This window comes from Kribbella sp. NPDC048915 (assembly GCF_040649595.1).
GTDB lineage: Bacteria > Actinomycetota > Actinomycetes > Propionibacteriales > Kribbellaceae > Kribbella.
Map to the genome: position 1 here is coordinate 2818 of NZ_JBEZFT010000013.1, position 112302 is coordinate 115119.

Sequence of the window (112302 nt, forward strand, 5' to 3'; positions counted from 1 at the left end):
CGCGGGCTTGAACAAGCAACGGCGGGCGCCAACAGGCAATAACAGGTGCACTCCCACCGTCTCCTGTTCACAGCCCGCAACAGGTGGCGCGCGACGGACACGGGAGGGGCGTTCATGACCGCCACGAGAAGGGCGCGTGGTGCCGTTCGTCCGGGGAGTCCGGCAGGCCGTACCTCGGCAAGCCGCGGGCTTGAACAAGCAACGGCGGGCGCCAACAGGCAATAACAGGTGCACTCCCACCGTCTCCTGTTCACAGCCCGCAACAGGTGGCGCGCGACAGGCACGGGAGGGGCGTTCATGACCGGCACGAGAAGGGCGCGTGGTGCCGTTCGTCTGGGGAGTCTGGCAGGCCGTGCCTCGGGAAGCGGTGGGCGTGGACAGGTAATAACGTGTGCACTCCCACCGTTTCCTGTTCACGCCCCCGACAGGTGGCGCACGCGCGCCGTATTCTGTTCCGGCCTCCCAGCCTGGGGCCGGGGCCTGGCAGAGCTGGGGTTTCCGATGGATGGGACGGTTTGTCGGCCGTGGATGTGACTGTGTTGTGTGATGCGGTGGCGGTGTTTCCGGAGCGGGTTTCGGAGGCGTTGCCTGGGTGGGGTACGGCGGAGGGTGAGTGGACTCGGCAGGTGGTGCCGGGGAATGTTCGGGGTGCGGGGTGGTTGCTGCATTTCCACAGTTACCTGGTGGCCGGGGATGACGGGCTGGTGCTCGTGGATGTGGGGATCGGGCCGGCGGGCGGGTTGGCTGCGGAGTGGTTGGGGGTGAGTGGTCGGCTGCCCGAGTTGCTCACGCAGGTGGGGGTCGAGCCGGCGGACGTGGATGCCGTGGTGGTGACGCATGTACATCTGGACCACGTGGGATGGGCGTCGGACGGCGCGCGGCCCGCGTTTCCGAAGGCGGAGTACGTCGTCCAGCGCGCCGAGGTCGAGCACACGCGGACCGCACCGACGTACGAGCAGCTGATGCGGCCGATCGAGGAGACCGGGCAGCTCCGCACGGTCGACGGCGAGGCGACGATCAGCGGGCTGAGGTTGCTGCCGACGCCGGGCCACACGCCAGGCCATCAATCGGTGATCACCGAGCGCGCGATTCTCGGCGGTGACGTGCTCGTGCATCCCGCCCAAGCACGGTGGCCCGAGCTGACGTACGTCTACGAAACCGACCCCACGGTCGCCACCACCTCACGTCGCGAGTTACTGCAACTGGCGGCCACGACCGGCAGACCGATCGCGGCCGCCCACCCGCACACCCCGCTCGACGTCGGCGCCGACCTGTCGATCACCCCTCGCCCCGCGACCTCGACCGACGCCTGCGCGCCGTACAGAATCTAGGCCGAACAAGCTCGAGGTTGTCCAAGCTCTAGCGATATCCCGTCGTATCCGCGGGCTTGCCCGCGTTTTGAACCTCGACGATGTAGCGCCACGCGTCCGGTCGGCTGCCGTCGAGGTCGGTGAAGCCGTACAGCTGGGCGAGTTCACCGCTCGACGTCGACTTCCCGTTCCAGCGCCGTACGTCGGGATCCGCGGCCAGCGCCGCCACCGCGCGACCGACGTACGACGGGCTCTCGGAGATCGCGAAGTGCGGGATGCGTTCGGTCGCGTCGCGCCAGTTGTCCTCACCGACGCCGAATCCTTCGAGCATCGCCTCGGACCGCAGCCACCCAGGCGTGAGCAGTACGGCGGTCGCGTCGTACTTGTCGAGCTCGTGCGCCAACGCGAACGCGACCCGGCTGACCGCGCCCTTTGCGACGTCGTAGAAGAACGAGACCCGGTAGTTCTCGGCGTTGAACTCGTTCGTGCCGTCGGTCATCTCGATCACCAGCCCGCCGGGTGACTTGATCAGCAGCGGCAACGCGTAGTGGCTCGTGATGATGTGCGTATTGACGCCGAGCTGCAGCAGCCACAGGCCGCCCTCGAGATCGCTCTCCCACACGGTCTTGTCCCATTCGGGCTCGCCGTGCTGACCCCAGATGTCGTTCACCAGGATGTGCAGCGCGCCCTGCTCGCGATCGATCCGCTCGACCAGCTCTCGCACCTGCACCGGATCCAGATGGTCCACCGGTACGGCGATCCCGCGACCGCCCGCCTTGTCGACCAGCTCGGCCGTCTCCTCGATCGTCTCCGGCCGATCCATCTCCGAGCGCTTCGCCCGCGTGCTCCGACCGGTCACGTACACGGTCGCGCCGGCCGCGCCGAGCTCGACCGCGATCCCACGTCCAGCTGCCCGGGTCGCCCCGGTGACCAGTGCCACCTTCCCCGCCAACGGCTGCATGCCACTCCTTATCCATACGTTGTACGATTATGTATCATACGGCGTATGGTTACTGGTGGCAAGCGCTCCGGACGCCCGCGGGCCGGCGAGGAGCGGCTGAGCCGGGAGGCGATCCTGACCACCGCGCTCCGGATCGTGGACGACGAGGGCATCGACGCGCTGACCATGCGGCGGCTGGCGGCCACGCTGCGGGTCAACCCGATGTCGCTGTACCACCACCTGCCGAACAAGGCCGCCGTCCTGGCCGGCCTCGCGGAGCTCGTGTTCGCCGGGCTGGAGCTGCCCGACCCAGGCGATGCCGTGCCATGGGACGAGCAGCTCAAGACGGCTGCCCGCGCCTACCGCGACGCCCTCCGGCAACACCCGAACCTCGCGCTCCAGGTGCTGTCCGATCCGTCCGCGGTGTCGAACGTCGTCGTGGTCACGATGGAGCCGTTCTACCGAGCGCTTGACCGCGCCGGCCTCACGCCACGGCAGATCTTCGAGGCCGCGAACACCCTGATCGACTTCATCCACGGCTTCAGCCTCGGCGAGGCGTCGGTACGCGCGGACACCTTCGAGCTCGCCCCGGACCTGCTCACCCGGGTCCGCGCGCTGCCCGCCGACAAGTCGCCGACACTGTCCCGCATCGTCGCCGAACTCGGCGAGGACGGACTCGCCTACGACTTCGACGCCGGCTTCGAATCCGGCTTGTCAACGCTGACGGCAGGCATCGCCGCAACGGCGCACTAGGTCTGCACCGGATCGCGTGCGGCCGGCAGCGCGGCCGGGATCACGAACGCCGTCATCAGCAGCGGTAGGGTCAACCCCGCCACAAGGGTCGAGATCGTGAACCACACCGATCCGAGCGCGAACCCGCCGTACACCGCGATCGCCGCGAACTCGCCGAACAGCCCCGACACCGAGGTCACCGTCGCTCGCGCCGGGCCGGTGATCGCGTCCTGCAGACGCGCCTCGGACACCACGATCACCAGTTGCAAGGCGCCGTATCCGAGTGCGATCGGCAGGAAGCCCCACGCCGAACCACTCAAGGCGCCGACAGCCATCAGCACCGCGACCACCGCCGTACCGATCGCGAAGGTTGCTGCGGGCAACCGATACGCCGGACCTGCGAGCGCGCCTCCGATCGCCTGCGCCGCAACGGTTCCGGCGATCAGCAACGGGATCACACCGGTCGTCGCACCGGTCTCCCGGGCGAGCAGCGGGAAGTACTCGTCGAACGACAGGAACCCACCCAGTACCGCGACCAGGACCACGATCCGTCGTACGGCGCGACTCGTCAGCACCTCGGTCACACCCGAGCGGATCATGTGCAGGTAGTTGCCGAACGCCGCGCGCGCACCCGGCTCGTCGGATTCCCGTGCGGCCTCGACCGGACGCGCTTCAGGCAACGACCACGCGACGAGCGCCTGCATGAGGCAGCTCACCACGCTCACCACACCGGCCAGGACGTAACCACCCAGGCCGAACAGCGGTGCCGCGAGCGCGGTCGCGGCGAGGTTCATCACGAACGACGCGGAGCGCGCGCGGCCGAGCAGCGTCGGGAAGTGCGCGGTACGCTCCCGGGCCGCGAGTTCGTCGTACACGAACGCCTCGTACGTGCCCGAGATCAGCGCGGACGACATCCCCCACAGGACGAAGCCGAGCGCGAATCCGGCGTACGACGGCAGCGTGATCCAGGCGGCGTAGCCGACGGCGCTGAGCAGCGCACCGAGGATCAGCAGCTTGCGTCGCGAGTAGCTGTCCGCCCAGGCACCGGACGGCACCTCCAGGACGAACCCGGTCGCCGACCAGATGACGAACAGCGTCGAGATCTGGGCCGCCGACAGTCCGTGATCGGCGAACAGCAGCTGGTACAGCGGGTAGAGCGGGATGAAGTCCTGCAACGCCTCGAAGGCGATGATCCGGACCGACAACCCTCGGTCAGCGCGTCAAAGATGCGGGCTCGGAAGTCTCATGCAGACGACTGTACGACAAAATTCAGGCGCGAAGGAGGCGAAATTTCCGTCACAGTAGGCCGATGGGAGACGTCACCGATCGGTTCTGGTCCAAGCTGCCCGCGGGCAGCCGGGACGCACTCGTCGACGGGCTGAGCCAGTCCGAGCTGCAGTCCGTCCTGCTCGACGTACTGCGGGAGCGCGCGGCCAAGGTGACGCCGGCGCGGCTCCTGCAGCGCTGGCAGCAGGACCGGTTCGTGCGGCCCGCCGACGTCTCGCCGCGCGAGCTCGTGAGGACTCAGCAGCGACTGTGGGGGCTGCTGCCGTCCAGCTTCGACGGTGTGCAGTTGTCTCCGGTCACCCCGCTCGGCACCTGTTCGGCAGTCGCGCCGATCAACCAGCACCAGGTCCTCAGCACGATCCGCGGTACAGAGGTCGCCAGCGATCCGACGAACGAGCTCGCGATCGAAGCCGCCGTACGGCGTCGCGCCGGGCAGGACCGCGTCCACCTGGCCGCCTGTCAGCGGGTGGTGCGAGCCCAGCGGTTCGACGGGCCGGGGATGACCGCGCACTTCGAGCTGTTCGTGCTGGTGTCGAGCGCGCGGGACACCGGGTCGTGCCGGACCGAGGCGGAGTTGCTGACCGAGCACCTGCGCTTCTGGCAGGCCGTGCTGGGCGCGAAGGCCGAGCTCACGTTCACGATGTTCGCGGAGTCCGCGCTGCGCGAGCGGATCGAGGACACGGTGCAGCCGGCGCTCGACGTCGCCTTCACCGAAGACACGGCGCGGACGAAGAGCGCGACGTACTACGCCGGTGCTGCGCTCGGCATCGGCGTCGGCAGCGAGGGACTCGGCGACGGCGGCTTCACCACCTGGACAGCCGACCTGCTCGGTGACGCGAAGGAGCGTTGCCTGACGTCCTGCATCTCCACCGAGCGCCTGACCGTCATCGGAGCCTGAGCAGCCCCGCGTCGGTCGGGCGAAATCCGCAGGCGTCCTCGTAGAATGGCTTCAGGTGTGGCTCGTAGTCGACATGCAGCCACTCACAACCGGCCTCCCGCGCCTGCTCGGCCGCGGTCCGGACGAGCTGTTTGCCGATGCCCTGCCGACCGTGATCGGGATGGACGGCGGTGTCGAGGACGAACGCGTGCGCGCCGCCGTCCCAGCACACCTGCACGAACCCGACGAGCTGATCGTTGCTGAAGGCCCCTACCCAGGTCAGCGCCCAGCGCTCCAGCTTGTCCTTCCACGGCTGCACGTCGACCGCACTCTCGAAGGCGGCCGCATGCAACGCGGACAACTCCCGATCGTCGACCTCGAACCGTACGACGTACTTCACAGCAGCTCCAACGCGTTGCGCTCCACGTAGTACGGCATTGGGTCAGGCCATGCGCACCGACGGGACCGAATTTCGCCGGACGTCCTAGGCGACGAGGGTGTACGCCGTGGCGGGCGCGGAGTAGGCGCGCGGGCCGGACGGGATGCGGTGGGCGGCGCGGTCCTCGACCCGAATCGCGGCCGTCTGCAGCCGGACCGGGAGCGTGGAGCGGACCGCGGTGGTGAGGTCGAACTGCACCTCGGCGAGCAGGTCGGACAGCTCCAGGTCGAGCGCCCGGCAGATCGCGGCGAGGATCTCCGAGGACGGCTCCTTACGGCCGCGCTCGATCTCGGACAGGTACGGCACCGACACCTGGGCCACTTCGGCGAGCTCGCGCAGGGTGATGCCCCGCTCGTGCCGCAGCCGGCGGAACACGTTCCCGATCACCTGGCGTAGCAACACGACTGGCCCTCCTCGCCTCCGGATCTCCTGTACCGAGTGTGCCATCCCCGGTCGCCCACCCACCCCAAATCTGCCCTGAGCAGAACGCCCCGGCAACCGACTTTGTGCACCAGATCCGTACTTTCACGCTCGAAAAGTACGGATCTGGTGCACAAAGTGGCGATTACGCGAGGGCTTGGGCGAGGTCGGCGGTGAGGTCTTCGGGGTCCTCGAGACCGAGGCTCAGGCGGAGGAGGTTGTCGGCGGGCTTGGCGTCCGACGCGACCAGGCGGTGGGTGAGCGCGGCCGGGTGCTGGACGAGCGTGTCGACGCCACCGAGCGAGACGGCATGGGTGATCAGCTTCAGACGGTTCGCCACGCGGGACGCAGCGTCGTACCCGCCGGTCACTGTGAACGCGAGGACCGCACCCGGCCCGGCCTGCTGACGGCCGATCAACCCGGCTGGATCGCTGAGGCCCGGGTAATGGACGCGCTCGACGTTCGGCTGCGCGGACAGCCAGTCCGCCACCTTGATCGCGGTTGCCTGCTGCGCCCGAACTCGGACCGGCAGCGTCTGCAGTCCCCGATGCAGTTCGTACGCCGCCAGCGGATGCAGCAGACCACCGGTCACAGCGCGGATCTGCCGAAGCCGGCCGACCCACTCCACGCCGGCCGCGACGACGCCTCCCATGACGTCGCCGTGGCCGCCGAGGTACTTGGTTGCCGAGTGCAAAACCAGACTCGCCCCGTGCCGCACCGGCTGCTGCAGGACCGGCGTCGCGAACGTGTTGTCCACAAGCACCGGTACGTCGCCGGCAGCCTTGACCACAGCGGCGATGTCGACGAGGTCGACGGTCGGGTTCGCCGGGGTCTCGAGGATCACCAGGCCGGTGTCCGGGCGGACCGCTCCAGCGACGGCACTCGGCTGGACGTACGTGACGGTTGTCCCCAGGAGGCCTGTGGACAACAGGTGGTCGGATCCGCCGTACAGCGGCCGTACGGCGACCACGTGCGGTCGGCCGGCCGCGACGGTGGCGAGCAGGCACGCGGTGAGCGCGGCCATGCCCGAGCCGAAGGCGACCGCGCCGTCGGTCTGCTCGAGTTCGGCGAGCGCGTTCTCGAAGCGGGCGACGGTCGGGTTCCACAGGCGCTGGTACACGAGGCTGCCACCGTCGGGTCCGCGGCCCTGGGTGAGCGCGTCGTACGACGCTCCGCCCGCGTCGACGTCCGGGAGCGGATAGGTGGTGGACAGGTCGATCGGCGGGACGTGGACGCCGAGCGCGGCCAGGTCGTCGCGGCCGGCGTGTACCGAGCGAGTGTCGAGTTGGGTCATCGCTGCCTCCTCACCAGAGTTGTGGGTGAGGATGGAATCTTCTGCGAATCTCCCGCAAGAGTTCCGAAGAAAATTCGTCCACAGGGTCATCCACACGCTGTGGATTCTGTGGACGAGTTCTACAGTGGGGTCATGCCGAAGGATCGTCGGAGCCCCGGGCCGGCGCCCCGGGTCGCGCCGGGAGCCGGTTCGGACGGGCTCGACGAGGTGGACCGGACGCTGGTCGCGCTGCTGGCCGCGGACGGGCGGATGCCCAACAACGCGCTCGCCGAAGCCGCCGGGATCGCGCCGTCGACGTGCCTGACGCGGGTGCGCTCGCTGCGGGAGCGCGGGGTGATCCGCGGGTTCCACGCCGAGGTGAACCTGGCCGCGCTCGGCCGGCCGCTCCAGGCGCTGATCGCGATCCGGATCGGCGCACACTCGCGTGACGAGATCGACCGCTTCCGCCGGAAGGTCCCGACGCTCCCCGGCGTCTTGTCCCTGTTTCACGTCAGCGGCGCCAACGACTACTTGCTGCACGTGTGCGCAGCCACTCCCGATGCGCTACGGGAGTTCGTCCTCGATCACCTGACCGCGGACCCGGCCGTGTCGCATGCCGAAACCAGCCTCATTTTCGAACACGTGCGAGGCACCCCGGCTGGCTGACGCGGTCCCCGACCAGACGGCGGCCCTCGTCGCCATGAGCTCGCGGCCAGGCGGACCTCCACCACCCACCAACCTCACGCCGGCCGGCCGACTCACGCTCAGACAGGCCGAAACACCCGCCGTTCGGGCGGGTTACTGAGTGGTGCAGGTCCGCGGGGCCGGATCAGCGGGGCTTGAGGCCCCAGGCTTGGGCGAGGAGTTCGAACGAACGGCGGCGTTCGGCCGGGTTGTGGACGGCGGTGGTGATGATGAGTTCGTCGGCGCCGGCTGCTTCCGCGCGGCGGCGGAGGTCGGTGGCCACCTGGTCGGGCGTCCCGACCGAGACGAGGCCGGCCCATTCCTCGACTGCGGCCTCTTCGGCTTCGGACCACGGGTACTCGGCGGCCTCCTCCGGCGACGGCAGCGGACCCGGACGCCCGGAGCGAAGCCGGAGCATGGACAGTGCGTTCGCACGAGCCAGCTGCTGCGCGCGCTCCTCGGTCTCCGCGACGATCGCCGCCAGCGCAAGGATCGCGTGCGGCTCACCGTCGTGGCCGAGGCGGCGGTAGTCGGCCTGGTACGCCGAGATCACGCCGGCCGGATCGAGTGTCCCGAAGTGACCCGCGTACGCGAACCCGGTCCCGAGCGCGGCGGCCGCCTGACCGCCGTACGTGCTCGAACCGAGGATCCACACCGGCGGCAGCGATACGTCGGACGGCTGCGCGGTGATCGGCTCGAACGGATGCCCCGCGGGAAACCCTTCGGCGTAGGCGCGCAGTTCCGCGTACTGCTCGGTGAAGTCGTCCGCGCCGAGCGCCTCACGACTGCGCCGCAACGCGAGCGCGGTGCGCTGGTCCGTGCCGGGGGCGCGCCCGATGCCGAGGTCGATGCGGTCCGGATACAGCCCGCCGAGGACGCGGAACGTCTCGGCGACCTTCAGCGGTGAGTGGTTCGGCAACATGATGCCGCCGGAGCCGACGCGAATCGTCGACGTCGCGGCCGCGACCGCCGCGATCATCACCTCGGGCGTCGAGCTGGCGACGCTCGGGATGTTGTGGTGCTCGGCCAGCCAGAACCGGTGATAGCCGGCCGATTCGGCGGTGCGGGCGAGTTCGATCGTTTCGTGCAGCGCCTCCGACGGCCGGGTACCTGTCGGCACCGGCGAGAGATCGAGCACGGACAGGGGCATCGGTTCGGCGCTCACGTGGAGGGCCAACTGCCGGGGTGGACGTCGTATTCCCGGCGCCGTCCGGACCTCCAGGTATGCAGAAGTGCCCCCCCGAGACCCCGAAAGGGGGTCGAAGCGGCACTTCTGCATACCTGGAGGTCCGCTAAGCGGGGTAGGGCATGGCCGCACGGGCGTCGCGCAGTGAGCGCGCCCACCACGCGAGCTGACGGAGCAACGCGGCCGCGGCGGCGGACGTGGTCGGGTCGGCCGGTTCGCCCTCCGCGGTGAAGTCGGATTCGCGGAAGCCGAGGCTGTCGCGGATCGTCGCCGCGTGCAGTTCGCCGAAGACGAGCCGGAGCTGCTCGGCCGCGCGCAGTCCGCCCGAGCGGCCGCCGTACACCACGAAGCCGACCGGCTTGGCGTACCAGGGCCGGCGGACGGCGTCGATCGCCGTCTTCAGATCGCCCGGGTACGCGTGGTTGTACTCGGCCGTGACGATCATCACCGCGTCCGCGTCGTCGATCCGGCCGGCCAGTTCGTCCAGCTGCAGCCCGCTCAGGTCGATCAGGTCGAGTTTGAACTCGTCGGACCGCTCGACCTCGCGCGCGAACCAGCGCGTGACCGTCGTCCCGAAGCGCCCGGCGTCGAGGGCGCGCGTCAGGACGACGAGCCGCAGCGGATGAACAGTCACGGTCAGCGACGCTAATACCTCAACATCGCTTGAGGTCAAACCGTCTCAGAACCAGGTGGCGCGGTCGAGAAGACCTGACGCGCGGTACTCGCCACACTCGCTCGGGTCCGCGCCACCCCGTCGCCGCACACGACCGAGTGCCCCCTGCCGCGCAGCGGACCGGTACCCCGGGCGCAAACCACCGCCGAATCCGCCAGCCGGACGCACTTCAGCGATGGCGAAAGGAGGGTTAAAATCAAGGATTTGTGGCTGCCGCCGGGAGAATTCCAGAAATGCGGCCTGAAAACCAACGGGACGTATTTTAACACAAGGAACAGGAATTGCCGAATCCACTCGATGCCGAACAGGCACACCTGACCACCTTCTACGCCGCGCTGGACGCCGAGCGCGCGCGGACGGAGGGCCGCGTCACCGAGGAGCAGCGCATCAGCACCCGGAACGCGCAGGCGCTGCACCAGCGCGACGGCCGGATCCGTGACCTCAAGCTCCGGCAGGCGCGGCTGAACGCCGCCGAGGAAGGTCTGTACTTCGGCCGCCTGGACACCGCCGACGGCGAGGTCCTGTACCTCGGCCGGATCGGCCTGCACGACGACGACTACGAACCGCTGCTGGTGGACTGGCGTGCGCCGGCCGCGCGGCCGTTCTACATCGCGACCGCGGTGGCGAACCACGGCGTCGTCCGTCGCCGGCACATCCAGACCCGGCTGCGGAAGGTGGTCGACGTCCAGGACGAGCAGCTCGACCTGGGTCGCGAGGCAGCAGACCCGTCGAAGCCCGGTACCGGCGTGATCGGCGAGGCCGTGCTGATGAAGGCGCTGGAGGCGCGCCGGACCGGCCGGATGGAGTCGATCGTGCAGACGATCCAGGCCGACCAGGACCGGATCATCCGCTCCGAGCTCCCCGGAATCCTGGTCGTCCAGGGCGGCCCGGGCACCGGGAAAACCGCGATCGCGCTGCACCGCGCGGCCTTTCTGCTGTACACGCACCGCGAGCAGCTGGAAAAGCGCGGAATTCTCGTCGTCGGGCCGAACGCGGCATTCCTGCGATTCATCGGCCAGGTGCTGCCGTCGCTCGGTGAGGACGGCGTCCGGCTGGTCACGATCGCCGAGTTGTTCCCCGGCGTGACCGCGACCCGTCCCGAGTCGCCGGAGAGCGCCGAGGTCAAGGGCCGCACCGTGATGGCCGACGTCGTCGCGAAGGCGGTCGCCGATCGGCAGTGGATCCCCGAGCGCCCGGTCCGGGTCGTGGTCGACCGTACGCCGCTGCTCCTGGCGCCGGACGTGTGTGCGGCGGTGCACGCCCGCGTCCGCAACCGCAACCTCACCCACAACCAGGCGCGCCCGTTCGTCCTCAACGAGATCACGGACCACCTCACGCAGCAGTACGCCGATGCGATCGGTACCGATCCACTCGACGGCGAGCAACTGCTCGACGAGTACGACCTGGCCGAGCTGCGCAGCGAGGTGCTCGCCGAGCCCGCCGTCCAGGCGCTGCTCGACAAGCTCTGGCCGCTGCTCAGCCCGCAGAAGCTGCTCGAGGACCTGTACGGCGACGAGGACCGGCTCGCGTCCGCGGCACCGCAGCTGTCCGCGCTCGATCGCGAGCACCTGTTGCGGTACGGCGACGACTGGAGTCCGGCCGACGTACCGCTGCTGGACGAGGCCGCCGAGCTGCTCGGCGACGACGGGTCCGAGGCCGCGCGGGAGCGGGCGGCGCGAGCGCGCGCGGTCGCGTACGCCCAAGGCGCGCTCGACGTACTGACCGGGTCTGGGTCCACCGACTTCGACGAGGACGACGAGGCGGAGATCCTGACCGCCAAGGACATCCTCGACGCGGAGGCGTTCGCCGAGCGGTTCGAGGCCGACGACGACCGGACGCTGGCCGACCGCGCGGCGGCCGATCGGCGCTGGACGTATGGTCACGTGATCGTCGACGAGGCACAGGAGCTGTCGCCGATGGCGTGGCGGGCGATCGCGCGGCGCTGCCCGCTGCGGTCGATGACGGTGGTCGGTGACGTGGCGCAGACGAGCTCGATCGGCGGCGGTACGACGTGGTCGTCGGCGCTCGGGGAGACGTTCGGCGACCGGTGGCGGCTGGCGGAGCTGACCCTGAACTACCGGACGCCGGCCGAAGTGATGGAGCTCGCGAACGCCGTCCTGCGCGCGGTGGATCCGTCCGCGCGGGCGCCGCAATCGGTCCGTTCCACGGGCGTGAAACCGTGGTACGCCGACGTACCGGCGGCCGAGCAGGCGCTGTACGTGTACAAGTCGGTGGCCGAGGAGTCGGCGTACGGCGAGGTCGGCGTGATCACGTCGCGCAGCCGGCTCGAGCTGATCCAGGAATCGGTCGACGGGTTGAGCGGCGTCACCGTCCTCACCGCCCGCGAGGCGAAAGGCCTGGAGTTCGACTCGGTCCTCGTCGTCGATCCTGACGGCATCGTGATCGAGTCCCCGCGCGGCCTTCGCGACCTGTACGTCGCCCTCACCCGCTGCACGCAACGCCTCGGTGTCATCGGCGCACTACCCGACGTACTCGAGGACTCCCCCGCCTGGGAAACCACCCGCTGAGTGGACTGCGCCACAACCCGCACGGTCCTACTGTCGGGTCATGGACAAGCCGTTGAGATGCCGGCTCCTGCTGCACAAGTGGAAGACCGAACGGAACGAAGAAGGACAGCGCTACCAACGCTGCCTGAGCTGCGGCACGACCCGCGACAAGTTGTCCCTGAACGACTTCGGGGCAGGTACTTAGTCTCTGCTGACTTGATGTGTGGGTGAGGCCAGTGCGCAGCGGCGGCGCACACACCCGGCCACGCCGACCGGCGCCGTCCGCCGGGTTCACACCAAGCCTGCACCGCTGAGCCTCCGAAAACTCTCCTAGCTAGGAGAGTTTTCCGCCCGGCAGTGGAGGATTCTCCCCTCCATACGCGGAAAAACCCTCCAACGATCGACGGCTTGGGCAGCCCCCACGCCCTCATGGCCCCAGCCATGCCTCGCCCCGGTCATGCCTCACCCCGGCGGTCACCGACCAACCCTCCTCCGGCAGAACCCGTCCCACACATCGGTCAGAAGGCCCGGTTGTCAGCTGTACCCCCGACGCCGAGGCCTCGGGCATGGACAACGAAAAGTGACGAGGCTTCAATGGCTGGCGGGGGGAATCATGAACGGAGAAGAGCACGCACGTACGCATGATCAGCAGCGCGACGACTGTGGGAACGTGACCTTGGCGGTGCTGGCGGGAGTGGCTGTCGGCGGCATCCTCGTCCTGCTGACCTGGCTCATCGTGTTGCTGACCAAGGAGGACTCGTCGCGTGCGGCGAACACACAGCCGCCCGCTACCGCTCCGCCGGCCGCGGTGGCAACCGCGACAGTGACGGAGACCGTTGCACCGAAGGCGACACCGCAGCCGAAGCCGACGGCGAGCAGCGCGCCGAGCGCTGCTCCGGCGGGAATGGACGTGCGGACTTTACCGCCCGGGTTGTTCTGCAGGGATCTGAACGCCAAGGGCTACAGCTACGTCGCCGCCGTGGAGTACTGGCGCCTGCACGGGCAACCGGATCAAATGGATGCCGACCGCAACGGAATTCCGTGTGAGACCGTCTACACCCGCAGCGCCGTCGCCGCGTACTGGAACGGGCGGGAGATCAGCGGGATCACCTTCTGGCCGAACGGCCTGTACTGCCGAGACCTCTTCGCGCGCGGCGCATCGTACGGCGAGGCGGTCCGGTACTGGTGGTACTACGGGATGCCGGATCGGATGGATGCCGACAAGAACGGCGTACCGTGCGAGACGGTGTACTCCGCGGCGACGGTCAACGACTTCTGGTCTCCGTGAGGCGGCGGACCGGGGCTGCCTTTCTGGCGGCGGTGGTGATCGTGAGCGGCGGCGGCATCCTGGCGCTGTCTGCGGCGGGCGTGTTCGACACCCATTCCAACTCCGGAGCGCCCGACACACCTCGGTCGCCGGGCACACAGAGCACACCGGCCTCACCGAGCACGCGGACTGCACCGACTGCACCGACCGCGGACGGCTCGCCGCCAACCCGACTCACAAGCGCGCCGCCACAGACCAGTCCGGCGCGTCCGACCACGACCAGCAGCACCGCGCGGCCGGCGCCGGAGCGCGGGTACGTGTTTCCCGTCGCGGGCTGCCGCGCGGACGCGTCGCAGACCCATCACGACTACCCGGCGTCGGACATCTTCGTCGACTCCGGATGTCGCTTCGTCGCACCGGTCGACGGGCGGGTCGACGAGGTGACGCGCGTCGACACCTGGGATCCGAAGACCAATCGGGGTCCCGACCGTGGCGGGCTGTCGGTGTCGGTGGTGGGAGTCGACGGCGTCCGGTATTACGGCTCACATCTCGCCGCGATCCAGCCTGGAGTCGCGCCGGGCGTCACCGTGCGGACCGGACAAACGCTGGGCCGAACTGGCAAGTCCGGCAGCGCCCGGTACACACCGCCGCACCTGCACTTCGGAATCAGCTGGCCGACGGGGACCGGTGTCTGGTGGGTCCGGCGCGGTGCAGTCTCGCCGCAACGCTTCCTGAACAGCTGGCGGCGTGGCGACCACCTGTCCCCCGCAGCCTCGGTCGAAGCGGCCCACCGCAAGTACGGCGCGGACCGCGGCTGCCGGTCGTACTGCTGACAAACCGGACCGCTGAACAAAGCCGGACCCCGCTGAACAAAGCCGGACCGCTGAGCAAGCCCGGACCCCGCTGAACAAAGCCGGACCGCTGAGCAAGCCCGGACCCCGCTGAACAAAGCCGAGCCGCTCAACAAAGCCAAGCCACTGAACAGAGCCGGGCCGCTGCACAAAGCCGAAACCTTCCCGGACAAATCCACCGGTACCGCAAGAACGTGAAAAACGTTCGCACCGGACCTGGGGGATCCGGTGCGAACGGGTTTGTCAGGCGCAATTGCAGGAGAAATGGGCGGCAAGCGAGGGGCAGAGCGCACACGCTCGCTTGCCGCCGAATCACCGGTCCTTCGGTTGGTCGAGGTGAGGCGACTCGACCTGGCGACGTTCCGCGTGGGTTGTCTGGTGAGTGACGGAACGCCGGAAGACACCGGAGGCCCGCTCAGGGGCAAGGCACCGTCAGCGCGGTGCCACGTCCCACATGCGCTCGCCGGGCAGGGGGTCGGGGAGCTTGTCGACGGTCGGCATCGGGTCGTTGGTGACCCGGAGACCGGCGAATCGACGGCTCATGGCTTCTGCGTACCGCTCGGCCAACGCCGGCTCGGCGTTGTAGTCGGCGATCACGTGCTCACCGAACCAGACACGCACGCGTCGGCGCTCTACGGTCTGGGTGGCGGTGGCGGTTGTCACTGGTCCTCCTGGCTGTTACATCGAGGGGTGGACGGCCTGGAAAACGCGGGCGAGCGCGGTGCCGGTGCGCCGTGTTGTGTTCACCGTCACGTCAGATCCAACGGAGATCGCCGAGCCGAGGTCACGCCCGAATCCGGAAATTCTGGACCCCGGGCAAAACTTTTCCGGACCAGCCAGGGTCCATTTGTTCGCGACTGTGTTCGATTACCCGAACGGACCCCGGACGGACACCCCGCCGTCCAGCACGAGCCGCTGCCCGGTGACGTACGCCGCCGCGTCCGACGCGAGGTAGACGACCGCCCGCGCGACCTCCTCGGACCGCCCGAGCCGGCCGACCGGAATCTCCTCCACGACCTCGCCGTCATCGTCGGCGTTGGCGACAGCGGTGGCGATCGCGCCGGCCGCCGCGACGTTCATCCGGATCCCGTCCCGCGCGTACTCGGCCGCGACCGTGCGGGCCAGACTGAGCAGGCCGGCCTTCATCACGCCGTACGCCGCCTGTTCGGGCGCGGCCATGAATCCGGTGACCGACCCGACGCTGACGATCGCCCCGCCGGTGCCCTGCTCGAGGAACACCCGCAGCGCGGCGCGGACCGCGCGGGCGACGTACCGCAGGTTGACCTCGTAGATCGTGTCCCAGTCCTCGTCGGCCATCTCGTGCAGCTTGACCGCGGGCACTAACGCGACCTGCCCGCCGACCACGGTGACCAGCACGTCGAGACCGCCGAGCCGCTCAACCGCGCCCGTCACCATCGCTTCGACATCGCGCGCCGATCGCACGTCACCGACCAGCGGGTACGCCGTACCGCCGCGCGATCGCACCGCTTCGGCCGCCTCGTCCGCGCGGGCCGGATCGCGGTCGACGACGACCACCGCGGCGCCTTCGTTGCCGAAGGCCTCGGTCGTCGCGCGGCCGATACCGCCGCCTCCGCCGCCGATCACCAGAGCTCGTTTCCCGTTCAGCTGCATGGCCGGAGGGTAGAGCACGCCGAGGACCAGCTTCACGACTCAGATTCACAGGGTTTCCTCAGGAACGACGCGCCGAAGCTGTCAGAAGCGGTCCGTACGCTGGGTGACGTGACCATCGAAGACGCTGCAGTCAGGCCATCGACGGACGAGTCCGGGGCGCTGGGGCCCGAAGGCGACCGGGTTGCGGCGAAGACCCTGGTAGTGCCCGAGCGCGTGATCGGCGGAGTGATTCCGCCGCCGGTGCAACCCGGGTCCGCGGGGATCGCGGCCGTGCAGACCGAGCATCTGATCGGTGACATCAGCGACGCGTTGCGTCTGCTCGACGCGGTGGAGCGCCTGCGTGGGCACGCGAATCCGCTGATCGTCGGCCTGCAGGAAGCGGTCGGGATCAAGATGCCGGCCGCCCTCGTGCTGAGCGCGATCTCGAACGGCCGCACCACCGCGGCGGAGGTCGCGCGGCAGGTCGGCATCACCACCGGTGAGGCCGAGCTGGCGATCGCCGACCTTGAGGCGCTCGGCCTGGTTCGGACGACGCCGGAGCCGGCCGTCACCGCGATGGGGCAGGCCCGGCTCTCGCAGCTCGAGGGGTTGACGGTCCGGGTCCTCGACGTGATCACCGGCATCCTCGGCCCGGCCGACGCCGCCCACTTGGTCCGACTGCTGCACACGGTGGCCGACGGTTTGGAGTCCGCCGCGGTGGCCGCCGCGGTGAACCCGCAGGCGATGGTTCAGGCCTGAGGCACCGGGTCGTCGTACTGACCCAGCCGACCCATGTAGCGGGCGCCGTTCAGGTAGGGCCACGCGTAGGCGGTGCAGCCGTGCAAGCCGAGGGTCTGCTGTTGCATGACGGGCGCCGGCTGACCGGGCCCGGGGCAGAGTTCGTGGCCGCGGCCGAGCCGGTGGCCGGTTTCGTGGTTGATCATGTATTGCCGGTACGTCGTCAGCGGGGCGCCGTACTGCGGGACGCCGTGCACCCAGCGCGCGACGTTGAGCACGACCCGCTTCCCGATTCGGCAGCTCGTGTACCGATCGGGCGCCGCACCGCAGATCGCGTCCCGGGTTTCCGGCGTCACCAGCATCACCGTGAAGTCAGGTGTCGTCCCCGGGCCGACCTGCTGGAATCGCCACAGCCGGTGGGACGCCCAGCCTTGAGGTGCGCCGTAGGTCGCCCGGACGAACCGCGCGAACGCCGCCCGGTCGATCCCGGTGATGCCGTTCTCGATCGAGATCTGGAACCGCATCAGCCGCCCGGCCCGCCCGATCACCGCGGGATCCGCGGGCAGTACGCGGAACGTCTGCGGCCCGGCCATCGGGTACGAGATCACCTCTGCAGGCTTGACCGGCGGGCGCTGCGAGGCCACCGACCGCCCCGGCGCCTCACCCGTGCCCTGCGGCGATGACTGGGGAGACTGGGGCGACGATTCGGCAGCCGCCGGTACGACGTCACGCTCCGGCTGACCGTGTCGCGCGAACGGGCTGGTCGGCAGCTGCAACAGCGCCCCGGTCACCACGATCGCCGCGACGGTGACACCGATCGTCCTGACAGCACTGCGAGCACGCATCCGGTGAGCTCCTCACACCACACCCCCGGCGGGCGCGGCCTCACTCTCCTCTTGTCACTGTGCCCCGAAACCCTTCTCGATCCACAGCGGCTGCCCTGCTGCCTAGGCCCGGGTGGTACGGAAGCGGAGCGTGGGATAGCGGGACTCGGTGAAGCCGAGCTTCCGGTAGAGGTCGGCACCCTCGTCGGTGGCGTGCAGCTCGACCTGGCCGACGCCGGTCTCGTGCTCGAACCACTCCATCAGCGCGCCGACGCACGCCCGCGCCAGGCCGCGGCGGCGGAAGTCCGGGTGCGTGCTGACGTTGTAGAGGTGCCCGCGCAGTGTCGTCACGTCACGCGGGCCGGGCGGGTGTTCGTGGACGTCGCCCGCCGCACCTGCCACCACGCCAAAAGCCGGGTCGTCCACGACGAAGGCCGCGAACCGGTCGGGCGCGGCGAGTTGCTCGGCGAACCAGGCCTGAGCGCGGATCCGCCACGGCGCGTCCGGTCCGCCGAGGTCGTCCCCCATCGCCGCCAGCATCAGGCCGCGTAAGTGGACCAGCGACTCCGCATCATCCGGCTTCGCGCGCCGTACGTGAATGTCGATCACTCGGACGATGATGCCAACTTTTTGCATCCGTCGTGAATCGAAGAGGGCATGGCCCCGAGCAGAGCGTCCCGCGCGCGCCGGTCCACCCCACCCCGCTCACGTGCCCACCACTCGCAGGCCCACCGCCCACCGGCCCACCACTCACAGGCCCACGCCTCACAGACCCACCATTCACAGGCCCACCGCGCACCGGCACAACGATCCGGCACACGCCGCTCCGGTGGACGTCACACGGACGCGCGCCGGCCAACCGCGATCGGGGCGTTGGCGATCGCGCTCTTCGGTCTCCTCCTCCCGGGTACGGCGTACCTCGTCGCGCGCCGGATCAAGCTCGGGACGACGTTGGTCGTCCTGTGCCTCACGGTGTACGGCGCGGCGGCGTACGTCGGCCTGCGGCAGCGGGACGCGGTGATCACGTGGGCGCTGGATCCGTCGCTGCTGCTGTGGATGATGGTCGGCCTGTCCGTGGCCGGGCTCGCGTGGATCGTCGTGCTCATCACGTCGTACAAGATGCTGCGCCCACTGACCGCCGGTCCGGGGACGCGGCTGGCCGGGGCGCTGGTCGTCGGCGCGGTCTGCTTCGCGATGACCGTGAGTACGGCGACTGGCGCGCAGACGCTGATCGCGCAGCGCAGCCTGATCACCAAGGTCTTCGGGGACGACGACACGAAGAGCCAGACCAGGCCGTCGCTCTCGTCGACGAAGGATCCGTGGCAGCAACTGCCGCGGCTGAACGTCCTCCTGCTCGGCGCCGACGACGGCGCGGATCGCGACGGGACCCGGACCGACACGGTCATGGTCGCGAGCATCGACACCAAGACCGGCAACACGTCGCTGATCTCACTGACCAGGAACTTCATGCGGATGCCGTTCCCGAAGGACTCGCCGCTTTACAAGATCTACCCGACCGGATTCTGGGACCCGAACGGTGACAAGGAGCAGCCGGAGTTCTACCTGGACGCGATGTACCGCAACATCCCGGCCAAGCACCACGGCATCCTCGGCCCGTCCGACAACGAGGGCGCCGACGTCCTCAAACTGTCGGTCGGCGAGGCGCTCGGACTCCGGATCCACTACTACGTGCAGATCAATCTCGCCGGGTTCGCGCAGCTGATCGACGCGCTCGGCGGGATCACCGTGAACATCAACTACCCGGTCCCGGTCGGCGGGAACGACGACAAGAAGATCCCGCCCAGCAGGTACCTGCAGCCCGGACCGGATCAGCACCTCGACGGTCCCGACGCGCTCTGGTTCGCCCGCGGGCGGTACCGGGTGCCGACGGCGGACCTGGCCCGCCAGGCGCGGCAGCGGTGCACGATCAAGGCGATCGTCGAGCGCGCCACCCCGCGGAACGTGCTGACCAACTACCAGGCGATCGCGGCCGCGGGTGAGCAGCTGATCCGCACCGACATCCCGGACCGCCTGCTCGGCCCGCTGGTCACGCTCGGGCAGCGGGTGAAGACCGCGAAGATCACCAACATCGACCTGGACAAGAAGAAGAACTTCCCGAACGGCCGCAACCCGAACTACGCCGGGATGCGCGAGATCGTCGCGAAGGCGCTCGATCCGGCGTCGGCCCGCGGAACCACGACGCCGCCGGCCACGGCCGCCCAGCCGAAGACCACGCCGAAAACCACGCCGAAAACCACGCCGAAGACCGCTCAGCCCAGGACGACCAAGCCCGACACCGGCGACCTGACCTCGGCCTGCGCCTACAACCCCGGCCCTCCGGGGTGATCACCCCGACCGACGTGATCGGGACGTCGGCGTGATCGGGTGTGGTCAGGCGTAGCGGACGCCGAGGCCGCCGTCGACGGCCCAGTTCGCGCCGGTGACGAATGCGGCCGCGGACGAGGCGAGGAAGCAGACCACCTCGGCGACGTTCTCCGGCGTACCGATCCGGCCGAGCGGGTGAACACCGAGCGCCTTCTCACGCTCACCGGGGATCGTGTCGAAGAACTCCTCGAGCAGGTCGGTCGAGATGTAGCCGGGGCTGACCGCGTTCACCCGGACGTCGTACTGCGCGACGTCGAGCGCGAGCGATCGCGTCATCCCGACCAGGCCGGACTTCGCGGCGGCGTACGGGAACATGCCGGCCGTGGTCAGCTTGGAGTGGATCGAGGCGATGTTGACGATCGCGCCGTGCCGGGCGTCGATCATCGGTTGCAGCACCTCGCGCGACATCAGGAACGCGCCCTTCAGGTCGACGTCGAACACGTCGTCCCATTCGGCCACCGACATCTTCGCGGGGTCGGCGTACGAGTTCTTGCCGGCGTTGTTGACCAGCACGGTGATGCTGCGGCCGAGTTGCTCGGTCAGCGCGCCGACCGCCTGCCGGACCGACACCTCGTCGGTGATGTCGCCGACCGCGGCGGCCACCGTCGCGCCGGCCTCGGTCAGCTCCGCAGTGGTCGCCTCGAGCGCGTTGGGCAAAATGTCGACGAGCGCGACGGCGGCACCCTCCGCGGCCGCCTTCACCGCGACCGCTCGCCCGATCCCGCGGGCGGCGCCCGTCACCAGCACAACCTCGTTCGCCAACCGACCAGTCACCAAAGGCCTCCTCGACTAGGGCTCCGGCACGACCCTAAGCCGAAGTCGTGGTCAGCCGAGCGGGGTGGTCAGGATGCAGAACTCGTTGCCGTCCGGATCGGCCATCGCGACCGCGCCGGCACACCCCTGACCGCTGTCGAGCCGGGTCGCACCGAGGGCCACCAACCGCTCGACCTCGTCGTCCACGGAGTCGCCGGCGATCAGGTCGAAGTGCATCCGGTTCTTGGACAGCTTCGGTTCGACCGGCGGGCCGCCCCAGGCGAGCTTCGGTCCACCGGACGGCGCCTGGATCGCGGTCTCCTCGTCCTGGTCCCAGACCAGCGGCCAGCCGAGCGCCTGGCTCCAGAAGACCCCGACCGCCCGCGTCCCGTCGCCGGCCAGCTCACCGAGGAAGGCCGTGTCCTTGAGGAAGTTGTTGCCGAACTCGATGACACAGAACGCGTTGCCCTCGGGATCGGCGAGCACGATGTGCCCCTCCTCCGGCAGCTGCCCGACGTCGAGGTGCCGGCCGCCGAGCTCGAGCGCCCGTGCCACGGTCTCCTCCTGCTGCCCGGCCCGGTCGCTGGTCAGGTGCAGATGGATCTGTTCACGCCGGCCGTCGACGTCCTCGCCCGGAAGGAACCGCAGCCGGAAGCTGGTGCGTTCGTCCGGTAGAAGGTCGGTGCCGTCCTGCTGCCAGTTGAGGAGACGGGCCCAGTAGCCGGCCAGTACGTCGGGATCCTTCACGTCGATCGACAGCGCGTAGAGCGTGGCACTCACGTGGATCTCCCATCGGCCGGTGAGCTGCCAAGGTAGGGCGGCACCGACCAACGCCGCAAAGCAATTAGCGGACCGATGCAGCCGCGATCCGGGCGTGCTGGTCGGCCTCGTCGCGCGTCATCGGCTGCCGCAGCAGAACGAGCTGGTGATAGAGCGGCGCGGTCGCGGTGAGCAGCAGTCGGTGCGCGTCGACGTCCGCCGCCACTTCGCCGCGGTCCACGGCCCGCCGGACGACGAGTGCGGTGCGCTCGTAACGATCCGCCCAGAAGCGGGTGAGTGCCTCGGCCGCTTCCGCCGTACGGAAGGACGCTGCGATCACCGCCTGGGTGATGGACGGCCGGGCGGTCAGCGCGGCGTGCACCTCCCGGTTGACGGCCATCAGGTCAGTCTCGAGCGAGCCGGTGTCGGCGGGCTCCCAGGCGTCGTCGGCACCCGCGGCGAGCAGGTCGACCAGCAGACCGGACACGTCCTTCCACCGCCGGTACAACGTCGTGCGGTGGACGCCGGAGCGCGCCGCGACCGCGTCGATCGTGAGCCCGTCGTACCCGTGCTCGGCCAACTCCGCCTCGACCGCGGCGAGCACGTCCGCGCGCACTCGCGCAGTTCGTCCGCCCGGCCTACTTGCGCGCACCCCATCCGTCATGGCATCATCTTAACGCAACATCCGTCGCATTAGGGAGTAGCCAGTGATCTTCTGACCCGCCGTTCGCTTCCGTACGAACCCGCGAGAGGTCAGGAGGATCCTCATGTCTACCCAGCTGTCCCTGCACGACGTCACGAAGTCCTACGATCACCGTCCGGTGCTCGACCGGATCAGTTGCGCCTTCCCGCCCGGGCAGGTCAGCGGCCTGATCGGCGAGAACGGGTCCGGCAAGTCGACCCTGCTGCGAATCCTGGCCGGTCTCGAACCGGCCACCGACGGGACGGTGCATGCCGCCGGCAGCATCGGCTTCCTTGCCCAGGACAACCCGCTGCCGCTCGATCTCGACGTCCAGGCGCTGGCCGATCACGCCCTCGCCGACCTGCGCCGGATCGAGGCCCGGATGCGTGAACTCGAAGGCCGGCTGTCCGCGGGCGACCTCGACGTCCTCGAGGAGTACGGCGAGCTTCAAACCGTCTTCGAGGTGCGTGAGGGGTACGACGCAGACGCGCGGTTCGCCCGCGCGACGCACGGCCTCGGGCTGTCGACGGTGCCGGGCGATCGGCGGCTGGCGGAGTTGTCCGGCGGCGAACTCGCGCGGTTGCACCTGGCCGCAGTACTCGCGTCGTCGCCGGAGATCCTGCTGCTCGACGAGCCGACCAACCACCTGGATGTGTCGGCCGCGACCTGGCTGGAGGACCACTTGCGGTCCCGGCGCGGTACGACGGTTGTGGTCTCGCACGATCGCGCGTTCCTCGAACGGGTCGCGTCGACGTTGTTCGAGGTCGACGGCGACACGCACCGGATCACGCGGTACGGCAACGGTTACCAGGGCTACCTCACCGAGAAGGCGGCCGAGCGGGCGCGCCAGGAGCAGAACCGGCAGCAGTGGGAGGACGACGTCGCGGAATTGCGCGCGCTGGTCCGGACGACCGCCGACCGGGTCGCGTACGGACGACCGATGAAGGACAACAACAAGGTGGCGTACGACCGCGCCACGGGTCGCGTCAACGAGGCGGAGCGGAGCAAGATCCGCAACGCGAAGGAGCGGCTGCGCCGGCTGGAGGAGGATCCGCCGCCGGTTCCGGCGAAGCCGCTGCGGTTCACGGCGTCGCTGCGGACGACCGGCGCCGCGGCGGGGCTCGATGCCGTCGGTGTCGCGGTCGCGGACCGGCTGCGGCCGACGTCCCTCGAGGAACCTGCGGGCGGCCGCGTACTCATCACCGGGCCGAACGGCGCCGGCAAGTCGACGCTCCTCGACGTCCTCGCCGGCGCACTGGAACCGGACTCCGGGTACGTCGACCGCCGCGGCCGAATCGGCTACCTGCAGCAGGAGACGACCGAGCCGCGACCGGACGAGACGCTGCGCGCGGCCCTCGCCCGTCATCCCGGCACCGCTGGTCTCGGACTGTTCCGTCAAGAGCAGTTGCAGACCCGGGTCGGTGCGCTGTCGACCGGTCAACGTCGACGGCTTGCGTTGGCGCGTGTGCTCACTACGCCGTACGACGTACTGCTGCTCGACGAGCCGACCAACCACCTGTCCCTCGTCCTCGTGGAAGAACTCGAGGCTGCGCTCAACCGGTACGCCGGTGCACTGGTCGTCGTCAGCCACGACCGCCGCTTCATCTCGCGCTGGCGGGGAACCATCGTCGACCTGAAGGAGAATGCATATGTCAGTCACTGAGTTCAAGGTCGACGGCGCACCGTACGGCGTGGTTGCGGCGGGCAACGAGGTGTGGACGACGCTGGTCCACACCGGTCGCGTCGCCACCGCGTCAGGGCGGGTCTTTGATCTCGACGCACCGGGGTCGCGCCCGAGCGTGATCGTCGACGGCCCGGACGATGCCGTCTGGTTCTCCCGCAACGGCGACGAGCGCATCGGGCGGATCTCGTACGACGGGACCGTGTCGGCGATCGATGTGGCGGGCGCGCCGTACGGGCTGTGTGTCGGTCCGGACGGCGCGTTGTGGTGCACGTTGATGAGCGCCGACGCGATCGGGCGGATCACACCGGACGGCGACGTGACGACGTACCCGATCGGAGCGACCGGGACGTTCCCGGCGATGATCACGACGTACGCCGGCGATCTGTGGTTCACCCTCAACCAGGCCGGCGCGATCGGCCGGATGACTACGAACGGCGAGGTCACGACCTACCCGCTGCCCACGACGGGAGCCGGGCCGGTCGGGATCAGCGCGGGTCCGGACGGCGTCTGGTTCGCCGAACTGCTCGCGAACCAGGCCGGCCGGATCACCGCCGACGGGGACATCAAGGAGTACCCGCTCCCCGCCGACGCCAAGCCGCATGCCGTGGCGGCGACCGCGGACGGCGGCTGCTGGCTGACGCTGTGGCGCTCCGGTGCACTGCTGCGATTGGATGCTGGCGGCAACATCATCGCCGAGCACCCGCTGGGCGACGGATCCGAGCCGCACGGCTTGACGGTCGACGCGAACGGCTCGGTCTGGGTCGCCCTCGAAACCGGCGCTTTGGCTCAGATCAGGTTGTGACGGTCAGTTGCCGACGCCGAGCGTCGACATGAACACGGCCGGGTAGCGGTCCCCGCGGGCGGCGCCGCGGGGAACCGCCTGCTCGATGGTGGCCAGGTCGTCCGCCGTGAGGTCGACCTCGACCGCGGGCAGCGCCTCGTGCAGCCGCTGCCGCGTCCGGGCGCCGACCAGGGGAACGATGTCGTCGCCCTGGGCGGCGACCCAGGCGATCGCCAACTGGGCCACCGTGCAGCCCTTGCGCTCGGCAACCTTGCGCAAGGCGTCGACGAGCGCGAGATTGTGCTGGACGTTCTCACCGGTGAAGCGTGGGCCGGCGGCCCGCGAGTCGCCGGGGCGTGGGGTGCGGTCGGCGGTCCAGTGACCAGAGATCAGTCCGCGGGCGAGGACGCCGTACGCCGTCAGCCCGATGCCGAGCTCACGCAGCGTCGGCAGCACCTCCGGCTCGATCGCCCGGGACAGCAGCGAGTACTCGATCTGCAGGTCGGAGATCGGGTGTACGGCATGCGCCCGGCGGATCGTCTCCGCGTTCACCTCGGACAGCCCGATCTGGCGGACGTACCCGGCCTCGACGAGATCCTTGATCGCACCAACGGTTTCCTCGATCGGTACGGCGGGATCGAGCCGGGCCGGCCGGTAGATGTCGATGTAGTCGGTGCCGAGCCGGGTGAGCGAATGCGCGAGGAACGTCTTCACCGCGGCGGGCCGCCCGTCGAATCCGAAGAACTGGTTCCCCGGTCCGGCGAGCATGCCGAACTTCACGCTGAGCTGGTAGCTGTCGCGCGGCCGCCCGCGCAAGGCCTCGGCCAGCAACAGTTCGTTGTGGCCCATGGCGTAGAAGTCGGCGGTGTCGAGGAGCGTGACGCCGGCGTCGAGCGCGGCGTGCACGGTGGCGATGCTCTCGCCGCGGTCGGCTTCGCCGTACGCGCCGGACATTCCCATCGCGCCGAGGCCGATGGCGGACGTGGTCGGGCCGGTCTTGCCGAGGGTTCGGGTCTTCATGTGAGCTCCTTCGTTGCGTTTCCTCCACCCTCGGTCGGGTACGGCGGGCGCGGTAGCGGAGCGTTCATCATGGGAGCGCCGCTCCCTGGTTGGTGTCCCGAGCGCGAGGCAGCATGGAGTCATGCAACGAGACGAGCTCGCCGATTTCCTCCGCCGGCGCCGGGCGGCGATCCGGCCGGCCAACGTCGGGTTGAGCGTGAACCCGCGGCGACGGACCACCGGTCTGCGCCGTGAGGAGGTCGCGATGCTCGCGGGCATGTCGGTGGACTACGTCGTCCGTCTCGAACAGGGCCGGAGCAGCCAGCCGTCGACACAGTTGCTCGCGGCACTGGCTCGGGCGTTGCGGTTGTCCGACGACGAGCGTGACCACCTGTTCCACCTGGCCGGGCACCGGCCGCCACCCGCGGACGGCGTCGCGCGGCTGGCCCGCTCCGGCCTGATCCGGCTGCTCGACCTGCTCGGCGACACCGCGGCGATGGTGCTGTCCGATCTCGGCGAGGTGCTCGCGCAGAACCGGATGTCGGTCCTGCTGGCCGGCGACCTCGCGGATCTCAACGGCGACCGGCGCTACCTCGCGTACCGCTGGTTCGTCGATCCCGACGGCCGCGACGGCTGTCCGCCCGAGGACAGGGACCACCAGTCGCGTCAGGTGGTGGCCGACCTGCGCGCGGTGGCCGGCCGTCGCACGGGCGATCCGCTGGTCGCCGGGCTGATCGAGCGTCTGCAGGCCGCGAGCGAGGAGTTTCGTACGTTGTGGGCCGACCACGAGGTCGCCGTACGCCGGGCCGACCGAAAGGCGATCCTGCATCCCGAGGTCGGTCGCCTGCTGATGGACTGCGAGACCCTGATGACCCCGGATCAGGGCCAGGAGCTGCTGGTCCTGACCCCGGCCGACGACGAAACCGGCAACCGGCTCGATCTGCTCCGGGTCGTCGGCACTCAGGAGTTCCCGGCGACCAGGTAGTGAGAGGTTTCACCCGCGCGAGGGATCCGTCGTGCGCCGCCGGTGGAGCACAGTGGTGCTGTGAGCACGGGCGTGCAGGTGCGGGGGCCGCGGGTCCGGGACGTGATCGCGGTCGGCCGTCCGGCGTTCTGGGTGGTCTCGATCGTTCCGTACTACACGGGCATCCTGCTCGCCACGCATCGGCTGATTCCGCCGGTCGCCGATTGGCCGCGGCTGATCGTCGGCGCGGTCGTGATGGGTCCGCTGGTGTGGCTCGCCGTACTCGCGGTGAACGACGCCTACGACCTGCCGAGTGACCGGCTGAATCCGCGCAAGGCCAAGTCGCCGTTGCTCGACGGACGGATCACGTTGCGCACGGCGACCCGGCTCGCCTTCGCGGCGGCGGTCGCGGCGGTCGGGCTGAGTCTGCTGGTCGGGATCGTTTTTGCTCTGGGTGTACTGCTGGCAGTCCTGCTCGGGTACGCGTACTCCGTCCCGCCGGTACGGCTGAAGACGCGAGCCGGGTTCGACGTCGCGGTCAACGCCCTCGCCCTCGGCGCGTTCGGACCGCTGGCCGGGTGGGCCGCGATCAACCCGGACCTCAGCGACTTCCCGTGGCTGATGGGCTTACAGGGAACGCTCGCCGCGGTCGGGCTCTACCTGCCCACCACCCTCGCCGACCTCGACGCGGATCGCGCGGCCGGCTACCACACGATCGCGGTCCGGTTCGGCGCGCGCACGACGTACCGGATCGGGTACGCCGCCTGGATCGCCGCCGCCGCTCTCTCGGTGATCCTCGCCGCCACCGACACGATCATCCCGCGGGACATGCTCGTCCTCGAGGTCGTGATGGTCCCGGTGCTGATCCTTGCCTACCGCAGACTCATCGGTCCCGGTCAGTCGTTCAAGGGCATCATCGTGCTCGCGTCACTGTTCCTCCTCCCCTGCGGCACCTTCGCCCTGACCTACACCGGAGTCCTCTGACCGATGTATCCACCGTTCGATCCGTACGACCACGGCCTGCTCGACGTCGGCGACCACAACCGGGTCTACTGGGAGACCTGCGGGAATCCGGAGGGCAAGCCCGCCCTCGTCGTCCACGGCGGACCCGGGTCCGGCGCGAGCCCCTTCTGGCGGCGGTACTTCGATCCCGCCCGGTACCGCGTGGTCCTGGTCGACCAGCGCAACTGCGGCCGCAGTACGCCGGATGCGGCCGCGCCCGACGTCGATCTGAGGAACAACACCACCCAGCAGCTGATCGCCGACTTCGAACAACTGCGTCGGCACCTGGAGATCGACCGGTGGCTGCTCCTCGGCGCGTCCTGGGGCGCGACACTCGGACTCGCGTACGCCGAGCAGCATCCCGAGGTGATCTCGGAGATCGTGCTGTTCAGCGTCACCAACACCAGCCGGCGGGAAGTCGACTGGATCACCCGGGAGATGGGCCGAATCTTTCCCGAGGAGTGGGCGCAGTTCCGGGACGGCGTACCCGAGAGTGAGCGGGACGGGAACCTGGCGCTTGCCTACAGCAAGCTCCTGCACGATCCGGATCCCGGAGTCCGAGACCGCGCGGCGCGGAACTGGGCCGCGTGGGAAGAGACGCATGTCCGGACCCACCCGGACTGGACGCCGGATCCGCGCTGGGAGGACCCGGTGGTGCGGCTGCGGATCGCGCGGCTCGTCACGCACTATTGGGGGCACGCGGCCTGGCTGGAAGTGGACGCACTGATCCGGAACGCGGGTCGGCTGGCCGGGACTCCAGGCGTGCTGATCCACGGACGGCTCGACATCAGCAGCCCGGTCGAGGTCGCCTGGCGGATGGCTCAGGCCTGGCCGGGCGCCGTACTGCACCTGGTCGAGCAGGAGGGGCACGGAGCGAGCGGTGCGCGGACCGCGGACCTGGTCGTCTCGGCACTCGACCGCTTCGCCAACGCATGAACAGCGACGGTGGACGGTGCACGCCGCGCGGACACTCGATGGCGGCAGCCGGCCGCGCTCTTTGTGCACCAGATCCGTACTTTCGCGGTCGAAAAGTACGGATCTGGTGCACAAAGTGGAAGACGGACGCGGATCTGGTGCACAAAGTCGGGTGTCTGGCCGTGACCGCGGCCGGTCGGCGTACCAGGATTGACCCACGGACCCGTCGATCGAGACGATTCGCCTTGGTGCACGTGCACGATGGGCAAAGATTTGATCACTGATCTTTACAGCGCTGAGCGGTGCCGGAACCCTAGGGTCCCATGACTCTGACCCGCCCGGAGCTGGAGACCGACTACACCCTCAGTCGGTCCGCTGTCGCGCACTTCCGTACGCACGGGTTCGTTAAGCTGAAGAACGTCCTCAGCGGCGACACCATCGCGGAGTACGAGCCGGAGATCACCGAAAAGGTGCTCGAACTGGCCGCCGACGTGCCGCTCGAGGAGCGTGACACCTACGGGCAGGCGTTCCTGCAGGTCACGAACCTGTGGCAGGACAGCGAGCGGGTACTGGAGTTCGTGTCGTCGCCGCGGCTGGCGCGGATCGCGGCCCAACTGCTCGGTGTGCAGTCGGTCCGGCTGTACCACGACCAGGCCCTGTACAAGGAGGCCGGCGGCGGCATCACGCCCTGGCACGCGGACCAGTACTACTGGCCGTTCGCGTCGGACCGGTGCGTGACGGTCTGGATTCCGTTGCAGGAGACACCGATGGCGATGGGTCCGCTGTCGTTCGCGGCCGGCAGCCATACCTTCGAGCACGGCCGTGACCTGCCGATCAGCGACGAGTCCGAGCAGGCGCTGCAGGAAGCGCTGGCGGCGCAAGACTTCCCCGAGGTGTCGGAGCCGTACGAGCTCGGCGAGGTCAGCTATCACCTCGGCTGGACCTTCCACCACGCGCCGCCGAACACCACCGACGTACCGCGCCGGGTGATGACGATCATCTACATCGACGCCGACATGCGGATCGCGGCGCCGGTGAACGAGAACCAGGAGCTCGAACTCGCCCACTGGATGCCCGGCGCCCAGGCGGGCGATCCCATCACCTCACCGCTCAACCCGGTCCTGTACTGAGCTGCCTCGGCAGCAGCCGATCGCGCGCGAGCCGTGTCTGTACCTATTGGTATGTACGATGCTGCCCATGAACTCTGCGATCAGCCGCGTCGTCGTCCTCGACCAGGAGTTGCCGGCGGCGCTCCCGGTGCAGCGCGTCGAGGTCCGCCGGATCACGATCGACCCGCACACCGCACTCGGAGCCCACGTCCACAACGGCCCCGTCTTCGGCAACATCGTGTCGGGATCGGCCGTCTACCAGCAGTCCGCGGACTCCGAGCCGCAGGTACTACGGGCCGGTGACGTGTTCTACGAGCCGGCCGTCGAGCGGATCGAACGCTTCGACACCAAGGACGAGCCGGTCACCTTCCTCGCCTACTTTCCCCTCACCGCAGCTCAGGAGGCGACCCTGGACTTCGTCGAGCCTTCGTAGCGTGCAATCTCAACAGGACGTGTCGCCTGAACCGGGGTCCGTTGGGAGGCCGCACGCCTGCGGCGCCCACCGAGCCAAAGACACGTCCTGTCGTGCTGACACACTTACAACGTGCGCTTCTGCGGGTAGATGGTCTCGCCGCGAGACAGTTGCTCGACGTAGACGGCGATGCGCTTGGCTCGGGTTTCGGGGCGTTTGGCAGTGGTGACGCGGTAGACGACAGCGAAGCGGTTGGCGCTGGTCAGGATGTCGAACATCGCCTGCGCCTTGGGTTCGGCGGCCAGCGCGGCCGCGAGATCCTCCGGGACCTCGGAGGCGCTCGCCCCGCCGTAGGCCTGGTCCCAACGGCCGTCGGCTTTCGCACGCTCGACCTCGGCGCGCCCGGCCGGGAGCATCCGGCCGTCGTCCTCCAGCCGGGCGATCAGGTCGACGTTCCGTTTCGACCACACGCTGCGCGCGCGGCGCGGGGTGTACCGCTGAATGAACGTGCGCTCGTCGCGCGCTCGCCGCTGGCCGTCGATCCACCCGTGGCACAACGCTTCCTCGAGCGCCTCGTCATACGTGAGGCTCGTCGGCGTGGTGACGTGCTTCTTCGCGAGCACCAGCCAGACGCCGTCCGGCTCCTGGTGGTGTTCGTGCAGCCACTTCGACCACGCGGCGGCGTCGGCGACGATCAGTTCCTCGGTCATCAGACCGCCTCTCGGTACCGTGCGGCGAGCTGTGTCGCCGCATCCTTCAACTCCTGGGGTCCGACGAACTCCAGGTCGCACTCGAACATCCCGAACGTCGCGGCCAGCCCCGTCCAGGACCATGCGGTCAGGATCAGCCGGCAGGTCGTCGACGTGACCTCTTCCACGATGGCCCCGCGGCCGGCGTACTTCGCGACCAGCGACGCCGGCGCCTGCAGGATCGCCGCACCGCGGCACGGGTTCTGGTCCTGCCCGTGGAACTTGCGCGCGATGTACGTCGCCACGTCGGGCGCCGGCAGTTCGCGCGGGGTGAAGCGCGGTCCGGTCGGTGTCTTCGGCGTCATCCGGTCGACCCGGAAGGTCCGCCAGTCGTTGCGCTCGAGATCCCAGCCGACCAGGTACCAGCGGCCGCCCCACGTCACCAGGTGGTGCGGCTCGACCTTGCGCGGCGGCACCCATTCCTCCGACCCGCTGGCCGCGGGGTAGTCGAAGCGCAGTACCTCGCGCCCGCGGACCGCCGTACCGACCGCGATCAGCTTGTCCGAGTCGACGGTCGTACGGCGGTTCGCGTACCGGTCGACCGTGGTGACCTGCAGCGCATCGACCCGCTGCCGCAACCGCGCCGGCATCACCTGACGCACGGTCGCCAGCGCCCGCAGCGCACCCTCCTCGATCCCGGTGACCGTGGTGGTTGCGGTCTGCAGCGCCACCGCGACCGCGATCGCCTGGTCGTCGTCGAACAGCAGCGGCGGCAGATCGGCACCCGCGTCAAGGCGGTACCCGCCGTCGGGGCCCTTGGTGGCGCGCACCGGATACCCGAGCTCGCGCAGGCGGTCGACGTCACGGCGGACGGTCCGCGGGCTGACTTCCAGACGCTCGGCCAGCAGCTGACCGGGCCAGTCGCGGCGCGCCTGCAACAGCGACAGCAACGCGAGCAAACGGGCTGAGGTCTCGGACATGACTTCAGATTGGCACGGGTAGCGGCCAGAACCTGTCCTCTACTCCTGGAAATGTCAGGTCCAGAGTCCCTGACCGAAGGAGATATCGTGATCAGCACCCGAGCGCTCACCCGGGATTTCGTGGTGAGCCGTACCGAGACCGTGCACGCCGTCCGCGGGATCACCCTCGATGTCGAACCCGGTGAACTGGTCGCCGTCCTCGGCCCGAACGGCGCCGGCAAGACCACCACGCTGCGCATGCTCACCACCCTGATCGCATCGACCTCGGGCACCGCGACGGTCGCCGGGTACGACGTGACCACGCACCCCAGTCAGGTCCGCCGCCGGATCGGGTACGTCGGCCAAGGCAACGGCGCGGGCCACGCACAACGCGCCGCCGACGAACTCTCCGGGCAGGGCGTGATCTACGGGCTCGACCGGCGTACGGCGAAGCAGCGCGCGGGTGAACTGCTCGACGCGCTCGAGCTCACCGACCTCGCCCAGCGCAAGGTGTCCGAGCTGTCCGGGGGGCAGCGCCGGCGACTCGACGTCGCGATGGGCCTGATGCACGCGCCGCCGCTGCTGTTCCTCGACGAGCCGTCGACCGGTCTCGACCCGCAGAATCGCGCGAACCTGTGGGACCACATCCTGCGGATGCGTGAGCAGTACGCGATGACCATCGTGCTGACCACCCACTACCTCGACGAAGCCGACTCGATGGCCGAGCGGGTGGTCGTGGTCGACCACGGCGAGGTGATCGCCGACGACACCGCCGACGGGTTGAAGGCTGAGCTGGCCGGCGATCGGCTCGCCCTGACTGTTGCCTCCAGCAACGCTGCCGAGCTGGCACGACTGGCCGAGAAGTTGCCTGGAGCCCGCGATGTCGTTGCCGCCGGCGACGAGGTCGGCGTGCGGGTCGCCAACGGTCCGACGGCGCTGCCCGAGCTGATCGCGGCGGCGCAGCAGCACGGCGTACCGATCGCGTCCGCCCAGGTGCACCGCCCCACGCTCGACGACGTGTTCCTCAACCTCACCGGCCGCAGCTTGCGCGAAGACTCGAACGGAAAGGCAGCCTGATGACCACCCTCACCCTCCCGACCACCACTGTCGCGACCGCCGGGCCGCAGCGGAACCTGCTGCGCGACATCCGGATTGTGATGACGCGCGAACTGAAGCCGGTGCTGCGCGACCCGTTCTCGCTGCTGTTCGGGATGATCCAGCCGCTGGTGTTCCTCGCCCTGTTCGGCCCGCTGCTGTCCGGTTCGATGGGCGCAGAGTTCGGCGCCGGCGTGTGGCAGTGGTTCGTCCCGTCGATCCTGGTGATGACCACACTGTTCGGTACGTCGACCACCGGCGCGAACCTGCTGTTCGAGTTCCAGACCGGCGCGCACGAGCGGATGCTGGTCACGCCGCTGTCGCGGTCCTCGCTGCTGATCGGCCGGGCATTGAAGGAGATGGTGCCGCTGTTCGGGCAGGCGGTGATCGTGATCGCGGTGATGACGCCGTTCGCCTTCGACCTGCACGTCGGTGGCGCGCTCGTCGGGCTCGCGCTGCTCGCGGTGTTCGGCGTCGGGCTCGGTTCGTTCAGCTACGCGCTGGCGATCGCGGTCCGCAAGCAGGACTGGATGTTCTGGGTCGTTCAGCAGACGTTCCTGTTCCCGCTGATGATCCTGTCCGGGATGTTGCTGCCACTGGAGAGCGGTCCTGGCTGGATGCGGGTCGCGGCGAACTTCAACCCGCTGTCGTACCTCGTCGACGCCGAGCGGGCGCTGTTCTCGGGCGATGTCGCGAGCAGCGCGGTGCTGTGGGGTCTGGTCGCGGCGATCGTCACCGCGGTCCTGGGACTGACGGTCGGCATCCGCACCATGCTTCGGTCTGCGGACTGAGCACTCAAACGCTTGACCCAATTGGGCCAGTGTCCCCGCTGCGCCGTCTTCTGCAGGAGAAATCACCTACGGTAGCGATCAGATCACCAACCGCCCCCGAAGGAGATCTGATGAGGCCCCGCCCCGCCGTGTTCGCCGTCCTGACTTCGCTGGCCGCCGCCGCGCTCGCCGCCTCGAGCGCGGTGGCGGCGCCTGTCCCGGCCCTCGACTCCGGCCGCGCCGCAGTGGTCGCGGCGACCGACACCGACGGCGACGCGTTACCGGACGCCTGGGAGACGAACGGGTACGACGCGAACGGCGACGGCACCGTCGACGTGGATCTGCCCGCGCTGGGCGCCGATCCGCAGAAGAAGGACCTGTTCGTCGAGATGGACTACATGGACGGCCGGCTCGCGACCACGGCCGCGCTGGACCGGATCGTCCAGGTCTTTGCCTCCGCACCGGTCAGCAATCCCGACGGCAGCACCGGCGTCACGATCCACCTCGACGCCGGGTCCGCCCGCGGTGCGGCGTACAACCTCGGCGGTGGCAACCAGGTCACGTACGACGCCGACCTGAACCCGTCCGCCACCCAGACGAACGCGATCAAGGCAGCCAACTTCGCGTCGGCGCGCAAGGCCGTCTTCCATTACATGCTCTGGGCGGACAGCTACGACGGCGGCTGCAGCAGCGGGCAGGCCTTCAACATCCCGAACGACACGTTCATCGTGACGGTCGGCCCGAAGTGCAACTGGAACGCGACCGACGACGTCAACGTGGGCACGTTCATCCACGAACTCGGCCACAACATCGGCCTCAAGCACGGCGGCGCCGACCACCTGAACTACAAGCCGAACTACCTCAGCGTGATGAACTACTTCTTCCAGCTCGGCGGCGTACTCAAGGCCGACGGCACGAAGTACTGGGGCTACTCGAACGTCCAGCCGACCTCGATCAACGAGGCCCGGCCGGACGAGACCGTCGGCCTCGGCAGCCTCGGCGCGGGCTACCGGACCAGCTGGAAGTGCCCGAACGGCACCACCCGTACGACGACCGGCGCGGCGAACCAGCCGATCGACTGGAACTGCGACGGCGACACCACCGACACCACGACCGCCGCCGACATCAACGGCGACAAGACCACGTCGACGCTGATCGCCCAGAACAACTGGGCCAGCCTGGTCTTCGGCGGCGGCGCGGTCGGCGGCGGCAGCCCGCAGGCCAAGACCCCGGCGACCGAACTGCAGGAGCTGACCCACGAGGAGTGGCAGCAGCTGCAGCAGCGGTGAGACCCGGATCCTCAGGCCGTCACAATCCGCCGCGGGCGGGCGCGCTGAGGCTGCGCCTGCCCGGGACGCTCACATTGTGATGGCCTGGGGATCCGCCATCAGCCCCACACCCCGTTGCTCGCGGTCTCGCGCGCCCAGTCGTCGAAGTCGCGGGGCGGCCGGCCGAGGACTTCCTCGACGCCGGTGGACACATACTCGGAGCGGTGGTGGCGGATGACCGCGAACAAGTCGCGCACCGCGTCGGCGTCCTCCTGCGTGAGTCCCTGCTCGACCAGCTCCGCGACATGGGCCTGCGGCGACAGGTCGACGTACGCAATCGGGCGGCCGGTCGCTGCGGTCAGTTCGTCCGCGATGTCGGTCATCGTCAGGACCCGCGGGCCGGAGATCGCCAGCGTCCGGCCGATGTACGAGGCGTCGAGCAGTGCGGTGGTCATCACGTCACCGACGTCGTTGGTGTCGATCCAGGCTTCGCCGCCGTCACCGGCCGACACGCGGATCTGCCCCGCCAGCACGTGGTAGCGCAAGAAGTCCTCGCTGAAGCCCTGCGCGAACCAGGCCGGTTGCACGATCGTCCAGTCGAGGTCGGTCGCCCGTACGACGTTCTCCAGCGCGAGCTGACCGTCGTACACCGCGAAGTCGCGCCCAGGGCTGCCCACGCCGCGGCCCGACAGCAGCACCAGCCGCCGGAGTCCACGGGCCTGCGCCACGAACTTGCCGGCCTGGGTCAGTCCGGTCGGACCGACGGGCGGCGCGAGGTACGCCGTGTCCGCACCCGCCAGCGTTGCGTCCCAGGTGCTCTCGTCGTACCAGTCGAACGGCTGCGCGGTCGAGCGGGACGCCAACCGGTACGGGACGCCGCGGGCGTCGAGCTGGGCCGCGACACGGCGGCCGGTCTTGCCTTTGCCACTGAGGATCAGAATCTCGTTCATGTCCTCAGTTCACCCGACCACATCGAGACGAACCATGGCTGTATGGCGCGATTCGATGTTTGCAACGCTCACACCGGGTAGGCTCACGGTATGGACGTGCTCGACCAACTGCTCGCTGGGACCCGGGCCCAGGACGGGGTCTTCAACCTGACGATCCTGGATCTGCCGTGGTCCGTGGAGATCCGCGACGAGGCGCCGCTGGCGCTCGCGACGCTGGTGCGCGGGTCCGGCTGGCTGGCGCGGGACGGGCTCGAGCCGCTGCGATTGGAGCAGGGTGATGTCGCGATCATCACCGGCCCGGCGCCGTACGTCGTCAGTGACCGCCTCGGCACCGCGCCGCAACTGCGGATCCATCCCGGCGGCATCTGCGAACCGTTGCCTGGGGCACCGGTCGACTACTCGGCCCGGCTCGGCGTCCGGACGTACGGCAGCCGGAAGTCCGGCGCGGTGATGATTGCCAGCGGCACCTATCAGATCGGCGGCGATGTCAGCCGCCGGCTGCTCACCGCCTTGCCTCCGGTGCTGGTCGTTCCCGCCGCCGAGATCGCCGGATCGGTGATGGAGATGATCGTCGACGAGATCCAGCGGGACGCGCCGGGCCAGCAGAGCGTGCTGGATCGGTGGCTGGATCTGGCCTTGATCACGACGCTGCGCGCGTGGTTCGCGCGGCCGGACTCGCACGCGCCGGGGTGGTACCAGGCGCAGACCGACCCAATCGCAGGGGCGGCGTTGCGCCTGCTGCACGAGGATCCGGCGTACCCGTGGAGCGTCTCCGAGCTCGCGGACCGGGTCGGGGTGTCGCGGGCGTCGCTGGCGCGCCGGTTCACCGCGGTGGTCGGTGAGGCGCCGATGAGCTACCTGACCGGCTGGCGGATCACACTCGCGGCGGATCAGCTCCGGGCGACCCGGGACACGGTCGAGACGATCGCCCGCCGGGTCGGATACGCGAACGCCTTCGCGTTGAGCGTGGCGTTCAAGCGGGTCCGCGGGATCACGCCGACCGAGCACCGCCGGGTGGCCTGAGAAGTCTCAACATCGAGGTTCAACGATACGATTGAGGCTCATGGGTCATGACGAGATCCCCCTCAACCTCGGCGAACTGCGGCAGCTGAGCCTGTGGACGGCGGACTGCGCCGAGCGCGCCGTACCGCTGTACGAGGCAGTCGCGCCGAACGATCCGCGGCCGCGGGAGGCGATCTCCGCCGTCCGTGAGTTCGGTACCGGAGGCCCGCGGACGAAGACGATCCGGACCGCCGCCTTCGCCGCGCTCAAGGCGGCCGGTGCGATGGACGATCCGGCGGCGGAAGCAGCGGCTCGGGCCGCGGTCGGTGCGGCCGGATCGGCGTACCTGCACCCGTTCGCGGCCGCCACCCAGGTGAAGCACATCGTCGCGTCCGCGCAGTACGCCGCCTATGCCCATGAGCTCGCGGCCGGCGATCCGGCCGCCGCGGACGCCGTCATCCGCTGGGCGATCGACCGCGTACCGCAAACTGTCCGGGAGATCCTCGCGCGCTACCCCGACGGCGCCCCGGGCCGGAGCCGGCTCGGGGAACTGCACCGTCGCATCGAGGCGGAACTCAGGCGATCGTCGCCTTCATGAACGCGAGCGCCTGCGGCCAGGCCAGGTGGTACGCGTTCGCGTTGACCTCCTTGTCCTGCCGACCCTTGTCCGAGAACCCGTGTTCCGCCCCCGGGAAGTACTGCGTGAACGTCGCGCCGGCGGTCCGCGACTGCAGCACGGTCTGCAACGCCTCGAAGTCCGCGTTCGGTACGACGGTGTCGGCGCTCGGGTAGCTCACCAGCACCGGCGCCGTGATGCCGGCCGAGTCGGCGATCGCGTCGTACGTCTGGTGCGGCGGCAGATCCGACGGCACCGTCGGGTGGAAGGCGATCACGTTCGCGACCCGCTGATCGCGCGCGGCGAGCAGCAAGGCGAACCGGCCGCCGAGACACCAGCCGATCACGCCGACCTTGGTACATCCCAGCTCGTCGAACAGGTAATCCAGCAACGCGCGCTGCTCAGCGAGCGCCGCGTCGTCGTCCAACTCCCGCAGCATCGCGGACAACTCTTCCCGCGTGGCGTTGTCGGAACTGCGCCCCTTGAACGGATCCCACGCCAGCGCAGTGATCCCTTCCTCCCCGGCGAGCTCGTCCGCCCAGGCCCGCACCTGCTCCCCGATCCCGGTGATCATCGGCAACAGCAGCATGCCGACCCGCCCTACGCGCGCCAGGTACGCGCTCTGCTGTCCGACCTCGACCGTCACACCCATGGACGCATCTTAGGGTCAGCCGATGCCGACCGTCTGACGCTCGGGTTCGACGACGGCGATGATGCGGTCCTGGTCGCGGCCGTAGGGCTGGCCAATGTATTTCTGGGCGATCCGGTCGACGAGCTTCCAGCCCTCCTCGCCGTCGATCCAGTCCACGACACGGCCGCGGACGACGACCGGCTCGAAGGGATTGTCCGCGGGCGCGATGGACAGGGCGACGCGCGGATCGCGGCGGAGGTTGCGGGCCTTTCGGGACTCCGGGCCGGTGAGGAAGATGATCTTGTCGTCGAGCGTGCTCACCCACAGCGGCACCGAATGCGGCGCGCCGTCCGGCAGGACGGTGGCGAGGTGGGCGATCGACGTGCTCTCAACCGCGGCGCGTACGGCGGGATTCAACATCTTCGTGCTCCTTCGGGGTTCAGCGGACGATGTCGTAGTGCAGGTGCGTGACGCCGGGCGCGGGCACTGCCTCGCGCAGGCTCAGCCGGATATGTTCGGGGAGTTCCTGGAAGAAGGGCCGGCCGCCGCCGAGCAGGACCGGGACCTGATGCAGGACGAGCTCGTCGACGAGTCCGGCGCGCAGCGCCGCAGTGACGGTGGCGCCGCCCATCAGGCCGACGTCTTTCGCGCCGGCCAGTTCGCGGGCGGCGGCGATCGCGTCCTCAATGGTGTGGGCAGGCGTCTGGCGTTCGCTGAGCTGCGCCACCGGCTCGTGGCTCAGGACGACCAGCGGCGCGGTCGGATGCGGGCTGCCGCCGCCGAAGTGACCGGAGTCGTCGTAAGTCTTGTGACCGGCGACTACCGCACCGACGCGGCCGGCGAGCGCGTCGAACACCCGGGCGCTCGGCGCACTGAGCTTGAAGCCGTCGAAGACCTGGCTCGGGGTGTCGCCGTCGAAGTACCAATCGAACAGCATCGGCGCGTCGCCGAGCCCGTGGTCCGGGCCGGCGCCGCGCCCGGTGATGTAGCCGTCGACCGACACCGCGAGACCGCAGATCACCTTGCTCATCATCCGCACCCTTCCTTTGAGTTCCTTGAGGGAACGCTAACACTCAAAGTTCCTTAAGGGAACCCCGCAAGGTAGGGTGGGGTCATGCAGCGGACGGACTTCAGTCGGATGGCGTGCTCGATCGCTCGCACGCTGGACGTCATGGGCGAGCCGTGGTCGCCGTTGATCCTGCGCGACATCTGGGTCGGGTTCTCCCGGTTCGAGCAGTTGCAGGCCGATCTCGGGATCTCGCGGAAGGTGCTCACCGAGCGGCTCAACCATCTCGTCGAGCACGGCGTGATCGAGCGGCGCCCGTACGACCAGCGACCGCGCTACGAGTACGTCCTCACCGGCAAAGGCCGCGAACTGGTCGACGTGCTGATGGTGATGGTCGCCTGGGGCGACAAGTGGCTGGCCGGCGAGGCGGGCCCGCCGGTGTTGTACCGGCACCACGCCTGCGGCGAGATCAGCCACGTCGACCTCACCTGCGCCCACTGCGGCAAACCGATGCGCGCCGACGACATCGACCTCCTTCCCGGCCCGGGCGCCGCGGCCTGATGTGTCAGCTCGACAGGAGGCATCCGACTTCTGGGGCCGCTGGCCCCTGGTGCTGAGCGTGGCCCAAGCGGCAGCGAGCGGACACGTCCTGTTGAGCTGACACATCAGGCCGAGCTGACCGTTGGCCGGGCTCACACGCTAGGCCGGGCTGACGCGGCTAGGAACGGATGTGCGGCTCGCTGACATCGGCCGGCGGCAACGTCACCTGCGCCGGCGACACCTCATGCACGCGGCGGAGAGCACGGGCCACTGCGCGCCAGTCACCCCAGTCCGCCGTCCGCCCTTCGACATAAGGGAAAACAGCGTACGCACGGGTCCCGCTCAGCGCGAACGGCTCGTCCTGCAGCGTTCGCAGGGGCTCCACGACCGGTAGCCCTTGCGCCCGCAGTTCGCCCAGTTGTGTCAGACCTTCCGGCTTCTCGCCGGCTTGCCACACCTTCACGAACCACCGGCCGTCGACCACCCAACCGTCGGTCGCGAATCCTCCGGTGTGCGGCACCAGCTCGGCGACGGTCAGCCCGTAGTCGCGTGCGAGATCCACCACCCTCGCATCAGATCACCGCCGCTGGGCTGCCAGCATCCGAATTACGGCGACGTTGATCAGGACGAGGAACAGCGCGGAGAAGATCAGCAGCGCCACCTGGGCCGGGAGCACGGTGATGCCGGCGCCGATCGCGAGGACCGGGATCGCCAGTCCGGCGTACGCGATCAGGAACAGCGCGGCGAGCACCTCACCACGTGACGACGGCTCGGCCAACGCCGCCGCCGTCGCGACCGCGCCGCGGAACACCAGGCCCACACCGGCGCCGGCGAGGACGCCACCGACGACGAAGACGGCCAAGTCCGGCAGCAGACCGCCCGCCGCAACACCGACCAGGCCGACGGACATCGCAGCCAGTCCGGCCCGAAGCTGAGCCGCCCGCGAAAGCCGCACGAACACCGCCTGGCTCGCAGCGCCCGCGATGAACACGGCGAAGGTCACCACACCGGCGAGCAGCCGCGACGGGTGCTGCAGTACGCCGGCCAGGAACGTCGGCGCCAGCGACGTGAACAGACCGAAGATCGCGAACGCCGCGAACGCCCCGATCGCCGACGCGAAGAACAGCGGCCGCGCCGCGGACGGCACCGCCACCCGCTGCGGCCGGTACGCCGGACGCACCTCCAGCCGCTCGACCGTCTCCGGGACGAGCGCGATGCCGATCGCGCTGATCAGCAGCAAGATCAGGAAGATCTCGTACGGACGCTGCAGCGGCTCGGACACGTACTGCGCGAGCAGCCCGCCGACCAGCGGTCCGAACGCCAGCCCGCCGAGGTTCACCATGCTCGAGATGAGCGCGGAGCGGCTTGGGTCCTCGGCCGGACGCGCGACCTGCCGCAGCTCGGACAGGTGCGCGGTGGCGGTCGCGGTCAGTACGCCGACCCCGACACCGCAGATGAACCGCGCCAGCAGCAGCCCCGGGACCGCCGGCCAGACCAGGAAGATCACCGCGGACACCGCCTCGGCGAGGACCGCGAGCAACGCGACCCGCCGCCGACCGAGCCAGTCGCTGACGTGCCCCGCGAGGTACAGCGAGGCCATCACCCCCACCGCGTAGCTGGCGAAGATCACCGTGATCACGTACGTCGCGAAGCCGTCGCGCTGCTGATAGATCGCATAGAGCGGAGTCGGGATCGTCGAGAAGGCCATCGTGGTGAGAAAGGCCGCCGCGATCACCCAGAACCCCGGCGCATGAGCGAACCGGATCCGCTCGCCGGGCCGCGTGGAGGTCATGGTTGACATGTCTCCAGCGTGACTCCGGCCATCTATCGAGTCCAACGAAAGTTCTTGCACGCTCTTATCGGCAACTCCGATAATTAATCCTGTGGACAGTCGGCAGCTTGGAGTACTTCGTCGCCGTCGCCGAGGAGCTGAGCTTCACCCGCGCGGCGCGACGTCTGTTCACGGTGCAGTCCACGGTGTCGGCCGCCGTCCGGGCGCTTGAGAACGATCTGAAGACGACGCTGTTCGACCGCTCGACGCGGAGTGTTCGGCTGTCCGCGGCGGGGCAGGCGCTGCTGCCCGAGGCGAAGGCCGCGCTCGAAGCGCTGGACCGGGCGCGGGCCGCGGTCGAGGAGGCCTCGTCGGGGCTGCGCGGCAGCATCCGCATCGGGACGCTGGCGCGGCTGAGCCTGGTAAATCTGGCCGAGTTGCTCGGCGCGTTCCACCGCAGGTACCCGCTGGTCGAGGTGCAGGTCGCCACCTCACCCACCGGATCCACCGGCCTCGCGGACGACGTACGGCACGGCCGGCTGGACGTCGCGCTGCTCGGTCTGCCGCGGCCCGAGCTGACCGGGCTGACCGTTCGGGACATCGCGACGATGCCGTTCGTCGCGCTCGTCCCGGCCGCGCATCCGCTCGCCAAGCGCCCCGCCGTACGGCTGGAGGAGTTGGCCGAGGAACGGTTCGTGGACATGCCGCCCGGGTTCGGCAACCGGAAGATGGTCGACCGCGCCTTCGACGCGATCGGGCGACCGCGCCGGATCCAGGTCGAGGTGCCCGAGCTGACGACGATCCCCGAGTACGTCCGGGTCGGCCTCGGCGTCGGCATCGTCCCGGACATCGAACTGCAGGACCACGCCGACGTCACCAAGCTCCCGATCGAGGGCAACGACCTGGCCTGGACGCTGTCCGTGGTCATCGCGGCCGGACGCCGTCCGAGCCGGGCGGTGACCGCCCTGCTCGACCTGATCGCCGAGGCGGAGCGCCCCGCGGGACCGCATTTCTGACCGCTTCGTGACATTTACATCAGGCGGGAATGTAATTCCGCGGCCCGCCGTTGTCACCAGTACTCAGGTGACACGTCACCGAGCCAGACACCCAAGACCTGGGGGCCTTTGCTACGGATCGTCCGGCACGTTCCTGCCGGCGAAGGAAGGAAGCTCGACATGGCAACTGTCTCGTTCAAGGGAGCGACCCGGGTCTACCCGGGGACCGACATCGCCGCCGTCGACAAGCTCGACCTGGACATCTCCGACGGCGAGTTCATGGTGCTCGTCGGCCCGTCGGGATCGGGGAAGTCGACCGCGCTGCGGATGCTGGCCGGCCTCGAAGAGGTGAACGAGGGAGCGATCTTCATCGGCGACCGCGACGTCACGAACGCGCCGCCGAAGGACCGGGACATCGCGATGGTGTTCCAGAACTATGCCCTGTATCCGCACATGTCGGTCGCCGACAACATGGGCTTCGCGCTGAAGATGCAGGGACTGTCGAAGGACGAGCGGGTCAAGCGCGTCGGTGAGGCCGCGAAACTGCTCGGCCTCGAGGAGTACCTGGACCGCAAGCCGAAGGCACTGTCCGGCGGCCAGCGCCAGCGCGTCGCAATGGGCCGCGCAATCGTCCGTAATCCACAGGTCTTCCTGATGGACGAGCCGCTGTCCAACCTGGACGCCAAGCTCCGCGTGCAGACCCGCACCCAGATCGCCGAGCTGCAGCATCGGCTCGGTGTCACGACCGTCTACGTCACCCACGACCAGGTCGAGGCCATGACGATGGGCGACCGGGTCGCGGTCCTGAAGGACGGCGTCCTGCAGCAGGTGGACACGCCACTGAACCTGTACGACCGCCCGCGGAACAAGTTCGTGGCCGGCTTCATCGGCTCCCCCGCGATGAACCTGATCACCGCCGAGATCACCGACGGCGGCGCCCAGGTCGGCGACTACGTCGTACCGATCGCCCGCGACGTGCTGGCCAAGGCCGGCGACGACACGACGCTGACCCTCGGCATCCGCCCGGAAGGCCTGCGGCTGGCCGACGAGGGCATTCCGGTCAAGGTCTCGGTGATCGAAGAGCTGGGCTCGGACGCCTACCTGTACGGCACCGCGGAGCACACCAGCGACCAGATCATCGCCCGGATCGGTACCCGGCTGCACAACGACAAGGGCGCGGTCGTGCACCTGACGCCGGACCCGGAGAAGCTGCACCTGTTCTCCAGTTCGACCGAAGAGCGGCTCGTCGTCTGACCCCGTAACGGATGTTCGGCTTGTAGTTTGACCTTGTGGGTCACTGGCAGAAGGACACCCCAGGCGTGATGGAGCTGCCGTCGGGCCGCCTCGTCCGTGGACGCAGTCTGCGGCGCGGCCCGGCGGCAGAGCCGTTCCCGACGTACGGCGTGTACCTGCTCGGCCAGGAACCGCCGGACGTGCCGTGGGAGACGCGCTGGATCAAGTGGCCCGACTTCCGGCTGCCTTCGGATCGCGAGCAGGCGTTGACGATCTTTCGCGACGCGCTGGAACGCAGCGGGACCGGTCGCGTCGAGTTCGCCTGCGGCGGTGGCCGCGGCCGCACCGGTACGGCGCTCGCGTGTCTGGCGGTACTGGACGGGACGCCGTCGGATCAGGCGGTCGCCTACGTCCGGCGGCACTACGATCCGCACGCGGTGGAGATGCCGTGGCAGAAACGCTATGTGGTAAACCTCTTGACCCGGCGCTGACCTCTCGCGTTGGCTGCCAATCGTGACTATCGAGCGCACAAACCCTTCCGAACTGCATGCCACTCCCGGCTATCACCACGTCACCACCGTGCACGCGAACACGCTCGTCTACCTGGCCGGGCAGTGCCCGCTGACACCGTCCGGCGAGCTCGTCGAAGGCGGCCTGGAAGCGCAGACCGCCCAGGTCATCGCGAATATCCTCACCGCGCTGAAGTCCGCCAACGCCACCCCCGAGGACGTCGTCCGCACGGTGATCTACGTGGCCAGCTCGGACCAGAAGGAGCTCGGCGCGGTGTGGGCCCAACTGAACGCGTCGCCGCTCGCTCCCGCCTTCACCACCGCGAGCACGCTGCTCGGCGTCGCCCAGCTCGGCTTCACCGGCCAGCGCGTCGAGATCGACGTGACTGCCGCCCTGTGAAGACGCCTGCCGAGGTCGTGGACTACGACCCGCGCTGGCCGCTCTGGTTCGCGGAGATCCACGCCGTGCTCGCGCCGCACCTGGACGGGATCCCGCATGTCGTCGAGCACGTCGGCAGCACCGCCGTACCGGGCTTGGCGGCGAAGGCGATCATCGACGTCGACATCGTGGTGCCGGCACCTTCGATGGTTCCGGCGGTGATCTCCCGGCTCGAGGCGGCCGGCTACCGCCACACCGGCGATCAGGGCGTGCCCGGGCGGGAGGCGTTCGCGCTGCCGCCGGATGCGGCGGACTACCACCACCTGTACGTCGTGGTGGAAGGCAACAAAGCGCACCAGGACCATGTGCTGTTGCGCGACCACCTCCGGGCCCACCCTGCCGACCGCGACCGGTACGCCGCCCACAAGCGGGAGCTGGCGCACCTGCTGACCAGCGACCGATCGGCGTACGTCGACGGCAAGAGCGCGCTGGTCGCGGAGCTGCTGGCTAAAGCCGGTGGTTCGCCTGCAGGCGGCGAGCCGGGTCGTACCGGCGCCTGAGTGTGACCAGCCGCTCGTAGTCGTCGTACGCGTCGGCGATCTCTGCGTCGGTGAGTTGCGCGAAGGTGAAGTTGAGCGCGCGGCCGATCGCCGACTCGCGCCAAGGGTCCAGGACCTTCGGGTCGGTGTCACCACCTGGCGTGAGGACGGTCAGCGAGTACGCCGCCTCGCGACGGCCGACGGCGTTCGGGATCTCGGGGTGCCGGGCGAGCGCGCCGCCGAGATGACGGATGGCGACGACGTGCCTTCGCGCCTTGGCCAGGTCGGGCAGGGTTTTGAGGTCGTTCAGCAGGACGTTGCCTGAGGTGTAGCTGCCGGGATTCTCCGGCTCCGCGAAGACGCGGCCTGATTCCTGATAGGGCAGATCGTCCACAGTGTCTTGAAGCGCTTCACCGATCGCGCGGAGCGGCTTGACCAGCTCCTCGCCACGGTCGCCGAGGATCGCGAGCTGGACCTGGCCGACGTGTTGGCCACGCAGCGGTGCCGGCACTTGCGGGATGTCCGGCATCGGGACGAGCGCGATCGCCGACGTCACCTCCTCCGGCACGTCCCGCGTCCAGTCGCGCCAGATCTCCGGCAGCCTCGGGTGCACGGCGAGATCGAAGTACAGGCTGCCGCCGTAGAGCGTCGACACCTCGAAGAGCTCGATCTCCATCCGCGTGACCACGCCGAAGTTGCCGCCTCCGCCGCGTAGCGCCCAGAAGAGATCCGGGTCCTCCTCGGCGTTGCGCCGTACCCCGTCCGGCGTCACCACTTCGATCCGCCGGACGTGATCCGCGGCGTACCCGAACCGCCGCGCCATCAGGCCGAGTCCACCGCCGAGCGTGTACGCGATCGCGCCGACACCCGGCGCACTGCCGGACAGCGGCGCGAGACCGTACGGCGCTGTCGCGTCGATGACCTCTCGCCAGGTCGCGCCGGCCTCGACCCACGCGGTCCTGGTCTCGGCGTCGACGGTCACGCCGTTGAACGCTCGCGTCGCGATCAGCACGCCGCCGTCGAGCGGCCGGATCAGACCGTGCCCGGACGCCTGAACCGCGATCGGCAGGTCCTGGTCGATCGCGTACCGCACCGCCTCCTCGACCTCAGCCGCGCTCGTCACCGCGAAGATCACGGCGGGCCGGTGCTGAGCACGGCGCTGGAACCCGAGCCGCGCCTCGTTGTATCCCTTGCTCGTCGTCGTCAACATCATGAAGCTCACGCTAGATGGGCTTGCGGACACATCTTGTCCGCAAGCGATGATGGGTCGGTGAGTGCACGGAAGGACATGCCCGGCCGGCTGTTGCGACTGCTCTCCCTGCTGCAGAGCCGACGCGAATGGTCCGGACACGAGCTCGCGGACCGCCTCGGGGTCACCGAACGCACAGTCCGCCGTGATGTCGAACGGCTCCGCGCCCTCGACTACCCGGTGACCGGGACCACCGGCACCACGGGCGGGTACCGGCTCGGCCCGGGGACCCGGCTGCCACCGCTGCTGCTGGACGACGACGAAGCGGTCGCGGTGGCGGTCGGCCTGGTCGGTGCGCCCGGCGGCGGCGTCAGCGGGCTGGCCGACAGTTCGATGAGCGCGCTGGCCAAGCTGGAGCAGGTGCTGCCCGCTCGTCTGCGTCCCCAACTCGCGGCGGTCGGCTCGGCCGCGGAGGCGATCCCGCGCCCCGGCGTACCGCAGGTCGACCCGAGTGTTCTCGCCGTCCTCGCGCGATGCTGCCGCAACCACGAGATCGTTGCCTTCGACTACCATGGCCGGCAGCGCGGTACGACGCGCCGCCGGGTTGAACCGCATCAATTGCTGACGCTGGCGGGGCGCTGGTACCTGATCGCCTTCGATCCCGAGCGCGACGACTGGCGGATCTTCCGGGTCGATCGGATCAGCTCAGCCGGCCCGGCGTTGCACCGCTTCACCCCGCGGGTCCTGGACGGACCGTCGTACCTGTTGGAGTCGTTCGTGTCCGCGCAGTACGAGCACTCGCTCGAGCTCACGGTCGAGGCGTCGGCCGATGCGGTCACCTCGACCTTCGAGGGCCTTGTCCGCGGGGTCGTCGAGCCGCTCGGTCCGTCGTCGTGCACGGTGCGCTTCAGCGCGGACTCCCCCGCGCTGTTGCTGACTCAGGTCGCCGCGGTCGCCGCGCTCGGGCCGTTCACGGTCGATCGGGCGTCCCCTGAGACGGCGGCGCTGGTTCGCGATGCCGGCCAGCGGCTCGCCGAGGCCTTCGCGCCAGTGCCCGGAGGGCACTAGCCAATGATCAGGCCGATGCCCAGGGTGAGCACGCCGACGGCAAGTGCGGCCGCGCCGAGCCACAGGACGAAGAGGAAGTGGTTGGGTTCGGTGCGGTTCTTCCCGGCCGACGCCGCGAAGAATCCGCCGGACATCAGGATCGCCGCGGCCGGCAGCGCCAGCCGCGCGACCCACAGCCAGAACCCGGTCGACCCGGTCTGGTCGACGTACAGCAGGCCGACCAGACTCAGGATGACGAGCACCCCGGCGTGCGCGTGACCGGCCCGCGCGAACGACTTCTGGAAGCCGGTCATCGGCACCTGACCGCGGACGATCTTGGTCATGAAGTAGCCGCCGAACTCGATCGTCACCACGGTCAGCAGGATGACGCCCGCCAGGATGCGGGACGCGTCGGTCATACGAGAACCTCGTCTTTCATCTGAACGGGCGCGGTCGCGCCGGCGGTGCGCGCCACCCAGAGGGCGACGGCGAGGTACAGGATCTGCTCAGGGATGCGCTGCCACAGCGGCGTCGCCTCGCCACCCGCGAACGGGACGTCGGACACCGCGGCGTAGATGTTCGCGGGCAGCAGGCCGACGAACAACGCAGCCAGTGCGTAGCCGGCCGGCTTCCGCGTGCCGGCCATCACCAGGCCGGCCGCGCCGAGCAGTTCGAGAACGCCGGTCAGATAGACGAACGCACCGGCGTACGGCAAGAACGGCGGGACCATCCGGACCAGGTCGGCGTGGTTCGGCATCATCGTCACGCTCGCCGGGACGAAGTGGGCGCTCGCGGTGAACAGCAGCATCACCGCCATCGCGTGCGCGGCGGCGGCCGGCCAGGTGCTGAACCTGCGGACGCCGAGCGCACCCAGGCCCCGAAAGCCGAGAGTACCGAGGATCAGTACGAGCGGTATCACGCGACTCGCCTCCTTATGGATAGTTCGAGTATCCGTTTATGGATACTGATACTATCCATCAAGGATCAGAGAAAGGCAAGCGATGCGAATCGGGGAACTGAGCAAGGCCACCGGGGTCCCGGTGCCGACGATCAAGTACTACCTGCGCGAAGGCCTGCTCCCCGCGGGCGAACTCAGCAGCCCGAATCAGGCGTCGTACGGCGATGCGCACGTCCGGCGACTCCGCCTCATCCGCGCACTGATCGAGCTGGCCAACGTCCCGGTCGCCACCGTGAAGGAGATCCTCGAGTCCCTCGACACGAACTCCGAACCGTTGCACGACCAGATCGGGCGCGCCCATCGCGCCCTCACCCCCACGCGCCGGCTGAACTCCACCGAGGACGCCCGCGCCGCCGCGACGACCCAGGTGCAGGAGCTGATCGCCGCCCGCGGCTGGACGGTCGAACCTGATGCGCCGGCACTGGTCACCCTGATCGACACCCTCGCCGCCCTCCGCACCCTCGGGCAGGACGGCCCGGTCTCCCGCCTCGACGACTACGCGGACGCGATCGAACAGGTCGCGCGACTCGAGATCGAGGGTGTCACCGAGAACCCGACCCGCGAACAACTCGCCGAGTCGGTCGTGATCGGCACCATCCTCGGCGAAACGCTCATCTCAGCACTGCGACTGCTCGCCCAGGAGTCCATCTCCGCCGACCTCTGGAAGGGCCGCTAACACTCACCTAGCGTCCCGGAGAGCAGCTTGTTCAGCACTCTGCGGAGGGCGCGCTGGTCGGTCTCGCTGAGCGGATCGAAAACCAGCTGACGGACCCGTTCGACATGGCCGGGCGCGGCTTTCACCAGCTCTTCGTAGCCCGCCTCGGTCAGGATCGCATTGGTGAAGCGGCCGTCCTCGGGGTCGGGCTCGCGTCGCACCAGACCGCGCTTCTCCAGACGCCGCATCAGGTGGGACAGCCGCGACAGCTCCGAGTTGGCCAGCACCGCCAGTTGGCTCAGCCGCATCGCATGGTCGGGCTGATCGGACAGGCCGGCGAGGACGTAGTACTCCAGGAAGCTCAGGTTGGAATCGCGCTGCAACTGCCGGCCGAGCTCGCCCGTGAGCAGCGACATCACCAACTGCAGCGTCTTCCAGGTCTCCAGCTCGTCCGGCGTCAGCCAGCGAGGCTCCGTCCGCACTTCGCTCCCCATGGGTGCAGCATAGCCAGCCGGGCAATGACTTGAATGTTCATGTCACACCGCCTACTGTGGTCGATGACATGAACATTCAAGTCAATACTTCTGGAGGAGTCGCCATGCGCGACCTGAAGATCGCGGTCATCCTCGGCAGCACCCGGCCCGGGCGGAACGGCAAGGCCGTCGCCGACTGGGTTCTGGCGCAGGCCGAGCGCCGCACCGGCACGTCGTACGAGCTGATCGATCTGCTCGACTACCCGCTGCCCCACCTCGACGAGGCAATGCCGCCGGCGGCTGGGCAGTACGCCAACGCGCACACGAAGGCGTGGGCCGAGAAGATCGCGGCGTACGACGGCTTCGTCTTCGTGACGCCGGAGTACAACCACTCCACGTCCGGTGTGCTGAAGAACGCGATCGACTACCTGTACACCGAGTGGAACAACAAGGCCGCGGCCTTCGTCTCGTACGGCTCGCTCGGCGGCGCGCGGGCGATCGAGCACCTGCGTGTCATCGCCGCCGAGCTTCAGCTGGCCGGCGCCCGGCAGCAGCTGTCGTTCTCGCTCTTCACCGACTTCGAGAACTTCTCCGACTTCCGCCCGGGCCCGCAGTATGCCGAGCAGGCGCAGGTCATGTTCGACCAACTCGAGTCGTGGGCAGCCGCCCTCAAGCAGGTCCGCGTCAGTCAGCCGGTCGCCGCGTGAACGCCGCCGTCTGGGTCGCCTCCGGCGTACTCGCCGCGATGTTTCTGCTGTCCGGCGTGACGAAAGTACCCGCCACGAAGGCGTCGCTGGCCTCGAATCCCCGAATGGGCTGGGCCGAACCGTTCCCGATCGAACTGATCAAGGTCATCGGCCTGGCAGAAATCGCCGGCGCGATCGGCCTGATCCTGCCTCGCCTGCTCGACACCGCCACCTGGCTCGCCCCCACCGCCGCGTTCGGCCTCGCCGCCGTCATGACCGGCGCCATCCTCACCCACCTACGCCGCGCCGAATACAGCAACGTCGCAGTAAACGCCGTACTCCTGGCCCTGTCCCTCTTCGTAGCCTTCCAACGCCTCTGACCACTCAGCCGTCGTGGGCCATGTCCACGAACCGCGAGTAATGCCCCTGGAAGGCGACCACGACATCCGCCGTCGGCCCGTTCCGGTGCTTGGCCACAATGAAGTCGGCCTCGCCGGGGCGGGTCGACTCGCGTTCGTACGCATCCTCGCGGTGCAACAGAATGACAACGTCGGCATCCTGTTCCAGGGAACCGGATTCGCGCAGGTCGGAGGCCATGGGGCGCTTGTCGGAGCGTTGTTCGGAGCCTCGGTTGAGCTGGCAGATGGCGACGACCGGGAGCTCGAGTTCCTTGGCGAGGAGTTTGATCGAGCGGGAGAACTCGGAGACCTCAAGCTGGCGGGACTCGACCTTCTTGCCCGAGGTCATCAGCTGCAGGTAGTCGATGATGATCAGCTTGAGGTCGTGGCGCTGCTTCAGGCGGCGGGCCTTGGCGCGGATCTCCATCATCGTCAGGTTCGGCGAGTCGTCGATGAACAGTGGGGCCTCGGAGACCTCGCCCATCTTGCGGGCCAGCCGGGCCCAGTCCTCGTCGGTCATCTTGCCGTTGCGCATGTGGTGCAGCGGCACCTTCGCCTCGGCGGAGAGCAGTCGCATGGTGATCTCGTTGCGGCTCATCTCCAGCGAGAAGATGCACGAGGTCAGGCCGTGCTTGATCGAGGCGGAGCGGGCGAAGTCCAGGCCGAGGGTCGAGTTGTGGGTCGGGATCATCGTCTTGCCGGCCAGGTACAGATGGTCGGCGTTGTCGACCTCGACGCAGCGCACCGGGACGCTGTCGACCGGCTCGACCCACTCGATTCGGCGGTCGCCCTCGCCGTGCAGCGCGGCCGGGAACCCGTGCCCGGTGATCTGCCGGGGCGCCGACCCGGGGACCGGCGGTGTCAGCCCGGGACTCGCCGACATCGCCGTGTACAGGTCGGCGGTCGTGCAGACCACCGGGCGGCCGCCGTCCTCGACCCGCCACTGGTGCTCGGCGTCGGCGACGATCGCGCTGCCGTCGGAGAACGACAGCCGGAAACACGGCCGGTCCACCATCACCTCGGTCGCCGCGACCACGGTGGTCGGCAGCCCGTCGGCATCCAGCAGCTGGTCGCCGACCCGGACCTCGCCCATCGTCGTCCAGCCGGCGGGGGTCGGCAGCGGGGTGTCGAGCGCGAGCGCCTTCCCCATCGCGGGACGGGCGGCGACGATGATCATCTGTCCGGGGTGCAGCCCGTTGGTCAGCTCGTCCAGGTCGGTGAACCCGGTCGGCACGCCGACCATCGCGTCACCACGGGAGTCGATCGCCTCGATCTCGTCGAGGGTGCCCTCCATGATGTCCTTCAGCGGGGCGTAGTCCTCGGCGGTGCGCTTCTCGGTGACCGAGTAGATCTCCGCCTGCGCCTCGTCGACGACATCGTCGACCTCGCCCTCACCCGAGTACCCCAGCTGGACGATCTTGGTGCCGGCCTCGACCAGCCGGCGCAGGATCGCCTTCTCCCGGACGATGTGCGCGTAGTACGACGCGTTCGCCGCGAGCGGGACCGAGGCGACCAGGGTGTGCACGTACGGCGCGCCGCCGATCTTCGTCATCTCGCCGCGCCGGGTGAGCTCGGCCGCGACCGTGATCGCGTCGGCCGGCTCGCCGCGGGCGTACAGATCGGTGATCGCGTCGAAGACCAGCTCGTGGGCCGGGCGGTAGAAGTCGGTGCTGCGCAGGGTCTCGATCACGTCGGCGATCGCGTCCTTGCTCAGCATCATCGCGCCGAGCACACACTGCTCGGCCGCCAGATCCTGGGGTGGGGTGCGGTCGAAGCCCATCTCCGGCCGACGCTCCTCGTGACCGCCGTCCTGACCCCCGCGGAACTCCGCCACGCTCACTTCGTCCGACCTCCTCGTCCGCCAACGCCCCGATCGCCGCCGACCAGGGTTCGAACACCTGATCGAACCTTATGAGCGCCCACCGACAATTTCCGGCAGCCGCCCACCCGAGCCCGGCACTGCTCCCGGCACCAGCCTCGCGACCGTACGCCGGTCGCGTCACCGCTGGCCACTCCGTCGTCCACACCCCCTGTGGACGAAGCGTGGATAACCCGGCCACGGGCTGTGCACAGGTTGGGAACAACCCTGTGGATATCTGTGGGCAAGAACTCACAACCAGGCTCTGACCTGCGGTTTCACCAGTTCACAACTGTGGAGAAGAAAAAGTTCGCGACGAATTTCCACAGCCCGCTCCGCAGCTGGTCAAGCGTGCTGCTCCACAGCTGGGTAACCTCGCTGCGGTGGGCCGTCGACGATGGGTGGGGAACCAGGACCGGGAGATCCTCCGACTGGCGGTTCCGGCGTTCTTCGCGCTCGTCTCGGAGCCGCTGATGCTGCTCGCGGACTCCGCGATCGTCGGCCACCTCGGTACTCCACAACTCGCCGCACTCGGAGTCGCGGGCACCATTCTGCAGACGCTCGTCGGCATCTGCGTCTTCCTTGCCTACGGCACCACCTCGGCGGTCGCGCGCCGGATCGGGGCCGGCGACCACAAGGGTGCCCTTGCCCAGGGCATCGACGGCCTCTGGCTGGCATTGCTGCTCGGCGTCGTGCTCGCGCTCCTCGGTCTGGTGTTTGCGCCGCAGGCGATCGCGGCGTTCGATCCGTCGCCGGACGTCGCCGGCCACGCGGTGACGTACCTGCGGATCTCCTGCTTCGGCATCCCGTCGATGCTGCTCCTGCTCGCCGCCACCGGCGTCCTGCGCGGTCTGCAGGACACGAAGACGCCGATGATCGTCGCGATCACCGCCAACCTGGCCAACATTGCCCTGAACGTCCTGCTGGTGTACGGCCTCGCGCTCGACATCGCCGGCTCGGCCCTCGGTACGGCGCTCGCGCAGACCGGCGCCGGGGTGGCGCTGGTGGTCGTGGTGGTCCGCGGTGCCCGCCGGGACGGCGCCAAACTCCGGCCGGACCGCCCCGGGATCCTGGCGTCCGCGCAGATGGGCGTACCGCTGGTCATCCGTACGCTGACGCTCCGCGCGGCGATCATCCTGCTCGCGTTCGTCGCCACCGCGCTCGGTACGACGTCGGTCGCGGCCCATCAGGTCGCATTCACGCTGTGGTCGTTCCTCGCGCTCGCGCTGGACGCGATCGCGATCGCCGCGCAGGCGCTCACCGGTCGCGCGCTCGGCGCCGGCGACGTGGCGGGCACCCGCGCGATCACCCGCCGGATGATGTGGTGGGGTCTGTTCTCCGGCGCGATCGGCGGTCTGGCGTTGTGGGGGCTGCGCGACGTCTACGTCCCGTGGTTCACCGGCGACCCCGAGGTACGCCGTACGCTCGCCGCGATCCTGATCGTGTCCGCACTGTGGCAGCCGATCAACGGTGTGGTGTTCGTGCTGGACGGTGTCCTGATCGGCGCCGGAGACGGACCGTACCTCGCTCTGGCCGGCATCGTCGCGCTCGTGCTGTACGTGCCGCTGGCGCTCGCGGTGCTGTGGTTCGGCGGCGGAATCGTCGCGTTGTGGTGGGCCTTCGGCGGGTACATGTTGCTGCGATTCCTGACGCTGATCACGCGCGAACGGCGCGACGGCTGGCTGGTCACCGGCGCCACCCGCTGACCCCGCGGTGCGGCATCGTGGACGCCGAGGAAAGGAGCGGCATGCCCGACACCGACGACGACCAGTCCGTCGAGCTCGTCCCCGATCAGCGGGAACAGGGCGACGACGACACCGAGGCCGCGCGTGAGCGCCGGGCCGCCCAGGCGCGGGCCGAGGCGGGGAAGCATCCGCTCCACGACCTGGCCGCCGAGGACGCCGAGCGCCGCGACGAGGAGGACCTCGCGGTGCGCCGCGAGGAGGACGACGCAGTCCGCGCCGAACGTCTCGAAGAGCGTGCGGCCGCGGACCAGCGGCAGCTCGAGGAGCAGCGCAACCGCGATGAACTCCTGGACGAGGAGGCCGCGCGCGCGTTCCAGCTCGCGTACTCCGACGAGGCCGCCCGGGACAGGTACCGCGGGTACGCCGCGAACGACGTACAGCGAGGTCTGGACGACCGCGCCCACGGCCGGCACCTGCTGGACGAGGCCGCGGTCGACCGTGACGAGCCCGGTGCCGCGGAGCTCACGGCTGAGGGCCGCCGCTACCAGAACGCGGCGACCATCGAGGAACGCAAGACGCAGGCCGACGACGGTCGCGCCGACGCGTACGACGCCTCAGCGCGCGAGCACCGTCGCGAGGCACAGCCGAGCGCGAGCGAAGCTGTCCGCAGGCCACCCGAGGAAGCGCCCGAGGCACAGCTACCTCAGGCTCGCCGCCATCTGCGCAGCCGGGTCCGCACCAAGCAGGGCAAGATTCGCAAGCCGAACCGCTCCAGCGAACCCGACCTGGACCTCTAGGGTGTGTCAGTTCGACAGGACGTGTCGGCCGACTGGGTAGTGCACCTGAGCCTGAACCCGGCGACGCGTACACCGTCTCAGGGATGCACTACCTGTCGAGATTGCACACAGATCCTCAACCCTCGCGGGCAGCGGCTCCCCACTTCCACACGGCTAGATTCCGCGGATGTTGGGCTGACGCTGGTCGAAGAAGAGGCCGGCGGGCGGCTCCTGGACCGGGAGCGGCGGGATCGGGTAGTCGGTGTGCGTGTTGTTCCGGCAGGCCGCGAACGGGCCGTCCGGGTCCAGCAGCGCCATCATGTGCGGGTCCGCGTGGTCACGCCACCACACCGACATCCCCGTGGCCGGGTCCAGCCGCAGGTGCTCCCAGGCCCGCCAGATCGAGTCCAGCCGACTGAGCGCCTCGGCATGCCGGTACCACTCGGGGCACCAGATGAACTGCTGTCCGAGCCGGCGCGTGTACAGGTAGATCAGCCGGTCTTCGACGAACGCCGCGACATGCGGGTAGAAGAGCTCCTGTTCACCATCCACCGCGGTTGTCCCCTTCGTTCTGTTCCCAGACCGGGCGGTCGGGGCCACGCTGCGCCACCGGCGCTTGCTGCGAGGCCACCCACGGGTTGTTGCTCACCGGGACGTTCGCGGCCGCCCCCGGATCGTACTTCGCCAGCGACGCCTTCACCTTGGCGGCGTCCGGCCGGGTGAACCACGGCACGGTCTTCACCAGGGTCGCGGGAATACCGGACGGGAACACGACCGCGCGGCCGGGCGGCATCGAGGCGAGGTCGGAGACCTCCATGATGTTGTGCCGCTGGACCTGCTGGCTGGTGCCGCGCTTGCCCTCGTTGTACGACACCGAGTTCGAGCTGATGTCGTAGTCGCCGATCATCTTGCTCAGGTTCTCCAGGAAGCTCGCGTCGGCGGCGCCACCGCCGTACACCCGGATGTTGGCCGAGCCCCAGAGCTTCTGCATGCCGTGGTCGCCCCAGCACTCCTGGCCCTGCGCCCACGACTGCAGGATCGTCATCAGCACGATGCCGCGGGAACCGAAGTGCGAGTACAGGTCGGGGAGGTTCTTCCACCGGCAGACGTTCGCGGCCTCGTCCAGTACGCCGACCAACGGGCTCGGCATCCGGCCCATCGGGCAGCCGCGCGCGTACTGCTCCGCGGCCTCGACGACCGCGACGGTCAGCGCGGTGACCAGCGGACCCGCCGTACCGGCGCCTTCCTTGGAGAGGCTGTACAGCGTGCCGCCGTTGCGGACGAACTCGTGCGGGTTGAACTGCGGGCGGTTGTCGTTCGGGCCGGTCGGAACCACCCAGCGGGTGACCTTGCGGTTGACCAGGAACTGCGCGCTCTGCTGCGCCGTACCGTAGACACCCGCGCGCTGCTTGTCCGGCGCGTTGATGACACCGGACAGCGCGTCCGCGGACAGCTGCAGACCCGGGGTGTTGCGGAGGATCCGCTCCGGCTCGTCGTTGCGCTGGTCGGCGAGCCAGCTGTACACCTGCGTGATCGGCCGCTTGGCGACCGCGGCCGCGAGCAGCAGACCGGCCAGCAGGTCGGTACCGGCGGCGTCGAAGAACGCGTCGGTCTGAGCGCCCTGCTGACGCTGCGAGGCCACGAAGTGCTCCGCGAGCTCCCGCGCCTTGGTCTCGTCGGTGATGTAGGTCAGCGGGTTCCACCACCAGTTCGGCGGCTCCTCGCAGACCTCCTGCGGGTCGAACACCCACAGCGGGCCCTTCTCCGAGCGCGGCCCGCGGGTGGCGTCGACGATGTCGCGCTTGTTCGAGGTGGCGACCACGCAGCCCGGCGCGTCCAGGATCGCCGGCACCGCCCGCGACGTGGTCTTACCGGTCCGGGGACCCCAGATGTCGACGTGCATGTCTTCCCAGTTGCCGAACACCTCCAGGTTGTCCCGGACGGTCCGGCCGATCAGGATGCCCGGACCGGCGTGGCTCGCGCCGAGCTGGTTCGCCTTCTCCTGGGCGCCTTCGCGGGTCAGCTTGTAGATCTCCGAGCGCTTCGACATCAGGTACGCCTGCTTGTCGACCCGGCCGACCGACCGCTGCCGGTTGCGGAAGAACATCCAGCCGCCGGTGACCAGGCCGAGCAGCACCACGATCTCGGCGACCATGATGCCGGTGGCCGCGCCGGACCACGCCAGGTCGCCCTGCATCAGCTTGACGATCGCGTCGAACGGGTTGCCGACCGGGCGCGATCCGTTGATCGACGCCGCGACCTTCAGCGCACCCCACAGCGAGAACACGACCAGCGCGACCACACCGACGGTGACGAAGATGAAGATCGACTCGGGCGACAGGTGACCCGGTCCGGTGCTCTTCCTGCCTTGGGCCATTACTCGTCAACTCCGGTCGGGGCCACCACGCGGGTGTTCGGGTCGGGCGGGGGCAGCAGCATCGGGTCGTCGAGGCTGTACTCGCCGACGATCTCCTCGGTGCCGTCCGGCGCGATCTCGACCTTCTGCGGCTTCCCGTCGGTACCGGTCGTCCACAGCTTGTTGGTGTCGTTGATCTCGCGCTCGACGGACGTCAGCCCGACGTGCACGGGGATTCCGGGGCGGCCACCGACCTTGATCAGGAAGTTGCCGCGGCCGGGCGGGGCGGCCTCCTTGCCGGTGGCCGGGTCCCACGCGGGCGGGTCCTGCCAGCCGACGAGCATGTTCTGCTCCTCCATCGACATCGACACGACCTCGGTGAGGTTGTCCATCTCGGCGCGCGGCAGACCGCCGCAGATGACCATGCCGGACCGCTCGACGAAGCCCTTCGCCTTCATCCGGTCCTCCGGGTTCGGCAGAGCGAGCAGGTCGGACATGGTGTGCGAGATCATCGCCATCCCGACACCGCGCTGCCGGTTCAGACGGGTCAGGGCGTCGACCCGGTCGACCAGGCCGCTGCCGGCCCGCAGCACCCGCCACAGCTCGTCGAGGATGACGAAGTAGTGCCGCCGCGGCTCCAGGCCGGCGTCGGCCAGCGCTTGCGAGACGGCCACCGCGCCGAACCCGTACGACCAGCAGGCCAGCAGTACGGCGGCCTGCAGGCTGGTCTCGGAGTCGTCGACGTTCGACACGTCGAACACCACCGGGCGGTCCATCTGCATCGGGTTGTCGGTCGGCGCGGAGAAGATCTCACCCAGCCGGCCGCCGCCGACCAGACCGATCAGCGAGGCCTCCAGGCCTTCGGTGATCTGCCGGTACCGGTCCAGGCTGCCGCGGTCCAGGGCGACGTTGCGGACCCGGTCCGGGGCGTCCTGAATGACCTGCAGCAGGTCGCGCAGCACCGGCGTGCCCTGGAAGCGCTCGTCGAGCACCTTGAGCGCCTCGTCGAGGATGGTTTCCTCGCGGTCGTTCGGGTTCTGGTTGCGCATGATCGCGATCAGCGCGGAGACCATCGTCTGCCGGCGGCCGTGCGCGTCGGCCTGGATCGCCTCACGCGCCTTGCCGGTGAGCCGGAGCGCCGCCTCGCGGGACTCGCCCGGGTCGAGCACGTTCAGGTGCCCGCGACCGCGGCCGAGCTGGATCACCTGGCCGCCGAGCGCCTCGATCAGGTCCTTGTAGTCCGGCTTCAGGTCGCCGAGCACCAGCGGCTGGACGCCGTACCCGGCCAGGCCGAGCGCCATCCGCCGCGTGATCGTCGACTTGCCCAGACCGGGCTTGCCGAGCACGAACATCGACGGGTTCGAGATCAGCTTGGCCCGCATGAACCAGCTGATCGGGTCGCAGCACATGGTCGCGCCGGAGAGGATGTTCCGGCCGATCGGTACGCCGACCATCGGGCTGCCGGTACCGGCCGCGAACGGCCACATACCGCAGACCTGCACGGTCGTACCGCGCCACTCCTGCGGTGCCTGGAGATACGTCGAGTACCCGCCGCCGGGACCGGGCCAGCCGCGCGGCATCGGCCGCCGTCCGCGGCGACTCGGGTCGACCGGCTTCTTCTGCTTCTTGCTCACTGTGACTCCCCAGCTGCCACTGTGTTCCGGCCAATCATAGGGATTCCCGCAGGCCGGCCGGTACCGCCAGGTGGCTCGAGACGACCACGCCGAGCGGCAGGCCGGCAACGAACGCCGAGTCCTGCGAGCCGTACGCCGGACGCAGCAGGACGCGGGCGGTGGCGCCGAGGTTGTCGATCGCGGCGATCATGTCCGGGATCTGCTCGGAGCTCATCACGGTGCCGGTGACGACCATGCCGAAATTGACCAGACCGGCACCGCGCGCCTCCTCCTGCGCCGACCGCTCGGCGGCGCGGGCCTCGGCCAGGTTCCGGGCGGACGGCCGGGCCGACGCGGTCGCGCGGAACGACGCGTTGCGCTTGTCGGCCTCCACCATGCGCGCCGCCGTACCGGCGTCCAGCGGGCGGTAGAGCAGCGTGACGCGCTTGCGGTCGATGTCGGCGTGCGGCGCGACCAGCTGCGACAGCACGGACGAGAACACCTCGCCGCGCGGTGCCTGCGACATCTGCCAGGTCACCGACCAGGCCGAGTCGTGGCGGTACTTGTCCCAGAACGCCTGCGTCGCGGCCGGGCCGACGTCGGTCCACTCCAGCTCCGGCGGCATGCCCTGCGCGCGGGCCTCGTCGATCAGCGCCGCGGACGCCGGGTCGTACGCGATCCGGACCGCCTCGCACAGCTCCTGCGCGCTGACCGGGCGGGCCGCGCCGGCGCCGGTCGCGTTCAGGCTCTGGGTGAGGGCGGGCAGCCGGGCCGCGAGCTCACGGCCCATGTCGTCTTCCTTGCGCCGCTTGCCGCTGCGGTCGGTGCCCTTGAAGGTCAGCGCGACCCGGGCCGACACCAGCGCCGAGCCCTCCGGGTACGTCTGCACGACCTCGGTCAGCATCGCGCGGGCGATCGGCGGGGTCCCGTCCATCATGTTGTTGGAGACCTCACGACGCAGCCGGATGCCGGTGTCCGGCGCGCTCTCCACGGTCACCGACGCGGCCACGATGCCCGGCTCGTGGCCGAGCGAGGCCAGCCACTGACCCCAGTGCGCGACCCAAATGTCCACCTGCTCCTCGTCGACGAGCGAGGCGCCGTCGGGTTCGGCGTTGATCACGACGGTGAAGTGCCGGGTGCTCGGGTAGTACAGCAGCGCGAACGGGCGCCCGTACGAGTCCTGGTACTCGCTCAGCTGCGAGGCGGCGGCGAGACCGGGAAGCTGGAACTTGCCCCAGGCGGTCCGGCCGAGCGGGCCGGAGCGGTAAAGGTTGTGTTTGGCCATCTTTGCTCGTTGCCATCCAATGTGGGTCGAAAGCCGTTGCAGCGTGGAATACCCGTGCTTGTCCTTCGTGATCAGCAGCCCGAGGGCAGCGCCCACGATCAGCAAGCACACGAGGGCGGCCTGCAGGCCGCCCACCATCGTTGCGATGACGACCAGCAGCAAGCCGCCCATCATCAAGGCGGTACCGAGCATGCCCAGGCCGGCGATGCCCGCGGAGGCGGGCTTTCGCCAGTTGCCGTAGGTGCGAGGTGCGCGTCGTACGTTCTCAGCCGCTGCCACTTGGTCCGTCCGGTGGTGGTTGGTTGCCTCTGTTGTCGTTCTGGCGGTCGCGCTGGTCGCGGTAGTCCCGGGCCCGGTCCCGCTCGCGGCTCAGGTCGCCGCCACCGCCGCTGCCGCTGGGTCCACCGCCGTCGCCGCCCTGCGATCCGGGTGAGCTCTGGGAGCCCTGGTCCATCTCGTCGTTGCCGATGGTTTCACTCGCGGCGGTCTGGCCGGCCGCCTTGGTGGCCGCGACGCCGGCCGCGACGATCGCGACCGGGGCAGCCACGGCCGCGGCCGCACCCGCTCCGGCCGCCGCACCGCCGGCCGCCGCACCGCCGCCACCGGCCGCAGCACCACCGCCTGCCGCGCCACCGCCCGCTCCGCCGGCAGCAGCTCCTCCTCCGCCGCCCGTGGTCGCCGCACCGGAGGCTCCACCGCCCCCGCCGCCGGCTCCGGACGCGCCACCGCCACCGCCGCTACTGGGCGCCTGCTGGGAGGCCCGGCCGACGTTCTGCGCACCGGTCGGGCCGTCACCACCGCTGTCGGCGCCCTGGGTCCCCTTGTTGGCGAGGTCACCGAGCTTGTCCACGCCGGCCATCTTCGCCGCCAGCATGCCCGCACCGGCACCGCCCGCCGTCGCCCCGACCATCGGCACGATGAACCGCATCAGTGCCGGCATCGCGAACAACGCGAGCACCAGCATGGTCAGACCGGTGACGACGTTCATCACCAGGTGGCCGATGTTCTCGCCGTTCAGGGCGCCTTCGCCCTCGGTGATGTAGTCGAACGACAGGTCGCCGTTGTTCGACACCAGGCGGATCGCCGTCGCGTAGATGATCGCCGCCACGGGTTTGTACAGGATGAACGCGAGCAGCCAGGACACGATCCGTTTGAACCAGGTCCGGCCCATCTCGGTGTTGGTCGCGGCGGCCGCGATCGGCAGCACACCGATCAGCAGGATCAGCATCGCGCTCCGGACGACCATCAGCACGATCTGGATCAGGCTGGCCAGGACGGTCAGCACGCCGATCGCGATCATGATCCCGATCAGCAGCGGCGAGCCCGCGATGGCGGCGGCGGCACCGAAGCCGAGGACAGCCGTCATCGTCGTACCGAAGTCGCCCGAGTCGGCCGAGTTGATCTCCTGGCAGCCGGTGACCCACGAGGTGCTCGTCGAATCCGAGTCCAGCGCCGTACTGATGATGCAGCTGGAGAACATGTCGCCGACCTCGATCAGCGCCTGCGCGATGGCGATCGAGAACGCCGACGCGATCGCGAGCGTGATCAGCGCGCGGAGCAGGTCGCGGGCGGACTCGCCGCGCTGCGTCCAGGCCATCTGGATGGCGCCGAAGACCAGCGCGACGCCGGCCAGGAAGACCGCGATGAACTCGGTATGACCCCAGATCCACTCGACCGTGCTGTTCGCCGGCTGCCCCTCGTCGTTGCCGATGGCGATGGTGGGGACGTAGACCCAGAAGGTCGCGATCGTGCTCATCAGCGTGCCGACCGCTTCGACGAAGGCGTCGAGGATGGGTTTGAACACGGCCTTGATCAGCCCTTCCACCATGGGATCGAAGATGGCCCCGAGAACGTCCTTCATCAGGTTGATCGCCCAGTCGAGCACACTCAGCGGTCTCATGTCAGGACGTCCTCGGTGAGACGAAGCGGAGCAGGGCGGGCAGCGCGACGACGGCCACGATCATCAAGGTCACGCCCATGATGACCTCGAGGATCTTCGAGGCACCGGAGTCGGTGGAGCCCATCAACCCGAACGCGGTGGCGTAGATGATCGCCGCGACCGGTTTGTAGATGATGAACGAGGCCAGCCAGGCGAGGGCGCGCTTGAACCACGTCATCCCCATCTCGGTGTTGGTCGCCGCGGCCGTGAGCGGGAGCACGCCGACCAGCAGCACGAGCATTCCGTAGCGGACGATCATCAGCGCCAGTTGGATGATGGCCGTGATCACCATCAGGATCCCGACGAAGATCACCAGCAGCCAGCCGAACGGCTCGTTCATCACGTCGAGCAGGTTCCGGGTGTAGGAGTGGTCGTCGCGTTCGAGCGCCGAGTCGATGATCCAGCTGGAGAACCGGTCGGCGGCCTTGATCAGGGTGCCTGCGAAGACGGCCGCGGACCCGGTCACCACGACCAGGGTGACCAGCGACCTGATGATGTCCCGGAGCGGCTCACCGCGGTGCGAGATCGCCATCTGGACGGCGCCGACGATGATCGCCAGCGCCGCGATGAACACCATGATGAAGTTCAGGTGGCCCTGGATCCACAGCGCCGGGGTGTTCTCCGCGATGTTCGGCGTGGGGATGTAGACCCAGAGCAGACCGATCGCCTTCATGACCGCCTCGACCGCCTTGATGACGATGTTGGCGATCGCTTCGAAGATGAACTCGAAGGTGTTGCCGATCGCCCAGCGCAGGACGGTCTCGAGACCCTGCTCGAAGCAGTCGTCCCAGTCCCAGGGCCAGCCAGAACAGCCGAGAACGATCATGCCGAACCACTGAACCTCACGTAGCCGCTGAGACTGGACAGGACATCGGGCTCGGTCGAGCCGTTCAAGCTTCCGTCCGGCTGGAGTTCGACGTACCAGTCGCCCTTGTACCAGCGCATGGTGACCGGAAGGGCGCCGTACGCCTTGCCGTTGAGGTCGGCAACGACCTGGATGATCGCGCGGGTCGCGTTGGGCGGGTAGTCGAGCACCTTGAAGCCGGCGAACTGGATCTCACCCGCGACCGCCGACGGCGTGCTGGACGGTTTCCCGAGCTCGGCGATCGCCGCCTGCCGGCCGGGGCCGGGGTACACCCTGGTCTGCAGCGTCGCGACCGCGGTCTCGGGGTTCTGCAACTGGCCGAGGGCAACCATCGCGGCGAGCACCGCGCCGGTCGGGGAGTGCGCGAAGCAGGACCGGACACCGTTCGGGCTGGTCCGTGCCGGGCCGGACTCGGCCTGGATCGGGATCAGCATCTTGCCCTCGAACTGCCACGAGACCGCGACCGGTGCGGCGAGCCGCGGGATCGCCTGGCTCGCGCTCTTGTTGTGGCAGCCGCCGGTGCCGTTGTTCGGCGGCGGCGGGGCCGTCCGGGTGGCGGTCGGCGCCGAGGTGGGCGGCTCGACGGGCGGTTCGGTCGACTCCTCGTCGGTGGGCTGTGCGGTGGGAACGACCGTGCTCGGCGCCTGGCTCGGGTTGGCCGTCGGCTCGTCCGAGCGGCCGCCCACCATGAACCAGACCACCAAGCAGATCAGCACCGCTCCGATGACGATCGCCGACGCGATGAAGCCACGCTCCTCGAAGAAGTTGGCCTTCGCGCCGTCGGCGTCGTCATCGGAGTCCGGGTCCCTGCTGAACAGTCCCACCTACGATCAGCCTCCGACCGACTGTGCGCGAGCGAGGGTCACTTGAGGGCGTCGACCAGAGCGGTCGCGGCACCGATCACGATGCAGGCCGCGAGGACCCACCCGAGGCGGGCCGCGTGCTCGCCACCCTCACCACGACGCTGACCGATCGCCATCATGCCGCCGGCGATGATGATGCCGAGGGCACAGATCAGGTAGGCGACCCACTTGACCCAGCCCAGAACCTTGTTCAGGCCCTCGGTGACCTCGGTGGGCGGCGCTTCCAGCGGCAGTGCGTTCGGCAGCTCGCTGACCAGATGAACCAACATCATTTCTCGAAAGCCTTTCAGTACGGGGCGGTGTAGTCCGCTGGGTTTGACGCGCGAAGTGCATAGATGGATTCAAGAACTTCGAAAACCTCGTCCGGCGTGTTGTCAGGCGTGGGAGCCTCCCCTCTGCGCCACTCCTCGATCCACGGAATGTCCCAGACCCTCGGAACACCTCCGCCGACGATGTCGGCGAAGTCGTCGAGCACTCGGGGCAACCGTCCGGGAGCGTCCGCGATCAGCACCAGGCCGAGCACCGCGACACCCTGGACGACACCCGAGGCCCACTCGATCGCGGCTCGCTGGGCGGCACGCAGGCCGGACCCGTGGGTCCGGGCGACCAGGATCACCGGGGTCGGCACCGGCGGTGGCGGGATCGGCCACCGATGGTTGGCCGCCCGGGTACCGGGCAGCAGGACCGACATCGTGGTCTCGCCGGCGCCGCCGTGGACGCCCACCCACCACAACGTGTCGGCAGCCGGAATCGCGAACTTGGGCAGGCGCTGGTCCTCCGCAGGCGCCGGCACCCCGTGCTGGGGCGCGGACGGCCCCCGCGGGGTGATGTCCGGCCGAGGAGCGGGCCCCGGTGACGGCTGCTGCGGACCCGGCGACTGCTGTCGTGTCCACGGATTCTGCGTCATGGCCCCTCCTCTCGCTGTGCGTCACTGGCCGTCGCCCACAGTATTCTCTCGCTTTCCGGGTGTTCTTTCGTGACCCATCCACAGGCGAGGATGTTTCTACCCCCTTGTCGGGGTCAGTCGAGCCGGACCGGCCCGGAAGGTTTCGCATGCCCGGACTCCCCGGCATGCCCTCATGCGGGGGACATGCTAGAACGAGGACGCCGGTAGCGGATGAACGAGGGAGACCTGTGGCGGGAATGAGAGGACATCGTGGCTGAGAAGATCCCCTCCTGGCCGAAGGTCACGATCCGGCTGTACGACGACCACAACGCCGAAGTGAAGATCGCCGGCCGCAGTCACCCGCTCAACCACCACGACCCCCGGCAGGCGTCGATCCAGCTCGTCAGCGAGCAGGCCGCGCAGCTGGGACGGCCGGTCAAGGCCACCGCGGTCGAGCCCGACGGCGCCTCCTGGCCGCTGATCATTCACCCCGACGGCCGCGTCGAAGCGATCGAGACCGACCCGCGCAAGGGCAAGAAGCCGATCTGGCCGATCGTGGTCGCGATGGTGGTCGCGGTCGTGCTGATCGCCGGTACGACGTTGTACCTGACCGTGTTCAGCAAGCTCGGTGACGGCAAGCCACAGGTGACCGAATCGCCCAAGCTGCCCGAACTGCCCGCACCGACCGTCAAGGACGACTTCTTCGCGCCCAAGACCCAGCCGGTCGGCTATTCCACCCACGCCGCCTGGACGGTCGACCTGCTCAAGGAGAGCACTCCGGCGATCAAGCCGGACGGCACCGAGGTCGCGATCCTGACCAGGGACCAGAAGGTGGCCGTGTTCGACAGCAACGGCAAGGTGCTCTGGCAGGACAAGGTCCCGAAGGACGCGGAGAACCCGGTCTACACCACGATCGACGGCAAGCTGGTGCTGGCGATCACGACGCCGGACTCCTTCTACTACTGGGAGGGCAACGGCGCGCTGCCGAAGATCCTCGAGCTACCGGACAGCGCGCGGGTGCAGTTCTTCGGCAAGTCGCCGCTGATCATGCTGTCCGGCGACGCCGGCGCGATGGTGATCTCGGGCGGCGAGCTCAAGGCGGTGCCGGAGAAGCCGCGGAGCTCGACGATCCTGCTCGCCGACGGCGACCGGGTGCTGATGTCGCAGTACTACGGTCCGCTGTACTGGGCGCAGCCGGGCAAGGATGTCACCGAGGTGAAGCTGCAGCCGCCGGGTGGCGCGGGCGCCATCATCCAGGTGGTCTCGGCGAGCCCGGACTACGTCCAGGCCCTGTGGACGTCCGCGAAGAACCCGGAGGAGTCGATCCCGGCGCTGCACTCGAGTGCGAGCGGAAAGGTTGTCGCGAGCTGCGGACTGGTCCGCAAGGGCGACACCGACGGCTGGGACTGGGTGCCTGACCCGAACCGCAAGTTCGCGGCCTGGGGCGAGTGCCTCGTCAACCTGACCCTGACCAAGAACAACACCCGGCGGATGGAAGGTTTCCGGCCGTTGTCGGTCAGCGGGGCGATGCTCTACGGCACCAAGGCCAGTAAGCCGATCGCCGTGTCGCCGAACTGGAACACGTACCCGATGGCCGACGGCACCACGCGGCCGTGGGGCGTCGCCGGGAAGCGCGCCGTGGTCGTGTACAACTCGGTGCTCTACGCTCTGGACCCGGCCAAATGAGCGCCGGTCGAACGGGAAGGCTGCGGCGGGCGGCGCGAGTCGCCGGCGCGCTGCTGGCGGTCGGCATCCTGCTGGCCCCCGCACAGGCGGTCGCGGATTCGATCGAGCCCAAGCCGACCGAGTGGCCCAAGGTCGAACAGCCGACCACGTCCGGTCAGTTCCTGGAGCCTCAGCCCGTCGACTGGCCCGGTCCCGAACAACCCTGAGCCCGGTCGCGGTACGGCGGTGCGGTGGTTCCGGGAATGACAACGGCCCGCGTCCCCTCGAGGGGAACACGGGCCGTTGTCGTGGAGCTGGGTGTCAGCCGGCCACAACCTCGAGGCGGACCGTGGCGGCCACCTCCGGGTGCAGCTGAACCGAAACCTGGTGCTTGCCGGTGCTCTTGATCGGCGCCGCGATCGCGATCGCGCGCTTCTCGAGCAACGGGCCGCCGGCGGCCTTGATGGCACCGGCGATGTCGGCCGGGGTGACCGAGCCGAACAGGCGGCCGGTGTCACCGGCCTTGACCTTCAGCGTGACGCCGAGCTGCTCGAGCTGGTTCTTGACCTCGCTCGCGTGCTCCTTGCCCTTGATCGCCCGGGCGTCGCGCGCCCGCTTGATCGTCTGGATCTGCTTCTCCGCGCCACGGGTCCAGCCGATGGCCAGGCCGCGCGGGACCAGGTAGTTACGGCCGTAGCCGTCCTTGACCTCGACGATGTCGCCGGGAGCCCCGAGGCCCTCGACCTCCTGAGACAGGATGAGCTTCATGGTCGGCGCCTCCCTCAGCGAGCCGTGCTCGTGTACGGCAGCAGGGCCACCTCACGAGCGTTCTTGATAGCGGTGGCCACATCGCGCTGGTGCTGCACGCAGTTCCCGGTCACCCGGCGGGCGCGGATCTTGCCGCGGTCCGAGATGAACTTCCGCAGCAGCGCGGTGTCCTTGTAATCGACGTACGTCGCCTTGTCCTTGCAGAAGCCGCAGACCTTCTTCTTCGGCTTCCGAACGATCTTGGCCATTGTGGTGCTCTCTTCCTATTTCCAGAGCCCGGCACGAGTGCCGGAATGGTCACTGACTGGTTTGCGGGCCGATCAGAACGGCGGCTCCTCCATGGAGCCTCCGCCCTGGCTGGCCCAGGGGTCGTTCTGCGGGGCGGACTGGCCGCCACCGCCCTGCGGGGTCGCCCAGGGGTCGTTCTGCGGGGCGCCACCCTGGCCGCCGCCGTAGCCACCGCCCTGGTTGCCGCCGCCCTGGGGGCCGCCGTAGCCGCCACCCTGGTTGCCGCCGCCACCGAAACCGCCGCCGCCTTCGCGGGACGTCTTCGAGATCTTCAGCGTCGCGTACCGCATGCTGGCGCCGATCTCCTCGACGTCGCACTCGAACACGGTCCGCTTGTTCCCGTCACGGTCGTCGTAGCTGCGCGCCTTCAGGCGGCCGTGCACGACCACCCGGGAACCGCGGGTCAGCGACTCGGCGACGTTTTCGGCGACCTGGCGCCACACCGAGCATCCGATGAAGAGCGTCTCGCCGTCTTTCCACTCGTTGGTCTGCCGGTCGAGCGTCCGCGGCGTACAGGCGACCGTGAAGTTCGCCACCGCGGCGCCGGACGGCGTGAACCGCAGCTCCGGATCACCTGTCAGGTTTCCGATCAGCGTGATGGGTGGTTCACCGGCCATGACAACTTCCTCCTGTACTGCAGACGATGGGTGGTGTGACGCCAGACCACCTGACGCCCGAGGTTCAGTGCTGGTCCGGCCGGATGACCTTGGTGCGCAGGATCGACTCGTTCAGCGTGAGCTGACGGTCGAGCTCCTTCACCACCGCGGGCTCCGCGGTCAGGTCGATGACGGCGTAGATGCCTTCGGCCTTCTTCTTGACGTCGTAGGCAAGCTTGCGACGACCCCAGATGTCGAGCTTCTCGACCGTGCCACCTTCCTTGCGGACGATGTTCAGGTACTGGTCGATGGACGGCTCCACGGTGCGCTCATCGAGCTCAGGGTCGAGGATCACCATGACTTCATAACGACGCATGCGCGAACTCCACCTCCTTCGGACTTGGCGGCCACGGTCTCTCCGTGGCAGGAGGGCGATGCGATCTGCTTCACGCCGGCACTTGCCGCCGACGCCAAGCAACAGCCCGGTCGCTGGACCGGGCCACATCCAAAAGAGTACCAGCGTCCGGACCCCCACTTGACCATATCCACAGGCCTGTCCGGAAGAACTCTGTGTCACTCGGCGGCAACCCTGTGTCGATCCCTCAGTCGTTTGCGCGCCAGGATCGGCACCAGCAGCGGTACGGCGAGAACGACCGCGATCACGCTCAGCAGCCGGTATCCGTCGACCACCTCGCGGGGGCGTGAACAGGCAACGGACGCCCCTGCCACTTTGCGGGGGGTGTGAACAGGGAATGGTGCGTTTGCACAGGAAATAGCCTGTTCAACCCCACCACGACCTGTTGACGCCCCCGCTCGCTGACGCATGGATGCGTCAGGGAGGGCGAGATGCTGGTCAGGCGGTCCGGCCACGGTGGTTAACCCCCTCGCGATAGGGGTTCTCTGCTGGTACACGAACAGAGCACCCCAGCACGTCCGGATATCCGGGTCTCCTGGTGTTGGAGCCTCGCGATCGAAGCCCGCGCAACCCGGCGGCAAGTCAGGGTGATCCGGTCGGGCGATCGGTCGGGGGGATCCTCTCGGGGGCGATCGGTCGGGAGGATCCTCTCGGGGGCGATCGGTCGGGGCGATTTGGGCGGGGCGATCCGGACCTGGCGACCCGGCCGAGGCGACCCGGCCGAGGCGACCCGGTCGACGCGATCCGGTCGACGCGATCCGGACCTGGCGATCCGTCGGGGTGATTGGGGCGGGGCTGGGTGGCCGTGGTTGTGGGGGTTGTCGGTGGGCGGTTTTAGGGTGGGGGTATGACTGTGAAGCTTGGTGCGCATGTGGACCAGGAGGACCCGCTGGCCGAGGCGGCGGATCGGGGTGCCGACCTGGTGCAGTTCTTCCTGGGGAATCCGCAGGATTACAAGGCGCCCAAGCTCGCGTACGCCGACGGTGAGGACGCGCTGAAGGAGCGCGCGGCCGCCGCGGGCGTCGACCTGTACGTGCACGCGCCGTACCGCTTGAATGTCGCGAACACCAACAACCGGATCCGGATCCCGAGCCGCAAGCTGCTGCAGCAGACGCTCGACAAGGCCGCCGAGATCGACGTCAAGGGCGTGATCGTGCACGGCGGGCACGTCGGCGACGCGGACGACCCGGAGGCGGGGTTCGACAACTGGCGCAAGTGCATCGAGCGCGCCGAGCTGCGGGTTCCACTGCTGATCGAGAACACGGCCGGCGGGGAGAACGCGATGGCCCGCCAACTGGACCGGATCGCCCGGCTGTGGGACGCGGTGCAGTCGTCCGGCAACGACAAGCTGGAGAACGTCGGGTTCTGCCTCGACACCTGCCACTTCCATGCGGCCGGCGAGGAGCTGCCGACGATCGTGGAGCGGGTGCTGGCGATCACCGGGCGCATCGACCTCGTGCATGCGAACGGTTCCCGCGACGAGTTCGGCTCCGGCGCCGACCGGCACAGCAACTTCGAGGACGGGCACATCGACCCGGCGGACATCGTCGCGGTGATCCAGACGGCCGGCGCGCCGGTCGTCGTCGAGACCCCGAACGCCAACAACGGCCAGAAGGCCGACCTCGACTACCTCCGGGCCCACCTCAAGTAGGCCCCTCGAGCATCCCTCGTGTCGGCCCTCAAGCAGGCCCCCTCGCATAGACCCCGCAAGTAGGCCCCCTGATGTAGGGCCCTCACGGAGGCGGTTCAGGCGGCCTGGGCTTTCTGTTCGAGGCCGTACAGCCAGTAGGTGATCGCCCACGGCAGCAGTACGGCGAGCGCGGACGTGGTGCCGGTGGGAGCCAGAAGTCCGCACAGGACGACGATCGCCACCAGTACCGTGCTGCCCTTGAACACGTCGATCGGGCCGAACAACCGGGTGCGCAGGGTGAACTTGTCGCGGGCGCACAGGACGTACACGGCGATTAGCGTGAGCAGGCCGAGGACCGCGACCACGGTGCCGAGCCAGGCGAGCGCGCCGTACCCGCCGCCGACGTCTGGCAGGCCCGCGATCAGGAAGACGCCGACGAGGACGGTCAGCCAAGCGCTGGTCCACATCAACCGATCCGTCGTCCGCTGTGCCTCCTCCGGGTCAGGCTTCGGCTCCGCCTCAGCGTCGGATTCGGATTCGCTGTCGGACTCAACCTGTGCGCCATACTCTTCCGCGCCAGCCCCGTTGACGCCAGCCCCGTTGACGTCGGCCTCGCCCGCGCCGGACCCGAGGGTCTCCGCCTCGGCCGCGCGCTCAGCCTCGGGCTGCCCCTCAGCCTGCGCGTCAGACTGGGCTTCAGCCTGGGACTCGGCCTCGGGGTGGGTGGGGTCTGGGTGCGCCATGCTGGTGACGGTAGCGCAGAATGAGGTTATGGCGACCTGGGCGGAGCAGTTCCCCGCATTGTTCGCGCCGGGTCACTGGGAGTGGGGCGAGCTCGACGTCCGGTACACGGTCGACGAACCGCCCGAGGAGCTGATCAGCAACGTTCACGTCGTCTGCCGCACCGACGGCGGAATCGTTGCCTGCACCAACGACCTCGGTTGGCGGTTCCTGCCGGGCGGCACGCGTGAGCCCGGCGAGACGATCGAGGAGCTGGTACGCCGTGAGCTCCTGGAGGAAGCCGGCGCGCGGCTGACCGGTCCGGTGACCTGGCTCGGTGCGCACCGCGCGGAGCACCGTCGCGCGGCGCCGTACCGCCCGCACCTGCCGCATCCGGTGTCGTACTGGGCCAACTATGCCGCGGACGTCGTCATCGATCAGGAGCCGACGAACCCGGCCGACGGCGAACAGGTCACCGAGGTCCTGGTGCTGCCGCCCGACAAGGCCGCCGGGTACCTCGACGGCCAACCGGAGCAGGTGGGCGAGGTCATCAGGCTGGCTCAGGCAATGCGGCTGGTTTAGCCGCCCGCCACGGCAGCAGTACGGCGCTCAACGTGCAGCTGATGCCCGCGACCCACAGCGCGCCGCGCATCCCGATCACCGACGCGAGCACACCGCCGAGCGCGATGAACGCCGGCTGCACGGACCGCGAGGTGATCGACCACGACCCGACCACGCGCGCCATGTACGCGTCCTCGGTCACGTCCATCCGGTACGTCGCGAACGACGGGTTGAACCCACCCGCACCGACGAGCAGCGCTGTCTCCGCGACCGTGATCACCGCGAACCCGGCCCACCCGTGCGGCGCCAGCGGGAAGAGCAGCAGCCATGGTGCCCGCAGTACGCCGAACACCAGCAGCATCCATTGCAGTCCGTACTTCTCGGTCAGCCGCGGCGCCAGCCGCGCACCGGTCACCCCACCGATGCAGCACACGCCCAGCATCACTCCGTAGCTCCACGCGGGCAGGCCGAGATCGCGCAGCATGAAGACCGCCAGCAGCGGCGAGGTCATCATCACCGGCCCGCCGAACAGCTGCGAGTTCCAGAACAGCACCCGCAGACCGCGATGCCGCAGGATGTAGCGCCACCCCGCCGTGATGTCACGCTTTCCCTCGCGACGCACCGGCGGCGGCTCGGGCTGCTCGATACGCCGGATTCCGAAAGCCGATCCGAGGAACGAGATCGCGTCCACCGCAAGCGTGAACGTCGCGCCGACGAGACTGACCAGTGCTCCACCGATGACCGGCCCGATGCTCAACGACATCCAGTTCGTCTGCTCGAACCGACTGTTGGCCTCGGCCCGCACCGAGGCCGGCACCAACGCCTTCAGATGAGCACCGCTCGCGGTCTGAAACGCGATCGTCCCCGCCGCCTGCAGCACGCCCGCGACGCACAGCTGCGTGTACGTCAACCACCCGAACACCGCCGCGACCGGCACCGACGCCAGCGCCGCGAACCGCACCAGGTCGGCCGCGATCATCACCGGCCGCTTCCGCCGCTGCTCGATGAAGTCCCCCATCGGCAACGCGAGTGCCGCACCGGCGAGCGCCGACAACGCCGCGAGCATCGACACCTGGAAGGTGCTGACGTCCAGGGCGAGTACGGCGACCAACGGCAGCGCGCCGAGCCCTACCGCTGATCCGAAAGCGCTGACCGTGAACGCGAACCACAACCGGCGGAAGTCCCGACCCAAAGACACCCGGCGATCGTAGAGACCGTCACCGACACAAATTCAGTCCGCCGTCGAGCAGGATCACCTCGCCGGTCAGATACGCGTTGTGGACAACCGCCGAGATCAGGTCGGCGACGTCACTCGGCTGCGCGGCGCGACGCATCGGGCTCGAGGTTTTCCACAGCTCCTGGGCCTCGATCCAGGATTCGGTGAGTGGCGTGTCGACCAGCCCAGGCGCGACCGCGTTGACGCGGACGTCGGGTCCGAGCGCTGCCGCGAGCAGCTTCGTCACGTGGTTCAGGGCGGCCTTCGAGGCGGCGTACGCGATCGAGCTTCCTTTCGGACGGACGCCCGCGTGGCTGGTCACGTTGACGATGCATCCGCCGTACTCGCGCAGCGTCGGGAGCGCCGCCGTACACAAGAGCCACGGCGCGATCAGGTTGACGTCGAGCAGCCGCCGCCAGTCGTCCGCGGTCAGCCCGTCGAGGTCCGCGTGCGGGACCGGCCAGCTGATGCCGGCGTTGTTCACCAGTACGTCGAGACGCCCGTGCGCGGCCACCACCTCGGGGACCAACGCCTGAGCTGCAGCGTCATCCGACAGATCGGCCTGGTGATACGAACCGCCCAATTGCTCGGCCAGCGCCATGCCTTCGGACCGGCTCGAGCGCGAGTGCACCGCCACGGTCATCCCGTCGGCGGCCAGCCGACGTGCGGTGGCCGCTCCGATGCCGGAGGCGGACCCGGTGACCAGGGCAACCTTCATGCGCCGTACCGCAGGCCGTCCATGATCAGGTCGAGCAGCCGATCCGCCTGCTCGCGGTCGCTCGCCGAACCGCCGACGCCGCCGATGCTGGCCAGCAGGTCCTTGGCCGAGACGTCCGACCGGATCTTCCCGGCGGAAGCGGCGGCGTCGAGCAGCGGCTGCACTGCGCCGACAAGCAACTCGAAGCTCTGCGCGTACGGGTTCGTCCCGGAGGCGATCACGGCGCGCAGCGCATCAGCCATCCCCCGCTTGTGGGCCATGTAGTCCATGAACCGGTCCATCCACGCACGTAGGGCCTGGTCCGGCGGCAGCTTCTGGAGGAGCTCGGGCGACGCGTCGCAGACGGTGGCCAGCTCGTTCCGGTAGGCCGCCTCGACCAGCAGCTCACGAGTCGGGAAGTGCCGGTACAGCGTGCCGATGCCGACGCCGGCGTCCTTCGCGATCCCCTCCAGCGTCGCCTTCAGACCGCATTCGGCGAACGCACGCGCCGCCGCAGCGACGATTTGGTCCCGATTGCGCTGGGCATCCGCCCGCAGCGGGCGCTCAGCAGTGCTCATCTCCCCTCCCTCCGTGACCTCACAACCTAGCGAACTTGAGAACCGGAGGTGCCTCCGCTTCACTGGAATTACCGGAGGCACCTCCGGTTAAAGGCTAGCTCGACGAACAGGACCAAGCTGATGAGCAGGTTCACCACTCCCTTCACGTACGACTCGACCGCCGCCGAGGTGATCGCAGGCGTCGACCTCAGCGGCCGCCGTGCCGTCGTCACCGGCGGCGCCTCCGGCATCGGCGTCGAGACCGTCCGCGCCCTCGCGGGGGCGGGCGCGGACGTCACCCTCGCCGTCCGCAACACCGCGACCGGTGAGCGCGTCGCCGCCGAGATCATCGAGAGCACCGGCAACAACCACGTGTATGTCGCCCGCATCGAACTCGCCGACCGCGCCTCGGTGCGCGCGTTCGCCGAGACTTGGGACGGCCCGCTGCACATCCTGGTGAACAACGCCGGCGTGATGGCCGAGCCGCTCCAGCGCACGCCGGAGGGCTGGGAGCACCAGTTCGCGACCAACCACCTCGGCCACTTCGGGCTGACCCTCGGCCTGCACGGCGCGCTCGCCGCGGCCGGCGACGCGCGGGTCGTGTCGCTCAGCTCCCGCGCCCACCAGCGCTCCGACGTCCATTTCGACGACATCCACTTCGAGCGTCGCCCGTACGACCCGTGGCTGGCGTACGGCCAGTCGAAGACGGCGAACGTCCTGTTCGCGGTCGAGGCCGCCAAGCGCTGGGCGAGCGACGGGATCGTCGTCAACGCGGTCATGCCGGGTGGAATCCGGACCCCGCTGCAGCGGCACCTGTCCGACGAGGAGATGAAGCAGTTCGACGGCTACCAGTGGAAGACGACCGAGCAGGGTGCGTCGACGTCGGTCCTACTGGCGGGGTCGCCGCTGGTGGCCGGTGTGACCGGGAAGTACTTCGAGGACAACAACGAGGCGCTGCCGTACGCCGAGGGGCAGAACGGCGGCGTGATGGAGTACGCACTCGATCCGGAGTCGGCCGCTCGGTTGTGGGACGTCTCGGAGCAGATGCTCGCCCAGGTTTGATCACGGGACCGGCTCAGCTACGGATCGCGCGGCTGGGCCGGTAACCTGACCGACCGTGAGTGACTTGAGCATCCGGACCATCTCGACCGACGAGCACGCGGCGTACATTGCGGCGCAGCCGGCGGCGAGCTTCCTGCAGACCCCCGGGTGGGCGGCGGTGAAGAGTGAATGGAAGGCGGAGTCACTCGGCTGGTACGAGCCGGGTACACCGGGCAACCTGGTCGGCGTCGGCCTGGTGCTGTACCGGCAGATGCCGAAGGTCAAGCGGTACCTGGCGTACCTGCCCGAAGGCCCGGTGATCGACTGGGACGCGGTCGACCTCGGCAGCTACCTGCGCCCGCTGGCGGCGCACCTGCAGGAGCGCGGCGCGTTCGGCATCCGGATGGGTCCGCCGGTCGCGACGCGACGCTGGGGCGCGCAGACGATCAAGGACGCGATCGCCGGCGGTCAGCAGCCGCGGCTCGGCGACGTCCGGCCGGACGTGATCGAGCCGTCCGGCGCCATCGTCGCCGACCAGCTCCGCAAACTCGGCTGGAAGCCGCCCCGGATCGCGGAGGGCTTCGCGGCCGGACAGCCGCAGTACGTCTTCCAGGTCCCGCTGGCCGGCCGGACCGAGGACGACCTGCTCAAGGGCATGAACCAGCTCTGGCGACGCAACATCAAGAAGGCCGCCAAGGCCGGCGTCGAGGTCTCGCAGGGCGGCGCCGAGGACATCAAGGCGTTCCACGCGCTGTACGTCGAGACCGCGCAGCGCGACCACTTCACGCCGCGCCCGCTGCCGTACTTCGAGAAGATGTACGCCGCGATGGCGCATCAGCCGGCCGATTGCTGTGACTTCCGGATCTACAACGCCCACCACGAGGGCGACCTGGTCGCCTCGACGATCTGGGTCCGGGTCGGCGGTCACTCCTGGTACTCCTACGGAGCCAGCTCGACCGCCAAACGCGACGTGCGCGGATCGAACGCGATCCAGTGGCGCATGATGACGGACGCACTCGCGGCGGGCGCGTCCGTGTACGACCTACGGGGCATCACCGACACCTTGGACCCGAACGACCCGCACGTCGGGCTGATCCAGTTCAAGACCGGGACCGGCGGCGAGGCCGTCGAGTACGTCGGTGAGTGGGATCTGCCGTTGAACAAGGCGCTCTACACCGCATTCGACCTCTACATGAGACGGCGTTGACACCATGCCCTTAGTCCTGCACGTCGATTCCGATCGATGGCGTGAACACCTGCGTTCCACGTGGAACCCCGACATCGTCCCGGTCGCCAAGGGCAACGGGTACGGGTTCGGCAACCACCGGCTGTTCGCCGAAGCGCGCGCGCTGGGCGCCCGGACGATCGCGGTCGGCACGTACTTCGAGGTTCCCGCGGATCCCCGCGAGGACGTCGTGGTGCTGTCGCCGTGGCGACCGTTCCTGGACGTGCCGCAGAGCGACCGCGTCATCCACACGGTCAGTCGGCTGGCCGACCTGGTCTCGATCCCGGCCGGCAGCCGGGTGCTGATCGAGGTCAGTACGTCGATGCGCCGGCACGGGATCGGCGCGCGCGAACTGCGGCACACGATGCTGCTGAACGCGCTCGACCGGATCCGCTTCGAAGGCTGGTCGCTGCACTTCCCGATGGGTGCCGGCGGTACGTCGGCCAACCTCCGCGAGGCGCAGCAGCTGGCGAAGGCCGCGCTCGACGTCCGCAAGAACACGCTCTGGGTCTCGCACGTCCCGGCGCAGAAGCTGGCCGACATCGGCGACGACGTGAAGCTCCGGATGGGAACCGGCCTGTGGCTCGGCGACCGCGGCGCGCTCTCGGTGAAGTCGACCGTCCTCGACGTGCACTCGGTGCGGCGCGGCGACCGCGTCGGCTACCGGCAGCGTCGGGTCAGCGGCGACGGACACATCCTGGTCGTCTCCGGCGGTACGGCGCACGGCGTCGGTCTGGAGGCTCCGACCGCGGCCGCAACGGTTCGGCAGCGCGCGATCGCGATGGCCAAGGGCAGTCTGGACGCGGCCGGGATGGCGCTGTCGCCGTTCAGCATCGGCGGGAAGCAGCGCTGGTTCGCCGAGCCGCCGCACATGCAGGCGAGCATGCTGTACCTGCCGTCGTCGGTCGCGCCGCCCGCGGTCGGAGACGAGATCGACCTCGACGTCCGCTACACCACCACGACCTTCGACAAGGTGTCGATGGACTAGGCACGTCTGATGGTCCAGCGCCGTAGCGAGGGCGTGCTCGGTGCGGTAGCTCGGCACGCGGAGCGCCCGCAGTAGATGCTGGATTGTCAGACATGCGCCGTCCGGCGCCACGGTGGTGAGCTGCTCTAGGCGTGGCGAGATGTGTCAGCTCGACAGGATGAGTCGGCTGTCCACGCCCAGCCAACCCTCGGGCCGAGCGTGGACGATCAGGCGGTCGCCGGACACGTCCTGTCGAACTGACACGCCTGCGATGTCGTGCTCGTGTCACGCCCTGTCGTTGGTGCAGCACCTGGCCACGCGCGCGCCGCCGCGCCGCTGTTCTCCGCCACCTCGACCTGAGGTTGCCCCGTCAAATGCAGGGTTGCCCAGCCAAATTTTGAATGGGCAACCCTCCAGTTGAGGGGTTGCCCTCTGATGTGGAGGGTTCGCCAGCGCGCACCGTGCCGATGGTGCCCGCTGCGCCGGTCGTGTCCGTGCGGCGAGGGGCCATGCCGACTGCCCTGCGGGAGGTTGGCGGTTGGCAGGGGGCGCGAGTGTGACAGTTGACTTCAGGTCCACCTGAAGTTGCAGCGTGGGTGGTATGAGGTTTCTGGATCGGATCGAGGAGCGGGCCGGGGCGGCTGAGCTGCGCGCGGCGTCGTACCGGATGCTGGCGCTGAAACGCGGCGCGGCCTGCGTCGATGTCGCGTGCGGAGCGGGTCACGCGGTGGCCGAACTGTCGGGAAGAGGGCTGAAGGTCATCGGGATCGACCCGGATCCGGACGCGATCGCGGCGGCGCGGGAACGTGCCCCCGGGGCAATGTTTCACGTGGCACATTCCGACGCGCTGCCGCTCGAGGACGAGTCGATGGACGGCTACCGCGCTGTGCGGCTGTTCCATCTGCTCGACGATCCCGCGCCGACAGTGGCGGAGGCTCATCGCGTACTGCGGCCCGGCGGGCGGATCGTGGTGGGCGGGCAGGACTACGGGTTCGTCCTGATCGACAGCTCGGATCAGGATCTGACGGACGTGATCCTGCTCGGGCTCGAGTCCCGTACGGCGTCACCGCGTGCTGTCCGTACGCTCCGGGACGTGCTGCTCGACGCCGGCTTCCAGGACGTGGAGGTCGCCGTACACACCGAGGTCGTCACCGATTACCACCTGATGGCCCGGCAACTGCAGGCAGCCGCGACAGCAGCCGTCGAGAAGGCGCTGATCACCCGCGAGGACGCCGACGGCTGGCTCGCCGAACAGGCGCGCCGCGGCCGCCGCAACCGCTTCCTCGCCGTCCTTCCGACCCTCCTGGTCGGCGCCCGGCGGTGAGGTGAGGTAGGCGCACTCACCCTGCGCCTACCTCGGCTGGTCACCGCTTGAGGTGGCCCTGCCAGCGGACTGTCGGCAGCAGCGCGGCGGGATCGACGCGGTCCTTGTTGGCCGAGACGATGTCGAACATCGACTCGATCAGGGTCTCCGACAGCAAGTGCGGCTGGAGACCCAGGCCGACGAGCCCGGTGTGTTTAACGTTGTAGTAGTGCACGGCCTGCTCGACGCGCGGGTTTTCCAGATGCTCGACCTGCACCGGCCCGGGGAAGCATTCTGCGACCAGGCCGGCCAACTGCGACACCGAGTAGCTCTCGGTCATCTGATTGAAGACCCGGAACTCGCCGGCGTCCGCCGGGTTCTCCACCGCGAGCCGGATGCACTCGACAGTGTCCCGGATGTCCAGGAAGCCACGGGTCTGCCCGCCGCTGCCGTACACGGTCAGGGGCTCGCCGAGCACGGCCTGGATGACGAACCGGTTGAGCACGGTGCCGAAGACCGCGTCGTAGTCGAAGCGGGTCGCCAGCCGCGGGTCCTGCACCGTCTGGTCGGTCTGCTGCCCGTACACCACACCCTGGTTGAGATCGGTGACGCGCATCCCCCAGACCCGGCAGGCGAACTCGAGGTTGTGCGAGTCGTGCACCTTGCTGAGGTGGTAGAACGAACCCGGCTTCTTCGGGTAGAGCATCCGGTCCGTGCGGCCGTTGTGCTCGACCTCGAGCCAGCCTTCCTCGATGTCGATGTTCGGCGTGCCGTACTCGCCCATCGTGCCGAGCTTGACCAGGTGGATGTCCGGGTTCGTCTCGGCGACGGCGTACATCAGATTCAGCGTGCCGACCACGTTGTTGTGCTGGGTGTAGACGGCGTGCTCGCGATCGATCATCGAGTACGGTGCGGCACGCTGCTCGGCGAAGTGCACGATCGCGTCCGGCGCGAACTCCCGCACTACGCGGTACACGAAGTCCGCGTCGAGCAGGTCGCCGACGTACGCCGGGATGTGCTGCCCGGAGACTTCTTCCCAGGCCGCGACCCGGGTTTCGAGGTCCTCGATCGGGACCAGGCTCTGGACGCCCAGCTCGCGGTCGTAACCGCGCCGGGCCATGTTGTCGAGCACGGCCGTGTCATGGCCGCGGTCCGACAGGTGCAACGCGGTCGGCCACCCCAGGTAGCCGTCACCGCCAAGGACGAGTACGCGCACGGCTCGGCCGCCTTCCGTCAGGGAACGTCGTCACAGTCCTTCCTATCCCGAGTACCCACTCCCGTAACGTGACAGGTCCCACCTCTTGGCTGGCAATCGGCTGAGAATCCCGGCCGACGTCCCGCTGCGCTGCGGTCCTCGGGTCTGGGGGTGCAGAATAGACGGCGATGCGCGCTCTCACCAAGGTCCATCTCCGCCGCGGCAGATTGTTGCTGTGGGCGAAGTACTCGGCCGCGTCCGTGATCGCCACCGTCATCAGCCAGCTCGCATTCGCTCTGTGTTACTGGTTCGGTACGGCGCCGATCGTCGCCACGCTGGTCGCGTGGGTGTCCGGCGCGGTCCCGAACTACGTGCTGAACCGCCGCTGGACCTGGGGCCGCAGCGGGCAGAAGGTGCCGTATCTGGCCATCGTGATCGGGTCTGCCGTGGCGGCTTCCGTTGTCACCTCGGTGACCGACCACCTCGTGCAGCCGATCGAGTCGCACGCGCTGAAGACGCTGCTGGTGACCGGTTCGTACCTCGGCACCTACGCGGTGCTGTTCATCGTGAAGTTCGTGCTGTTCGATCGGCTGGTGTTCGCGCGGACCAGTCCCGCGCCCGCCGGCGACCGCGACGCAGTACGTACTCCCGCCACCACGTCGTCGTCATGACGCGCGCGTAGTTCGCGCCGTACACGAGCCCCGGCCCCTTCTTGCTGCTGCCGTCGCCGCGGCGACGCATCGTCATCGGCAACTCGACGACCCGTGCGCCGAGCGCGAGCACGCCGAGCAGCAACTCCGACGATTGGTACTGCGGCTCGCGCAACGTCACCGCGGTCGCGAGCTCGGCCCGCATCGCGCGGAACCCGAACGACGTGTCGGTCAGCTTCCGCCGCGTCAGCAGCGATGCGAGGACGGCGAACACGCGCACCCCGACCCACCGCAGCCGGCTGTCCGCGTCCTCGGCGCCGAGCCGGCGGGATCCGGTGACGAAGTCGGCCCGGTCGAGGAGGATCGGCTCCAGCAGCGTTTCGAGCTCGTCGTTGTCGTACTGACCGTCGGCGTCGGTGGTGACGATGTACTGCGCCCCGCCCTGCGCAGCCACGTGGTATCCGAGCCGGAGTGCGGCGCCCTGTCCTCGGTTGCGGGGGGCAACACACACGTACGCCCCGTGCTCACGGGCGATCTCGGCGGTGTTGTCGGTGGCACCGTCCACGACGACCAGGACGTCGACCGGGAGGCCGGCGCAGGTCCGCGGCATGCCGGTGAGCACCGGCCCGAGGCCACCGGTCTCGTTGTACGCCGCGATCACGACGACGATCGGTGCGAAGGAGGTGGTCGCGAAGTCCTTCGCTGCTTCCTCGTCGACCGCATCCGGGTAGTCGGCCATCGCGGGGCGCGCCTGGTCCTTGCCGAGCAGGGAACGCAGCCCGATGGCGCCTGCCAGGGGGAAGAAGATCAGACCGGGCAGCTGGTAGCGCCACGAGAACTCGAACGCCGCCGAGCCGAGCAAGAGGATCACACCGGCCGCGGCAGGTAGCAGTGCGGCCGAGCGAAGGTCCTTGCCACGCCCTACGGCAGCAAGAGCGAGCAAAACGCACAGACCGAGCAGCGTGCCGGACGCGTAGCCGCCGTTGAGTTGGTAGCCGCGCAGGATGACAGCAGGTACGTGAGCGACGTGCGGCTCGGACCCTCCCCACTTCACGGCGGCCTTCGCGATGTTCGGGTCCTTGAGGTTCGGATAGACCAACTGGAACTGCCAGCGGTCCAGCGGTACGTCGTTGTGGGCAGTGCTGCGGGTCGGAGCGAATCCCTTCGCGAAGTCCTTCAGCGCCGCCCAGGTCAGGTCGACCGGCTGGTGCCTGATGACCAGATGCGCGAACTCGGTCGCCAGTTGACGTTTCGTCGTACCGGACGGCAGCGGTCCCGGCCAGTTCGGGTCGCCGTAGTGGTTGTGCGCGTACTGGTCGACCCCCTGACGCTGACCGAGCGGCTCCTTCGGGCAGAACAGTCGCGTGCCTTCGTTGAGCGGCAACTTCTCGCAGTTGGCGACCGTCGCGGTCCGCCCGTACAGGATCTGGTTCTCGGCGCCGGTGAACCCCCAGCGGCCGGTGTCGACGCGGTAGTACCCGGCGTACGCCACGAAAACGATCGCGAAGCCCGCGACAGCGGCGGCAGTACGCCGTACCACGTCCATGCGGCGTTTGCGCCACGCGTTGCCCACGACAACCAGGTAGAGCACCACCGCGATCAACAGCACCATGCCGATCGCGCGCACCGTGAACGCGAGTCCGACGAGGACACCGACGAGTGCCGCCTTGCGCCACCCCGGCACGCCCTTCGCGAGCAGCAGCCAGAGGATCGCCACCAGAATGACGTCGAACGTGGTCTCGGCCATGATGTTCTGCTCGATCTGCACCTGGTAGGCGTCGAGCAGGATCGGCGCGGCCGCGAACGCGGCCAGCCACCGATAGACGGTCAGCCGGCGCGCCAGGGCGTAGATCGCGACGCCCAGCAGCAGACCGGTGAGGTGCTGCACGATCACGACGAACGTCAGCCCGCCGGTCGCCACCAACGGGCCGAGGACGAAGTCGTACCCGATCGGGTTCAGCTGATCCGGGCTCAGCTTGCCCATGTTCGTCAGGTACTGAACGGAGTCGACGTACACGATCGCGGGGGTGTACGCGACCGTCGCGAGGATCCGCAGGGCCAGACCGGCCACCAGGAAGATCGTGAGCAGCCAGTGTTTGCGGACCGCAGCTCGAAGGTGCTGCCGCACTGGTGCCCGAAGGTGCTGCCTCACTGGTGCTTGAAGTACTGCCACGTCTGCGCCAGACCGTCCTCCAACGACACCGTCGGCGCATAGCCGAGGTCGTTGGCGATGTCCACGACCACGGCCGGCATCTCACCGGCCGGCGCCTCGACGTGCTCGGCCGGCACCGGACACCCGGTCACCGTACGCACCGCGTCGATCATCTCCAGCACGGACACCGATCGACCGGACCCGATGATCGCGCGACCGTCGTAGCGGATGTCGAGGGTCCGCAGTACGCCGCTCACCACGTCCTCGATGAAGACCAGGTCCCGCCGCTGGCGGCCGTCGCCGTACACCTTGACGCCGCTGCCACTCAGCGCCGCCCGCATCATCCGCGGCACGAAGCTGTCCTTGTGCGACATGCCCGGGCCGTACACGTTGGTGAACCGCAGCGCGGCGGTGGCCATCCCGTAGCTTCCCGAGTACGCCGACAACAGCATCTCGCACGCCGCCTTCGTCGCGCCGTACGGCGTCAGCGGCCGGAGCGGAAGGTCCGCGGTGATGGTCGCCGTACCCACGTTGCCGACCACCGCGTTCGTCGAGGCCAGGACGAACTGCTCGACACCGCTGCCCCGGCTCAGCTCGAGCAGCACCTGCGTGATCGTCACGTTCTGCGCGAAGGTCTGCATCGGCGCGTCCACCGACCGCAACACCGACGTCAACGCTGCCAGATGCACCACGCTGGTCGGCCGCGTCTCGAACGCCGCCACACACGTCTCCTGCTCGGCCAGATCGCCCTGCACGACGTGCACCCCGTCGTCCCACGAGTCGTCCGGCGGCTCCCGATCCACAGCAGTCACCGCCACCCCCCGCCCCCGCAGGGCCCGGACCACAGCCCGCCCGATAAACCCGGAGGCCCCGGTGACCAGCACACGATCGTCCATGCCGATCAACCTACCTCCGCCCCACCACCCCCGACCAAGGGCTCCGGACGCTCAGTGCAGTCCGTCGAGGACCTCGAGCGCGTGGTCGTACTTCTTCCGCAGGCGCTCCTGGGTCGCCGGGTCCAGGCGGCCGCGGCGTTCCGGGTCGCTGTTGTGTGCAATGTCGGCCCGCTTCACCGGGATCGCTCGCGGCGTGCGGATCAGCCGCATCAGGTAGGTGTCGTGCGACTCGTCCGGCCGGCGGGTGAGTGCGTCGACCAGCTCGACCACCTCCGACGGGACGCCGAGGTCGGTCAGCTGGGTCAGCGTGCAATCCGTGTCCTCGACCGAGTCGTGCAGCAGCGCCGCGATCTGCTGGTGCTCGTCCGCGCCGTTGCGGCGCGCGATCTCCGCGGCTCCGCGGACATGCAGCACGTACGGATCGCCGCTCTTGTCCACCTGCTCCCGATGCACCGCGGCCGCCAGCTTGTCGGCCGCCTCGACCGTGTCGACCGGACCCTGCAGGTACGAGTACGCGTCGGCCCAGGTTGTGAATTGCTCCTGCAACCGTTCGTCGACGGCGGCGAGTGGCACGAAGTGTTCGACGGTCTCGGCGTAGTAGGACCGCTGCTTCGCGACGTCCGGCTCCGTGTGCAGCCGCTGCATGATGCTGTACCGCTCGGCGAGCGTCCGCAGCAACTCGCTTCCCGCATCCTCGTTGCTCATGTGGTCCTCCCGCAGATCTCCCCAGTGGAACGCGCACCGTCACTTTAGTTACTGCCTGTGCCTGTCGTGGTGCCGATGTTTGCCGCCTGTGGAAAACTCCGAGTCACTTGCGGACTGAAAGCGACGAGGCCTTGACCGGGTGTGACGAGCGGGAGACGATTCCGGCCGGACGCGGGCTGACAACCTTGTCATCGGGGCCGCGTACCCACACCGGCGGACGGGGGCGTCCCGTGGTGCCGGCCGGATGCGAAGGAGCGTGGATGAATCTCCGCCGCCCACACGCGTCGGCGCCGACGAATCGGCACGCGACGCTGAGGATCGTCACGTCTCTCGCGTTGGTTGTGACAATGTCTGTTGCCATGACGCCAGCGCATGCCGCATCGCCTGCTGCCTCGGAGCAGCCGGTGGTCAGCGGATCGTCGTACTTCACCTCGTTCGAGCCCGGGCAACCCCAGCCGGGCTACACCGACACGCTCGAGACCGGGCCGGATGGGAAACCGCGCGCCGAGGGGGTGCGGGGCCCGACGCCGACCGGAGTCGGCGGCAGCGAGATGGACAAGGTCGTCGAAGTCACCGCGAACGGCGAGAACACCGGTGGCGGCGAGATCGCCACCAACGCCACCGACGGTGACAAGTTCACCAAGTGGCTGGTGTTCGAGTCGACCGGCTGGCTGGTTTACCGGACGTCCGAGCCGGTGGTGATCAAGAAGTACGCGCTGACCTCGGCGAACGACGCCGACGGCCGCGACCCGCAGAACTGGACGTTCGCCGGCTCCAACGACGGCACCACCTGGACGACACTCGACACCCGCACCGGCGAGAGCTTCGAGAACCGGTTCCAGACAAAGGAGTACGAGGTCGCCAACGACACGGCCTACACGTACTACAAGCTGGACATCACGCTCAACCACGGCGAGAACATCGTGCAGCTCGCCGACTGGTACCTGTCGAACGGCGCCCCGCTGCCGCCGCCCGGTCCGGTCGCGGAGTCGCGCCTCGACTCGGGCCCGACCAGCGCCTACAACGCCCGCGCCCGGGTCGGCTACACCGGCGTGAAGTCGTTCCGGTACGCCGGACACCAGACGGCCGAGGACCGCGGCTACAGCTGGAACCGGATCGCCGACGTCGACCTGAAGGTCAGCCGCGACACCCGCCTGTCCTACAAGATCTTCCCCGAGCACATCGAGGGTGATCTCAGCTACCCGAGTACGTACGCCGCTCTCGACCTGGCGTTCGACGACGGTACGTACCTGAGCGACCTGAGGGCGAAGGACCACCACGGCTTCGAGCTCAGCCCACGCGGCCAGGGCGACTCCAAGGCACTGTCCACGAACCAGTGGAACAACGTCGAGGCCGCTCTCGGCGAGGTGGCCGCGGGCAAGACGATCAAGCGGATCCTGATCGGGTACGACAAACCGTCCGGCCCGGCCGAGTTCCGCGGCTGGCTCGACGACATCCGGATCGCCGCCGCGATCAACCCGGATCGTGCGGCGCAGAAGACCGCGGCCAAGCATCCGTCGGAGCTCGCGATCACCACCCGCGGCACCAATTCCACCGGCGGCTTCTCGCGGGGCAACAACTTCCCGGCGACCGCCGTACCGCACGGCTTCAACTTCTGGACGCCGGTCACGAACGCCGGATCGACGTCCTGGCTGTACGACTACGCCAAGGGCAACAACGAGGACAACAAGCCGACGCTGCAGGCGTTGTCGATCAGTCACGAGCCGAGCCCGTGGATGGGTGACCGGCAGACGTTCCAGGTGATGCCGTCCACCGCGGCGAAGCCGACCGCGGACCGCAAGGCCCGCGCCTGGTCGTTCAGTCACGACAACGAGATCGCCCGGCCGTACTACTACGGCGTCACGTTCGACAACGGCAACGCCGCGGAGATCGCCCCGACCGACCACGCCGCGCTGCTGCGCTTCAGCTTCCCGGCCGGCAAGGCGTCGCTGATCTTCGACAACGTCAAGAACGAAGGCGGTCTGACACTCGACCCTGCGACCGGTGTGGTGACCGGCTACTCCGACGTGAAGAGCGGTCTGTCGACCGGCGCCGGCCGGTTGTTCGTGTACGGCGTGGTGGACCAGAAGGTGGTTGCCTCGGGCAAGCTGTCCGACGGCGGCGGCGCGAACGTCGGCGGCTACTTCTCCTTCGATCCGAAGGTCACCCAGGTGCAGTTGCGGATCGCCACCTCGCTGATCGGCACCGAGCAGGCCCGGAAGAACCTCGAGCTCGAGCTCCCGGCCGGGTCGAAGTTCGGCCCGGTGAAGGATGCCGCGCAGGCGCTGTGGGACGCGAAGCTGCGCACGATCGAGGTCGAGGGCGCGACGGCCGACCAGCTGACCACGCTGTACTCGAACCTCTACCGCCTGTTCCTCTACCCGAACAACGGCTCCGAGAACACCGGCACCGCGAAGAAGCCGGTGATCAAGTACGCGTCGCCGACCTCGCCGAAGGCCGGCGCCGACACCCCGACCACGACCGGCTCGAAGATCGTGGCCGGCCAGACCTACGTGAACAACGGCTTCTGGGACACGTACCGGACGGTGTGGCCGGCGTACTCGCTGTTCGCGCAAGACACGGCCGCGGACCTGGTCAACGGTTTCGTCCAGCAGTACAAGGACGGCGGCTGGATCTCGCGCTGGTCGTCACCCGGGTACGCGAACCTGATGGTCGGTACGTCGTCCGACGTCGCGTTCGCGGACGCGTACCTGAAGGGCATCAAGGGCATCGACGTTCAGGCGATGTACGACGCCGCGGTCAAGAATGCGTCCGTCGTACCGCCGTCGCAGAACGTCGGCCGCAAGGGCATGGACCTGTCCACGTTCCGCGGCTACACGGCCAACACCACCGGTGAGGGCTTCAGCTGGTCGATGGACGGCTACATCAACGACTTCGGCATCGCGAACCTGTCGAAGGCGCTGTACGACAAGGCGAAGAAGAACGATCCGCGCAAGCAGGAGTACCTGGACAACTACAAGTACTTTCTGAACCGGGCCCGCAACTACGTGACGCTGTACGACCCGACCGTCGGGTTCTTCCAGGGCAAAGGCCCGGACGGCGTCTGGGGCAGCTCGCCGAACACCTTCGACCCGCGCGACTGGGGCCACGACTACACCGAGACCAACGCGTGGAACATGGCGTTCTCCACGCCGCAGGACGGGGCCGGGCTGGCCGCGATCTACGGCGGGCGGGACGGTCTGGCGAAGAAGCTCGACGAGTTCTTCAACACGCCGGAGGACGCGCTGCACACCGGTGGGTACGGCGGCACGATCCACGAGATGCTCGAGGCCCGTGACGTCCGGATGGGGCAGTACGGTCACAGCAACCAACCGTCGCACCACATCCCCTACATGTACGACGTGGCCGGGCAGCCGTGGAAGACGCAGGAGAAGGTCCGCGAGGTGCTGTCGCGGTTGTACCTCGGCTCGGAGATCGGGCAGGGCTACCCCGGCGACGAGGACAACGGCGAGATGTCGGCCTGGTACCTGTTCAGCATGCTCGGGTTTTACCCGCTGCAGGTCGGCTCGCCGACGTACGCGATCGGTTCACCGCTGTTCACCAAGGCGACAGTCCGCTTGGCCGGCAAGAAGAAGCTGGTGGTCAGCGCGCCGAACAACTCCGCGAAGAACATCTACGTGAAAGGTGTGCGGGTCAACGGCAAGCGGTGGACGTCGACCGCGCTGCCGCACGACCTGATCGCGAACGGCGGCAAGATCGAGTTCGAGCTGACCAACAAGCCGACCGCGTGGGGCACCGGTCGCAACGACGCGCCGCCGTCGATCACCAAGCCGGGTGAAGACCCGATGACGTGGCACGACTCGACGTCCGACACCGGCGCGGTGATCGGTGCGGGTGGTGCCGACGTCGCGGCGCTGGTCGACAACGACACCAAGACGCAGGTCACGCTGACCGGCGCCCAGCCGACCGTCACGGTGGCCCTGCCACAGGGTCGTCCGGTGGGCATGTACACGTTGACGAGCGGTGCGACCGGTACGGCGCCGTCCGCGTGGACGCTCGAAGGGTCGAACGACGGTACGACGTGGACGCCGGTGGACCGCCGCACGGGCGAGACGTGGGCCTGGGCGTCGTACACGAGGTCCTTCACCGTGGCCGCACCGAAGGCGTACACGCACTACCGGCTGGTGTTCACGGGCGGCGCCGACGGCGTCACGCTGTCCGAGATCGAACTCCTCGGCACGCTGAAGGGCGTCGAGACCGGCACCCACCCGAGCGACCAGCGCGCCGCCCAGACCAAGCCGAGTCCGACCCCCTCGGCCTCCATCGACCGCAACTACGGCTGACCGGACCCTCGGTTCCTGTCACTTCCGGTGGCAGGAACCGAGGAACAGCCGGAGCGTGGCGTGGTTCCATTTGATCGGTGCGGCCACGTCGGTCACAGTCATCACCTCGACGCGCCACGCCGGTTGAGCGTGCTGCTCCGCGAACAGCCGCCACTTCTGTTCCCGGCCCTTGGCGGGATGGGGAAAGTTCGGGTCGTACAGCACCGGCGTACCGGCCTCGGACCGCACCGCCCAACCCTTCGGAATCAGGTCACAGGTGACCGGGCCGGGATAGGGCACGGTACTAGGAACCAGCTGGACGAGCTTCGCGCGGAGCAGACTCTGCCGCGCCGCGTTGCCGGTATCGACGAGTTCGAACCCTCCGGCCGGGATCGAGGATCGGCCCGCGGCCTCCGCTGCCCGAGTGCTGAGCTGCGACGTCGGCTGAGCCGCGGGTGTTGTCGCGCTCGGCGGGGCCGGCAGCAGAGACCACCCCAGTCCGGCGACCGCGGCCGTGGCCACCGATCCCGTGGCGATTCCGAGGACACGACGCCGCTTGACGGCACGGCGGCCGCGGGACAGGTCGGCGGCGAGATCGGTGTCGGTGACGGCCGGCTCCGGGCCGGCTGCCTCGTCCAGCAGTTCCTTGAGGTCGGTCATCGCAGCATCTCCAGCGTCTGGTGGGATTCGTGCAGGAGATCGCGCATCGTCGCCAGGGCCCGGGAGGCCTGGGACTTCACGGTGCCTTCCGAGCAACCCATCAGCTGGGCCGTGGTGTGCACGTCGAAGTCGCCGAAGTACCGCAGCACGACGACCGCGCGCTGCCGGCGTGGAAGCTTGGCCAGGACCTCCAGCATGCTCAGCCGCTCGGTCGGGTCCTGGGCGGGCATCGGCTCCGCGTCGTGCAGTTCCCCCGTCGTCGCCTCGCGCTGCCGCCACATCCGGCGGCGTTCGTCGAGGAACGTGTTCACGAGGATCCGGTCCGCGTACCGCGCAGCGCCGTCCTCCCGCCGTACCTTCGCCCAGTGCACGTACAGCTTGGTCAGCGCGACCTGGACCAGGTCCTCGGCCCAGTGGACGTCGCCCGAGGCGAGCAACCGCGCGGTGCGCAGCATCCTGCCGCGGTGCGCGCTCACGTACTCGAGGAAGTCTGCGTCCCGATCGCTCACAAGGCCTCCCGTGCCGGTGATCTCCACCCTGCAACTACTGGGTCGGCCTGCTATGGGGTTGCATCAGGGGTTGCGTCCTCGGGTTGAGGCGTGCCACGAGGGCGATGGCTCGGCCATCGCCCTCGGTACGTTCACCGGCGGAGCCTGCCCCTGAAAGGTTCCGCCGGACGGGTAAGGAGGGGTGGCGGTCCCCGCCCGGACTGCCACCCCTTCACCTGTAACGACGCTCGAACCCGCCCAGGGGTTGCCTCACCACAGAACTGTCCACATCCCGGACAACACGAGCAGACCCGGTAGGTTCACGGCCAGCAACGCGGCTGTCGCGAGGCTCGTGAAGGCCCAACCGAGGCCCGCCCGCCGTGCGAGGACATGCAGAGCGAGCGCAGTCGCCAGCCCTCCGAGCGGTACGGCGAGCAGCGCGCTGCTGTCCTCCACCGCACAGCTCACGCCGGTCGGCGGACACAGCGGGGCACCGAACACCCGCATCAGCGCGTACACGGCGCCCGCCACGACGCCGACGGACACCGCCTGCAGAGCCACCCGGCCAACGGTCCGGACTTCCATGGCGATAACGGTAGGTAACCGGCCGGCTCGGCGCCTGAGCAAAACTACTCAGCCGGATTGCTCAGCCGGGCTCAGCCCGCCCAGCGACCGGTGAAGAAGCAGGCCGCCCAGACGGCGGCCAGCGGTATCGCCACCGCCAGGTACAGCCGCCCCGCCCAGGGTCTGCGTCGGGCGAGCACCGCGAGGCCGATCCAGAGCGGCCACATCAGCAGGGTCGCCCGGGTGAGTGAGTAGATCCAGAACGACGTACAGAACGCGCCGATGGTCGCCCCGACCCACGCCGCTTCACCCCAGGACCGGCGCCAGAACAGCCACCCGAGCAGCAGCAGCCCGACGACCAGCGCGACCAGCTCGGCGCGGAACATCCAGGTCCAGTCACTGCGATCACCGGCGAAATGGCCAGTGCTCGCGGCCTCGAACGTGTGCATCAGCGAGGTCCACGGCCAGGTGAACTCGCGTGCCCAGCCCTTCTCCTGCGCCTCCTGCCAGGCGAACCACGAGCCGTGGATCTGCTTGAGGTACGCCATGAAGCCGGCCACCGGTACGAGGGGCAACGCCAGCCACGGCAGCGCGAGCCAGTCCCGCTTCTTCGAGGTGAGGAACTCGACGACCAGTGCGAAGATCAGGAAGAGCCCGGACACTCGCACCGTCGACGCAAGCGCGACGAAGACGGCGGCCCGTCCCCACCGCCCCTGCCGCGCGGCCAGCCACGCGGGAAAGGCGAACGCGCAGAACAAGGCCTCGGTGTACCCGGCCGCGAGGAACACGCCGACCGGGGCGGCGTACCAGATCACCGCTGCGTTCGGTCCGATGCCCTTCAGCTCCGGGTACTCGTACTGCGCCAGCCGCGCGAGGTACACCCCTGCGACGGCGCTGGCGACCGCGGACACGACGATGCCCGCGGCAACGTACCCGATACCCGTGTAGCTGACCAGGCGGACCAGCAACGGGAAGCCCGGGAAGAACGCGGCCAATGGCGCACCGGACGGCTCACCCTGGTTGTAGCCGAACTCGGCGACCGCCTTCAGGTGCCAGACGTCCCACTGCAGCCAGGCGCGCCACACATTCGGGTAGTCGTTGCCCGGATTGAACAGCAGCGGCGCGGAAATCGACAGGACGAACAGACCGATCCGGGTGACGAGCCACCACCCGAGCACCTCGCGCGCCATCGCGGTTGGCTTCCACCGCTGCCACCAGACACCGTCGACCCGAGCTCGCCGAGCCCTCCCGGACCGAGGTTCATCGGCGGCCGAACGCTCAAACACGCCACGACCACCACCCACCGCTGTCCGCCCGAGTCACGGACCCATCGTTCCACGGGGAACCTGCCGCAGCACTCCCGCCCGGGCCCGAACGCACGAACGGCACCCCTGCGACAGGGGTGCCGTTCGCGTTGGAGCTATTCGTCCGCCGGTGGCTCCGGGGTGTCCGACGTGCCCGGTCTGCCGGTCGGGATGGTCGGGAACACCGGCGTCTCCGGCGGCTTCGTCGGCTTGGTCTTGGTCGGCTTGCCCGTCGGCGTGTTCGGCGGCGGGGTGTTGGTCGGCGGGGGCGGCGTGTTCGGCGGCGGCGTGTTGGTCGGCGGCGTACTCGTCGGCGTGTTCGGCGGCGGGGTGTACGTCGGCGTCGACGTGTCCTTGATGCTGTCCTCGTCCGGCTCCGCGAAGTCCACCTCGTCGACACCGTCCAGGGCCGACTCCATGAACGCCAGCCAGGTCTTCAGCGGCCAGTTGCCACCGAAGAACGCCTTGTCGTCGCTGTACGGGTCCAGGTCCGACTCACCGGTCTTGCCGGCCCGGTACACCACCGCCGTGGACAGCTGCGGCGTGTACCCGGTCCACCACGACGTCAGCGTCGCCGAGCCTTCCTTACAGCCGTCACACTCTTTGTTCTTGGCGCGGTCCTCGACGGCCACACCACCTGCCGTACCGGTCTTGCCGGCGACCGGGCGACCCAGCTTCTTCGCGCCGGTACCGGTGCCCTTCTTGACGACGTCCTGCAGGACGTAGTTCACGGTGCGGGCGACGTCCTGGTCGATCGTCTGCTTCTTCTGCTTGTCCAGGCTCTTCTCGCTCCACAGCACCTTGCCGTCCGGGCCCTTGACCTCCTTGATCACGTGCAGCGGTGCGTACAAGCCGTCGGCCGCGAAGGTCGCGTAGGCCTCGGCCATGTCGACCGCCGACGCATACGGGTCCGGACCGAGCACAGTCGACGGGTTGTCCCGGCCGGTCTCGAGGTACTTCGTCTTCGGGATGCCGGCCGCCTCGGCAGCGTCGACTACCTTGCTCGGGCCGTCCTCCATCTCGTTGTCGACCAGGTCGTAGAACGCCGTGTTGATCGACTGCTCCATCGCCTTCAGCAGCGTGACGTCGCCGTAGTCCCGGTTGAACTCGTTGCCGAGCTCCTGCCCCTGGATCTTGATCGGGCTGTCGCCCTGGAAGACGTCGTAGATGCTCTTGCCGTCCTTGAGCGCGGCGGCCAGTGCGAACGGCTTGAAGCTCGAGCCCGGCCGCGCCTTCGCGGTCGCCCAGTTCAGCTGACTCTTCAGGTAGTCGGGCCCGCCGTACATCGCGAGCAGCGCACCGGTGCCCGGCTGGACCGAGGCCATCCCGACGTGCAGATTGTCACGCTTGTCCGGCAGTTCGTTCTGCGCGGCCTCGATCATCTTCTTCTGCTGCGTGTAGCTGAAGGTGGTGGTCACCTTCAGTCCGCCGCCGGTGATCTGGTCCTCGGTGAAGCCGCGGGCCCGCAGCTCCTTGCGGGCCATGTCGAGCAGGAAGCCCTTCGGCCCCTGGAACCGGCTGCTCTTCTCCCTCGGGTTCAGCGTGGGGAGCTTGTTGGCGTACTGCGCCTGCAGCTTCGGCGAGATCGTGCCCATCTGCTGCATCCCGTTGAGGACGTACTGGTACCGCTCGATGATCCGCTTCTTGGTCCGCGGATCGTCGTCGTCGACGTCGAACACCGAGGGGTTGTTCAGTACGGTCGCCAGCAGGGCGGCCTGCGGAACACTGAGCTTCCGCGGGTCGGGCTGCTGGAAATAGGCGTCACCCGCGGCCGAGATGCCGTACGCACCCTTGCCGAAGTAGATCGTGTTCAGGTAGCCCTCGAGCGTCTTGCTCTTGTCCTGCTGCCGGCCGAGCTTGGTCGCGATGAACAGTTCCTGGAACTTCCGGGAGAAGGTGCGCTCCTGGGTCAGGTACATGACCTTGACGTACTGCTGGGTGATCGTCGACCCACCCTGCAACTGCTCACCGCGGGAGATGTTCCAGGCCGCCCGCACCAAGCCCTGCGGCGAGATCCCCGGGTTGGTCCAGAACGTCCGATCCTCGGCCGCGAGGACGGCGTCCTGGACGTGCTTCGGGATCTGCGCCAGCGGGACGGAGTGCCGGTTCTGCTCGTAGAACGAACCGAGCGGCTGCCGCGGGTCGGAGTAGGTCAGCGTCGTGGTGTTGGTCGCGAACTCCTTGTTCGGGTCCGGGATCTCCGTCGACTGGTAGACGATGAAGAACGTCGCGACCGATCCGATGATGCCGAGGAAGATGAGTGCGGTCAGCCAGCCGAGCACCCGAACCGCCCAGTGTTTCTTCCGCCGGGGTGGCGGGGCGGCCTTTCTACGAGCTTCACTCACTGTGCAATCCTCGACGATCTCGCGGAAGTCATTGCCCCACAGACTACGGTGGGTGTGGTAATACGCCCGAATCCGCTCCGGATGCTAGCAAGCCCGGTCAAGCCCGCGCAGCGGCCGGGTGATCGGCCTGTAAACGGTTACCCCGTGACATGCGGTGCGAGCAACGTCATGGCGATCAGCGCAGCCGGGAAGCAGGCCAGGAACATCGTGAACGTGTACCCCATGATGTCGCGCGCCTTGAGCCCGAGGATGGCGAGCGTCGGCAACATCCAGAACGGCTGCAACAGGTTCGCACTCGCCTCGCCCAGGTCGTACACGACGACCATCCAGCCGGAGTCGACGCGCAACTCGTTCGCGGCCTGGAGCACGTACGGCGCCTCGATCACCCACTTACTGCCACCGCTCGGGACGAAGATGCCGAGGATGCACGAGTAGAGCGCGACCAGCGGCGGGAACAGGAACTGGTTGCTCGCCTGCACGAGCCATCCGGCCAGCCGCGCGGAGATCCCGGTGTAGGCGATCATCCCGAAGATCCCGCCGTACAGCGGGAACTGCAGCAGGACGCCGGCTGCCGCCGGAGCGCCGTCACGCACCGCCCGGGCCATCCGCCACGGTCGCCAGTGCAGCAGCAGCGCCAGCAGGAACAGGATCAGGTTCACCGTGTTGAGGTCCAGCGCGCTGAAGAAGTTCTTGCCGCTGAAGTAGCGCACCAGGTAGACCACACCGAGCAGCACGATCAGCAGGCTGAACAACGGGGAGTGCTCCAGCCAGTCGCCGGGGCGGCGCGGCTCGTGGCGTTGCCCGTTGTACGCCGATCCGCGGCCGATGAGTGGTTTGAGCTCGATGCCGATGTCGTCCGCCGTCCGAGCAGTGTGTTCGCCCGGGGCGATGAACCATGCCATCGCGACACCGACGACGTACACGATCAGCGTGGCCAGGAGCGCCTGCCAGGTGAAGATCGTGTCGCTCAGCGGGATGATGCCGCTCGCATGACCGCCGGCCTTGATCACCTCCTGCACCGGCGCGGGGCTGCTGCTCGCACTCGCCACCTGAAGTGCCGCCGATCCGGACAGACCCTGCGCCCACACGGTTCCGAGTCCGAGGAACGCCATCGCGCCGAGCGCGCGGTAGTCCGCCTTCGGGACCTTGCGGGCGACCTCACGGGCCAGGATCGCCGCGAAGATCAGGCTGAACGCCCAGTTCAGGTACGACGCCAGCATCGCGACCGCGGCGACGAAGGCGACCGCCGACCGCGGATTCTGCGGGATCCGCGCCAGCCGCGTGATCAATCGGGCGACCGGGCCGCTGGTCGCGACGGCGTACCCGCCGATGATGATCATCGCCATCTGCAGCGTGAACGTGATCAGCGACCAGAACCCGGTGCCCCAGGCATCGACCAGCCCGAACCCCTTGGTCGCCTCCGGGTCGTCGGGACCCTTCAGCAACGGCTCACCGGTGCCCAGCCCGAACAGCAGCACCACGAAGGTGCCGACCAGGACGAACCCGAACGCGTCCGGGAGCCACTTCTCGGTGAACGCGGTGAACCGCAGTGCCACCCGGGCAAGCACGCCCTCGATGGCGACGTCGGCTCTGGCGTGCTTCGCATGACGGTCGGTCATTACTGTCCGCTCCCGAGCTATGGCTGAGTGTCACTCGATTAACGCAGCTCGGCGGCTGACGTGACAGGTTTCTCCGGCGCGCCGGGTGACGAAGGTGACAAAGTGATGCTTTGTCAAGAGTTGTCCACAGGCCTCGGACCTGCTTACAGTGACGCCACGATGTATCGAACCGATACATCAGGTCATGACAAACTAGACCGAGGAGGTGGCTCATGGGAAACCGCAGCGGGGTCCTGGAGCTCGCCGTACTCGGTCTGCTGCACGAAGCGCCGATGCACGGTTACGAGCTCCGCAAGCGCGTCAACGCCCAGTTCGGCTGGGGACGCGTGTTGTCGTTCGGTTCGCTCTACCCGTGCCTGAAGGCGATGCTCCGCAACGGGCTGATCACGGCCGACCCCGGGACGCCGGAGTCGGGTCGCCGGCCCAAGATCGTGTACACGATCACCGCCGACGGCAAGGACCACTTCGCGCACGCGATGCACGAAGCCGGCCCGTCGGCCTGGGAGGACGACACGTTCGGCGTCCGCTTCTCGTTCTTCGGCCGGACCGATCCGGCCACCCGGTTGCGCATCCTCGAGGGCCGCAAGGCCCGGATGGAGGAGCGGCTGGCCAACTTCCGGGCGGCGATGAGCCGGACGGCGGAGCGGGTCGACGCCTACACCCTCGAGCTGCAACGGCACGGCTTGGAGTCGGCCGAGCGCGAGGTCCGCTGGCTGAACGAGCTGATCGACGGCGAGCGGCGGCAACAGCGGCCCCCTGACCAGCACCACCCGCCTACCCAAGGAGAATCCAGATGACCTCGATCCGCGTGGCGATCGTCGGCGTCGGCAACTGCGCAAGCTCGCTCGTCCAGGGCGTGCACTACTACCGCGACGCGAAGCCCGACGAGCGCGTCCCCGGTCTGATGCACGTCGTGTTCGGTGACTACCACGTCCGGGACGTGGAGTTCGTGGCCGCGTTCGATGTCGACGGCAAGAAGGTCGGCCTGGACCTCGCCGACGCCATCGGCGCCAGTGAGAACAACACGATCAAGATCTGCGACGTACCGCCGACCGGTGTGACGGTGCAGCGCGGTCACACCCTCGACGGCCTCGGCAAGTACTACCGCGAGACCATCACCGAGTCCGACGCCGAACCGGTCGACATCGTTGCCGCGCTGCGGGCGGCGGCCGTCGACGTGCTGGTCTGCTACCTCCCGGTCGGCTCCGAGCAGGCCGCGAAGTTCTACGCGCAGTGCGCCATCGACGCAGGTGTCGCCTTCGTCAACGCCCTCCCGGTCTTCATCGCCGGCACCAAGGAATGGGCGGACAAGTTCACCGCGGCCGGCGTGCCGATCGTCGGCGACGACATCAAGTCGCAGATCGGCGCCACCATCACGCACCGCGTGCTGACCAAGCTGTTCGAGGACCGCGGTGTCACCGTGGACCGCACGTACCAGCTGAACGTCGGCGGCAACATGGACTTCAAGAACATGCTCGAGCGCGAGCGGCTGGAGTCCAAGAAGATCAGCAAGACCCAGTCCGTCACCTCGCAGCTGCGCGAGGAGATCGAGGACCGCAACGTCCACATCGGCCCGTCCGACTACGTCGCCTGGCTGGACGACCGCAAGTGGGCCTTCATCCGGCTCGAGGGCCGCAACTTCGGCGACGTTCCGCTGTCGCTGGAGTACAAGCTCGAGGTCTGGGACTCCCCCAACTCGGCCGGCATCATCATCGACGCCATCCGCGCCGCGAAGATCGCCAAGGATCGCGGCATCGGCGGCCCGATCCTCTCCGCGTCCTCGTACTTCATGAAGTCCCCGCCCGAGCAGTACGCCGACGACGTCGCCCGCGAGCAGGTGGAGAAGTTCATCCGCGGCGAAATCGACCGCTGACCCGCTCCGCTGAGCAGCCGACACACGCCGTCCCGGGTTCACCCGGGGCGGCGTGTTGCCGGGTGAGGCAGTACGTTCGGGCGTTGTGAGTTTGCTGTCCGTCGGTTGCGCGCAATGGACTCATCCTGCGTGGCCGCAGCCCGCGCGGGAGAAGCTGCGCTCGTATGCGACGTACTGCAACGCGGTGGAGAGCAACACGACGTTCTACGGGACGCCTTCGGTGTCGACAGTTGCTTCGTGGGCGGCGCAGACGCCGCCGAACTTCCGGTTCGTGGTGAAGATCCCGCAGGTCGTCTCGCACGAACGCCGGCTCACCAACGCCGACGCCGAGTTCCGCGCGTTCCTGACCGCGATCGAACCGCTCGGCCCGCGTAATCACGCGGTCTGGATCCAACTCCCGGCCGCCTTCGCACCGACAGACCTCGGGGCTCTCGCCGCGTTCCTCCATCAGGCACCGCGCGGACATCGGTACGCCGTCGAGGTCCGGCACCGTGCGTTCTTCGAGGACCCGCACGCCGCGGCGAACCTCGAACGCGTCCTGGCCCGGGTCGACGCCGAGTGGATCCCCTTCGACACCGGGACGCTGTTCGCCAGTCGACCGACCAGCTTCGCTGAACGCGACGCATGGATGAAGAAGCCGCGAGTAGCTCGCCGGACCCGCGCCCTGACCGGCCATCCGATCGTCCGCTACATCGGCCGCGACTCCATCGATGAGACCGTCGCCGGCTGGACCTATCTCGTCGACCTGGTCGTCACCTGGCTGTCCGAGGGTCGTTCACCGACGATCTTCCTGCACACCCCGGACAACGCCGAGGCCCTCAACCTCGCCCGGCGCTTCCACGCGACCGTCGCAGCCGTCGTTCCCGACCTGCCACCCCTCCCGGAGCCGGTCCCGACCGAGCCTCCGACCCTGTTCTGACCGTCAGTGGTTCGACCTCTCGATGCCGGCCTCTTTCGGCTGGTCGCGCGCGGTGTTTGACTGGCCAGTGGGGGGACCGGACGACCGGTCCGGGGCCGCGACAACCGGCCGCGGCCTTTCGGGTGAAAGGGGGCCCCGATGTCTGTGGCACAGACCGAATCCACGCTGCGCGACTACCTCGCCGCGTTGCTCAACGGCGGTGACTTCGCGTCGTACTTCAGCGACGACATCGTCTGCACGGTGATGGAGACCGGCGACGAGGTCCGCGGCCGCGACGCCGCGCGTGAGTACGTTGTCGCACTGCACACCCAACTGTTCGACGCCACACCGGAGGTCCGGAACATCGCGTTCGGTGACGGCATCGCGGCGCTCGAGGCGGTGTTCGTCGCCAAGCACACCGGGGAGTTCGCCGGCATCCCGGCCACCGGCGTGACGATCCAGTCGCCGTACAGCATCTTCTTCGATGTCGACGACGACGGCCGGATAACCGCGCTCCGGGCCTACTTCCCGATGATCGCGATCGTGCAGGAGCTGCAGGCGAAGGCCGCGGCCTCCTCGAACTAGCAGGAACTGACGCACCGGATGCGGGATACCCAGCATCCCGCATCCACTGACGCACGCGCGCGGAGTTATCCACAGCTACAAAGTTCGCCGCAGATTCCGGGTCCGATCTCCGTATGTTCTCCGCCGACCTCACAACTCGGGAGAACATCACATGCACCCCACCACCCGCACGCCAACCGTCACCCCCACCTCCTCGAACACCTCCACAACCCCACCGCCCGCCGCCCGCCCCCTTGGATTGCCCACCGCCTCGAGCTCCGGACCGAGCGGTGCGCTGGGCGGTGCGACGACGGGTGGTACGGCGACGGGCGGCGCGGCGGCCGCGCGTGCTGAGCGGCAGGCGCGGGCCGACTGGCTGATCACCGAGCTCGGCCGGCTCGCGGCCCAGGCCGAGGATCCGAACGATCGCGCCCGCATCCGCCGCACCGCCGACTCACTCGTCCGGCTCGCGATCGCGTTCCGCTCATGACCACAGCGACCCTCGCGCCGTACCCGGCCTCGGTCCCCGAGCTGTTCGCGGCGAGCGGCGAGACCGTCCGCGACCTCGCCGGCGCCGACCGCTCGGCGTGGAACGGCCACATCATCGAGTCCGCCGGCGTGATGCTCGGCCTCGCCCACTGGGACGGCACCCTCTACCTCGACCGCGAAGCAATCGTCGACCCGCTCCGTCACCTGTACGACCACGCAGGCGAACCCCGCCCGGACCAAACTCTGGTGGCGTACCGCGAGTCCCTGTCCACCCTCCTGCACGAGCACGCCCACTTCCTCGGCCCCGAAGACGCCAGCCAGGAAGCCGCCCGCGAAGCCTTCACCAAGCCCGGCAGCCGCCCATTGGAAGAAGGCGTCACCGAGGCCTGGGCTCACGACCACCTCGACGAGTTCATCCGCCGCCTGGGCATCGACAAGGTTGCCCCCGGCATCAATACCGTTCGCACCGACGGCTACTACGCCGCCTTCGTCCCCGCCATTCGCGAACTCACCACCCACCTCGACACCCACAACGGCTTCCCTCCGGGCCACACCCTTACCCTCCTGAACCGCCAAACCGCCGCCGGCCAGTTCCCCCTGCTCACCGACCTGACCTGCACAGCCCACTGCGCCGAACCCACCCCCGAAAGCAAAGCCCACTTGGAGTCCACCCTCCGCACGTCCCTGGCCAGCCTGGAACCCTTCGAACTGATCCCACCCCAACAAGCAACCCAGAACTCGCTGTCCACAGCCGCCCAACTGCTCACCAGCCTCCACCAGACAACCAACCACCCGCTCCCGGGACAGATCGACCGCGGACAGGCCGTCCGGGGAGGTCCTCACCCCGGTCACGCCGACGCCTGCACGCTCCCGCCTCCGCAGGACGTGACGCCGACCGCTGCACCGTCGCCCCACGACACAGCCTTCGCCGGCCTACCCGCCCCAACGCACGCATCCCGCCCCACGACGCCTCCCCACGGCGGGCCCGCCCGCAGACCACCCAACGCACCCCAGGCCCGGAAGTCGTTCACAAGAAGGGAATAGCAGGTCTTCCAACTGATGTGGTGAGCCGGTTTCCGCCAACGAAGATGTGGACGATCGCCGCCCGGGGTGAGCATGCCCGGCGTGATGAAGGTTGGTGTGGCGAGGGTTGGTGTGGCGAGGGCTGGTGTGGCGAAGGCCGGCGTGACGAAGGGCCGGCGTGACGAAGGGCCGGCGTGACGAAGGGCTCGCGTGACGAAGGCTGGATGATGGGGCGTGGGGGTTGTTGTAGCCGTGGATCTATGGAGGGTTTTCTCCGTCTGGCGAGGCAGAATCCTCCACTGTCGTGCGGAAAATCCTCCTAGGTTTTCCCGGTCGGCCGTGCCGATTCGGTGCGCGAGCCACCCGGCGAACACGCCGAAGTCAACCGCCGCCTAGATTGCTCGGCTCTGCGGACATCACCCCTCCGCACGCGGCGGCGGACAATCGATGGGAGGCTGGACCGGTCAGTTGACTCGTACGGAGTGAGCGGAGGCGTGCACGTGGAGCTCGAGGTGGAGGCGTCGGGGATCCTGTCCGACCTGGTGGACCTGCGACGAGCTCTGCATCGGGAACCCGAAGTCGGGCTGGTTCTGCCGCGGACTCAAGAACTGGTCCTGGATGCCCTGTCCGGGTTGCCGCTCGAGGTGAGTACGGGCCGCGAGCTGACCTCGGTGGTTGCCGTGCTGCGTGGTGGCGCGCCGGGACCGACCGTCTTGTTGCGAGGCGACATGGACGGCCTGCCCGTGGCAGAGGAAACCGGGCTGCCCTACGCAGCCGAGAACGGGAACATGCACGCCTGTGGACATGATCTGCACACCGCTGGACTCGCCGGTGCCGCCCGGTTGCTCAGTGCACATCGGGAGGAACTGCGCGGCAACGTCATCTTCATGTTCCAGCCAGGCGAAGAAGGTCTCGACGGCGCCGGCTACATGCTGCGCGAAGGTCTCCTGCACGCGAGCGGTGACAAGCCGATCGCGGCGTACGCGCTGCATGTCTGGTCGCAGGCAGAGAAGGGAACGTTCCAGCTACGGCCCGGGACGATGATGGCGAGCTCCAACCAGTTGCACATCACCGTGCGCGGCAAGGGTGGCCACGGCTCGATGCCGAACACCGCAGTGGATCCGGTCCCGGTCGTTGCGGAAATCGTGCTCGCGCTGCAGGCGTACACCACGCGGCGCGTCAACGTGTTCGACCCGGTGGTGATCACGGTGACGCAACTCGAAGCAGGCGTCGCGATCAACGTCATCCCGAACACCGCCCGCTTGGGTGCCACCGTACGAACGTTGTCGGATGCAACGCTCGACCAACTCACCCGCGAACTCCCCGCTCTGGCGCAGCGGATCGCGGCGGCGCACGGTTGTACGGTCGACGCGCGCCTCGACCCGCAGTACCCGGTCACGGTGAACGACGCCGCCCGTACGGCGGAAGCGACCGACGTACTCACCAACGCATTCGGCACGAACCGCGTGCAGCGGTTGGAGTTCCCGCTGATGGGCGCCGAGGACTTCTCGATGGTGCTCCGCGAAGTCCCAGGCACCTTCGTCATGGTCGGCGCCCGCCCCGACGACGTCTCCGCCGAGGAAGCCCCCTCCAACCACTCCAGCATCGTCCGCTTCGACGACACAGTCCTCGCCGACACCGCTGTAGCCCTTACCCACCTGGCCACCCAGCACCTCATCCCCACCCAGCCCCAGTAGCCAGGCCTTTCTCCCCGCCCAAGCCCCCTCAGCACGGCCGCCGCAGACTGCACGGGGCAGCACGGGGCGGAGGGGCCGCGGGGACGTCTGAGTGGCAGGGCCTGGGGCGGCGGGCGTGGAGTCAGGTTGGGTTGGCCAGGTGGGTGTTGATGCGGGTCAGCAGGGTGAAGAGCTGGGTACGGTCGGCAGCACTCAGGGGTGCGGTGATGTGGGCGTTCGCCGAGGCAAGAATGTCGTCGAGTTCGGCCAGGCGGCGTTGGCCGGCGGGGGTGATGGTGATGATGTTGCGGCGCTTGTCCGACGGGTCAGGGGCGCGGCGGATCCAGCCGCCTGCGCTCAGTTCGTTGAGGACGGCGACGAGATCGCTCTTGTACACGCGGGCCCGACCGGCAATCGCGGCCTGGCTGGCGGGGCCGAACTCGGCAAGCGCAGCAAGTACGACGTAGTGGTCCTTGTGGGCGCCCACCGCGCGGAGTGCGTCAGCCGCGACGCGCTGGGTCTGTGCCGCGGTCATACCGAGCAGCCGTGACAGCTGGCGTTTGAGGCGCTCCGGCGTCTCGTCGCCGTGATCGAACCGCAGGTCGCCTTCCATGGAAATCAGCATACGCGATTGCGTTAGTCGGACTAACGATCTACAGTCGTGGGCAAGGCCAACGTTAGTACGGCTAACTATCTAGGAGATTCCGCCATGACCGGACTGCAAGACCTCATCGACCGTGCCGAACTGACTGACCTTGTCGCGCGCCACAGCCTGTGGATCGACGAGCGGCAGTACGACGAGAGCGATCGCATCTTCACCGAGGACGTCGTACTCACCTCTCGTCACGGTGACGCACAGGGCATCGCGGCGCTCATCGAGACCGCGAAGGCGCGGCACGACAAGTACGTACGCACGCTGCATACCAAGTCGAACCTCGTGATCGAACTCCACGGTGACACCGCCACAGTGCGCGCGCACGACACCGCCGTCTATGTACTCGACGACAAAACCGAGGCGATCGCTGCCGCAGTCCACCGGTACGAGGCCCGCCGCACATCCAAGGGCTGGCGTTTCAACCACCTCGAAGTCGAACCGGTAGCCCTCACCACCCCACTCACACGAGCCCTCTGACCGAATGCCAGACACCCGGACCACCAACCGACACACCTGACACGACCGCGGGTCAACTGCCGTGGCCGCCGACGGCCCGTCGCGGCGGGGACGGCCCCGTCGGCGGGGACGGCCCCGTCGGCGGGGACGGTCTGTGCAGGCTGTGGTGGGGGTTGGGACCAGATCCTGCCGCTCTGCCGCCCGTACCATGGATCGGCTGCTACACCCGTGAGCCAACTGCGATGGGTGTGAACAGGATGCGGTGGGTTCTGACCTGAAATTGCCTGTTCAACCCCACCGGTACTGGTACACACCCCCACGAGGTGGCTGCGCGGCGCAGACAGGCGCGTGGTGGCAGAGCGCGTGGTGGCAGAGCGCGTGGTGGCAGAGCGCGTGGTGGCAGAGCGCGTGGTGGCAGAGCGCGTGGTGGCAGAGCGCGTGGTGGCCGGCCGAGCGGCGGGTCAGCGCGCGGCCAACTACGGTGGGCGTGAACAGGACGTGGTGGGCTCCGACCTGAAATTGCCTGTTCAACCCCACCACCACATGCGCACACCCACCAGACGTGACTGCATACGAACAGGTCCACGGCAGCCGAGCGCGTGGTGGCCGAGCGCATGACAGCCCAGCGCGTGGCACCTGGGCTCGTGGTGGCCGGCCGAGCGGCGGGTCAGCGCGCGGCCAACTACGGTGGGCGTGAACAGGACGTGGTGGGCTCCGACCTGAAATTGCCTGTTCAACCCCACCGGTACTGGTACACACCCCCACGAAGTGGCTGCGCGGCGCAGACAGGCGCCTGGTGGCAGAGCGCCTGGTGGCAGAGCGCCTGGTGGCAGAGCGCGTGATGGCAGAGCGCGTGGTGGCAGAGCGCGGCGGGTGTGTGGTGGTGCGTGGGGAGGAACCCGGGGCCGTCGGTCTCGGTGGGAACGGCGGCCCCCGGGGGTTCGGTGGGCTGGTGATACTCGGCTGGTGCACCCGGGCTTCGCGCGCCCCGGGGGTTCGGTGGGCTGGTGATACCCGCTTGGTGCACCCGGGCTTCGCGCGCCCCGGGGGTTCGGTGGGCTGGTGATACCCGCTTGGTGCGCCCGGGCTTGGCGCGCCCCGGGGTACGCACCTGGCGCTACTCGCTTGGTTCCGTCAGCGCTCCCAGCGGCGCCGCCTTGGTCGGTCCCCGCGGGCTTGGTTGGTGGGACGCGGGTGGTGCCGAGTTGGTTGGGGTCAGCCGGTGGTTACTCGGACGGTGTAGGCGCCGCGGCTGCCGTAGGTGGAGTAGCCGGTGTTGAGGGGGTTGCCGTAGCCGGTGTTTTCGATGCGGAGGTAGTAGCGGCCGGCGGTGACCTGGCGGCTGAGGGAGGCGCTGAGGCCGGTCGGGGTGGCGGAGTTGGATTGGCCGGAGGCAGGGTCGGCGGTGGCGACGACGGCGCCGGAGGAGTTCAGGAGTTGGAGTTTGATGTCGAGGTTGCCGCCGGACGGGGCCGCGTTGGCGGCGAAGGTGAAGGTGCCGGCGGAGAGGTCGATGCGGAAGGTGTCGACATCGGAGTCGTTGGCGTAGTTGCCGGAAACGGCGGTTCCGAGGGTCAGCGCAGTCGCGTCACCCGTACCGTTGCCGTGGTCGTCGCCGCGCAACGCGAGCCCGTTCTGGCCGGCGACCGCGAAGTCGTCCTCCTTGTTGTTGGCGCCTGAGTACTCGCCCTTGCTCCATTGGCTGATCGCCTTGGAGTAGCCGACGCCCATGATCGGGGCCCAGGCGCCGTGGCCGGCGTAGTACCCGACCGACGAGGTGCCGTCGTGCGACAGGCCGACGTTGTGACCGGCTTCGTGCGACGCGGCCTCGGCGATGTTCTTCGCACCGGTGCCGACGCCCTTGGTGAAGACGAGAGCGGGCTGGTAGTACGAGTGGTTGCTGGTGTTGTCGTACACGCCGACGTACGCGACGCCGCCGCATCCGCACCCGGACTGGTACCAGGTGGTCGGGTCGATCAGGACACGGGTGCCGTACTGCTGGTCGGACGACCCGGAGCGGGTGATCGCGGACGCCGCGGGTTCCTGCGTGGTGACGTCGACGTCGAACGGCGCGTAGTCCTCGGCGATGCGGGCCCAGACGTCGCGGACCACGTCCTGCTCGGCCGTACTCCAGTTGTTCGGGTTGCCGTCGGTGTCGTACGGCGTGACGTTGACGGTGGCTGGTTTGCCGCCGGTGTTCCACGCCGTACCGGTGATGGTGTGGCCGTCGAAGTCGAGGTAAATGACCCGGTTCGAGCCGGGCTTGCTGTGCAACTCGAAGGCCGGTCCGGTCGCACCGGCGACGGCGCGCTTGGCCCAGCGGGGTGACGCCGCGGCGGACGACTTCAGTTCGGGCGCGGTGGCGACGGGTTCGCGGTAGAAGAGCCTGCCGCCGCGGTCGAGCCAGGCGCTTCGGTCGGTGGCCAGGATTTCGCGGAGGTGGTCGGCGGGCACCTTGTTCTGGGCGGCGACCTCGGCGAGCCGTGACTCGACGCGGCTGAGCGCGGTCTTACCGGGCAAATCCTGACCGAGCACCTGGTCGATCGGCAGTGGCGACGGCTGCTGGGCGCCGGCCTGGTTGCCGAGCGCGACGGCCAGGCCGCCGAAAACGACGGCGCCGGCACAGGCGAGCCCGGCGACGCGGCGGGCGCGGAAACGGGCGAACGGAGAGGCGGAATGGGGGCGGGGGCGGTTAGGCATGGGGCGGGAACTCCTCGGGTACTCCGGCGTGCCTCACTTGACATACTTACGAGCGGTGTGCGCGGACGCACTGTGCGTAGCCTGCCGGATTGTCCCTGCCGCTGTATAGATTCAGCTCAGGATTTAACGCCGAGTTGGGAGGGGTCTCGATGCGCTACATGATGATCTTCAAGGGCAGCGACGAGTTCGAGGCCGGGCAGCCGCCGAGCGCGGAGGGCGTGACGGCGATGGGCCTGGTGATGGCCGAGATGGCCGAGAAGGGTGTGCTGCTCGCGGGTGACGGCCTGCTGCCCAGCTCGTACGGCTTCCGGATCCAGCTCGACCAGGGCAAGCGCCGCGTGGTCGACGGTCCGTTCGCCGAGACCAAGGAGCTGATCGCCGGGTTCTGCCTGATCGAGGTCGCGTCCCGCGAGGAGGCGATGGAGTGGGGCTGGCGTTGCCTGGCGGCGGACGCGAAGACCATCGGCGACCCCGAGTCGACCGGGTTGCTGGAGATCCGGCCGGTCGCGACGGCCGAGTTCTTCGGGGACAACTACACGCCCGAGGCGCAGGAGCGCAACGAGCGCACGTTCCAGAAGGCCGCCGAGAACCTTCAGAACAGCAGCACCTGACGGGTCGACCGGCCGGCCCCCAGGTCGTCGAAGGCCTCGTTCAGTTCGTCGAGCCGCACCGTCGCGCTGAGCAGCCGATCGACCGGCAGGCGGCCGGCGCGGTACAGGTCGACGTACCGCGGGATGTCGCGCGACGGCACCGACGAGCCGAGGTACGAGCCCTTCACCGTGCGCTCCTCCGCGACCAGGCTGACCGCGGGCACGCTGAAGGACTGCGACGGATGCGGCAGTCCGACCGTGACCGTGGTGCCGCCGCGGCGCGTCGCGGCGTACGCCTGCTCAAGCACCTTGGCACTCCCGACCGTCTCGAAGGCGTACTCCGCGCCACCGCCGGTCGCCGCGCGGACCTGTTCAACGGCGTCGGCGTCCCGCGCATCCACCACCGCGGTCGCGCCCAACTCTCGCGCGAGGACGAGCTTCGACGGTACGACGTCCACCGCGACGATCGGATGCGCTCCGACGAGGACGGCACCGAGCAACGCCGACAAGCCGACGCCGCCCAGGCCGAAGACCGCCGTACTGCGACCTGCCTGGACGCGGGCCGTGTTCACCACCGCACCCACACCGGTCATGACCGCGCAGCCGAAGAGCGCGGCGATCTCCGCAGGGATCGACGCATCGATCGGCACGGCCGAGCGCGCGGAGATCACCGCATGGTCGGCGAACCCGGACACCCCGAGGTGGTGGTGCAGCGAACCGTCGGAACCGGTGAGGCGGCGAGTGCCGGCGAGCAACGTGCCGGCGGTGTTGGCCGCGGCGGCAGGTCCGCACAACGCGGGTCGCCCGTCCGAGCACTCCGAACACTCACCGCAGGCAGGAACAAAGGCACAGACAACCGCATCCCCCGGTGCGAAACCAGGGGCCTCCGACGCCACCACCTCACCGGTCGCCTCGTGACCGAGCAGCATCGGCATCACCCGCGGCCGCGACCCGTCGATCACCGACAGGTCCGAATGGCACAGCCCGGCCGCGCGGATCCGGATCAGCAGCTCCCCCGGCCCCGGTGCCGCAAGCTCGACCTCTTCCACCTGCAGCGGCCGCGACTCGGCGTACGGCGCGGACCGGCCCAGCTCCCGCAGTACGGCGCCACGCACGATCATGGCGTGATCCCGTCAAGGGCCGCGCGGATCGCGTCCGGCACCGGGACCGGGCGCCGATCGTCCCGCCCGACGAAGACATGCACGAACCGGCCCGTCGCGGCCGGCTCGGCGGAATCCTCACGGAACAAGGCGATCTCGTACCGCACGCTCGATGTCCCGAGCTTCGCGCACCGCAACCCGGCGTCCACCACGCCGGGAAACGACAGCGACTGCTTGAACGTGCACTGCGAGTCCACGCACAGCCCGATGATCTCGCCGCGATGGATGTCGAGGCCACCACGGCGGATCAGGAAGTCGTTGATGACCGTGTCGAAGAAGCTGTAGTACTCGACGTTGTTGACGTGGCCGTAGACGTCGTTGTCCTTCCACCGCAGCGTGATCGCCAGGTGGTGCGGATACGCGGCCCGGTCCATACGTCCCAGCCCTCAGGGCTTGCGACCGACACCCACCCACAGGCTGCACATGATGTCGGTGAACTCGCCCTTGTCGACCAGCTCCTGCGTCTCGTCGTCCGGGTACCACCGGAACGGCGACACGACACCCGGCTCGATCAGCTCGGTGCCGTCGAAGAAGCGAGTGACCTCTTCCTTGCTGCGCACCTGCGCCTCGCCGCCGTCGGCCTTGTAGACGACCATCGCGCGCTCCCACAGTTCGGGCGCGAAGTCCGGCGTGCAGTGCGAGAAGATCAGCAGCGATCCCGGCGCGAGCGGCTCGACCAGCTGACGGACCAGGTCGTACGGCTTCAGGTGGTCGGGCAGGTAGTGGAAGACGCCGACGATGCTCAGCGCGACCGGCTTGCTGAAGTCGATGAGCTCCTTGACCTCTTCGGACTCCAGGATCGCCTGCGGCTCGGTGACATCGGCCTGCAGGTACGCCGTCCGCCCTTCCGGTGAGCTGACCAGCAGCGCGCGCGAGTGGGCCAGCACGATCGGGTCGTTGTCGGCGTACACGACGTGGGCCGACGGGACGATCTTCTGGACGACCTCGTGCAGGTTCGGTGCGGTCGGGATGCCGGTGCCGATGTCGAGGAACTGCGTGATGCCCTGCTCAGCGGCGTACTTGGCCGCGCGGTGCATCCACATCCGGTTGGCCCGGGCGGCGGTGCGGAAGCCGGGGAACGCCTGCAGCAGGTGCTCGGCGGCCTGCCGGTCGATCGCGAAGTTGTCCTTGCCGCCGAGGAAGTAGTCGTACACCCGGGCACCGTGTGGGCGGTCGAGCTTGAGCTGCTCGTACATCCGCGGGTCGACGTCGGCGTCCTGCGATTCAGCCATAGAAATCCCATCCGCGCTGCGGCTCGAAAGCGATGAGCCATCGTAACCGGTGCACAACGGTCTGTGACACCGCAGAACGACAGTACCGCTCCTCGCCGCCGATGCCATCAGCTCCGGCGCGTCCCGCGACGGCCTTAACAGAGGATTGAAGCAAGCGCCCAACAACATCCTGCGCACTGTGACCGCTCGGGGCCGGTCTGATTGGCGCAGGCGGCGGATACAGTGCTCGCGTGCGGTTCATCCGGGATCTGTGGACGCTGCTGCAGCGGCGGGATTTCCGGCGGCTGTTCGCGGTGCGGTTGAGCTCGCAGTGCGGTGACGGGGTCTTCCAGGTCGCGCTCGCGTCGTACGTGCTGTTCTCCCCGGAGCGGGCGCCCGATGCCGCCGCGATCGCGGGGCTGTTCGCGGTCTCGCTGTTGCCGTACTCGATTCTCGGGCCGTTCACCGGCGTACTGCTCGACCGGTGGTCACGCCGCCAGATCCTGTTCGGTGCGAACCTGACCCGAGCCGCACTGGTGATCGGGATCGGCGCAATCGTCGCCGCCGACAACACAGGGATCCTGTTCTACACCGCCGTACTGCTCACGCTCGGCGTCAACCGGTTCCTGCTCTCCGGACTGTCCGCGGGCCTCCCGCACGTGGTCGAGCGCGGCGAACTGGTGATGGCCAACGCGGTCACGCCCACCTCGGGTACGGCGGCCTTCCTGGTCGGCGGCGGGATCGGCGCCGGGGTCAAGCTGCTCGCCGACTCGGACCTCGTCGTCCTCGGCCTGACCGTCGTCATCTACGCGACCGCCGCGCTGCTCGCTCTCCGGTTGCAGCGCAACCAGCTCGGCCCGGACCTGAACGGCGACGAGCCCGGCGTCCTCGAAGCGCTCCGCACGATCGCGGCCGGCCTGGTCGACGGCGGCCGGCACCTCCGCGAGCGCCGCCAAGCCGCGCTCGGCCTCGCGGCGATCGGCTCACTGCGGTTCTTCTTCGGGCTGATGACGGTCGCGATGATCCTGCTGTACCGCAACTACTTCTACGGCCCGGGCGAGCTGGATCGAGCGTTCGGTGGACTCGCGATCGCGACCGGTGCGGTCGGTGCCGGCCTGTTCGTCGCCGCGCTCGTGACGCCCTGGGGCACGCGCGTGCTGTCGCTGCGGCAGTGGATCACGCTCCTGTTCGCGATCGCCGCCGTGGTGACCGTGGTACCGATCGGGCTCTACACCCAGGTCGCGATGGTGATCGGCGGCTTCCTGGTCGGGTTCTGCGCGCAGGGCATCAAGATCAGCGTCGACACCCTCGTCCAGACGGGTGTCGACGACGTGTACCGCGGGCGTGTGTTCGCGCTGTACGACATGATCTTCAACGTCGGGCAGGTCTCCGCGGCCGCGCTCGGCGCGGTGATCCTGCCCGCCACCGGCAAGTCCTACGCGGTGCTCGCGCTGATCGCCGCCGGTTTCGCGCTGACCGCTGTGGTGTACTCCCGGGCCTCGCGGGATTCACGTACCGCGCAGGGCGGTGATCGGCTGGATGGCGGAGGCTTTCCAGGCGGGGTAGGTACCGGCGACCAGGCCGATGAGCGCACCCAGCAGGGGTGACCCGAACGCGAGCCAGTGGTCCAGGATCGGCGTCCAGTCCCGGATCCACGAGACGCCGACGGTGAGGATGACGCCGACCGCCGTCCCGAGCAGACCGCCGAGGAAACCGACGATCACGCTCTCCACCAGGAACTGCACCGCGATGTGCCGGCGCGCGGCACCGAGGGCCCGGCGCAGACCGATCTCCGAGATCCGTTCCAGCACGGACAGCAGCGTCACGTTCGCGATCCCAAGACCACCGACGAGCAGCGCCACCGCGCCGAGCAGCAGGAACAGCGCGTTCAGATCGGACTCGACCCCCTGACGGACGGGGCCCTGCTTCGGCGGCGCGTCGACGCTCAGCCGGCTCGGGTCGTTCGGCTCGATCGCGATCGGTGCCTGCTCCGCGATCAGCTGCGCGGCGCCGACCGCCGTGCGGATCTCGACCGCGTCCGGCGCCTCGAGGTCGTACGCCGTCCGCGCCGTACCGTTCGGCATGATGACCGCGTCGTTCAGGTCGGCGCGACCGCTGACGGAGTCGAGGATGCCGATCACCGTGTAGGGCTCGTCGCCGATGAACACGGCCGGCTGCGAGTCGACACGGTTGATGCCGAGCCGCTCCGCCGCGTGCTTGCCGAGCACCACCACCTTGTCGGCTCGCCGATCGTGGCCCTCGTCGAAGAACCGGCCGGTCTGCAGCATCGCGCGGACGGCGTCCCAGAGTCCCGCCGATCCGGCCATCACTTGGAGCGCTTTCCCGGTGTTGCCGTCGACACCGGTCACGTTCTGGACCAGATCGTCACCGATCTCCAGGACGCTGACCGTGCCGGCCGCCTCGACGCCGTTCAGCCGGGTGAGCCGCTCGGGCGCGTTCCACGGGAGCTGGGTCGCTGCCTCCTCGCCGTTGTCCTCGGGCTGAACGACCACCCGCGTCGCAGCCGCGAGGTCGAATCGCTGCGTGATCTGACCGGCGGCCGTCTGCCCAAGCCCGACCGTCGCGACCAGCGCCGCGACTCCGAGCACGGTGCCGAGCGTGGTGAGGATCAACCGCGTCGGTCGCGCGGCGACGCCGGCCAGCGCCTCGTCCAGCAGGTCTCTGACTGCCGGCCGAGATCTGAACCGGCGACGCCGCGCCGTGGACGGCCCGCCGGCCGGATCCGGGGGGCCTGCCTGGGTTACCACTGGAGAGTCCCGTCGACGATGCGCACCTGACGCTGGGCCCGGCGGCTGACGTGGTCGTCGTGGGTGATGACGGCCAGCGTCATCCCCTCGGCGTGCAACTCGTCGAAGACCTGCAGGATCGCCTCCGCGTTCGCGCTGTCCAGGTTGCCGGTCGGCTCATCCGCGAGCAGCAGACTGGGTTCGGCGACCAGCGCCCGCGCGATCGCGACCCGCTGCCGTTCACCCCCCGACAACGTCGTCGGTGCGAACTCCATCCGGTGCGACAACCCGACGCGCTCCAGTGCGACCCGTGCGCGCGCCATTCGCTCCCGCCGCGGCACGCCGACGTACACCATCGACAGCGCGACGTTCTCCAGGACGGTGCGGTGGTCGAGCAGATGGAACGACTGGAACACGAACCCGATCCGCTCCCCGCGCAGGACCGCCCTCCGCCGTTCGCGCAGCTTCATCGTGTCGACACCGTCGAGCCGGTAGACGCCGTCCGTCGGGTTGTCGAGCAAACCGAGCAGATGCAGCAGCGTCGACTTGCCGGACCCGGACGGCCCCACGATCGACAGGTACTCCCCCTCCCTGATGGTCAGGTCCACCCCCTTGATCGCCCGTACTTCGGGAGGTCCGGGAAAGAACCGCCGGACGCCGATCATCTCGACCACCGGCGCCGGTACCGCGACCGCGTGGTTCATCGTCCGACCACCACCTGATCGCCTTCGGCCAGCTTCGCGTCGCCCTTCGGCGTGACCTGCGCGAACCCGTCCGCGGTCAGCCCGACCGTGACCGGCACCAGCTCCACCTTTCCGTTCCGCAGTACTTCGACGCGCGCCGCGCCGTCCGATCCGGACGTCAACGCGGCCACGGGTACGGCGAGAACCTTGCCGCTGGTGCTCTGCACGGGGATCGTGACGCGCACGTTCGCGTCCCGAAGCAGCGACAACTGGCTCGCGGTCAGCGTGTTCGGTGCGACGACCACGTCGTACTGCGCACCGTTCTTCGTGATCCGGCGGACCTTGCCGGCCACGGACACGCTCTCGCCGAGATCGAGCGTCGCGGCCATCCCCGCCTTCAGCCGCTGCGCCGTCTCCGCATCGACCTTCACTGTGACGACCAGCGACGCACCGCTCGCCGACATCACCACACCGTTGACGGTGCCGCCGCGCTCGACCTTCACGTCGTCGACCCGGCGC

At 68.9% G+C, this 112302-nt stretch carries 116 protein-coding genes (1 of these 116 only partly in view); 53 read left to right on the forward strand and 63 right to left on the reverse strand.

From position 1 onward, the window contains the following. Positions 1-683 precede the first annotated feature (683 nt). On the forward strand, positions 684-1331 hold the full coding sequence (locus tag AB0B82_RS09790) for an MBL fold metallo-hydrolase (protein WP_360164594.1): 648 nt from the start codon (positions 684-686) through the stop codon (positions 1329-1331). A gap of 28 nt (positions 1332-1359) precedes the next feature. On the opposite strand, the gene AB0B82_RS09795 is transcribed toward AB0B82_RS09790, so the two are convergent. Further along, positions 1360-2271 carry an SDR family oxidoreductase gene (locus AB0B82_RS09795; protein WP_360164596.1) on the reverse strand — a complete coding sequence of 304 codons (912 nt, stop codon included), beginning with the start codon at positions 2269-2271 and terminating at the stop codon, positions 1360-1362. Between the two features lie 45 nt (positions 2272-2316). On the opposite strand from AB0B82_RS09795, the gene AB0B82_RS09800 reads away from it, so the two are divergent. After that, positions 2317-3003 carry a TetR/AcrR family transcriptional regulator C-terminal domain-containing protein gene (locus tag AB0B82_RS09800; RefSeq protein WP_360164598.1) on the forward strand — a complete coding sequence of 229 codons (687 nt, stop codon included), beginning with the start codon at positions 2317-2319 and terminating at the stop codon, positions 3001-3003. Here AB0B82_RS09800 and AB0B82_RS09805 read toward each other — a convergent pair. Continuing rightward, the gene (locus AB0B82_RS09805) at positions 3000-4187 is read right to left on the reverse strand and encodes an MFS transporter (RefSeq protein WP_360164600.1); all 1188 of its coding nucleotides are present in this window, start codon (positions 4185-4187) and stop codon (positions 3000-3002) included. The two genes, AB0B82_RS09800 and AB0B82_RS09805, sit on opposite strands and share 4 nt — an antisense overlap. A gap of 104 nt (positions 4188-4291) precedes the next feature. On the opposite strand from AB0B82_RS09805, the gene AB0B82_RS09810 reads away from it, so the two are divergent. Next, positions 4292-5167, forward strand: coding sequence for a hypothetical protein (locus AB0B82_RS09810; protein ID WP_360164602.1), 876 nt, complete (start codon positions 4292-4294; stop codon positions 5165-5167). Here AB0B82_RS09810 and AB0B82_RS09815 read toward each other — a convergent pair. From AB0B82_RS09815 to AB0B82_RS09825, 3 genes are all read right to left on the reverse strand, one after another. After that, complete coding sequence (locus tag AB0B82_RS09815; RefSeq protein WP_360164604.1) at positions 5154-5546, reverse strand: GNAT family N-acetyltransferase; 393 nt, start codon at positions 5544-5546, stop codon at positions 5154-5156. The two genes, AB0B82_RS09810 and AB0B82_RS09815, sit on opposite strands and share 14 nt — an antisense overlap. A gap of 84 nt (positions 5547-5630) precedes the next feature. Beyond that, complete coding sequence (locus tag AB0B82_RS09820) at positions 5631-5987, reverse strand: helix-turn-helix transcriptional regulator (protein ID WP_360164606.1); 357 nt, start codon at positions 5985-5987, stop codon at positions 5631-5633. A 163-nt stretch (positions 5988-6150) separates the two neighbouring features. Beyond that, positions 6151-7299 carry a PLP-dependent aspartate aminotransferase family protein gene (locus tag AB0B82_RS09825; RefSeq protein ID WP_360164608.1) on the reverse strand — a complete coding sequence of 383 codons (1149 nt, stop codon included), beginning with the start codon at positions 7297-7299 and terminating at the stop codon, positions 6151-6153. Between the two features lie 132 nt (positions 7300-7431). On the opposite strand from AB0B82_RS09825, the gene AB0B82_RS09830 reads away from it, so the two are divergent. After that, on the forward strand, positions 7432-7944 hold the full coding sequence (locus AB0B82_RS09830; protein WP_360164610.1) for an Lrp/AsnC family transcriptional regulator: 513 nt from the start codon (positions 7432-7434) through the stop codon (positions 7942-7944). A 163-nt stretch (positions 7945-8107) separates the two neighbouring features. Here the strand turns inward: AB0B82_RS09830 and AB0B82_RS09835 are convergent, their stop codons facing one another. Both AB0B82_RS09835 and AB0B82_RS09840 read right to left on the reverse strand, forming a co-directional pair. After that, complete coding sequence (locus tag AB0B82_RS09835; protein ID WP_360164612.1) at positions 8108-9112, reverse strand: LLM class flavin-dependent oxidoreductase; 1005 nt, start codon at positions 9110-9112, stop codon at positions 8108-8110. Positions 9113-9254: 142 nt separating this feature from the next. Continuing rightward, positions 9255-9782 carry an NAD(P)H-dependent oxidoreductase gene (locus AB0B82_RS09840; RefSeq protein ID WP_360164614.1) on the reverse strand — a complete coding sequence of 176 codons (528 nt, stop codon included), beginning with the start codon at positions 9780-9782 and terminating at the stop codon, positions 9255-9257. A gap of 320 nt (positions 9783-10102) precedes the next feature. Between AB0B82_RS09840 and AB0B82_RS09845 the strand changes: the two genes are divergently transcribed. From AB0B82_RS09845 to AB0B82_RS09855, 3 genes are all read left to right on the forward strand, one after another. Next, positions 10103-12349, forward strand: coding sequence for a helicase (locus AB0B82_RS09845; RefSeq protein WP_360164616.1), 2247 nt, complete (start codon positions 10103-10105; stop codon positions 12347-12349). Positions 12350-12998: 649 nt separating this feature from the next. Then, positions 12999-13616 (forward strand): hypothetical protein, encoded by a 618-nt coding sequence (locus AB0B82_RS09850; RefSeq protein WP_360164618.1) that lies wholly within the window; start codon positions 12999-13001, stop codon positions 13614-13616. Positions 13617-13912: 296 nt separating this feature from the next. Then, on the forward strand, positions 13913-14428 hold the full coding sequence (locus AB0B82_RS09855; RefSeq protein WP_360164620.1) for a M23 family metallopeptidase: 516 nt from the start codon (positions 13913-13915) through the stop codon (positions 14426-14428). Positions 14429-14878: 450 nt separating this feature from the next. Here AB0B82_RS09855 and AB0B82_RS09860 read toward each other — a convergent pair whose 3' ends face one another. Next, complete coding sequence (locus AB0B82_RS09860) at positions 14879-15067, reverse strand: hypothetical protein (protein ID WP_360164622.1); 189 nt, start codon at positions 15065-15067, stop codon at positions 14879-14881. Between the two features lie 246 nt (positions 15068-15313). Next, the gene (locus AB0B82_RS09865; protein ID WP_360164624.1) at positions 15314-16078 is read right to left on the reverse strand and encodes an SDR family oxidoreductase; all 765 of its coding nucleotides are present in this window, start codon (positions 16076-16078) and stop codon (positions 15314-15316) included. A 108-nt stretch (positions 16079-16186) separates the two neighbouring features. On the opposite strand from AB0B82_RS09865, the gene AB0B82_RS09870 reads away from it, so the two are divergent. Next, positions 16187-16816 carry a helix-turn-helix domain-containing protein gene (locus tag AB0B82_RS09870; protein ID WP_360164626.1) on the forward strand — a complete coding sequence of 210 codons (630 nt, stop codon included), beginning with the start codon at positions 16187-16189 and terminating at the stop codon, positions 16814-16816. Here AB0B82_RS09870 and AB0B82_RS09875 read toward each other — a convergent pair. Then, positions 16807-17640, reverse strand: coding sequence for a DUF3152 domain-containing protein (locus AB0B82_RS09875; protein ID WP_360164628.1), 834 nt, complete (start codon positions 17638-17640; stop codon positions 16807-16809). The genes AB0B82_RS09870 and AB0B82_RS09875 overlap by 10 nt on opposite strands. Positions 17641-17742: 102 nt before the next feature. Beyond that, entirely contained in the window at positions 17743-18228 is a 486-nt protein-coding gene (locus tag AB0B82_RS09880) for a GNAT family N-acetyltransferase (protein WP_360164629.1), read from the reverse strand. 264 nt (positions 18229-18492) lie between these two features. Here AB0B82_RS09880 and AB0B82_RS09885 point away from each other — a divergent pair, with 264 nt between their 5' ends. Beyond that, the gene (locus tag AB0B82_RS09885; RefSeq protein WP_360164630.1) at positions 18493-19965 is read left to right on the forward strand and encodes an LCP family protein; all 1473 of its coding nucleotides are present in this window, start codon (positions 18493-18495) and stop codon (positions 19963-19965) included. Positions 19966-20010: 45 nt separating this feature from the next. Here the strand turns inward: AB0B82_RS09885 and AB0B82_RS09890 are convergent, their stop codons facing one another. The 3 genes from AB0B82_RS09890 to AB0B82_RS09900 all read right to left on the reverse strand — a co-directional run bounded on the left by AB0B82_RS09890 (position 20011) and on the right by AB0B82_RS09900 (position 22180). Then, positions 20011-20778: an SDR family NAD(P)-dependent oxidoreductase gene (locus tag AB0B82_RS09890; RefSeq protein ID WP_360164631.1), complete on the reverse strand. Its 768-nt coding sequence runs from the start codon at positions 20776-20778 to the stop codon at positions 20011-20013. Between the two features lie 51 nt (positions 20779-20829). Continuing rightward, positions 20830-21537 carry a VOC family protein gene (locus AB0B82_RS09895; RefSeq protein WP_360164632.1) on the reverse strand — a complete coding sequence of 236 codons (708 nt, stop codon included), beginning with the start codon at positions 21535-21537 and terminating at the stop codon, positions 20830-20832. A 64-nt stretch (positions 21538-21601) separates the two neighbouring features. Continuing rightward, on the reverse strand, positions 21602-22180 hold the full coding sequence (locus tag AB0B82_RS09900; protein WP_360164633.1) for a TetR/AcrR family transcriptional regulator: 579 nt from the start codon (positions 22178-22180) through the stop codon (positions 21602-21604). A 103-nt stretch (positions 22181-22283) separates the two neighbouring features. Between AB0B82_RS09900 and AB0B82_RS09905 the strand changes: the two genes are divergently transcribed. Both AB0B82_RS09905 and AB0B82_RS09910 read left to right on the forward strand, forming a co-directional pair. After that, on the forward strand, positions 22284-23861 hold the full coding sequence (locus AB0B82_RS09905) for an ABC-F family ATP-binding cassette domain-containing protein (RefSeq protein ID WP_360164634.1): 1578 nt from the start codon (positions 22284-22286) through the stop codon (positions 23859-23861). Next, positions 23848-24684: a virginiamycin B lyase gene (locus AB0B82_RS09910; RefSeq protein WP_360164635.1), complete on the forward strand. Its 837-nt coding sequence runs from the start codon at positions 23848-23850 to the stop codon at positions 24682-24684. The genes AB0B82_RS09905 and AB0B82_RS09910 overlap by 14 nt, the downstream gene beginning before the upstream one ends. Before the next feature lie 3 nt (positions 24685-24687). Here the strand turns inward: AB0B82_RS09910 and AB0B82_RS09915 are convergent, their stop codons facing one another. Next, complete coding sequence (locus tag AB0B82_RS09915) at positions 24688-25683, reverse strand: aldo/keto reductase (protein WP_360164637.1); 996 nt, start codon at positions 25681-25683, stop codon at positions 24688-24690. Between the two features lie 121 nt (positions 25684-25804). Between AB0B82_RS09915 and AB0B82_RS09920 the strand changes: the two genes are divergently transcribed. The 5 genes from AB0B82_RS09920 to AB0B82_RS09940 all read left to right on the forward strand — a co-directional run bounded on the left by AB0B82_RS09920 (position 25805) and on the right by AB0B82_RS09940 (position 30085). Next, entirely contained in the window at positions 25805-26647 is an 843-nt protein-coding gene (locus AB0B82_RS09920) for a helix-turn-helix transcriptional regulator (protein ID WP_360164639.1), read from the forward strand. 60 nt (positions 26648-26707) lie between these two features. Beyond that, entirely contained in the window at positions 26708-27610 is a 903-nt protein-coding gene (locus AB0B82_RS09925) for a UbiA prenyltransferase family protein (RefSeq protein ID WP_360164641.1), read from the forward strand. Between the two features lie 3 nt (positions 27611-27613). After that, positions 27614-28564: a prolyl aminopeptidase gene (gene pip / locus AB0B82_RS09930; RefSeq protein ID WP_360164643.1), complete on the forward strand. Its 951-nt coding sequence runs from the start codon at positions 27614-27616 to the stop codon at positions 28562-28564. A gap of 302 nt (positions 28565-28866) precedes the next feature. Beyond that, positions 28867-29673, forward strand: coding sequence for a phytanoyl-CoA dioxygenase family protein (locus tag AB0B82_RS09935; RefSeq protein ID WP_360164645.1), 807 nt, complete (start codon positions 28867-28869; stop codon positions 29671-29673). A gap of 67 nt (positions 29674-29740) precedes the next feature. Continuing rightward, a complete protein-coding gene (locus tag AB0B82_RS09940) occupies positions 29741-30085 on the forward strand; it encodes a cupin domain-containing protein (RefSeq protein WP_360164647.1) in 345 nt (114 codons plus the stop codon). A gap of 104 nt (positions 30086-30189) precedes the next feature. Here the strand turns inward: AB0B82_RS09940 and AB0B82_RS09945 are convergent, their stop codons facing one another. Together AB0B82_RS09945 and AB0B82_RS09950 are read right to left on the reverse strand one after the other, a co-directional pair. Next, a complete protein-coding gene (locus AB0B82_RS09945) occupies positions 30190-30774 on the reverse strand; it encodes a YdeI/OmpD-associated family protein (RefSeq protein WP_360164649.1) in 585 nt (194 codons plus the stop codon). Further along, positions 30774-31733 carry a WYL domain-containing protein gene (locus tag AB0B82_RS09950; RefSeq protein ID WP_360164651.1) on the reverse strand — a complete coding sequence of 320 codons (960 nt, stop codon included), beginning with the start codon at positions 31731-31733 and terminating at the stop codon, positions 30774-30776. Before AB0B82_RS09950 ends, AB0B82_RS09945 begins: the two co-directional genes overlap by 1 nt. Before the next feature lie 87 nt (positions 31734-31820). On the opposite strand from AB0B82_RS09950, the gene AB0B82_RS09955 reads away from it, so the two are divergent. The 3 genes from AB0B82_RS09955 to AB0B82_RS09965 all read left to right on the forward strand — a co-directional run bounded on the left by AB0B82_RS09955 (position 31821) and on the right by AB0B82_RS09965 (position 34866). Next, the gene (locus tag AB0B82_RS09955) at positions 31821-32789 is read left to right on the forward strand and encodes an ATP-binding cassette domain-containing protein (protein WP_360164653.1); all 969 of its coding nucleotides are present in this window, start codon (positions 31821-31823) and stop codon (positions 32787-32789) included. Further along, positions 32789-33598: an ABC transporter permease gene (locus tag AB0B82_RS09960; RefSeq protein WP_360164655.1), complete on the forward strand. Its 810-nt coding sequence runs from the start codon at positions 32789-32791 to the stop codon at positions 33596-33598. Before AB0B82_RS09955 ends, AB0B82_RS09960 begins: the two co-directional genes overlap by 1 nt. A 110-nt stretch (positions 33599-33708) precedes the next feature. Next, positions 33709-34866 carry a hypothetical protein gene (locus AB0B82_RS09965; RefSeq protein ID WP_360164657.1) on the forward strand — a complete coding sequence of 386 codons (1158 nt, stop codon included), beginning with the start codon at positions 33709-33711 and terminating at the stop codon, positions 34864-34866. A 98-nt stretch (positions 34867-34964) separates the two neighbouring features. Here the strand turns inward: AB0B82_RS09965 and AB0B82_RS09970 are convergent, their stop codons facing one another. Beyond that, positions 34965-35795 (reverse strand): NAD(P)H-binding protein, encoded by an 831-nt coding sequence (locus tag AB0B82_RS09970; RefSeq protein ID WP_360164659.1) that lies wholly within the window; start codon positions 35793-35795, stop codon positions 34965-34967. Between the two features lie 90 nt (positions 35796-35885). On the opposite strand from AB0B82_RS09970, the gene AB0B82_RS09975 reads away from it, so the two are divergent. Both AB0B82_RS09975 and AB0B82_RS09980 read left to right on the forward strand, forming a co-directional pair. After that, positions 35886-36818 carry an AraC family transcriptional regulator gene (locus AB0B82_RS09975; protein WP_360164661.1) on the forward strand — a complete coding sequence of 311 codons (933 nt, stop codon included), beginning with the start codon at positions 35886-35888 and terminating at the stop codon, positions 36816-36818. 40 nt (positions 36819-36858) lie between these two features. Continuing rightward, positions 36859-37395 (forward strand): putative immunity protein, encoded by a 537-nt coding sequence (locus tag AB0B82_RS09980; RefSeq protein WP_360164663.1) that lies wholly within the window; start codon positions 36859-36861, stop codon positions 37393-37395. Here the strand turns inward: AB0B82_RS09980 and AB0B82_RS09985 are convergent. The 3 genes from AB0B82_RS09985 to AB0B82_RS09995 are packed head-to-tail and all read right to left on the reverse strand — an operon-like array spanning position 37373 to position 39074. Further along, on the reverse strand, positions 37373-38065 hold the full coding sequence (locus tag AB0B82_RS09985) for an alpha/beta fold hydrolase (RefSeq protein WP_360164665.1): 693 nt from the start codon (positions 38063-38065) through the stop codon (positions 37373-37375). The genes AB0B82_RS09980 and AB0B82_RS09985 overlap by 23 nt on opposite strands. 15 nt (positions 38066-38080) lie before the next feature. Beyond that, entirely contained in the window at positions 38081-38464 is a 384-nt protein-coding gene (locus AB0B82_RS09990; protein ID WP_360164667.1) for a TIGR03618 family F420-dependent PPOX class oxidoreductase, read from the reverse strand. A 19-nt stretch (positions 38465-38483) separates the two neighbouring features. Next, the gene (locus tag AB0B82_RS09995) at positions 38484-39074 is read right to left on the reverse strand and encodes a dihydrofolate reductase family protein (protein WP_360164668.1); all 591 of its coding nucleotides are present in this window, start codon (positions 39072-39074) and stop codon (positions 38484-38486) included. A gap of 84 nt (positions 39075-39158) precedes the next feature. Between AB0B82_RS09995 and AB0B82_RS10000 the strand changes: the two genes are divergently transcribed. Then, complete coding sequence (locus tag AB0B82_RS10000; RefSeq protein ID WP_360164670.1) at positions 39159-39611, forward strand: helix-turn-helix domain-containing protein; 453 nt, start codon at positions 39159-39161, stop codon at positions 39609-39611. Positions 39612-39768: 157 nt separating this feature from the next. On the opposite strand, the gene AB0B82_RS10005 is transcribed toward AB0B82_RS10000, so the two are convergent. Continuing rightward, positions 39769-40155: a phosphotransferase gene (locus AB0B82_RS10005; protein ID WP_360164672.1), complete on the reverse strand. Its 387-nt coding sequence runs from the start codon at positions 40153-40155 to the stop codon at positions 39769-39771. A gap of 12 nt (positions 40156-40167) precedes the next feature. Beyond that, the gene (locus AB0B82_RS10010) at positions 40168-41391 is read right to left on the reverse strand and encodes an MFS transporter (protein ID WP_360164674.1); all 1224 of its coding nucleotides are present in this window, start codon (positions 41389-41391) and stop codon (positions 40168-40170) included. Between the two features lie 98 nt (positions 41392-41489). Between AB0B82_RS10010 and AB0B82_RS10015 the strand changes: the two genes are divergently transcribed. The 5 genes from AB0B82_RS10015 to AB0B82_RS10035 all read left to right on the forward strand — a co-directional run bounded on the left by AB0B82_RS10015 (position 41490) and on the right by AB0B82_RS10035 (position 45037). Then, positions 41490-42377 carry a LysR family transcriptional regulator gene (locus AB0B82_RS10015; RefSeq protein WP_360164676.1) on the forward strand — a complete coding sequence of 296 codons (888 nt, stop codon included), beginning with the start codon at positions 41490-41492 and terminating at the stop codon, positions 42375-42377. A 159-nt stretch (positions 42378-42536) separates the two neighbouring features. Beyond that, positions 42537-43610 (forward strand): sn-glycerol-3-phosphate ABC transporter ATP-binding protein UgpC, encoded by a 1074-nt coding sequence (gene ugpC / locus AB0B82_RS10020; protein ID WP_360164678.1) that lies wholly within the window; start codon positions 42537-42539, stop codon positions 43608-43610. 35 nt (positions 43611-43645) lie between these two features. Continuing rightward, positions 43646-44080, forward strand: a complete 435-nt coding sequence (locus AB0B82_RS10025) for a protein-tyrosine phosphatase family protein (RefSeq protein ID WP_360164680.1) — start codon at positions 43646-43648, stop codon at positions 44078-44080. Between the two features lie 22 nt (positions 44081-44102). Next, a complete protein-coding gene (locus AB0B82_RS10030) occupies positions 44103-44498 on the forward strand; it encodes a RidA family protein (protein ID WP_360164682.1) in 396 nt (131 codons plus the stop codon). Next, a complete protein-coding gene (locus AB0B82_RS10035) occupies positions 44495-45037 on the forward strand; it encodes a GrpB family protein (RefSeq protein WP_360164683.1) in 543 nt (180 codons plus the stop codon). The genes AB0B82_RS10030 and AB0B82_RS10035 overlap by 4 nt, the downstream gene beginning before the upstream one ends. Here AB0B82_RS10035 and AB0B82_RS10040 read toward each other — a convergent pair. Beyond that, entirely contained in the window at positions 44985-46229 is a 1245-nt protein-coding gene (locus AB0B82_RS10040) for an FAD-binding oxidoreductase (RefSeq protein ID WP_360164685.1), read from the reverse strand. The genes AB0B82_RS10035 and AB0B82_RS10040 overlap by 53 nt on opposite strands. A 57-nt stretch (positions 46230-46286) precedes the next feature. On the opposite strand from AB0B82_RS10040, the gene AB0B82_RS10045 reads away from it, so the two are divergent. After that, complete coding sequence (locus AB0B82_RS10045; RefSeq protein WP_360164687.1) at positions 46287-47273, forward strand: WYL domain-containing protein; 987 nt, start codon at positions 46287-46289, stop codon at positions 47271-47273. Here the strand turns inward: AB0B82_RS10045 and AB0B82_RS10050 are convergent. Together AB0B82_RS10050 and AB0B82_RS10055 are read right to left on the reverse strand one after the other, a co-directional pair. Further along, positions 47270-47671 (reverse strand): hypothetical protein, encoded by a 402-nt coding sequence (locus AB0B82_RS10050; RefSeq protein ID WP_360164689.1) that lies wholly within the window; start codon positions 47669-47671, stop codon positions 47270-47272. The two genes, AB0B82_RS10045 and AB0B82_RS10050, sit on opposite strands and share 4 nt — an antisense overlap. Next, the gene (locus AB0B82_RS10055; RefSeq protein WP_360164691.1) at positions 47668-48171 is read right to left on the reverse strand and encodes a hypothetical protein; all 504 of its coding nucleotides are present in this window, start codon (positions 48169-48171) and stop codon (positions 47668-47670) included. Before AB0B82_RS10055 ends, AB0B82_RS10050 begins: the two co-directional genes overlap by 4 nt. An 82-nt stretch (positions 48172-48253) precedes the next feature. On the opposite strand from AB0B82_RS10055, the gene AB0B82_RS10060 reads away from it, so the two are divergent. Next, positions 48254-48886 (forward strand): MerR family transcriptional regulator, encoded by a 633-nt coding sequence (locus tag AB0B82_RS10060; protein ID WP_360164693.1) that lies wholly within the window; start codon positions 48254-48256, stop codon positions 48884-48886. Here the strand turns inward: AB0B82_RS10060 and AB0B82_RS10065 are convergent. Further along, positions 48883-49359, reverse strand: a complete 477-nt coding sequence (locus AB0B82_RS10065) for a MarR family transcriptional regulator (RefSeq protein ID WP_360164695.1) — start codon at positions 49357-49359, stop codon at positions 48883-48885. The genes AB0B82_RS10060 and AB0B82_RS10065 overlap by 4 nt on opposite strands. 104 nt (positions 49360-49463) lie before the next feature. On the opposite strand from AB0B82_RS10065, the gene AB0B82_RS10070 reads away from it, so the two are divergent. Both AB0B82_RS10070 and AB0B82_RS10075 read left to right on the forward strand, forming a co-directional pair. Further along, positions 49464-50045: an NAD(P)H-dependent oxidoreductase gene (locus tag AB0B82_RS10070; protein WP_360164697.1), complete on the forward strand. Its 582-nt coding sequence runs from the start codon at positions 49464-49466 to the stop codon at positions 50043-50045. Beyond that, positions 50042-50404 (forward strand): DoxX family protein, encoded by a 363-nt coding sequence (locus tag AB0B82_RS10075; RefSeq protein WP_360164699.1) that lies wholly within the window; start codon positions 50042-50044, stop codon positions 50402-50404. Before AB0B82_RS10070 ends, AB0B82_RS10075 begins: the two co-directional genes overlap by 4 nt. A gap of 4 nt (positions 50405-50408) precedes the next feature. On the opposite strand, the gene dnaB is transcribed toward AB0B82_RS10075, so the two are convergent. Further along, positions 50409-52202 carry a replicative DNA helicase gene (gene dnaB, locus AB0B82_RS10080; protein WP_360164818.1) on the reverse strand — a complete coding sequence of 598 codons (1794 nt, stop codon included), beginning with the start codon at positions 52200-52202 and terminating at the stop codon, positions 50409-50411. Positions 52203-52663: 461 nt separating this feature from the next. Between dnaB and AB0B82_RS10085 the strand changes: the two genes are divergently transcribed. Together AB0B82_RS10085 and AB0B82_RS10090 are read left to right on the forward strand one after the other, a co-directional pair. Beyond that, complete coding sequence (locus AB0B82_RS10085) at positions 52664-53986, forward strand: MATE family efflux transporter (protein ID WP_360164701.1); 1323 nt, start codon at positions 52664-52666, stop codon at positions 53984-53986. Between the two features lie 41 nt (positions 53987-54027). Next, the gene (locus AB0B82_RS10090; RefSeq protein ID WP_360164703.1) at positions 54028-54762 is read left to right on the forward strand and encodes a hypothetical protein; all 735 of its coding nucleotides are present in this window, start codon (positions 54028-54030) and stop codon (positions 54760-54762) included. Positions 54763-54915: 153 nt separating this feature from the next. Here AB0B82_RS10090 and AB0B82_RS10095 read toward each other — a convergent pair whose 3' ends face one another. Genes AB0B82_RS10095 through AB0B82_RS10135 form a run of 9 tightly spaced genes read right to left on the reverse strand, consistent with a single transcriptional unit; the run spans position 54916 to position 64569 of the window. Then, positions 54916-55293 (reverse strand): DUF4913 domain-containing protein, encoded by a 378-nt coding sequence (locus AB0B82_RS10095; protein WP_360164705.1) that lies wholly within the window; start codon positions 55291-55293, stop codon positions 54916-54918. Further along, complete coding sequence (locus tag AB0B82_RS10100) at positions 55283-57118, reverse strand: TraM recognition domain-containing protein (RefSeq protein WP_360164707.1); 1836 nt, start codon at positions 57116-57118, stop codon at positions 55283-55285. The genes AB0B82_RS10095 and AB0B82_RS10100 overlap by 11 nt, the downstream gene beginning before the upstream one ends. Beyond that, complete coding sequence (locus AB0B82_RS10105) at positions 57118-58731, reverse strand: ATP/GTP-binding protein (protein WP_360164709.1); 1614 nt, start codon at positions 58729-58731, stop codon at positions 57118-57120. Before AB0B82_RS10105 ends, AB0B82_RS10100 begins: the two co-directional genes overlap by 1 nt. 34 nt (positions 58732-58765) lie before the next feature. Next, a complete protein-coding gene (locus tag AB0B82_RS10110; protein WP_360164711.1) occupies positions 58766-60274 on the reverse strand; it encodes an SCO6880 family protein in 1509 nt (502 codons plus the stop codon). Next, complete coding sequence (locus tag AB0B82_RS10115) at positions 60261-61895, reverse strand: hypothetical protein (protein ID WP_360164713.1); 1635 nt, start codon at positions 61893-61895, stop codon at positions 60261-60263. The genes AB0B82_RS10110 and AB0B82_RS10115 overlap by 14 nt, the downstream gene beginning before the upstream one ends. A gap of 1 nt (position 61896) precedes the next feature. Continuing rightward, positions 61897-62760: a hypothetical protein gene (locus tag AB0B82_RS10120; RefSeq protein WP_360164715.1), complete on the reverse strand. Its 864-nt coding sequence runs from the start codon at positions 62758-62760 to the stop codon at positions 61897-61899. Further along, complete coding sequence (locus AB0B82_RS10125) at positions 62757-63623, reverse strand: hypothetical protein (protein ID WP_360164717.1); 867 nt, start codon at positions 63621-63623, stop codon at positions 62757-62759. Before AB0B82_RS10125 ends, AB0B82_RS10120 begins: the two co-directional genes overlap by 4 nt. A 38-nt stretch (positions 63624-63661) precedes the next feature. After that, on the reverse strand, positions 63662-63934 hold the full coding sequence (locus AB0B82_RS10130; protein WP_360164719.1) for a TrbC/VirB2 family protein: 273 nt from the start codon (positions 63932-63934) through the stop codon (positions 63662-63664). A gap of 14 nt (positions 63935-63948) precedes the next feature. Beyond that, entirely contained in the window at positions 63949-64569 is a 621-nt protein-coding gene (locus AB0B82_RS10135) for a DUF6668 family protein (protein ID WP_360164721.1), read from the reverse strand. Positions 64570-64818: 249 nt separating this feature from the next. On the opposite strand from AB0B82_RS10135, the gene AB0B82_RS10140 reads away from it, so the two are divergent. Both AB0B82_RS10140 and AB0B82_RS10145 read left to right on the forward strand, forming a co-directional pair. Then, positions 64819-66234: a hypothetical protein gene (locus AB0B82_RS10140; RefSeq protein WP_360164723.1), complete on the forward strand. Its 1416-nt coding sequence runs from the start codon at positions 64819-64821 to the stop codon at positions 66232-66234. Continuing rightward, complete coding sequence (locus AB0B82_RS10145) at positions 66231-66440, forward strand: hypothetical protein (protein WP_360164724.1); 210 nt, start codon at positions 66231-66233, stop codon at positions 66438-66440. The genes AB0B82_RS10140 and AB0B82_RS10145 overlap by 4 nt, the downstream gene beginning before the upstream one ends. A 94-nt stretch (positions 66441-66534) precedes the next feature. Here the strand turns inward: AB0B82_RS10145 and rplI are convergent, their stop codons facing one another. The 4 genes from rplI to rpsF form a co-directional block, all read right to left on the reverse strand. Next, positions 66535-66981, reverse strand: coding sequence for a 50S ribosomal protein L9 (gene rplI / locus AB0B82_RS10150; RefSeq protein ID WP_360164726.1), 447 nt, complete (start codon positions 66979-66981; stop codon positions 66535-66537). A 14-nt stretch (positions 66982-66995) separates the two neighbouring features. Next, positions 66996-67229: a 30S ribosomal protein S18 gene (gene rpsR, locus AB0B82_RS10155; protein WP_132320771.1), complete on the reverse strand. Its 234-nt coding sequence runs from the start codon at positions 67227-67229 to the stop codon at positions 66996-66998. A gap of 72 nt (positions 67230-67301) precedes the next feature. Continuing rightward, positions 67302-67886, reverse strand: coding sequence for a single-stranded DNA-binding protein (locus AB0B82_RS10160; protein WP_360164728.1), 585 nt, complete (start codon positions 67884-67886; stop codon positions 67302-67304). Between the two features lie 64 nt (positions 67887-67950). Then, positions 67951-68241, reverse strand: coding sequence for a 30S ribosomal protein S6 (gene rpsF / locus AB0B82_RS10165; protein WP_132211461.1), 291 nt, complete (start codon positions 68239-68241; stop codon positions 67951-67953). A gap of 886 nt (positions 68242-69127) precedes the next feature. Here rpsF and AB0B82_RS10170 point away from each other — a divergent pair. Beyond that, positions 69128-69931: a deoxyribonuclease IV gene (locus AB0B82_RS10170; RefSeq protein WP_360164730.1), complete on the forward strand. Its 804-nt coding sequence runs from the start codon at positions 69128-69130 to the stop codon at positions 69929-69931. A gap of 95 nt (positions 69932-70026) precedes the next feature. Here AB0B82_RS10170 and AB0B82_RS10175 read toward each other — a convergent pair whose 3' ends face one another. After that, the gene (locus AB0B82_RS10175; RefSeq protein WP_360164732.1) at positions 70027-70653 is read right to left on the reverse strand and encodes a hypothetical protein; all 627 of its coding nucleotides are present in this window, start codon (positions 70651-70653) and stop codon (positions 70027-70029) included. 28 nt (positions 70654-70681) lie between these two features. Between AB0B82_RS10175 and AB0B82_RS10180 the strand changes: the two genes are divergently transcribed. After that, positions 70682-71212: an NUDIX domain-containing protein gene (locus AB0B82_RS10180; RefSeq protein ID WP_360164734.1), complete on the forward strand. Its 531-nt coding sequence runs from the start codon at positions 70682-70684 to the stop codon at positions 71210-71212. Here AB0B82_RS10180 and AB0B82_RS10185 read toward each other — a convergent pair. From AB0B82_RS10185 to AB0B82_RS10195, 3 genes are read right to left on the reverse strand one after another with little or no spacing between them, the layout of a single operon-like run. Beyond that, on the reverse strand, positions 71181-72389 hold the full coding sequence (locus AB0B82_RS10185) for an MFS transporter (protein ID WP_360164736.1): 1209 nt from the start codon (positions 72387-72389) through the stop codon (positions 71181-71183). The genes AB0B82_RS10180 and AB0B82_RS10185 overlap by 32 nt on opposite strands. Positions 72390-72408: 19 nt before the next feature. Then, the gene (locus tag AB0B82_RS10190; RefSeq protein WP_360164738.1) at positions 72409-73125 is read right to left on the reverse strand and encodes an SDR family oxidoreductase; all 717 of its coding nucleotides are present in this window, start codon (positions 73123-73125) and stop codon (positions 72409-72411) included. Beyond that, positions 73122-73682 (reverse strand): TetR/AcrR family transcriptional regulator, encoded by a 561-nt coding sequence (locus tag AB0B82_RS10195; RefSeq protein ID WP_360164740.1) that lies wholly within the window; start codon positions 73680-73682, stop codon positions 73122-73124. Before AB0B82_RS10195 ends, AB0B82_RS10190 begins: the two co-directional genes overlap by 4 nt. 120 nt (positions 73683-73802) lie before the next feature. Between AB0B82_RS10195 and AB0B82_RS10200 the strand changes: the two genes are divergently transcribed. The 4 genes from AB0B82_RS10200 to AB0B82_RS10215 all read left to right on the forward strand — a co-directional run bounded on the left by AB0B82_RS10200 (position 73803) and on the right by AB0B82_RS10215 (position 78218). Continuing rightward, positions 73803-74723, forward strand: coding sequence for an SDR family NAD(P)-dependent oxidoreductase (locus AB0B82_RS10200; protein WP_360164742.1), 921 nt, complete (start codon positions 73803-73805; stop codon positions 74721-74723). Positions 74724-74778: 55 nt separating this feature from the next. After that, on the forward strand, positions 74779-75909 hold the full coding sequence (locus AB0B82_RS10205; RefSeq protein ID WP_360164744.1) for a peptidoglycan bridge formation glycyltransferase FemA/FemB family protein: 1131 nt from the start codon (positions 74779-74781) through the stop codon (positions 75907-75909). Positions 75910-75913: 4 nt separating this feature from the next. Beyond that, positions 75914-76915, forward strand: a complete 1002-nt coding sequence (locus tag AB0B82_RS10210) for an alanine racemase (RefSeq protein ID WP_360164746.1) — start codon at positions 75914-75916, stop codon at positions 76913-76915. 580 nt (positions 76916-77495) lie between these two features. Then, entirely contained in the window at positions 77496-78218 is a 723-nt protein-coding gene (locus AB0B82_RS10215; RefSeq protein ID WP_360164748.1) for a methyltransferase domain-containing protein, read from the forward strand. 40 nt (positions 78219-78258) lie between these two features. Here the strand turns inward: AB0B82_RS10215 and AB0B82_RS10220 are convergent, their stop codons facing one another. After that, positions 78259-79413, reverse strand: coding sequence for an NAD-dependent epimerase/dehydratase family protein (locus AB0B82_RS10220; protein WP_360164750.1), 1155 nt, complete (start codon positions 79411-79413; stop codon positions 78259-78261). A gap of 167 nt (positions 79414-79580) precedes the next feature. Between AB0B82_RS10220 and AB0B82_RS10225 the strand changes: the two genes are divergently transcribed. Then, on the forward strand, positions 79581-80063 hold the full coding sequence (locus AB0B82_RS10225; protein ID WP_360164752.1) for a GtrA family protein: 483 nt from the start codon (positions 79581-79583) through the stop codon (positions 80061-80063). On the opposite strand, the gene AB0B82_RS10230 is transcribed toward AB0B82_RS10225, so the two are convergent. The 3 genes from AB0B82_RS10230 to AB0B82_RS10240 are packed head-to-tail and all read right to left on the reverse strand — an operon-like array spanning position 79954 to position 83795. Then, the gene (locus AB0B82_RS10230) at positions 79954-82170 is read right to left on the reverse strand and encodes a glycosyltransferase (RefSeq protein ID WP_360164754.1); all 2217 of its coding nucleotides are present in this window, start codon (positions 82168-82170) and stop codon (positions 79954-79956) included. The genes AB0B82_RS10225 and AB0B82_RS10230 overlap by 110 nt on opposite strands. Before the next feature lie 20 nt (positions 82171-82190). Next, complete coding sequence (locus AB0B82_RS10235; protein WP_360164756.1) at positions 82191-83090, reverse strand: NAD-dependent epimerase/dehydratase family protein; 900 nt, start codon at positions 83088-83090, stop codon at positions 82191-82193. 51 nt (positions 83091-83141) lie between these two features. Further along, entirely contained in the window at positions 83142-83795 is a 654-nt protein-coding gene (locus tag AB0B82_RS10240) for an HD domain-containing protein (protein ID WP_360164758.1), read from the reverse strand. 359 nt (positions 83796-84154) lie between these two features. Between AB0B82_RS10240 and AB0B82_RS10245 the strand changes: the two genes are divergently transcribed. After that, positions 84155-88099, forward strand: coding sequence for a GH92 family glycosyl hydrolase (locus AB0B82_RS10245; protein WP_360164760.1), 3945 nt, complete (start codon positions 84155-84157; stop codon positions 88097-88099). A gap of 18 nt (positions 88100-88117) precedes the next feature. Here the strand turns inward: AB0B82_RS10245 and AB0B82_RS10250 are convergent, their stop codons facing one another. The 6 genes from AB0B82_RS10250 to AB0B82_RS10275 form a co-directional block, all read right to left on the reverse strand. Beyond that, positions 88118-88738, reverse strand: coding sequence for a hypothetical protein (locus AB0B82_RS10250; protein ID WP_360164762.1), 621 nt, complete (start codon positions 88736-88738; stop codon positions 88118-88120). Further along, positions 88735-89247 carry a SigE family RNA polymerase sigma factor gene (locus AB0B82_RS10255; protein WP_360164764.1) on the reverse strand — a complete coding sequence of 171 codons (513 nt, stop codon included), beginning with the start codon at positions 89245-89247 and terminating at the stop codon, positions 88735-88737. The genes AB0B82_RS10250 and AB0B82_RS10255 overlap by 4 nt, the downstream gene beginning before the upstream one ends. 249 nt (positions 89248-89496) lie before the next feature. Next, on the reverse strand, positions 89497-89811 hold the full coding sequence (locus AB0B82_RS10260) for a hypothetical protein (RefSeq protein ID WP_360164766.1): 315 nt from the start codon (positions 89809-89811) through the stop codon (positions 89497-89499). A gap of 71 nt (positions 89812-89882) precedes the next feature. Continuing rightward, a complete protein-coding gene (locus tag AB0B82_RS10265; protein ID WP_360164768.1) occupies positions 89883-90980 on the reverse strand; it encodes a mannosyltransferase family protein in 1098 nt (365 codons plus the stop codon). A gap of 230 nt (positions 90981-91210) precedes the next feature. Next, positions 91211-93439, reverse strand: coding sequence for a transglycosylase domain-containing protein (locus AB0B82_RS10270; protein ID WP_360164770.1), 2229 nt, complete (start codon positions 93437-93439; stop codon positions 91211-91213). 137 nt (positions 93440-93576) lie between these two features. Beyond that, positions 93577-95058, reverse strand: a complete 1482-nt coding sequence (locus AB0B82_RS10275; protein ID WP_360164772.1) for a TIGR00366 family protein — start codon at positions 95056-95058, stop codon at positions 93577-93579. A gap of 212 nt (positions 95059-95270) precedes the next feature. Between AB0B82_RS10275 and AB0B82_RS10280 the strand changes: the two genes are divergently transcribed. The 7 genes from AB0B82_RS10280 (at position 95271) to AB0B82_RS10310 (ending at position 101602) form a co-directional block, all read left to right on the forward strand. After that, positions 95271-95855, forward strand: a complete 585-nt coding sequence (locus AB0B82_RS10280; RefSeq protein WP_360164774.1) for a PadR family transcriptional regulator — start codon at positions 95271-95273, stop codon at positions 95853-95855. Continuing rightward, positions 95852-96931 (forward strand): inositol-3-phosphate synthase, encoded by a 1080-nt coding sequence (locus AB0B82_RS10285; protein WP_360164776.1) that lies wholly within the window; start codon positions 95852-95854, stop codon positions 96929-96931. The genes AB0B82_RS10280 and AB0B82_RS10285 overlap by 4 nt, the downstream gene beginning before the upstream one ends. Before the next feature lie 85 nt (positions 96932-97016). After that, entirely contained in the window at positions 97017-97850 is an 834-nt protein-coding gene (locus AB0B82_RS10290; RefSeq protein WP_360164778.1) for a DUF72 domain-containing protein, read from the forward strand. Positions 97851-97988: 138 nt separating this feature from the next. Beyond that, positions 97989-98414 (forward strand): nuclear transport factor 2 family protein, encoded by a 426-nt coding sequence (locus tag AB0B82_RS10295; protein WP_360164780.1) that lies wholly within the window; start codon positions 97989-97991, stop codon positions 98412-98414. Positions 98415-98652: 238 nt separating this feature from the next. Beyond that, positions 98653-98883, forward strand: coding sequence for a hypothetical protein (locus AB0B82_RS10300; RefSeq protein ID WP_360164782.1), 231 nt, complete (start codon positions 98653-98655; stop codon positions 98881-98883). Next, positions 98880-99926 (forward strand): hypothetical protein, encoded by a 1047-nt coding sequence (locus AB0B82_RS10305; RefSeq protein ID WP_360164784.1) that lies wholly within the window; start codon positions 98880-98882, stop codon positions 99924-99926. The genes AB0B82_RS10300 and AB0B82_RS10305 overlap by 4 nt, the downstream gene beginning before the upstream one ends. A gap of 479 nt (positions 99927-100405) precedes the next feature. After that, complete coding sequence (locus AB0B82_RS10310; RefSeq protein WP_360164786.1) at positions 100406-101602, forward strand: M20 family metallopeptidase; 1197 nt, start codon at positions 100406-100408, stop codon at positions 101600-101602. A 121-nt stretch (positions 101603-101723) separates the two neighbouring features. On the opposite strand, the gene AB0B82_RS10315 is transcribed toward AB0B82_RS10310, so the two are convergent. Beyond that, the gene (locus AB0B82_RS10315; RefSeq protein WP_360164788.1) at positions 101724-102194 is read right to left on the reverse strand and encodes a MarR family winged helix-turn-helix transcriptional regulator; all 471 of its coding nucleotides are present in this window, start codon (positions 102192-102194) and stop codon (positions 101724-101726) included. 96 nt (positions 102195-102290) lie between these two features. Between AB0B82_RS10315 and AB0B82_RS10320 the strand changes: the two genes are divergently transcribed. Beyond that, on the forward strand, positions 102291-102713 hold the full coding sequence (locus tag AB0B82_RS10320; RefSeq protein WP_360164790.1) for a nuclear transport factor 2 family protein: 423 nt from the start codon (positions 102291-102293) through the stop codon (positions 102711-102713). Between the two features lie 1194 nt (positions 102714-103907). On the opposite strand, the gene AB0B82_RS10325 is transcribed toward AB0B82_RS10320, so the two are convergent. Further along, positions 103908-105392, reverse strand: a complete 1485-nt coding sequence (locus tag AB0B82_RS10325; RefSeq protein ID WP_360164792.1) for a M12 family metallo-peptidase — start codon at positions 105390-105392, stop codon at positions 103908-103910. A 149-nt stretch (positions 105393-105541) separates the two neighbouring features. Here AB0B82_RS10325 and AB0B82_RS10330 point away from each other — a divergent pair, with 149 nt between their 5' ends. Continuing rightward, on the forward strand, positions 105542-106003 hold the full coding sequence (locus AB0B82_RS10330) for a YciI family protein (RefSeq protein ID WP_360164794.1): 462 nt from the start codon (positions 105542-105544) through the stop codon (positions 106001-106003). On the opposite strand, the gene AB0B82_RS10335 is transcribed toward AB0B82_RS10330, so the two are convergent. Genes AB0B82_RS10335 through AB0B82_RS10345 form a run of 3 tightly spaced genes read right to left on the reverse strand, consistent with a single transcriptional unit; the run spans position 105985 to position 108374 of the window. Continuing rightward, entirely contained in the window at positions 105985-107103 is a 1119-nt protein-coding gene (locus AB0B82_RS10335) for a zinc-dependent alcohol dehydrogenase family protein (RefSeq protein WP_360164796.1), read from the reverse strand. The genes AB0B82_RS10330 and AB0B82_RS10335 overlap by 19 nt on opposite strands. Continuing rightward, positions 107100-107516 carry a thioesterase family protein gene (locus AB0B82_RS10340; protein ID WP_360164798.1) on the reverse strand — a complete coding sequence of 139 codons (417 nt, stop codon included), beginning with the start codon at positions 107514-107516 and terminating at the stop codon, positions 107100-107102. The genes AB0B82_RS10335 and AB0B82_RS10340 overlap by 4 nt, the downstream gene beginning before the upstream one ends. A 12-nt stretch (positions 107517-107528) precedes the next feature. Beyond that, positions 107529-108374: an SAM-dependent methyltransferase gene (locus tag AB0B82_RS10345; RefSeq protein WP_360164800.1), complete on the reverse strand. Its 846-nt coding sequence runs from the start codon at positions 108372-108374 to the stop codon at positions 107529-107531. 230 nt (positions 108375-108604) lie between these two features. Between AB0B82_RS10345 and AB0B82_RS10350 the strand changes: the two genes are divergently transcribed. Then, positions 108605-109960, forward strand: a complete 1356-nt coding sequence (locus AB0B82_RS10350; protein ID WP_360164802.1) for an MFS transporter — start codon at positions 108605-108607, stop codon at positions 109958-109960. On the opposite strand, the gene AB0B82_RS10355 is transcribed toward AB0B82_RS10350, so the two are convergent. The 3 genes in view from AB0B82_RS10355 to AB0B82_RS10365 are tightly spaced (each overlapping or abutting the next) and all read right to left on the reverse strand, a layout consistent with a single transcriptional unit that may run on beyond the window. After that, complete coding sequence (locus AB0B82_RS10355; RefSeq protein ID WP_360164804.1) at positions 109862-111121, reverse strand: ABC transporter permease; 1260 nt, start codon at positions 111119-111121, stop codon at positions 109862-109864. The two genes, AB0B82_RS10350 and AB0B82_RS10355, sit on opposite strands and share 99 nt — an antisense overlap. Continuing rightward, on the reverse strand, positions 111115-111804 hold the full coding sequence (locus tag AB0B82_RS10360) for an ABC transporter ATP-binding protein (protein WP_360164806.1): 690 nt from the start codon (positions 111802-111804) through the stop codon (positions 111115-111117). The genes AB0B82_RS10355 and AB0B82_RS10360 overlap by 7 nt, the downstream gene beginning before the upstream one ends. Continuing rightward, positions 111801-112302, reverse strand: the 3' portion of a protein-coding gene (locus tag AB0B82_RS10365) for a peptidoglycan-binding protein (protein WP_360164808.1). 794 nt of this gene lie beyond the right edge of the window; 502 of the gene's 1296 nt are visible here — the last part of the coding sequence; the start codon falls outside the window, past its right edge — the gene reads right to left on this strand; it ends in the stop codon at positions 111801-111803. Before AB0B82_RS10365 ends, AB0B82_RS10360 begins: the two co-directional genes overlap by 4 nt.

Coding starts and splice junctions, on each gene's coding strand:
- AB0B82_RS09795 (WP_360164596.1), bottom strand. CDS start 2,271: ATGCAGCCGTTGGCGGGGAAGGTGGCACTGGTCACCGGGGCGACCCGG.
- AB0B82_RS09800 (WP_360164598.1), top strand. CDS start 2,317: ATGGTTACTGGTGGCAAGCGCTCCGGACGCCCGCGGGCCGGCGAGGAG.
- AB0B82_RS09810 (WP_360164602.1), top strand. CDS start 4,292: ATGGGAGACGTCACCGATCGGTTCTGGTCCAAGCTGCCCGCGGGCAGC.
- AB0B82_RS09825 (WP_360164608.1), bottom strand. CDS start 7,299: ATGACCCAACTCGACACTCGCTCGGTACACGCCGGCCGCGACGACCTG.
- AB0B82_RS09830 (WP_360164610.1), top strand. CDS start 7,432: ATGCCGAAGGATCGTCGGAGCCCCGGGCCGGCGCCCCGGGTCGCGCCG.
- AB0B82_RS09835 (WP_360164612.1), bottom strand. CDS start 9,112: ATGCCCCTGTCCGTGCTCGATCTCTCGCCGGTGCCGACAGGTACCCGG.
- AB0B82_RS09865 (WP_360164624.1), bottom strand. CDS start 16,078: ATGCAGCTGAACGGGAAACGAGCTCTGGTGATCGGCGGCGGAGGCGGC.
- AB0B82_RS09875 (WP_360164628.1), bottom strand. CDS start 17,640: ATGCGTGCTCGCAGTGCTGTCAGGACGATCGGTGTCACCGTCGCGGCG.
- AB0B82_RS09900 (WP_360164633.1), bottom strand. CDS start 22,180: ATGACGGATGGGGTGCGCGCAAGTAGGCCGGGCGGACGAACTGCGCGA.
- AB0B82_RS09905 (WP_360164634.1), top strand. CDS start 22,284: ATGTCTACCCAGCTGTCCCTGCACGACGTCACGAAGTCCTACGATCAC.
- AB0B82_RS09910 (WP_360164635.1), top strand. CDS start 23,848: ATGTCAGTCACTGAGTTCAAGGTCGACGGCGCACCGTACGGCGTGGTT.
- AB0B82_RS09915 (WP_360164637.1), bottom strand. CDS start 25,683: ATGAAGACCCGAACCCTCGGCAAGACCGGCCCGACCACGTCCGCCATC.
- AB0B82_RS09920 (WP_360164639.1), top strand. CDS start 25,805: ATGCAACGAGACGAGCTCGCCGATTTCCTCCGCCGGCGCCGGGCGGCG.
- pip (WP_360164643.1), top strand. CDS start 27,614: ATGTATCCACCGTTCGATCCGTACGACCACGGCCTGCTCGACGTCGGC.
- AB0B82_RS09935 (WP_360164645.1), top strand. CDS start 28,867: ATGACTCTGACCCGCCCGGAGCTGGAGACCGACTACACCCTCAGTCGG.
- AB0B82_RS09940 (WP_360164647.1), top strand. CDS start 29,741: ATGAACTCTGCGATCAGCCGCGTCGTCGTCCTCGACCAGGAGTTGCCG.
- AB0B82_RS09945 (WP_360164649.1), bottom strand. CDS start 30,774: ATGACCGAGGAACTGATCGTCGCCGACGCCGCCGCGTGGTCGAAGTGG.
- AB0B82_RS09950 (WP_360164651.1), bottom strand. CDS start 31,733: ATGTCCGAGACCTCAGCCCGTTTGCTCGCGTTGCTGTCGCTGTTGCAG.
- AB0B82_RS09960 (WP_360164655.1), top strand. CDS start 32,789: ATGACCACCCTCACCCTCCCGACCACCACTGTCGCGACCGCCGGGCCG.
- AB0B82_RS09965 (WP_360164657.1), top strand. CDS start 33,709: ATGAGGCCCCGCCCCGCCGTGTTCGCCGTCCTGACTTCGCTGGCCGCC.
- AB0B82_RS09970 (WP_360164659.1), bottom strand. CDS start 35,795: ATGAACGAGATTCTGATCCTCAGTGGCAAAGGCAAGACCGGCCGCCGT.
- AB0B82_RS09975 (WP_360164661.1), top strand. CDS start 35,886: ATGGACGTGCTCGACCAACTGCTCGCTGGGACCCGGGCCCAGGACGGG.
- AB0B82_RS09980 (WP_360164663.1), top strand. CDS start 36,859: ATGGGTCATGACGAGATCCCCCTCAACCTCGGCGAACTGCGGCAGCTG.
- AB0B82_RS09985 (WP_360164665.1), bottom strand. CDS start 38,065: ATGGGTGTGACGGTCGAGGTCGGACAGCAGAGCGCGTACCTGGCGCGC.
- AB0B82_RS09990 (WP_360164667.1), bottom strand. CDS start 38,464: ATGTTGAATCCCGCCGTACGCGCCGCGGTTGAGAGCACGTCGATCGCC.
- AB0B82_RS09995 (WP_360164668.1), bottom strand. CDS start 39,074: ATGAGCAAGGTGATCTGCGGTCTCGCGGTGTCGGTCGACGGCTACATC.
- AB0B82_RS10000 (WP_360164670.1), top strand. CDS start 39,159: ATGCAGCGGACGGACTTCAGTCGGATGGCGTGCTCGATCGCTCGCACG.
- AB0B82_RS10010 (WP_360164674.1), bottom strand. CDS start 41,391: ATGTCAACCATGACCTCCACGCGGCCCGGCGAGCGGATCCGGTTCGCT.
- ugpC (WP_360164678.1), top strand. CDS start 42,537: ATGGCAACTGTCTCGTTCAAGGGAGCGACCCGGGTCTACCCGGGGACC.
- AB0B82_RS10040 (WP_360164685.1), bottom strand. CDS start 46,229: ATGATGTTGACGACGACGAGCAAGGGATACAACGAGGCGCGGCTCGGG.
- AB0B82_RS10050 (WP_360164689.1), bottom strand. CDS start 47,671: ATGACCGACGCGTCCCGCATCCTGGCGGGCGTCATCCTGCTGACCGTG.
- AB0B82_RS10060 (WP_360164693.1), top strand. CDS start 48,254: ATGCGAATCGGGGAACTGAGCAAGGCCACCGGGGTCCCGGTGCCGACG.
- AB0B82_RS10065 (WP_360164695.1), bottom strand. CDS start 49,359: ATGGGGAGCGAAGTGCGGACGGAGCCTCGCTGGCTGACGCCGGACGAG.
- AB0B82_RS10070 (WP_360164697.1), top strand. CDS start 49,464: ATGCGCGACCTGAAGATCGCGGTCATCCTCGGCAGCACCCGGCCCGGG.
- dnaB (WP_360164818.1), bottom strand. CDS start 52,202: ATGGGCTTCGACCGCACCCCACCCCAGGATCTGGCGGCCGAGCAGTGT.
- AB0B82_RS10090 (WP_360164703.1), top strand. CDS start 54,028: ATGCCCGACACCGACGACGACCAGTCCGTCGAGCTCGTCCCCGATCAG.
- AB0B82_RS10100 (WP_360164707.1), bottom strand. CDS start 57,118: ATGGCCCAAGGCAGGAAGAGCACCGGACCGGGTCACCTGTCGCCCGAG.
- AB0B82_RS10115 (WP_360164713.1), bottom strand. CDS start 61,895: ATGAGACCGCTGAGTGTGCTCGACTGGGCGATCAACCTGATGAAGGAC.
- AB0B82_RS10120 (WP_360164715.1), bottom strand. CDS start 62,760: ATGATCGTTCTCGGCTGTTCTGGCTGGCCCTGGGACTGGGACGACTGC.
- AB0B82_RS10130 (WP_360164719.1), bottom strand. CDS start 63,934: ATGATGTTGGTTCATCTGGTCAGCGAGCTGCCGAACGCACTGCCGCTG.
- AB0B82_RS10135 (WP_360164721.1), bottom strand. CDS start 64,569: ATGACGCAGAATCCGTGGACACGACAGCAGTCGCCGGGTCCGCAGCAG.
- AB0B82_RS10145 (WP_360164724.1), top strand. CDS start 66,231: ATGAGCGCCGGTCGAACGGGAAGGCTGCGGCGGGCGGCGCGAGTCGCC.
- rplI (WP_360164726.1), bottom strand. CDS start 66,981: ATGAAGCTCATCCTGTCTCAGGAGGTCGAGGGCCTCGGGGCTCCCGGC.
- rpsR (WP_132320771.1), bottom strand. CDS start 67,229: ATGGCCAAGATCGTTCGGAAGCCGAAGAAGAAGGTCTGCGGCTTCTGC.
- AB0B82_RS10160 (WP_360164728.1), bottom strand. CDS start 67,886: ATGGCCGGTGAACCACCCATCACGCTGATCGGAAACCTGACAGGTGAT.
- rpsF (WP_132211461.1), bottom strand. CDS start 68,241: ATGCGTCGTTATGAAGTCATGGTGATCCTCGACCCTGAGCTCGATGAG.
- AB0B82_RS10170 (WP_360164730.1), top strand. CDS start 69,128: ATGACTGTGAAGCTTGGTGCGCATGTGGACCAGGAGGACCCGCTGGCC.
- AB0B82_RS10175 (WP_360164732.1), bottom strand. CDS start 70,653: ATGGCGCACCCAGACCCCACCCACCCCGAGGCCGAGTCCCAGGCTGAA.
- AB0B82_RS10180 (WP_360164734.1), top strand. CDS start 70,682: ATGGCGACCTGGGCGGAGCAGTTCCCCGCATTGTTCGCGCCGGGTCAC.
- AB0B82_RS10190 (WP_360164738.1), bottom strand. CDS start 73,125: ATGAAGGTTGCCCTGGTCACCGGGTCCGCCTCCGGCATCGGAGCGGCC.
- AB0B82_RS10195 (WP_360164740.1), bottom strand. CDS start 73,682: ATGAGCACTGCTGAGCGCCCGCTGCGGGCGGATGCCCAGCGCAATCGG.
- AB0B82_RS10200 (WP_360164742.1), top strand. CDS start 73,803: ATGAGCAGGTTCACCACTCCCTTCACGTACGACTCGACCGCCGCCGAG.
- AB0B82_RS10210 (WP_360164746.1), top strand. CDS start 75,914: ATGCCCTTAGTCCTGCACGTCGATTCCGATCGATGGCGTGAACACCTG.
- AB0B82_RS10215 (WP_360164748.1), top strand. CDS start 77,496: ATGAGGTTTCTGGATCGGATCGAGGAGCGGGCCGGGGCGGCTGAGCTG.
- AB0B82_RS10225 (WP_360164752.1), top strand. CDS start 79,581: ATGCGCGCTCTCACCAAGGTCCATCTCCGCCGCGGCAGATTGTTGCTG.
- AB0B82_RS10235 (WP_360164756.1), bottom strand. CDS start 83,090: ATGGACGATCGTGTGCTGGTCACCGGGGCCTCCGGGTTTATCGGGCGG.
- AB0B82_RS10240 (WP_360164758.1), bottom strand. CDS start 83,795: ATGAGCAACGAGGATGCGGGAAGCGAGTTGCTGCGGACGCTCGCCGAG.
- AB0B82_RS10245 (WP_360164760.1), top strand. CDS start 84,155: ATGACGCCAGCGCATGCCGCATCGCCTGCTGCCTCGGAGCAGCCGGTG.
- AB0B82_RS10250 (WP_360164762.1), bottom strand. CDS start 88,738: ATGACCGACCTCAAGGAACTGCTGGACGAGGCAGCCGGCCCGGAGCCG.
- AB0B82_RS10260 (WP_360164766.1), bottom strand. CDS start 89,811: ATGGAAGTCCGGACCGTTGGCCGGGTGGCTCTGCAGGCGGTGTCCGTC.
- AB0B82_RS10265 (WP_360164768.1), bottom strand. CDS start 90,980: ATGGCGCGCGAGGTGCTCGGGTGGTGGCTCGTCACCCGGATCGGTCTG.
- AB0B82_RS10275 (WP_360164772.1), bottom strand. CDS start 95,058: ATGACCGACCGTCATGCGAAGCACGCCAGAGCCGACGTCGCCATCGAG.
- AB0B82_RS10280 (WP_360164774.1), top strand. CDS start 95,271: ATGGGAAACCGCAGCGGGGTCCTGGAGCTCGCCGTACTCGGTCTGCTG.
- AB0B82_RS10285 (WP_360164776.1), top strand. CDS start 95,852: ATGACCTCGATCCGCGTGGCGATCGTCGGCGTCGGCAACTGCGCAAGC.
- AB0B82_RS10295 (WP_360164780.1), top strand. CDS start 97,989: ATGTCTGTGGCACAGACCGAATCCACGCTGCGCGACTACCTCGCCGCG.
- AB0B82_RS10305 (WP_360164784.1), top strand. CDS start 98,880: ATGACCACAGCGACCCTCGCGCCGTACCCGGCCTCGGTCCCCGAGCTG.
- AB0B82_RS10315 (WP_360164788.1), bottom strand. CDS start 102,194: ATGGAAGGCGACCTGCGGTTCGATCACGGCGACGAGACGCCGGAGCGC.
- AB0B82_RS10320 (WP_360164790.1), top strand. CDS start 102,291: ATGACCGGACTGCAAGACCTCATCGACCGTGCCGAACTGACTGACCTT.
- AB0B82_RS10325 (WP_360164792.1), bottom strand. CDS start 105,392: ATGCCTAACCGCCCCCGCCCCCATTCCGCCTCTCCGTTCGCCCGTTTC.
- AB0B82_RS10330 (WP_360164794.1), top strand. CDS start 105,542: ATGCGCTACATGATGATCTTCAAGGGCAGCGACGAGTTCGAGGCCGGG.
- AB0B82_RS10335 (WP_360164796.1), bottom strand. CDS start 107,103: ATGATCGTGCGTGGCGCCGTACTGCGGGAGCTGGGCCGGTCCGCGCCG.
- AB0B82_RS10340 (WP_360164798.1), bottom strand. CDS start 107,516: ATGGACCGGGCCGCGTATCCGCACCACCTGGCGATCACGCTGCGGTGG.
- AB0B82_RS10345 (WP_360164800.1), bottom strand. CDS start 108,374: ATGGCTGAATCGCAGGACGCCGACGTCGACCCGCGGATGTACGAGCAG.
- AB0B82_RS10360 (WP_360164806.1), bottom strand. CDS start 111,804: ATGAACCACGCGGTCGCGGTACCGGCGCCGGTGGTCGAGATGATCGGC.